The sequence below is a fragment of the Staphylococcus sp. 11-B-312 genome, assembly GCF_016743055.1.
Classification (GTDB): domain Bacteria; phylum Bacillota; class Bacilli; order Staphylococcales; family Staphylococcaceae; genus Staphylococcus; species Staphylococcus ureilyticus.
On record NZ_CP068241.1, the window covers coordinates 1,038,086 to 1,153,428 of the forward strand.

Here is a 115,343-nt window from a genome sequence, read left to right on the forward strand (position 1 = left end):
TCCATTCCATCGACAATATACTTTGTTATAATGTCAATTATCTTTGTCGTAGTTATTTCTACAGTATTTGGTTTACTAACTATTACCAAAAATAATGTAGATATCATATTTTATATATTATCAGTCATTATGTTTTTTCTCGTACCAATTGTGTATATTCCGTCCAGTAATTCAACAGTAATTTCTCATATTTTAATGTTGAACCCGTTATTTTATCTTATAGAGGGAATCTCACAGTCTGTTGTTTTAGGTGCATTAAGCTTAAATAATATACCATACCATTTTTATTTTATATTTTTAATGGCGACAGCTTGTGCATTGATATTTGCTCTGTTTAGAACGACAGCATATCAGAAATTTAGAGTTGCGCATGAGAAAAAGGATACTGATGACAAATTAAAAAATGATTCAAATCATAACGAAAATGTAATTGCTCAAAATACAAACCATAAATAATGATTTTAGTCATTTTCAATCTTATTAGTAAAGGCTGAGACACAATCTTGTGCCCCAGCCTTTGTTACTACCAATAAAATTTTTACTTTGCAAATAATTTTTTTTGTAATTTATCTTCACTAAACACCCAACCAATATAAGAATGATCAATATTCATAAATTCGTCTAGATGTGCGATTGCTACAAAAGAATAGTGACCATTTTTTAGATAGCGTAAATCGATTAGTCTAATTTCTGTCGTGTCATCATCTAGCTTTCTAGCTTGCCAGCGATATATAGATGAAAAGTTAAGGAAAGTTTTTATGTTTTTATCATCTTTAACAAATTGCATTAAATCATTACTAGGAAAAGGATGACGCTCAGATTTATCACTAAAAACGATATTTCTACCATAACTGCGTCCAACATAATCGTGATTTTCTGTTTGAATAGCAACACGCCATTCCATAAATCGCATGGTAGGTGCAACAAAAACTTTAACAGGGTTATGTTCTTGCTTTATTTGTTTAAGCGCTTGTTGTTTAATGATGGCTTGCATCCTAAACCGAATAATATAATAAACAACAAGAATAACAAAAATAGGGAAAAATGAAAGGTATGGATGTAAGCCTAATACCCAAAGCAAAATGCCGACACACCAAAGGATGAATATGATTGGGTCAAATGTATTGATGACACTGAGTTGAATCCATTTATTTGTGATGGGTCTGAGCGCTTGGGTTCCATATGAATTAAATATATCAACAAAGACATGAAGAAAGACCGCAAGCTGAGCCCATAACCAGATATGGCTAGCATCAATATTTTTAAAAAATGTAAATATAAATAAAGTTATAAGTAATGGCCACAGAATTGTAAAAGGTATTGAATGTGTTATACCTCTGTGATTTGATATATAAGTGGCATTATCCTTAAGTTTTAAAACTGTGTCTCCATCTGGTATCAGAGAACCGATGATTAGAGTAGTTGCAGTTGCTGCAAATGAACCAGTCATCGCTGGGTCTTGTGTTGCCAAAGCGGTTAATCCAATACCCATGACAATATGCGTACCTGTATCCATAAGTATCCTCTCATTTCATTTCAATATTATTTCTATTATAATCTAATATACTAAATAATAAAATTAACATACTAAAATGAAGAAAAAAAGTTTTAGAATCACGTAGAGAAAGAGATGTATAACATGTATAACGAATCAGAATTTAAAAATAATCTCGTAAAATGGTTTGAGAAAAATCAAAGACAAATGCCATGGAGAGAAACTAAAAATCCATACTATATTTGGTTAAGTGAAGTAATGTTACAACAAACTCAAGTGAAGACGGTTATCGATTATTATCATAAATTTGTAAGTAGGTTTCCAACAATAACTGATTTAAGCAACGCACATGAAGATGAAGTGCTAAAATATTGGGAAGGACTCGGCTATTATAGTCGTGCACGTAACTTCCATAATGCAATCAAAGATGTAGCGGTAAATTATAATGGTGAGGTTCCTAATGATCCGAAGCGTTTTGGAGAACTGAAAGGCGTTGGTCCATACACCAAAGCAGCAGTCATGAGTATTGCTTTCAACCTTCCATTAGCAACAGTCGATGGTAACGTTTTTAGAGTGTGGTCAAGACTAAATAATGATTATCGCGATACCAAATTACAAACTACGAGAAAAACATTTGAAAAAGAATTAGAAACATATGTTCAAGAAGATTCAGGTACTTTTAATCAAGCGATGATGGAACTAGGCGCATTAATTTGTACACCAAAAAATCCGTTATGTTTATTTTGTCCTGTACAAGAACATTGTGAAGCCTTTGAACAAGGAACAGTTGAGCAGTTACCTGTAAAAACGACTAAAGTGAAGAAAAAACATATAAAACAAAATGTCTATATAGTGCGTAACGAAAAGGGTGATTTACTTATTGAAAAAAGAACTCAAAAATTATTAAATAATATGTGGGAATTTCCTATGTATGAAGCGGAAAGCAACGAAAATATTAATACACAATTATTTACAGAAATTGAATTTCAAGCTAAACCTGTTTATTCTTTAAAACATCAGTTTACACATTTAACATGGGATATTGATGTGTATATATCTAAAAGTTGTGTTAATCGGCAAGAGATTACATTAGCTAACAATATGCAGTGGATGCCTGTAGATGATAAAGTTAATTATAATTTTCCAGTAAGTATGTCAAAAATATATAATTTTTTAATAACAAATAATTAAGGTCGTTCTGTAATCGTTAATTATGTTATAATTCAATATGTGAAATCAGAAAAGGTGGTGTGGAGCATGGTTAAAGAGTCCATACCTAAAGAGGGTCAGACGATAAAAATTCAAAGTTATAAACACGATGGAAATATACACCGTGTTTGGTCTGAAACAACTATTTTAAAAGGTACGGATCATGTAGTCATTGGTGGTAATGACCATACATTGGTAACAGAAAGTGATAATCGCACATGGATTACAAGAGAACCTGCAATTGTATACTTCCATTCCGAATATTGGTTTAACGTTATTTGTATGTTTAGAGAAGATGGTGTTTATTATTATTGTAATTTATCCTCACCATTTGTCTGTGATGAGGAAGCACTCAAATATATAGATTATGATTTAGATATTAAAGTCTATCCCAATGGTAAATATCATTTATTAGATGAAGATGAATATGAACAACATATGCGTCAAATGAATTATTCATCTGATATTGATGTAATTTTACGAAGAAACGTAGATATTCTTCAACAATGGATTGAACAAAAAAAAGGTCCTTTTGCACCGGATTTTATTAAAGTTTGGCGTGAACGGTTTAAAAAGATTAGAGATTATTAAGCATATTTAATGTAATTGATAGTTATATCCGATATAGTATTAAAGGTATATATGATACAAGTTAATTGTATAGAATAAATCTTAATAGCAAATGCTTAACTAAATGATCTGATGTAGATAATTGTAATAACAGCCTCGTTGAATTTCAACGAAGGCTGTTTCATTTGCTGAAATAAGCAGGGAGGTATAGTTTGTATGATTCGCAGATATATACAATTCGTAAAACCATATAAATGGCGGATCATTGCCACAATTCTTGTTGGTATATTAAAATTTGGTATTCCAATGCTTATTCCGTTATTAATTAAATATGTTATTGATGACATTATCAATAACGGTGCAATCTCGGTAGAAGAAAAATTTGCTAGATTGGGAATTGCGCTAGGAATAGCCGTATTTATTTTTGTAATCGTAAGGCCCCCTATAGAATTTTTAAGACAATATTTAGCTCAGTGGACAAGTAATAAAATATTATATGACATTCGTAAGCGTCTATATAATCATTTACAAGCACTAAGTGCAAGATTCTATGCTAATAACCAAGCTGGGCAAGTTATTTCACGGGTTATTAATGATGTTGAACAAACAAAAGATTTCATCCTGACAGGCCTTATGAATATTTGGCTTGATTGTATCACTATCATTATCGCTTTATCTATTATGTTTGTACTAGATGTAAAATTAACACTAGCTGCAATTATAGTATTTCCAGTTTATATTTTGACTGTCTACTTCTTCTTTGGACGTTTAAGAAATCTGACACGTAAGAGATCTCAAGCCTTGGCTGAAGTACAAGGATTTTTACATGAACGTGTACAAGGCATGTCAGTCATTAAAAGTTTTGCAATAGAAGATAACGAAGCAGTGAATTTTGATAAGCATAATAGCAATTTCTTACAACGCGCATTTACGCATACGAGATGGAATGCCTATTCATTTGCTGCAATTAATACAGTAACTGATTTAGGGCCATTAATTGTAATAGGTTCTGGTGCGGTTTTAGCTATTAACGGTTCCATTACAGTTGGTACGCTCGCTGCATTTGTGGGTTACCTCGAACAATTATTTGGACCTTTACGTAGATTGGTTTCTTCATTTACAACATTAACGCAAAGTTTTGCATCGATGGATCGTGTGTTCCAACTTATGGATGAAAGTTATGACATAAAGAATAAAAAAGGTGCCTTACCATTAGAAATTCAAGAAGGACGTATTGAAATTAATAATGTGAGTTTCCGATATAATGCGGATGAATCTACGATATTAAACCATATTAATTTGGATATCGAACAAGGCGAAACAGTAGCGTTTGTCGGTATGAGTGGTGGAGGTAAATCAACACTTATCAATCTCATACCAAGATTTTATGATGTTACAGATGGTGAAATTAAAATTGACGGCACCAATATTAAGTCCTATTTAACAGGTAGCCTCAGACATCAAATTGGATTAGTTCAACAAGATAACGTACTATTCTCAGATACGATTAAAGAAAATATTTTATTAGGCAGACCCGATGCAACAGATGAAGAGGTCATTGCTGCTGCAAAAATGGCAAACGCACATGATTTCATCATGGAATTAACAGATGGATATGATACAGAAGTGGGTGAAAGAGGAGTTAAACTCTCTGGAGGCCAGAAGCAACGTATATCTATAGCACGAATCTTCTTGAATAATCCACCGATTATTATCTTAGATGAAGCAACGAGTGCATTGGATTTAGAAAGTGAATCTATTATACAAGATGCATTAAATATCTTAAGTAAAGATCGTACTACGTTAATTGTGGCACATAGATTATCTACAATTACTCATGCAGATAAAATTGTTGTTATAGAAAATGGTGAAATAGTAGAAAGTGGCACACATCAAGAATTATTAGCGAAAAAAGGTGCTTATGAACATCTTTATAGCATTCAAAATTTATAAAAAGACTTTGAACGAACTAATAAATATAAAAGACCAGAGACATTTTTAAATGTCTCTGGTCTTTTTAGTTAAAATATTGAGTTTTTATAGATCAAAATCTTCTTCTTCAATTTCAATTTCATTATCATTAGAATGATATGAGAAGAAACTGATAACTAAACGATCCAAGTGTTCTATAGTATAACGATATTCTTCTATAGCTGAAATAATCTGCATTATATTAGTGAATGAATATGTTGTTTGATAAGGATCTTTAATGATTTCGCGTTGGAAAGCATCCATTAAATCTTTTTTTTGTGGATTTTCTATCTGACTATCAAAGTGACTAATATCATAACGTGCTTTCTTTGAAATACTAATAAAGATTTGTTCGTGATAGGCGATTAGCAAATCTATTTCTAATTTTATTTGAAGTAACAGCTCGTTATTCAAATTATGAAGATCGTTTTGATAACGATTCATTCGTTTTAAAACATCGTATGCTTGCCGTGTGCTACGGACAACTTGTTTAAATAGAATTTTTTTTCTATTTTGCGCATACATTTGCTTTTTCGTCCAAGGTCGTTCTTCTTCGTAGTATTCAAAGATTTGTTCTAATTTTGTTATACGTTTGCTGATTAGCCCTCTATCCTCTTTTATATGATGATATTCAGAGGTATCATTTAATACAAGTTTGAACCATACAAAGATATCTGAACAAATGTTTAAAGAATTATAATAAATTTTAGACTCGAATTTAGGGGGTAAGAATAAAAGATTAACTGCAGAAGAACTAATTACACCTACCATAACAAGGACAAATCTGTAAAATGCAGAAATATAAAAGTTACCAGTATGTGTTCCCATAATAATTAATGCAGTTATACTTGCAAGTGTAGCTACATGTTCCAATTTAAAACGGAATAAAATAGCAATTAATAATATAACAGTAACCCCCATGATTACTGGATTATTACCAAAAACAGTAACCATAACAACTGCCAGTATTGCACCGATCAGGTTACCAATTGCTCTTTCAGAAATTGTTTTAATGGAACGAAAAACACTTGGTTGCATCGCGATTACCGCACTGACAGCAGCGATTGCTTTTAATCCTGCTTCATCAGGGAACAGAGAAGCGATAAACAAAGCAAGTATAATAGCTATACCTGTCTTCAGAATGCGTGCTCCTAATTTCAAATGTACCGCTCCTTCATATATTTAATAAATTTATGTTTATACTTGTTATACAACGATTCCCTATAAAATTCAAGTTTATTTCATTTGACTAAAAGCATAATCTACAGCATCTAATGTTTTTTCAATATCATTTTTAGTGTGTTCAGTTGTTAAAAACCAAGCTTCAAATTTTGAAGGGGCGAGATTAATACCTTGATGTAACATAAGTTTAAAGAATCGTGCAAAAGCATCACCATCTGAATTTTCAACTTGATCATAGTGTGTGACAATTTCGTTTGTAAAATAGAGCGTTAATGCACCATAAACTCTATTGACTGTAGCAGTGATATTGTGTTTTTGTATTAATTTATTTAAACCATCTTCTAATTGTTGACCTAGGCTATCTAAATATTCATAAATACCATCTTGTTCTAATACTTCTAATAATGCGATGCCTGCTTTCATGGATAATGGATTTCCAGCCATCGTTCCAGCTTGATATGCAGGGCCTAGGGGAGCAACTTGTTCCATAATATCTTGTTTACCACCATAACCACCGATAGGTAAACCACCACCTACAATTTTACCGAAGGCAGTTAAATCTGGATAAACTTGGTATAAGTCTTGTGCACCACCATAATGGAAACGAAAAGCGGTAATAACCTCATCATAAATCACTAAACTTCCATTATTATGTGTAATTTCATTTACTTGTTCTAAAAATCCTGGTTTAGGTTTAACCATACCAAAGTTACCTACAATAGGTTCAACGAGTACTGCTGCAATATCATCTCCCCAATAATCAATGGCTTCTTTATAAGATTCTATATCATTATAGGGTACTGTGATGACTTCTTGGGCTACACTTTGAGGTACACCGGCAGAATCGGGTGATCCTAATTGGGAAGGTCCGCTCCCAGCTGCAACTAAAACTAAATCTGAATGACCATGATATTGGCCAGAAAATTTAATTATTTTATTTCTTTTAGTATACGCACGTGCCACACGTATTGTCGTCATTACAGCTTCAGTACCAGAATTAACGAAACGAATCTTTTCTAATGAGGGGATAGCATCGCGTAATTTCTTAGCGAAGTTTATTTCAAGTTCTGTTGGCGTTCCATATAATACGCCAAGTGCTGCTTGTTCTTGAATAGCTTGAGTTACATGAGGATGAGCATGACCAGTAATTATTGGTCCATAAGCTTGTAAGTAATCGATATATTTATTGCCATCTACATCATATAAATAAGCGCCTTGGCCAGATTTCATCATTACAGGAGCACCACCACCTACAGCTTTATATGAACGAGAAGGTGAATTTACGCCTCCTAATATATATTCATTTGAGTAATTTTGAAGTCTTTCACTTTCAGTAAATTTCATTAATATCAACCTCTTTTATTTAATATTTTCGTTTATTATCGTATCATATAATTATTAATAAAAAGAAATAGGGTGAGTTATTTGTTGAAAAAAGGAGATCAATTTCCGGAATTTAGACTTGAGAATCAAAATGGTGATATTATTTCTAATGACACATTAAGAGGAAATAAAGCAGTGCTTTATTTTTATCCGAGAGATAACACGCCAACATGCACGACAGAAGCCTGTGATTTTAGAGACAATTTATCATATTTTAATGAACTTAATACAAAAGTTTATGGAATTAGTGGAGATACAAAGAAAAAACATCAAAACTTCAGCGAAAAACATAGTTTGAATTTTGATTTATTGGTAGATGAAAATTATCAATTATCCGCGGAAGTGGGTGTATATCAACTAAAGAAAAATTTTGGAAAAGAAAGTATGGGAATAGTAAGAACTACGTTCATTATTGACGAAGATGGCGTTATTATCGATGTCATAGAAAAAGTAAAAGTAAAATCACAAATGGACGAATTAAAAGCAATTCTGGGGTGATTAGAGATGAAGGCAGTCAGTTTACAAAGAATGGGAGATTTAGAAAATGATTTAGTTGAAGCTTTTCCAAACGTTAAGTTTATATTTACACAGGGTGTTTCTGATATTAATGACCATGATAAAAAGGATTTGGACATACTATTTGGATATGATGGTAAATTAGATGAAGATTTTTTGGAGTCATGCTCGAATCTGAAATGGTTGGCCTGGTATGCTACCGGTGTAAACAAGCTTCCTTTAGACTATATCGATAGTAATAATATCTTGTTGACGAATGGTCGAGGTGTACACGCAAAACAAATGTCTGAATTTATCATGGCGTTTATATTAGATGACTATAAAAAAATGAAGACTTCATTTATTAATCAAACAAATAAAAAATATGATTCGAAGCTAACTGGAAAAAGAGTAAGCGGGCAAACCCTTTTATTTTTAGGGACAGGAAGTATAGCGCAAAAAACAGCAACCATTGCTAACGCGATGGACATGATTGTACAAGGTGTTAATACAACTGGTCGTGATGTAGAAGGGTTTTCCAAAACGTATACTATCGATAATTTATTTCAAGCACTAGAAGAAGCAGATATTGTTGTTAATACGTTACCAGAAACGAAAGAAACAATACATCTACTACAAAGAGAACATTTTGAAAAGATGAAAAACGCTGCTTTATTTATTAATGTAGGAAGAGGAACAATCGTAGACGAAAATGTAATAGCAAATGTGATGAAAGAAAACATCATACGACAATCATATTTAGATGTGTTTGAAAACGAACCACTTACTCCAGATAACCAATTATATAATATAAATAATATTACAATTACAGCACATATTACGGGCAATGGCACAGAAAACAAACAAGAAGTTACTCAGATATTCAAACGAAATCTTAGTTATTTTCTCAATAACAATACTTTAATTGAGAATGAAGTTGATCCCGATACAGGATATTGATTGAAATGGTCTTTGTTTATTGACAATTCGATAATGCAACAGTTATATTAATATTAAGTAATAATTATTATTAAATAGAAAGATGGTGAGGGACATGAGTGCAGAGATGGAAACAGTTGAACATCAATTAGAAGACTCGATTGCGTCTTTAAGAGATAATGGAATAAGAATAACACCACAAAGACAGGCGATATTGAAGTTTTTAATTGTTTCAGAAACACATCCCACTGCTGATGAGATTTATCAAGCACTTTCACCCGATTTTCCAAATATAAGTGTTGCAACGATATATAATAATTTACGTGTATTTAAAGGAATAGGCATTGTTAAGGAGTTGCCTTATGGCGACGCTTCAAGTCGATTCGATTTTAATACACATAATCATTACCATGTTATATGTGAAAATTGTGGAAAGATTGTTGATTTTCATTACCCACAACTAGATGAAGTTGAACAATTAGCTCAACACGTAACGAATTTTGATGTGACACATCATCGTATGGAAATTTATGGTCTATGTAAAGAATGTAAAGATAAAGAGAATTTACAGCAGTAATTATAATTGAACAATTACGAAAAAAACTATTAAGTTAGAAAGTGCTATATTTATAAATGTAGCACTTTCTATTACTATGAGCTTGTTTTATATCAATATAAGTGAAAGCAAAAAATGCAATTTTAATTGACGGTATAGTGGCTAATGTGTCCCAACAGTACTGATATAATTATACAATTTGACATATTTATACATATAAAAAATAATTAGTTATTACAAAGGTAAAATTTAACTAAAAAGTTATTGAAATTGAATTGACGAGTGAGATTAATCTTGATATTATATAAAAGTCGTCGAAACGAGACGGCTTTAAAACAAACCAAAATAAAAATAATAGAAAGTGTAAATTTGACACTTGTTAAAATTATTGAATGGTTATACAATGTTAAATGTTGAGTTAACAAACGAAACAAACTTAACAATAACAAATGAAAATTTATTATTGACTTAACAAAAACTTAATGTTACAATTAATTCTTGTAACACATCAATGAACATTGAAAACTGAATTGCAATATGTCAACGTTAATTCCGATTTCAACATTAAATGTTGAATCAAAACAACGTGTTATTGATAACACAAATTAGTATTTTATGAGCTAATCAAACATCATAATTTTTTATGGAGAGTTTGATCCTGGCTCAGGATGAACGCTGGCGGCGTGCCTAATACATGCAAGTCGAGCGAACAGATAAGGAGCTTGCTCCTTTGACGTTAGCGGCGGACGGGTGAGTAACACGTGGGTAACCTACCTATAAGACTGGAATAACTCCGGGAAACCGGGGCTAATGCCGGATAACATTTAGAACCGCATGCTTCTAAAGTGAAAGATGGTTTTGCTATCACTTATAGATGGACCCGCGCCGTATTAGCTAGTTGGTAAGGTAACGGCTTACCAAGGCAACGATACGTAGCCGACCTGAGAGGGTGATCGGCCACACTGGAACTGAGACACGGTCCAGACTCCTACGGGAGGCAGCAGTAGGGAATCTTCCGCAATGGGCGAAAGCCTGACGGAGCAACGCCGCGTGAGTGATGAAGGTCTTCGGATCGTAAAACTCTGTTATTAGGGAAGAACAAATGTGTAAGTAACTGTGCACGTCTTGACGGTACCTAATCAGAAAGCCACGGCTAACTACGTGCCAGCAGCCGCGGTAATACGTAGGTGGCAAGCGTTATCCGGAATTATTGGGCGTAAAGCGCGCGTAGGCGGTTTCTTAAGTCTGATGTGAAAGCCCACGGCTCAACCGTGGAGGGTCATTGGAAACTGGGAAACTTGAGTACAGAAGAGGAAAGTGGAATTCCATGTGTAGCGGTGAAATGCGCAGAGATATGGAGGAACACCAGTGGCGAAGGCGACTTTCTGGTCTGTAACTGACGCTGATGTGCGAAAGCGTGGGGATCAAACAGGATTAGATACCCTGGTAGTCCACGCTGTAAACGATGAGTGCTAAGTGTTAGGGGTTTCCGCCCCTTAGTGCTGCAGCTAACGCATTAAGCACTCCGCCTGGGGAGTACGACCGCAAGGTTGAAACTCAAAGGAATTGACGGGGACCCGCACAAGCGGTGGAGCATGTGGTTTAATTCGAAGCAACGCGAAGAACCTTACCAAATCTTGACATCCTTTGACAACTCTAGAGATAGAGCGTTCCCTTCGGGGGACAAAGTGACAGGTGGTGCATGGTTGTCGTCAGCTCGTGTCGTGAGATGTTGGGTTAAGTCCCGCAACGAGCGCAACCCTTAAGCTTAGTTGCCAGCATTAAGTTGGGCACTCTAAGTTGACTGCCGGTGACAAACCGGAGGAAGGTGGGGATGACGTCAAATCATCATGCCCCTTATGATTTGGGCTACACACGTGCTACAATGGACAATACAAAGGGCAGCTAAACCGCGAGGTCATGCAAATCCCATAAAGTTGTTCTCAGTTCGGATTGTAGTCTGCAACTCGACTACATGAAGCTGGAATCGCTAGTAATCGTAGATCAGCATGCTACGGTGAATACGTTCCCGGGTCTTGTACACACCGCCCGTCACACCACGAGAGTTTGTAACACCCGAAGCCGGTGGAGTAACCATTTATGGAGCTAGCCGTCGAAGGTGGGACAAATGATTGGGGTGAAGTCGTAACAAGGTAGCCGTATCGGAAGGTGCGGCTGGATCACCTCCTTTCTAAGGATATATTCGGAACATCTTCTTTAGAAGATGACAAAGGAATAACATTGACATATTGTATTCAGTTTTGAATGCTCATTTGAGTATTCTTAAACGAAGGGGCCTATAGCTCAGCTGGTTAGAGCGCACGCCTGATAAGCGTGAGGTCGGTGGTTCGAGTCCACTTAGGCCCACCATTAGAGTTTAATACGAATTTCGGGGGCTTAGCTCAGATGGGAGAGCGCCTGCTTTGCACGCAGGAGGTCAGCGGTTCGATCCCGCTAGTCTCCACCATAGAAATTGTAATTGTACATTGAAAACTAGATAAGTAAGTAAAATTTATGATTTTACCAAGCAAAACCGAGTGAATAAGAGTTTTAAATAAGCTTGAATTCAAAAAGAAATAATCGCTAGTGTTCGAAAGAACACTCACAGATTAATAACATTTTGGGTTTTCAACCGACGGTTGTCGAGTTGGAAAGCAAATAGATTAAGTTATTAAGGGCGCACGGTGGATGCCTTGGCACTAGAAGCCGATGAAGGACGTTACTAACGACGATATGCTTTGGGGAGCTGTAAGTAAGCTGTGATCCAGAGATTTCCGAATGGGGGAACCCAATACGAGTTATGTCGTATTATTGATACGTAAATACATAGCGTATCGAAGGTAGACGCGGAGAACTGAAACATCTTAGTACCCGCAGGAAGAGAAAGAAAAATCGATTCCCTGAGTAGCGGCGAGCGAAACGGGAAGAGCCCAAACCAACGAGCTTGCTTGTTGGGGTTGTAGGACACTCTATACGGAGTTACAAAGGAATAGGTTAGACGAAGCATCTGGAAAGATGCATCAAAGAAGGTAATAATCCTGTAGTCGAAAATCTGTTCTCTCTTGAGTGGATCCTGAGTACGACGGAACACGAGAAATTCCGTCGGAATCTGGGAGGACCATCTCCCAAGGCTAAATACTCTCTAGTGACCGATAGTGAACCAGTACCGTGAGGGAAAGGTGAAAAGTACCCCGGAAGGGGAGTGAAAGAGAACTTGAAACCGTGTGCTTACAAGTAGTCAGAGCCCGTTAATGGGTGATGGCGTGCCTTTTGTAGAATGAACCGGCGAGTTACGATTTGATGCAAGGTTAAGCAGTGAATGTGGAGCCGTAGCGAAAGCGAGTCTGAATAGGGCGTTGAGTATTTGGTCGTAGACCCGAAACCAGGTGATCTACCCTTGACCAGGTTGAAGTTCAGGTAACACTGAATGGAGGACCGAACCGACTTACGTTGAAAAGTGAGCGGATGAGTTGAGGGTAGCGGAGAAATTCCAATCGAACCTGGAGATAGCTGGTTCTCTCCGAAATAGCTTTAGGGCTAGCCTCAAGTGATGATTATTGGAGGTAGAGCACTGTTTGGACGAGGGGCCCTTCTCGGGTTACCGAATTCAGACAAACTCCGAATGCCAATCAATTTAACTTGGGAGTCAGAACGCGGGTGATAAGGTCCGTGTTCGAAAGGGAAACAGCCCAGACCACCAGCTAAGGTCCCAAAATATATGTTAAGTGGAAAAGGATGTGGCGTTGCCCAGACAACTAGTATGTTGGCTTAGAAGCAGCCATCATTTAAAGAGTGCGTAATAGCTCACTAGTCGAGTGACACTGCGCCGAAAATGTACCGGGGCTAAACATATTACCGAAGCTGTGGATTGTCCGTAGGACAATGGTAGGAGAGCGTTCTAAGGGCGTTGAAGCATGATCGCAAGGACATGTGGAGCGCTTAGAAGTGAGAATGCCGGTGTGAGTAGCGAAAGACGGGTGAGAATCCCGTCCACCGATTGACTAAGGTTTCCAGAGGAAGGCTCGTCCGCTCTGGGTTAGTCGGGTCCTAAGCTGAGGCCGATAGGCGTAGGCGATGGATAACAGGTTGATATTCCTGTACCACCATGAATCGTTTTAAGCGATGGGGGACGCAGTAGGATAGGCGAAGCGTACGATTGGATTGTACGTCCAAGCAGTAAGACTGAGTGTTAGGCAAATCCGGCACTCATAAGGTCAAGCTGTGATGGGGAGAGGAAATTGTTTCCTCGAGTCGTTGATTTCACACTGCCGAGAAAAGCCTCTAGCTAGATTTATGGTGCCCGTACCGCAAACCGACACAGGTAGTCAAGATGAGAATTCTAAGGTGAGCGAGCGAACTCTCGTTAAGGAACTCGGCAAAATGACCCCGTAACTTCGGGAGAAGGGGTGCTCTTTAGGGTTCACGCCCAGGAGAGCCGCAGTGAATAGGCCCAAGCGACTGTTTATCAAAAACACAGGTCTCTGCTAAACCGTAAGGTGATGTATAGGGGCTGACGCCTGCCCGGTGCTGGAAGGTTAAGAGGAGTGGTTAGCTTCTGCGAAGCTACGAATCGAAGCCCCAGTAAACGGCGGCCGTAACTATAACGGTCCTAAGGTAGCGAAATTCCTTGTCGGGTAAGTTCCGACCCGCACGAAAGGCGTAACGATTTGGGCACTGTCTCAACGAGAGACTCGGTGAAATCATAGTACCTGTGAAGATGCAGGTTACCCGCGACAGGACGGAAAGACCCCGTGGAGCTTTACTGTAGTCTGATATTGAAATTCGGTACAGCTTGTACAGGATAGGTAGGAGCCTTAGATACGTGAGCGCTAGCTTACGTGGAGGCGTTGGTGGGATACTACCCTCGCTGTATTGGATTTCTAACCCGCACCATTAATCATGGTGGGAGACAGTGTCAGATGGACAGTTTGACTGGGGCGGTCGCCTCCTAAAGAGTAACGGAGGCGCTCAAAGGTTTCCTCAGAATGGTTGGAAATCATTCATAGAGTGTAAAGGCACAAGGAAGCTTGACTGCGAGACTTACAAGTCGAGCAGGGTCGAAAGACGGACTTAGTGATCCGGTGGTTCCGCATGGAAGGGCCATCGCTCAACGGATAAAAGCTACCCCGGGGATAACAGGCTTATCTCCCCCAAGAGTTCACATCGACGGGGAGGTTTGGCACCTCGATGTCGGCTCATCGCATCCTGGGGCTGTAGTCGGTCCCAAGGGTTGGGCTGTTCGCCCATTAAAGCGGTACGCGAGCTGGGTTCAGAACGTCGTGAGACAGTTCGGTCCCTATCCGTCGTGGGCGTAGGAAATTTGAGAGGAGCTGTCCTTAGTACGAGAGGACCGGGATGGACATACCTCTGGTGTACCAGTTGTCGTGCCAACGGCATCGCTGGGTAGCTATGTATGGACGGGATAAGTGCTGAAAGCATCTAAGCATGAAGCCCCCCTCAAGATGAGATTTCCCAACTTCGGTTATAAGATCCCTCAAAGATGATGAGGTTAATAGGTTCGAGGTGGAAGCATAGCGATATGTGGAGCTGACGAATACTAATCGATCGAAGACTTAATCAAATTTAAAAGTTTTGTTGGTTGAACTAAATTTTACTTACAATCTAGTTTTGAGTGTATAAATTTTATACATGACATTGTCTGGTGACTATAGCAAGGAGGTCACACCTGTTCCCATGCCGAACACAGAAGTTAAGCTCCTTAGCGCCGATGGTAGTCGGACTTACGTTCCGCAAGAGTAGGACGTTGCCAGGCAAATATAAACGGAGGATTAGCTCAGCTGGGAGAGCATCTGCCTTACAAGCAGAGGGTCGGCGGTTCGAACCCGTCATCCTCCACCATTTTAATTTGCCGGCCTAGCTCAACTGGTAGAGCAACTGACTTGTAATCAGTAGGTTGGGGGTTCAAGTCCTCTGGCCGGCACCATCTTTAGAGCCATTAGCTCAGTTGGTAGAGCATCTGACTTTTAATCAGAGGGTCAGAGGTTCGAATCCTCTATGGCTCACCATTAATCAAATAACGCGGGTGTGGCGGAATTGGCAGACGCACTAGACTTAGGATCTAGCGCCTTACGGCGTGGGGGTTCGACTCCCTTCACCCGCATTTGCAGAAGTAGTTCAGCGGTAGAATACGACCTTGCCAAGGTCGGGGTCGCGGGTTCGAATCCCGTCTTCTGCTCCATTATTTTGCCGGGGTGGCGGAACTGGCAGACGCACAGGACTTAAAATCCTGCGATGAGAGATCATCGTACCGGTTCGATTCCGGTCCTCGGCACCATCTTTGAATTAAGCGCCCGTAGCTCAACTGGATAGAGTGCTTGACTACGGATCAAGAGGTTATGGGTTCGACTCCTATCGGGCGCGTAATTTAGATTGCTTTATCCTATGAAAAACGGGAAGTAGCTCAGCTTGGTAGAGCACTTGGTTTGGGACCAAGGGGTCGTAGGTTCGAATCCTGTCTTCCCGATATCTACTAAAATTCATTTAACTAAATGGGGGCTTAGCTCAGCTGGGAGAGCGCCTGCTTTGCACGCAGGAGGTCAGCGGTTCGATCCCGCTAGTCTCCACCATATTTATTGATACAAACTAAATTACAACGGCGGTGTAGCTCAGCTGGCTAGAGCGTACGGTTCATACCCGTGAGGTCGTGGGTTCGATTCCCTCCACCGCCACTATTGTTAGTTGTAAATTATACTCTGGACCTTTAGCTCAGTTGGTCAGAGCTAACGGCTCATAACCGTTCGGTCGCAGGTTCGAATCCTGCAAGGTCCATATAATTTTGGAGGAATACCCAAGTCCGGCTGAAGGGATCGGTCTTGAAAACCGACAGGGGCTTAACGGCCCGCGGGGGTTCGAATCCCTCTTCCTCCGCCATTTTAAAACAATTTAATAGTATAATTATCGTATATTTTTGGAGGAATACCCAAGTCTGGCTGAAGGGATCGGTCTTGAAAACCGACAGGAGCTTAACGGCTCGCGGGGGTTCGAATCCCTCTTCCTCCGCCATTAATATCATTAACGCGGGATGGAGCAGTTCGGTAGCTCGTCGGGCTCATAACCCGAAGGTCGGTGGTTCGAATCCGCCTCCCGCAATTACATAGTTTGGTCTCGTAGTGTAGCGGTTAACACGCCTGCCTGTCACGCAGGAGATCGCGGGTTCGATTCCCGTCGAGACCGCCATTATTTTTAACATTATGGTTCAATAGCTCAGTTGGTAGAGCAATGGATTGAAGCTCCATGTGTCGGCAGTTCGACTCTGTCTTGAACCATTTTATACAAGCCGGCCTAGCTCAACTGGTAGAGCAACTGACTTGTAATCAGTAGGTTGGGGGTTCAAGTCCTCTGGCCGGCACCATTTTCATGGAGGGGTAGCGAAGTGGCTAAACGCGGCGGACTGTAAATCCGCTCCTTCGGGTTCGGCAGTTCGAATCTGCCCCCCTCCACCATTCAATTTAATAGGGGCATAGTTCAACGGTAGAATAAAGGTCTCCAAAACCTTCGATGTGGGTTCGATTCCTACTGCCCCTGCCATGGCGGTTGTGGCGAAGTGGTTAACGCATCGGATTGTGGTTCCGACACGCGTGGGTTCGATTCCCATCAACCGCCCTTATTGATTAATGGGCTATAGCCAAGCGGTAAGGCAACGGACTTTGACTCCGTCACGCGCTGGTTCGAATCCAGCTAGCCCAGTTTTATTGGCGGCATAGCCAAGTGGTAAGGCAGAGGTCTGCAAAACCTTTATCACCGGTTCAAATCCGGTTGCCGCCTCCATGAATTATGCGGGAGTAGTTCAATTTCTAGAACACATTCCTTCCCGGAATGAGATATAGGTGCAAGTCCTATCTTCCGCTCCATTTAATTTAATATTATGCGGGAGTAGTTTAACTCTTAGAACACATTCCTTCCCGGAATGAGATATAGGTGTAAGTCCTATCTTCCGCTCCATTTAATTTATATTATGCGGGAGTAGTTTAACTCTTAGAACACATTCCTTCCCGGAATGAGATATAGGTGTAAGTCCTATCTTCCGCTCCATTATCACTTCCAGGTTGGAAGTTTTTTGTTTATAATATTGAGCCAGCGTGGCGGAATTGGCAGACGCGCGGGACTCAAAATCCCGTTCCTTTTTGGAGTGTCGGTTCGATCCCGACCGCTGGTATAATTAGTGTTTAAATAGAGAGAAAATATCTCAGAAATCCCATATTTATGGGGTTTCTTTTTTTTATGATTTAAAATGTATATGATTTATTTTGAATTCTGGTAGCTAGGTGTATATGCAGAAATTTAATGATTATATCTTAGTTTATAACTTTAAACTTAATATTGTACTTTAGTCGAAAATATAATATTATTAGTCTAATGTTATATTTGGAGGATACAAGAATGGTAAAATCAGGCACAGCTAAAATTACAGGGAAATCATTTTTTGGTAATATTTTACAAGCTGTTGGAGCAGGTGTAGTCATTGCATTAATACCTAATGCATTATTAGGTGAATTATTAAAATTTTTTAAAGAAGGTAACCAATTATTAGAGACTGTTTATCAGTTAGTAGTTTTAATCCAATCATTTATGGCATTTATTATTGGTGTTTTAGCAGCACATCAGTTTAAATTTAATGGGGCTGGCGCCACTATGATAGGTGTTTCCGCTATGATAGGTAGTGGTGCTGTTAAAATGACTGAAGGTGGATTTTTACTTAATGGTACTGGTGATATCATAAATACTATTTTAGTTGTAGTGATAGCTTGTACTTTGTATTTGTTATTACAAAATAAGTTAGGATCACTGGAAATGATTCTATTACCTGTTATTATTCCAGTTTTAAGTGGTGTTATAGGCTTGTTTACATTAGGTTATGTGACAAATGTCACTAAAGGAATCGGTCATATAGTAAATGCCTTTACAGAATTAAATCCATTAATGATGTCAATATTGATTTGTGTTACCTATGCGTTGTTAATGGTTACACCAATATCTGTAGTTGCTATAGCAACGGCAATCAGTTTATCAGGTTTAGGTAGCGGTGCAGCTAATATGGGTATTGTTGCAGCTTGTGTGACATTTTTATTTGGTTCAATTAGAGTTAACGGGGCCGGAGTCAATTTAGTATTGATAATTGGTGCTGCTAAGATGATGATACCTGTTTATTTTAAGCATTTAATTATTGCAATACCGTTAATAATTAATGGAGTGATTGGCGGTTTAATCGCTTACTTTATTGGCATTAAAGGTACACCAATGTCTGCTGGTTTTGGTTATACAGGATTAGTTGGGCCGATTAATGCATTTAATCGAATGGATGGAGATCCTAACATGAATATTATTTTATTAGTATTTGGATACTTTATAATACCATTTGTTTCCGCATTCTTTGTGCATGAAATTTGTAAAAAAATGATGCGTAAATATACAGATGATATTTATAAGTTTGAGATCCCTAAACAGTAATGAAGTAACAAAATTTAATAGATCATAAGTTTTTTGTATTTATTTGCCTTTTATTGTCATTGTGTATGATTACAACAGATATTTAACTTTAAACTGATATAAATAGTTAAAATCAAGACTATACTCAAGCACCTTCATTTAAATGGAGGTGTTTTTTTAATATGCAGTGAATATTACTGTCATCACACCATATCCCAAATACCATTTTATATAATCACATTAACTAGAATTTTTAAAATTAAGAAAAATGACACATATATCATATTGAATATTTTTGCGTTATTATGTATAATAATAAATATTATGGAAAGGGGATAAATAGATGAAACAAATATTGAAAATAATTACCGTTTTTTCACTCCTTATAAGTACTTTAATTATTTACATAAATCCAGAAGTAAATGCTAATGAAAAAGACCAATGGCAAAAAATTAAAGAACGTGGTGAATTGCGTGTTGGTTTATCAGCTGATTATGCACCTTATGAGTTTGAACATAATGTTAATGGTAAATCAAAGTATGCAGGTATTGATATTGATATCGCAAAAAAGATTGCGAAAGATAATCATTTAAAACTGAAAATTGTAAATATGCAATTTGATAGTTTATTAGGAGCGATTCAAACTGGTAAGATTGATATCATTATCTCAGGAATGACACCGACACCTGAACGTTTAAAAGAAGTAAATTTTTCAAAACCTTATATGACAGTCGACCAGAAAATGATTATTAAAAAGTCAGAAACTGATCGTTTTAAAACAATAGAAGATTTTGCGAATAAAAAAATCGGTGTACAAAAACAAACACAGCAAGAAAAAATAGCACAAACTGAAATAGATAATGCACAAATTCAATCTTTAACGCGTGTACCTGAAGTTATAATGTCGTTAAAAAGCGGAAAAGTTAATGGAATGGTGATTGAAGGTCCTGTTGCAGAAGCATATTTAAAACAAAATAAAGATTTAACTTTTGCTAATGATGTTAAATTCAATGAAGGTAGAAAGGAAACGGCAATTGCCTTACCTAAAAATTCTCCAATACTCATGGAGAAATTAAATACTTCAATCAAAGATGTTAAAAATAAAAATTTGCTAGAAGATTATAAAGCGTCAGCTGCTGATGCAATGCAAAAAGATGACGGTAATTTCTTTACAAAATATGGTGATTTTTTCCTAAAAGGAATTAAAAACACAATTTTAATTTCTATAGTTGGTGTTGTTTTAGGAGCTTTATTTGGTGCATTGATTGCATTATTAAAACTAAGTCAAATTAAAATATTGAGATGGATTTCTTCAGCTTATATCGAATTTTTAAGAGGCACTCCTTTATTAGTACAGGTTTTCTTAGTTTATTTTGGTACTACAGCAGTATTAGGTCTAGATATCTCAGCTTTAATATGTGGTATGATAGCACTTGTTATAAATTGTTCAGCATATATTGCTGAAATAATAAGAGCTGGTATAAATGCAGTTGATAAAGGGCAAACTGAAGCCGCAAGAAGTTTAGGTCTTACTTATGGTCAGACAATGAAATCGGTTATTTTGCCACAAGCTATAAAAAACATATTACCGGCTTTAGGTAATGAATTTGTCACTGTGATAAAAGAATCGTCAATTGTATCTGTCATAGGCGTTAGTGAAATAATGTTTAATGCACAAGTTGTACAGGGAGCATCATTTGATCCATTCACGCCGCTTATTGTAGCAGCAATTTTATACTTTATACTTACATTTACTTTATCGAGAGTGATGTATTTCTTCGAAGGGAGATTGAAAGTTAGTGATTAATATTAAAAATTTATATAAATCGTTTGGAAAAAATGAAGTTTTAAAGGGAATTAATCTAACTGTGGATAAAGGTGATGTTGTTGCTATAATAGGTCCTTCAGGTAGTGGTAAAAGTACGCTTTTACGCTGTATGAACCTGCTCGAAACACCTACAAGTGGGGAAGTAGTATTTAAAGAGCATAGTTTAACAAATGAAAAAACTAAATTAGAAGCATTAAGACAACAGATGGGTATGGTTTTCCAAAATTTTAATTTGTTTCCACATAAAAAAGTTATAGATAATATTATATTGGCGCCGAGTTTATTAAAAAAGGGAAGTCAAAATGAATTGAAAAAAGAAGCAATGGATTTGTTGAAAAAGGTTGGATTGGAAGATAAAGCTAATGCATATCCATCTCAATTATCCGGGGGACAAAAACAAAGAGTTGCGATTGCTAGGGCTTTAGCAATGAATCCAGAAGTACTTCTATTTGATGAACCTACTTCAGCATTAGATCCTGAAGTGGTTGGAGATGTTTTAGAAGTAATGAAAACTTTAGCTAAAGAGGGTATGACTATGGTAGTTGTAACACACGAAATGAATTTCGCTAAAGATGTGAGTGATAAGGTTGTGTTTATGGCAGATGGTGTCATTGTAGAATCAGGGACACCACAAAATATTTTTGAACAGCCGCAACATGATAGAACTAAAAACTTTTTAGCACGTGTTTTATAGTTACAAAATGGACCAAGATGTTATGAAAATGGATTATAGTTTTTCATTCATAGCATCTTGGTTTTTTTATATAAAAATTTGAATTCTCGAATTCTCTTATTAATAATGAATGTGTTAAACTAAAGAATGTATGTTTTTAAGGTGGGGTGTAAAAAATGAATATAAATCAATTGAAACAAGATGTTATAGACTATGCACATTCAATTGGTATTGATAGTATTGGTTTTACTACTGCTGACCCATTTGATGAATTAAAACAAAAATTAGTTGATTATCATGAAAAGGGCTATGCTTCAGGATTTGAAGAACCAGACATTGGATTACGTACTGAACCCAAATTAACATTACCTACTGCAAGATCTATCATTGCCATTGCTGTTGGTTATCCTAATAAATTGAAGGGTGCACCTAGAAGTGTGCGTGGAGACAGAAGAGGTATGTTTGCTAGGGCATCTTGGGGTCAAGATTATCATTCAATCATGAGAAAACGTTTAGATAAATTAGCTGAGTATTTAGAGACTAGAGTACCAGATGTAGAAATTAAATCAATGGTTGATACAGGTGTGTTGTCAGACCGAGCTGTAGCAGAACGTGCAGGATTAGGTTATGTAGGTAGAAATGGATTTGTTATAAATCCAGATCTCGGAACATGGACTTATCTAGGTGAAATGTTAGTAAGTGTTCCTTTTCCTCCTGATGACCCAATCATTGATAGTTGTGGAGATTGTACAATATGTGTTGATCGATGTCCAACAGGGGCCCTAGTAGGAGATGGCCAACTAAATAGTCAAAAATGTATTAGCTTTTTAACACAAACAAAAGGTTATCTACAAGATGAATATCGATATAAAATAGGTAATCGTCTCTATGGCTGTGATACATGTCAACAAGTCTGCCCAAGAAATCGTGGTATCAATACACAGCATGATGATATTGTATTAGAGCCAGAAATATTAAAACCAAGGTTAGTACCACTATTACAAATGAGCAATAAGGAATTTAAAAACACTTATGGTCATTTAGCGGGCGCATGGAGAGGTAAAAAACCAATTCAAAGAAACGCAATTCTAGCATTAGCACATTTTAAAGAAGAAACTGCGATACCTGAATTACAAGAAGTCGCATTGAATGATCCAAGACCGATGATTAGAGCTACTGCTTTTTGGGCAATTGGACAAATTCAAGGAGAGCAAGCAAGATCATTTATTGAATCACACTACGATAGTGAATTAGAGGAAGTCCAACATGAGATGATAAAAGGACTAAATATGAGGAGAGAATAAAAAGCATGACCAACCACATTGTATTATTTCAACCACAGATACCTGGAAATACTGGCAGTATCGCTAGAACTTGTGCTGGCACTTACACACATTTACATCTTATAAAACCATTAGGATTTAGTACAGATGACAAAATGCTGAAAAGAGCAGGATTAGATTATTGGGATGCAGTAAATATCAATTATTATGAAAATATAGAATCGTTTTTTGAAACTACGGAAGGTAAATATTATTTATTAACTAAGTTTGGAGAAAAAACTTATTCTGATTTTGATTTTACTAATAAAGATGAAAATCATTATTTTATTTTTGGTAGAGAAACGACGGGCTTACCTGATTGGGTAAAGGACAAATATAAAGATACAGCTTTAAGAATTCCCATGAATGATAATATAAGATCATTAAATTTATCCAATACTGCTTCTTTACTTATTTATGAAGCATTGAGACAACAAAATTTCCCAAATTTACATTAAAATCTATATTAATCAATGAAAAACGACTTTGACATTTGTATAATATAGTTAAAGCTAAAAGTGAGTATTTGAAAATTTAGTTGATTATTAAAATTAAGTAGTTTATGAAGATAGCTTCAAGGGTATTATTATAAATAATGCTAGAACGCGTCTTAAAAGATTAAGAGGAGTGTAATAACTATGGCAATGAACTTTAAAGTTTTAGAAAACGAAAAAAGTGTAGCAGAATATGCTGCAGATATTTTAAGAAAACAGTTTAACAATAATCCAACTACGATAGCAGGTATCCATTTATCTAATGATAATGCACCAGTATTAGATGAATTAAAGAAAAATGTAGATGATCATGCAGTAGATTTCAGTCAAATTAATATATTAGATTATGATAGCAATAAATCATATTATGAAGCGTTAGGCGTACCAGAAGGCCAAATATATGGTGTTTCATATGGTCAAGATACGGAGTCATTTATAAGTGATAAAATCAAAACTAAAGAAAATAAAGGTAAATTGATTACACAAATACTTTCAATTGATACAAATGGTAGACTTAATGTAAGTATTAATCATGGTCTATTTTCTGCAAGAGAAGTAATTTTAGTGATTACTGGTAGTGAGAAAAAAGATGTTGTGCATAAATTATATGAAGAAAATGGTAAAACTTCTTTTGAACCATCTGATTTAAAAGCACATCGCATGGTGAATGTTATTTTAGATGAGGCTGCTGCTGAGGGTCTTCCTGAAGATGTTCGTCACTATTTCACTGCACGTTTCGCATAAAATTCAAAATGTGAGGTGTAACCAATGACTAATGATAATGTAAATAAAAAGTCTACCAACCATGATGCAGAACCACAAAATGAAATGGTTGATGATTTTGAAGATATTGTAGAATTGGGCAAAGAAATGGAACAAATTTCAGAAGAAAATGATGAAGATAAATTAGATAAATCACATGATTCTAACGTACGTTCAGATTTAGATAATTAAGTTAGTGAGTTTATTTAGTAAGTGAAAAAATTGAAATAAAGTTTAAATTGTTAGTCAATACGTGTGATTTACATTAAAAATTATTAATTCGTTTATAAATACATGGAAGCGTGTAAGTGTTGATCAAATATTAATATTTGATGTCTTACTCGCTTCTATTTTTTTTATAAATGTAATCAATTTGCCACGTTATTAGTATGTGGTTATATGAATATTAAAAAAACAATGCCAACATAAATTTGATTATGTTATTATTAAGTCATTATTTGAATTTAAGGAGTTATCATTAATATGTTAAGTAACTATTGGAAATATCTCATGATATGTGCGGTAATTGTAAATTTAATTTCTATAAAAGGATTTCCTATGGCCATTGGTGCAATATATTTACCAATCTTATTTAAAATTATTCAATTACAAATCAACTTGTCACATGGTCTCGTAGATAAAGTCAATGCTTCTACATTTGTAAAAAGTAATCAAACTGGAATCATTATTAGTGTATTGTGTTGTATTGTTATAACAGTATTATTATTTAAACCGCTTGGTGATTTTTATAATAGTTTAACAGGGTTTTTAGGACTTCTTATCACAGTTAGTCCTGTAACAATGATTATTGGTGCAATACTTTTAATTTTAACTGCAATAGGTATAATACAAGCAGCAAAGATGAAATTTAATGATGTAACAATTACAAAATAATAATGAATGATGTTTAAAACCAGAGACTAAAATTAGTTTCTGGTTTTATTAATAGTTAGTAATTAATTGTTTGAATGTACAAATCAAAGTTAATAATCAGACATTTTTCAATGGAATGAAAACGCTATATTAAAGAGATTGCCCAGTTAAATTAATTAATGCTATACTAAAGTTAAATACATATTGAAGGGGAGATTTTTAAATGTCAGTTAGAATTGAACATGATACATTTGGTGAAATTGAAGTACCTGCAGATAAATACTGGGGTGCACAAACAGAAAGAAGTAAACGAAACTTTCCTGTTGGCAAAGAACAAATGCCAATTGAAGTTGTTTATGGATTTGCTCAATTAAAAAGAGGGGCAGCATTAGCCAATCATGAATTAGGAAAACTAAGTGACGCAAAAAAAGATGCTATTGTGCATGCATGTGATCGTATCTTAAACAAAGAATTAGATGAACACTTCCCATTAGTCGTTTGGCAAACTGGAAGCGGTACACAAAGTAATATGAACGTCAACGAAGTAGTGAGTTATGTTGCGAACATGTATCTCAAAGAGCAAGGTAGCGATGAATCAATACATCCAAATGATGATGTGAATAAATCTCAAAGTTCAAATGATACTTTCCCAACTGCGATGCATGTTGCACTATATAATGAAATTGAGGTAAAACTTGAACCGGCATTAAAATCATTACGTGATACTTTTAAAGAAAAAGAAGAAAAGTTTAATGAAATTATTAAAATAGGGCGTACTCATTTACAGGATGCTACACCTATTCGTTTAGGCCAAGAAATAAGTGGATGGCGTTATATGTTAGATAAATGTGAAACATTACTTAGTGAATCAAAAGCCCATATTTTAAATTTAGCAATCGGTGGTACTGCAGTAGGTACCGGTATCAATGCGCACCCAGAATTTGGTGATAAAGTTGCTAAATTTATTTCAAAAAATACAGGGTATCCATTTGTATCATCTGAAAATAAATTTCACGCATTAACTGCACATGATGAAGTCGTTCAATTACATGGTTCACTCAAAGCATTAGCTACTGACTTAATGAAAATTGCAAATGATGTGAGATGGTTAGCGTCTGGACCACGTGCTGGACTTGCTGAAATTTCTATACCAGAAAACGAACCTGGTTCATCTATCATGCCTGGTAAAGTCAACCCAACACAATGTGAAATGTTGACGATGGTTGCAGTTCAAGTTATGGGAAATGACACAGTGGTTGGCATAGGTAGTTCACAAGGGAATTTTGAATTAAATGTCTATAAACCTGTTATTTTGCATAATACATTGCAGTCTATATACTTATTAGCAGATGGCATGCAAACATTTAATGATAATTGTGCAGTAGGCATAGAACCAATTGAAGAAAACATTGATAATTATTTAAATCAATCACTAATGTTAGTAACAGCTTTAAATCCTCATATTGGTTATGAAAAAGCTGCTAGCATAGCTAAAAAAGCCCACCGTGAAGGTTTAACATTAAAAGAGTCGGCTGTTCAATCTGGATATTTAACTGAGGAACAGTTTAATGAGTGGATTAAACCTGAAGATATGGTTGAACCTAAGTAATTTTAAAAAATAAAGGAATATCAATATCTTTGATTAACGAAGAAACGTCAATTTCAATAGAAATTGACGTTTCTTCATTTATAAAAGTTTTCAATTACGCTAAACTATTTTTTATATTTATTAGCACCATTATAGAATTACATTTTTTGTTTACTTCTAAGTTAGAGTTAATAATATTAGGGTTTAAGTTATCATTTCCTAAATATAATCAAAAACTGATTAATAGTTTAAAGTTTACCAATTCTGTTTAAGTCTTCAGCTAATATGATATCGGTCTTCTTGTTGAATGAATGCGTAAGTGTCTACATTTATTGTGACTTTTATTAACAACAATGGTGTGTGTACGATAAAATCTATAAAAAGAATTAGAAATGTAACGTTACATATTTAGATTTCATCATCTAAACTAACTGAAATTTTTTCTTGTGTTAAAGGATGAATAAATTCTATTTTGTAACTATTTAATTGAAGTTGTCTTAACGTCGAATCACCATATAATGGGTCACCGATAACTGGATGTCCAATTTCTGCTAAATGTACACGTATTTGGTGTGTTCTACCCGTATCTAATTTCAAATCGACTTCACATACATTTTCTTTAACCATGCGAGAAGTTAAAATATGTGTAATGGCAGATTGACCTGTAGTAGACACTCGGCGCTTATTCGAGTGAAATTTATCTTTACCTATAGGTGCATCGATGGTTTGTGGTTTTATTGGTAATAAGCTATGTACGTTTGCCTTATAGATACGATCAATTTTATTTTCCTCTAACATACGGTCGAGGATTTTTTTCATTAAAGGATTTTTGGCAACTATTAAAAGACCAACTGTCTCTTGATCTAAGCGATGTATTGGTTCTACATAATCGCTTTTAATGGTATATATCACATGATTCATTAATGTATTACTTTCTTTTAAATCATTGGGATGCGTTTTAACCCCTTTAGGCTTCATAACGATGGCTAGATCATTGTCTTCATAATAAATTTGTGCAAATCGATAGCTTGGTAAATAATTACTCTTTTCATCTGGTGTAGGAATATAAACATGGTCGCCGGCATGTACTTGTGACGTAAGTTTTGCATTTTTATCATTGACTTTAATCTCTTTTGACATATTTAAATTGTGTAAATCTTTTTTTGGCAATTGTAATTGCTGGAAAATTTCTCTTAGTGTTAATGCATTATAATTTTCTGGGATTTGAAATTTCATAATATCCTCCTCTTTGACCAATTATTATCATACCATAAACACGCTGTTAAAAATATTAGACCTTGCGATTGATTTAATAATTTTTCATATTATTTAAGTCCAATTAAAAAGTAATTATTTATCTATTTTTAAATGCTTAACAAACTTGTATAATGTATGTAAATAGTGTTGTTAAAGAATGGACTGGTTAAATGGAAAAACCGACTAGATTAGCATTATTAAAAGAAATTGCTGAATTTTTAAATGAAGAAACAGAAACATATAGTATGCTACAAGGCGCATTGAAATCATTAATTGATGGAAGTGAATTTACAACGGGATGGATTTTTTTCATTGATGATGTGGGGCAGCATGAACTCGTATCATATAATGGTTTGCCAGGCGCATTGGAAAATAACCATTGTCAGTATATGCGAAAAGGAACGTGTTGGTGTGTTCAAGCATATCAAAATAAGAAATTAACGAAGGCTTCAAATATTATAAATTGTTCGAGAATTAATTTAGCGAATCGAGCTTATCATGAAGAAACTGATGGTATTACACACCATGCTACAGTTCCATTAAGATCTGGTGAAGAACAATTTGGATTACTCAATGTTGCAACGCCTTATACGAGGAGATATAGCGCAGAAAACTTAGAGTTGTTAGAATCTGTTGCATTACAAATTGGATCAGCGATTAAAAGGATTTTGTTAACAGATCAAGAAAAAGAAGCTGCGCGTATTAGTGAACGCAATAGATTAGCAAGAGATTTACATGATTCTGTAAACCAAATGCTTTTTTCTGTTAAGTTGACAGCACATGCAGCATTAGGGATGACACAAGAAAATGTTTCTCGTAAAGCGTTTCAAGTGATTGAAGATACGAGTCAACAAGCAGTTAATGAAATGAGAGCTTTGATATGGCAATTAAAACCCGTTGGATTAGAGCAAGGATTGGTTAATGCGTTAAAACAGTATAGTAAGTTACTACAGTTAGAGTTAGTCGTTAAAGTAGATGGTTTGATTAAACTACCAAGTCAAATCGAGGAAAATGTTTATAGAATTGTTCAAGAAGCGATGAATAACACAAAAAAGCATAGTGAAACCACTCAAGTTCGATTAGATTTAGTTCAAGATGATAATTATTTATTAGTTACGATTGCTGATTTTGGAAAAGGTTTTGATAAACATAAATCAAACCTTTATCACTCACATGGTTTAAATAATATGAAACAACGGACTAAACAGATAAGTGGTAATTTGACAATTGAAGGTGAACCAAACAAAGGTACAAAAATTCATATCTCAATACCGTTATAAAGTGTCGAAAGGAAGGTCAAGATGAATCAAATCATTTTGGTAGATGATCACCATATCGTTAGGCAAGGTTTAGAATTTCTATTATCAACAGTTGATGATATAGAGGTTGTTAAAGGTTTTTCAGATGGCAAATCATTTTTAAAATATTTAGAAGCGCATGAATTACCTGATATCGTATTATTAGATTTAGTGATGCCCAATATGAATGGAATAGAAATCACTGAAATTATGAAGCAAAAATATCCAGAAGTTAAAATATTAGTGCTAACCAGTTATGTAGACGATGAACATGTGATTTCGGCAATTGATAAAGGCGCCGATGGTTATGAAATGAAAGATGTTGAACCTGAGAAGTTGATTAAAACAATTAAAAACGTGTTGTCAGGTGAAAAAGTTATCCATCCACAAGCTCAAAGCGTTATGGAGTCAGTAAGTAGTAAACCGCACTATACAAATAAACTATCTAAACGTGAATCTGAAGTCTTGACAGAAATGGCAAAGGGTAAAACAAATAAAGAAATTGCGGAAACTTTATTTGTCTCAGAAAAAACTGTTAAAACCCATGTCAGTCACATATTCGCTAAATTGCAAGTATCTGATCGCACACAAGCGGCGATTTATGCTATGCAGAATAATCTTATATAAATTATTAGATGTTATGTAAATATTATTTTACATAGCATTTTTTGTCGTGTATATACTTTTGTTTCAAAATGTATAATATTACTATATAATGTAGCTAATAAACATAAAGGGGGATGTTGTTATGAAGACTAAAAATCTTTCATTGAAAATTGTTATAGCGTTAATACTCGGTATAGCAATAGGGTCTATATTTAATATGTTTGCTCAATCAAGTTTTGTGATCAACGTTGATAAATATGTCTTTAACGTGATTGGGCAAATTTTTCTGAATTTAATTTTCATGTTAGTAGTGCCTGTTGTGTTTGTTTCAATTGTATTAGGTGTAGTAGGGGTAGGTGATCCTAAATTATTAGGTGGTATTGGGTTAAAAACGATTAGTTTCTTTTTAACTACTACTGCAATAGCAATTATAATTGGGATTACTTTAGCTTTAGTTTTACAGCCGGGTGAGGGGAAATCAGATTTATTAAAAAGTGAGGATGTATCAAGTTATCAAAAAACATTAGATAAAGAGGATAATTCACAAAGTTCTGCAGCCAATCAATCATTTGATCAAACATTGATTAATCTATTTCCTAAAAACCCGTTACAAGCTATGAGTGAAGAAAATATGTTGCAAATTATTACATTTGCTATTTTCATTGGGATAGGTTTGATTATGGTTGGTTCGAAGGCTGAAGGGGTATACCGGTTATTTGAGCAAACCAATGAAGTTTTAATGTATATTGTAACGATGATCATGAGCGTGTTTGCACCTATTGGTACTTTTGGTCTTGTTGCACATGCGTTTACAGGAGCAGGGTTTGGAGCTATCCAACAACTTGGTATGTATTTCTTTATAGTGTTGCTTGCGCTATTTATCCATTTCTTTGTTATATATGGTTCAGCAGTGAAGTTTATAGCTAAATCAAGTCCACTGAAATTCTTTAAAGATTTTCTTCCGGCAATTACACTTGGTTTCAGTGCTTCGAGTTCTACAGCCACTTTACCAGTGTCGCTTAAATGTACTAAGAATATGGGTGTTAGACCAGAAGTAGCATCTTTTGTACAACCTCTTGGCGCTACAATCAACATGGATGGTACGGCAATCATGCAAGGTGTTGCAACGATATTTATTGCACAAATATCTGGGGTAGAGCTTTCATTTATGCAAATTATAACTGTTGTAGTCATCGCTGTAGTAGCATCCATTGGTACTGCAGGTGTCCCTGGGGTTGGACTGATAATGTTAGCGATGGTTTTAAATGCCGTTGGATTGAATCCAGCAGCAATTGGTATTATCTTAGGTATTGATAGATTGTTGGATATGACGAGAACATCTGTCAATATTACAGGTGATGCTGCATGTGCACTAATCATTTCAAAAGCTGAAGATAAAAAATTAGCTGCTAAAAATGAAAGTTAATTAAATAAGAGATATAAATTAAAGATATTTAAAATTTGAGAGTGGCCCTAACATTGAAATATGCTGGCCACTCTTTTTTGTGATACGTGAGAAGTGTTGCAAATGAGTTGTTGATTTATAAAATTTTTTTCTTAAAAAATAAACCATCACTATGATAGTTTAGTATTAGATTAACCTGATAGATGACTTATTAAGAATGAAGTACATTGTACAATTCTACAAATTTTTTACCATCTTTTCTAGGAACCTGATCAAATAGCCAAGGCTCTCCATCAGACTCCATAATCGTTATTCTAAAAGGAGTTAAAGATAGACCAAATTTAACACTTTGAAGTTCATTAAAAGGGAATAAACTTTTGATTTCATGATTTTCAATTATTCCTTTTGCTTTAAACGTAATTTTATCATTATATAACGTCAATATGCCTGGAATCATTTGCGCATTAATAAATTTCATAGAAGCACTGATAGAAATTAGTTTTGTTGAAGAATGATTATTCAAAGAAACATCCCCCTTAAAATTTGTTTTAGTTAATATATCATTTTGCATAGTGTTATTCAAATTCGTGTTCATTAACAAAAAAGAAAAGTAGTGAATGATATCTATATTTCAACTGATATCAATTCACTACTTATTTGATGAACTACATTTTAATAAGCGCGATTATTTTAACGTGTCGTAATAAAGTTAAATAGGGGTGTAACCTTTAAAATTTACATATTGATAGGCCTGTTTTACTTCAGCCTCGGTAGGTGCTGTTATTTGATCTAAAGCATAAGTTAAACCTAGTGATTGCCATTTATGCATACCTAATTGGTGATATGGCAGTATTTCAAAGCGCTCAACGTTGTCGAGTGAATTTATAAATTCGCCTAACCGTATCAAATCTTTTTTATCATCTGTGAGACCTGGCACTAGTACATGTCTTATCCAAACGGGTTGATTTTTAAGAGAAAGTGTTTTAGCAAAGTTTAATATATGTGTATTAGGTTGGCCAGTTAATTTGTTATGTTTCATATTATCAATATGTTTAATGTCTAATAATATTAAGTCTGTAAACTTTAGCAAAGCATCTAATTGTTTTTCAAAAGTATGTGTATTTTTCGCTGTACCAGCTGAAGTGTCAATGCAGGTGTGAATATCATGTGCTTTTAATGATTGAAATAAGGCGGTTAAAAATTTGATTTGTAATAATGGTTCACCGCCACTGACTGTTACGCCCCCACCTGATGTATCGAAATATGGTTTGAAAGGAGTTATTTCATTTACCATTTCCTCAACTGTGACTGCGCGTGTATAATCATTTATTTTCCAAGTATCGGGATTATGACAGTATAAACATCTTAATAAACACCCTTGAGTAAATAATATATATCGTAGTCCTGGACCATCAACGGTACCCAAACTTTCAACAGAATGCAAATGTCCTTTTAGCATATAGCGGCCACCTTAAATTCAAATTACATTTTTTCATGGAAAGTACGTGAAATAACATCTAATTGTTGTTCGCGTGTTAATTTAATAAAGTTAACCGCATAACCAGATACGCGAATCGTTAATTGTGGATATGCTTCAGGATGTTCCATTGCATCTAGTAACGTTTCCCTATTAAACACATTAATGTTTAAGTGGTGTCCGTGTTGCATAGCATAGCCATCCAACATACTTGTGAGATTTTTACATTGATCATTACTTTCCTTACCTAGTGATTTTGGAACGATACTAAATGTATTGGATATGCCGTCTTTACAACAATCATAAGGTATTTTTGCAACTGTACTTAATGATGAAAGTGCACCTTTTTGGTCGCGTCCATGCATCGGGTTTGCACCTGGTGCAAAGGGTTCTCCGGCTTTACGTCCATCTGGTGTATTTCCTGTCTTTTTACCATATACTACATTTGATGTTATCGTTAACACACTCATCGTATGTTCTGAATTACGATAAGTTTTATGACTACGTAATTTTGTCATAAAGCGTTCTACAAGGTCGATTGCTAAATCATCAACACGTGCGTCATTATTACCATATTTTGGGAAATCACCTTCGATTTCAAAATCTGTTACAACGCCATTTTCATTTCGAATAGGTTTTACTTTTGCATATTTGATTGCAGATAATGAATCTGCAGCAACAGAAAGACCAGCTATACCTGTAGCCATTGTTCTAATGATATTTGTATCATGCAGTGCCATCTCAATACGTTCATAACTATATTTATCATGCATATAATGGATGACATTAAGTGAATTAATATATACTCCAGCTAACCAATTCATCATTTTATCAAATTTTTCAAATACCTCATCGAAGTTGAGTACTTCTGATTTTATACTTTCATATGATGGTCCGACTTGTTGACCTGATTTTTCATCTATGCCACCATTAATCGCATATAATAAAGTTTTTGCTAAATTAGCACGAGCACCAAAAAATTGCATTTGTTTTCCAATCGTCATAGCAGATACACAGCATGCAATACCATAATCATCACCATAAGATTCTCTCATTAAGTCATCATTTTCATATTGAATTGCGCTTGTTTTTATACTCATTTTTGCACAATATGTTTTAAAATTGTCAGGTAGGCGAACTGACCATAATACTGTGAGGTTTGGTTCAGGTGCTGGACCTAAATTATCTAGTGAATGTAAGAAACGGAACGAGTTTTTAGTTACTAATGCACGTCCATCAATACCTACACCTCCAATTGATTCTGTTACCCAAGTAGGGTCACCAGAAAATAATTCGTTATAATCAGGTGTTCGAGCAAATTTAACGATACGTAATTTCATAATAAAATGGTCAATGATTTCTTGTACTTCACGTTCTGTAATCAATCCATTGTTTAAATCTCTTTCAGCATAGATATCTAAAAATGTTGAAGTACGACCTAAGCTCATAGCTGCACCGTTTTGTTCTTTAATGGCAGCTAAATATGCTAAGTATAACCATTGTACTGCTTCTTTAAAGTTATAGGCTGGGCGACTTAAATCAAATCCATAAATATTGCCTAATGTTTTTAATTCATTTAATGCACGGTATTGTTCAGATAACTCTTCGCGTAATCGAATAACATCTTCTGACATTTCTTTAGACATATTATTGAAATCTTCCATTTTTTTCTGCAATAAGAAGTCCACACCATATAAAGCCACTCTACGGTAGTCGCCAATAATACGGCCACGACCGTAGGCATCTGGAAGTCCTGTAATAATTCCAGCTTTTCTACAATTTAGCATTTCTTTTGAGTATGCATCGAATACACCTTGATTATGTGTTTTACGATAATCAGTAAATATTTTTTCAGTTTCACTATCTAGGTCATAACCATACGCTTCGCAAGCTGCTTTTGCCATACGAATGCCACCAAAAGGTTGCATCGAACGTTTGAATGGTTTATCGGTTTGGACCCCAACAATGCTTTCTAATTCTTTATTTAGATAACCTGCCTCGTGAGAAGTGATGGTAGAAGGAACTTTTGTGTCCATGTCCCACATTCCACCGCGATCACGCTCTTCTTTAGACAATTGCATGACTTGATCCCAAAGCTGAGTTGTTGCCTCTGTAGGACTTGCTAAAAATTGATCATCACCTTCGTACAATGTGTAATTGAGTTGAATAAATTCTCTTACATCTACATGATGTTGCCAGCGACCTTTTTTAAAATCATTCCATGCTGTGGATTGCATATTATTTTCTTTTAACATATCATTACCTCCAAAAGTATGTTATTTTTTTCACAATAATTATATCATTTGTTTTGTTAAAAAAATCACAAAGTTTTTGAATAATTTTAATCTAAAATGTGAAAGCTTTTGGAATCTGTATTAAAAAGTAATACACTTAATATCAATTGTAGTTCTGTTATAGAACAGTTTTTAATGTGTATATAATGATATGTCATACACAAAACAATATATAAAGTAGATTGGCAAAGGTGTTTAGTAAAAAGTGAAAACAACCATAAATTAAAGTTAAGTAGTGTTGATTGGTTGAGGAATTATAATTATTTAATTGCACAGCTTAACGAAGACGCGTTGATATACTATTAATTTTTTAAAAAGGGATATTGTAAAAGTTAAAATTAAAGAAAGTAAGTAAGATGCTTAAAAATGTCAAAGTTTCTTTTTAAAGTTGTTGAGATTGCGTTGCGCTTCGAATAAAAAGACCTGAGGCAGATATCGGTCTCAGGTCTTTTAAAGTTTTTAATTAAAAACAATAGTCTTACTACTCGCAGTGACAATTACCTTATGCAGCACATGATATTCGACAGCTTGAGCTAACACACTTGATTCAACATGCCGACCAATTTTACGTAAATCTTGTACATTGTACCGATGATTAATTCTTATAACGTCTTGATCTATGATAGGGCCCTCATCTAAATCAGAAGTAACATAATGACTTGTTGCTCCGACCAATTTAACACCGCGTTCCCATGCTTGTTTATAAGGGTTAGCACCTATAAATGATGGTAGGAATGAGTGATGAATATTGATGATTTGGTTTGGATAGTGACTGACAAAATGGTCGGATAGTATTTGCATGTATTTTGCTAAAACAATGAGTTCAACTTGATGCTCAGAACAAACATCTAGTATTTTTCTTTCCACAATCGCTTTATCTTCGTTGCTCGGTATGTAATAAAAAGGGATATGAAGCGTTTCTGCGAATTGTCTATTGTTTTCGTGATTGCTAACGATACACACAATTTCGGCAGGCAATTCATTTCTGTTAACACGTAATAAAATTTCGTTGAAAGCATGATCTTCCTTAGAAACAAAAAGTGCTATTTTTGTATGTTGTTGATTGTCAAAGAGTTTAAAATCTATTTGATGTGTTTGCAACGTTGTTTCTAAATCTTCTTTCAATGATGGTACATTTTCAAATTCCAATCTCAAATATAATTGACCTGTAGCATTTGGTGAATGGTCATATTCTGTAAAATGATCTAAATGTAGAATATTAGAATCATATTGAGCAATTTTATTAGTAATTAATGAAGTAATACCGACTTTATCTGTACAAGTTGCAAGTAATATATATTTCTCTGTCATTTTTTTACACCTCAATTATTAAAGTAACCCTGATTATAATGAAAATTCTGAAAAATGTAAATAAATGATTAATTTCTATTATTTAAGGCAAATGGTATGCCAAAAAGTAAAATTTAAGATATAATAATAAATGGTGTTTTTATATCAAAAGAGTAATAAGTGAAAAATATAATCACATTTCATACTTGTTATACGCTTACAATAAAAGTACTAAAAATGTTTAAGTTAATTATAAGATATAAGATTGATTATTTAGATAATTTCGCAAATAACAAAAAACAACGAAAATATCATTTCGCTCTTTTATTTTATCGCAAATTGTATTAAGATGTAATTTGTGTTTCAAGAAACGTGTATTATTGCAATTTCTTGTGTCCGGATAAAATATTCTTTTATGAAAGGTAGATTAAAGTAATGGATAGACAGAGTTTTACAGATTTAATTCAAACAAAATTTAAAATGGTGCGCATCGAAGCGGGTTATACGCAAGATACGATGGCACAAACAATTGGTCTTTCAAAAAAGACACTAGTACAAATTGAAAAAGAGAGAGTATTGCCAAACTGGACAACATGTGTGTCAATTTGTGCATTATTTAGAGATTCTGATGTTCTAAATAGTACTTTCGGATGCGACCCATTAGAAATGGTACAAACAATTTCACGTAACCATTGTGCGTATCCAAATCATTCTACAACAAGTGATATATATTGGAACACAGTTGATACGCGTAACGGCTATATTTTACAAAGCAACAAAGTAAGTGATATCTACCGTGTACTAAATCAGGAAACACAACCTATTTTTGGTACTTCTAAATTAAGAGAAGCTGAAACATATTTTGGTAGAGTTTCTAAAGAAGAATTAATGCACGTATAAATAAATGTACTGTGTGATAGAAGAATCATTATTTATAACATTAACTAAAAAAGTTATGGCGTATATATTGAATGGTTTAGTCACTATAGTTAATTGAAATCGGTCATGAACTAATGAACTGAACTTAATAAGTAAGTTGATATAGTTTTTGACCCATGATAAAAAGAATACATCATTTTAAGAGCGAACACGGGAAATCAAATGTTGATTGATTTCTAAATCGCTCTTTTTTTAATTCTGTATTTTTACTAATACAAATTGAATGTACTCATAATGATTGCTACCAGCAATTTTATTTTGAAAAATAACAAATAGTATGCACATTTTTATGTTATATGTTATACAATGTAAAAATGACTGATATGATTGTACCTTCAGTTTATAACAAATTTTATTTGAAGGAGAATTAACTATGCACGCTTTTTTAATAATTATAGCGATGATGATTATTGGAGCAATAATAGGTGGCGTCACAAATGTAATTGCTGTAAGAATGTTATTTCATCCGTTTAAAACTTATTATATTTTTAATAGACGAATTCCTTTTACGCCCGGGTTAATACCAAAAAGAAGAACAGAAATTGCAGATAAAATTGGACAAGTTATTGAAGAACACTTATTAACTGAAACGTTAATTAAGTCAAAATTAAATGCACCTAAATCAAGAGAAGCAATCGAATCATTAATCTTAAAACAGATTCAAAAATTAAAAACAGAGCATGTGACGATTCAATCGTTGACGAAAAGTTTCGATGTTGATGTTGTACAGGTTACTAATGATAAAATGTATTCAGTTATCAATAATAAATTAGAACAATATTATGCTGAACATAAAGAAACCCCTATAAATCAACTGATTCCTTCAGATATTGAAGAAAATATTGATGCAAAGGTAGATGGGGTGCCTGAGTTATTATTTGAACGCGCACGTGTTTATCTTAAATCGGAAAAAGGTGCTGCTGATATAGCATCTATGTTAGATACTTTCTTTAATGAGAAAGGTAAAATCGTAGGTTTGCTACAGATGTTTATGACAAGAGAAAGTATTGCAGATCGAATACAACATGAATTGATTAGATTAACAAATCACCCCAAAGCTAAAGCAATTGCAAAACAGATTATTGAAAATGAATACGCTACATTTAAATCAAAAGCGTTAGTAGATGTCATCAATGAAGATCAATTCGACTCGCTTAAGGTAACGGTTACCGAATTACTAATAAACTATGCAAACATAGATAGTATATCGAATCGACCATTGAAAGAATTAATGCCAGAATTTATAACATTCTTAGAAACAAAAATTTCAAAACAACTTACGGAATTAATTATTGATAAAGGATCTAAGCATATTTCTCCAATCATGAAAAAAGTTAACCTAAGACAAATGGTTGAAGAACAAATAAATTCATTTGATTTAGCATATATTGAACGTTTAATCATAGATATCGCAAATAAAGAATTGAAATTAATTATGCTTTTAGGCTTTCTATTAGGTGGCATCATAGGTTTATTACAAGGCATAATTGCAATTTTTGTATAACATATTAAATTATGTTATTGTAATATCGATGTGGTTATAACACATATACAAATAAAGGAGTGAAGCACAGTGGCAGTAAATTTATACGATCATGCAAATCAATTAGAACAAGCTTTAAGAGAAAGTGATGAATATCAAGCAATACAAAAAGCTTATGCTAAAGTAAAAGAAAATGATGAATCAAAAGCACTTTTTGATGAATTCCGCGAAACACAATTAAACTTCCAACAAAAACAAATGCAAGGTGAAGAAATTGGTGAAGAGGAATTACAAAAAGCTCAAGAACAAGCACAAAAAATCGAAAATGATTCTAACATTTCAGAATTAATGGCTGCTGAGCAAAACATGAGCCAAGTATTCCAAGAAATTAATCAAATCATTGTTAAACCTTTAGATGAAATTTATGCTGACTAATTAATTAATCAGAATGATTATTTTAAAAGTAATCTAAAGTTCTTATAAAAATTTAAAAATATTTAATGTGTTGCCATATAATGATTTTCAAAATTAATATATGGCAACAACCATAGTTTGAAGGAATATATGTACTTTTATTCAAGCATATGTATGATAAACTCAATATATTGAGAAATGAAATACAAAAGAATTGATGCCAATAAATGAATTCTTTAATTGCTGGATAATGGTTCATGTTTTATTCAATGAATCATGGTTAATATTGAATTTAAAGCTGAGACATTTATTTATGTTTCAGCTTTTTTGTTTTATCGACTGTACAATAGTCGGTGTGGTAAAATAAAGAGATACGAGGTATTAGCGTGTACATAGGTGTTAGTCCATTTTTTAAGTCTCAATATCAATGCCTGTTTTTCATGCTTTTTATAAAAACCTTTAAATAAAGGAGAACTATAAATATATGGTTAAATTTATTCATTGTGCAGATTTACATTTAGATAGTCCATTTAAGTCTAGAAGCTACTTAAGTCAATCGATATTTGAAGATATGCAAAAAAGCGCATATGAAAGTTTCAAAAAAATCGTGGATTTAGCGTTAAATGAAGAAGTAGATTTTATGATTATAGCAGGGGATTTATTTGATAGTCATAACAGAACCCTCCGTGCTGAAGTGTTCTTAAAAGAGCAATTTGAAAGACTGGCAAAAGAACAAATATTTGTTTATCTTTGTCATGGTAATCATGATCCATTATCTTCATCTATAGGAACTGAGTGGCCAGATAACGTTTCGGTTTTTTCTGAAAATGTAGAAACATATCAAACAATTACTAAAAACGGTGAAGAAATATATTTACATGGTTTCAGTTATCAAAATGAAGCGAGCTATGAAAATAAACTTGATGCCTATCCGTCAAGTCAAGGTCAAAAAGGTATTCACATAGGTATTTTGCATGGTACATATAGCAAAACGAACACAAAAGACCGATATACTGAATTTAGATTAGAAGATTTAAACAATAAACTTTATCATTATTGGGCACTTGGTCATATACACGAGCGACAACAACTAAGCGATATGCCTCAAATTCATTATCCAGGTAATATTCAAGGTCGTCATTTCAAAGAAACTGGAGAAAAAGGTTGCCTATTAATAGAGGGCGATGATTTACATCTAAATGCTAAATTTGTGCCAACACAGTTTATTCGTTTTGAAAAGGCTGAAATAGATACAAACATGACTTCAAAACAAGGTTTGTTTGACGCAATACAAGATTTTAAATCACAAGTTAGAGCTGAAGGTAAAGCAATTTATCAATTAGTAGTAAATGTCAATTCAGATGAAATTATTTCTGATCAAGATTTAATGCAAGTGCATGAAATGATTAGTGAATATGAAGAAAATGAGCATAATTTTGTGTTTATAGAAGATCTGAATATAAAGAATAAAGATGATGAAAAAACGACCCTTGTCAAAGAATTTTCAGCAGATTTGATAGAAGATAATTCAGTTTATGAGTTAGCTATGAATGATTTATATCTTAATCCAAAAGCTTCCAAATACCTAGAAAATTATGATGATTTTGATCGTCGAGAATTAATTAAACGCGCTGAATTATTATTAAAGTCAGATATGAGGGGGGAGTAAAATGAAGATTAAATCATTAGATATATATGGTTATGGTAGATTCATTCAAAGATCCATTCAGTTTGATGAAAATTTTACAGAAATTTATGGGGAAAATGAGTCAGGTAAGTCTACGATACAGGCATTTATACATTCCATTCTTTTTGGGTTTCCAACTAAGAAAGAAAATGAACCACGACTAGAGCCACGTTTAGGCAATCAATACGGTGGAAAACTTACATTGATTCAAGATGATGGTTCTTTGATAGAAATTGAACGTATCAAAGGTGCAGCAACTGGAGACGTTAAAGTTTATCTACCGAATGGTGCCATTAAAGATGAAAGCTGGTTAAAGAAAGAACTTAATTTTATCTCAAAACGTACATATCAAGGTATATTTTCATTTGATGTCTTAGGCCTACAAAATATTCATAAAAATATGGATGAAAAACAATTACAAAACTATTTACTCCAGGCTGGTGCATTAGGATCAACAGAATTTACTAGCATGCGTGAGATTTTGAATGATAAAAAAGAAGCGCTATATAAGAAAAATGGCAGAAATCCAATTATTAACCAACAGCTTGAAGAGTTGAAGTCATTAGAGCGACAAATTCGAGAAGAAGAAGAAAAATTGTCATCTTACAAACGTTTAGTAGACGATAAAGATAAAGCAGATCGACGTTTAGAAAATTTGAAACAGAATTTAAACCAATTGTCTAAAATGCATGATCGTAAACAAAAGGAATTAGCTTTACATGAGCAAACACAAGAATGGAAAACATTGGAAACCCAATTAAATATAGAACCTGTCACATTTCCTGAACAAGGCATCGATCGCTATGAATCTGCAAAAATTCAAACACAAAATTTAAAAAGAGATATTGGCTTAAGAGAAGAACGATTAACGCATTTAAAAAGTGAAAATGAAAAAATCAATGTACCTAAGCAATCTGATATTGATGCTTTTAACCATATACAACAACAAGAAAATGAAATTAAACAAAAAGAATACGAATTAAAATCAGTTAAAAAAGAAATTCAAGATAAAGAACGTGAAAAATCAGGCTTGAAGTCTAATATCGGATGGCAAGATGTATACCATGAAGCCGACAGTTCAGAGGCAATGAAGAGTCATGTAAGCGATCAAATTAAAAATAAGCAAGAACAGACTGCTATTATTCAACAATTAGAACGCAATATTGAAGAAAATAAAATTGATAAAGAAACAAATCAAACTGAGATGGATGCATTAGAAAAAGATATTGTGTCTGATGAAAACTATGAAAAGAAAAAACAATATAACAATCGTGTATTCGAACTACAAGAGAAAAATAATTTATATCAAAAAATGAAAGAAGCTTTTGATAAAGAACAACAAGAAAATGAACGTAAACAAAATATTTTTCGATTTGCATTCGTTATATTAGCAGTTGTTGGTGTTGGATTAACTATCTTTTCATTTATTTCAGCTAATTTGGTCTTCGGTATTGTATTTGCATTACTATCTCTTGTATTTATCGTGGGTATCTTCTTAGTTAAATCGAAAGAGATAGGACATAGTGAAACATTTTCTAATGAAATTGAAGATTTGCAACACCAAATTAATGATTTAGAAGCCAATTATAATTTGGACTTTGATTTAGATGATCAAAATAGAATTCGCGAGCAATTCCATAATGCTATTAAAACGAAAGAGGCATTAGATAAAAAAGCAAATTATTTATCTTCCAATTTAGAATCTGCACAACAACAATACTCAAAGTCAGAGAATGAGATCAACCAAATTAAAGATGAATTACATTTATCTGATAAAATTTCAGACGAACTCATTATTGATAGTATTGCGACGATGAATAAAATTAAGGATTATGACAATCATACTGTTGAATTGAACGAGCAAAAAATTGAGTTACAACAGGCATTAGATACATTTTATGAACATGCAAAAGCAGTAACCCAAAATCAATTTACTTCTTTCAACACATTATCTTTATTTCATGACGTAAATCAATGGTTAAAAGAAGAAACAACTAATTTAGATAAATGGAATAGGAATCAAGAACAAATCACATTAATAGAAAGTGAATTATCACAGCTTAAACATCGCTTACATGAGAATAATAATGTGATATCACAGTTATTTAACTTTGTAAGTGCAAATGATGAAGAATCGTATTATCATCAGCATGCTCAATATCAGGCTTATCATCAACAATTAAACCGCTTTAATGATTTAACGAAATATCTAGAAAACCAAAATTATAATTACGAAGCTAGTTCTATGCTGAGTCAAAAAACATATGCTCAACTATCTGAAGAAGATGAAGTGTTAGAAAGACAAGTTGATCATTATAATGATCAATATTTAGAAATGCAGTCAGAAGTCAGTGATTTAAAAGCTAAAATCACGGATATGGAAACAGACAAAACGTTAGCGGATTTACGTCATAAGTTCCATATTTTGAAAAATAGAGTGAATGATGAAGCAAAAGATTGGGCAAGTCTTAGTTACTTACAATCTTTAGTGGAAGGACATATTAAACAAATTAAAGATAAGCGTTTACCACAAGTGATAAATGAAGCAACAGAAATCTTTGCACATTTAACAAATGGAAATTATGTACAAGTAACTTATGCGAATGAAGATTTAATGGTAAAACAAGTGAATGGTCAAATGTACGAACCAATTGAATTAAGCCAGTCTACTAAAGAAATACTATATATCGCATTGCGATTAAGCTTAATTAAAACATTAAAACCTTACTATCCATTCCCTGTAATTATTGATGATGCATTTGTACATTTTGATAAACATAGAAAAGAAACGATGATGAATTATCTAAGACAAATGCCTAATGATTATCAAATTTTATACTTTACATGTGTCAAAGATACAAGTGTGCCTTCAAAACAAATTATTACTTTGAATAAACCTGAGGAAGGCGGTAAATAATGAGAAATGTAGAAAAATTAAATCCTGGAGATTCAGTTGATCACTATTTCTTGATTCATAAAGCGACACAAGGCGTAACTGCTCAAGGAAAAGACTATATGACGATATATCTTCAAGATAAAAGTGGGGACATCGAAGCTAAATTATGGACTGCTACTAAGGAAGATATGCGTGTTTTAGAACCAGAAAAAATCGTACACGTTATTGGTGATGTTATTAATTATCGTGGTCGTAAACAGATGAAAATTAATAAAATTAAATTAGCTTCAGATGAAGCAGATTTAAACATACATGATTTCGTAGACGGCGCGCCACTCACACCAGAAGAAATCAAAGAAGAAGTCTCTCATTATATGTTAGAGATTGAAAATGCAAATTTACAACGCATTACAAGACATTTATTGCGTAAATATCAAACAGAATTTTTTACATTTCCTGCAGCAAGTACACATCATCATAATTTTTCAAGTGGGTTAAGTTATCATGTATTAACAATGTTACGGGTCGCAAAATCTATTTGTGATATATATCCACTTTTAAACCGCAGTTTATTATATAGTTCTATTATTTTACATGACCTAGGTAAAGTTAAAGAATTAAGTGGTCCTGTTGCAACAACATATACGGTTGAAGGTAATTTGCTGGGCCACATCTCTATTGCCAGTGATGAAGTAGCAGATGCTGCACGAGAATTAAATATAGAAGGTGAAGAGGTATTATTACTGCGTCACATGATTTTAGCACATCATGGAAAAATGGAATTTGGCTCTCCGAAACTACCACATATGAAAGAGGCAGAAATTTTGTTTTTCATCGATAACATTGATGCAAAAATGAATATGTTTGAAAAAGCATATAAGAAAACGCCAAAAGGTCAATTTACTGAACGTATTTTTGGGCTTGAGGGTAGACAATTTTACAATCCAACATCTTTAGATTAAGCGATACGGAAAATATACGCTTAAAAAAATAAAATTGAAACATTTTGAAAGTAAAGGACTAATCCAAATTTTGATATGCTCCCTTCAAAGTTTACATTTTTAAGTGTCTACTTTGAAGGGAGCAGTTCATTAGCGTGGATTAGTCTTTTTTATATGTAAAATCATTCGTTTCTGACCGTGATTATTTACAATTAATATGTCGTATTAGAAGGTAAGAAGTAGGGGGTGAGATAATCGTTTTTTATTCATGAGCATCGTATGATTTGATATAAGTAGATTGAATATGTGTTTATCCTGTGTTATATATCAGCGCAAGAGATAAAATACAATCGTCTCGAAAAATATGTGTACAAGCATAATTAATAAGTAAATATAAGTTAGTTTCATTCATAAAAAAACAAGGCAAATGCCCTAGAATGTAGCATTTGCCTTGTTTATTTATGAATTATGATTCTATTGTCCAGAGGTCATACCAGCTCCACCTTGTTGCATCGCTTGCTGTTGTTGCTGTTGTTGTTGTTGCTGTTTAATTTTATCAGGGTCTAGAATAGAATCTTCAATAGCTTTTTTAATATCTCTATCTTTATAATCTACTTTGTATTCATCTAACAGTTCTTTATAAGCGTCTGTTAGTAATTTAGGACTTTTTTGTACTTTTTGTTGGATTAATTGCGATTTTAGCTTACCTTTTTCTTTATCAAAGTCATTTTCTTTATCTGCTTTAATAATATGGTAACCATAATCTGTTTTAACTACTTTTGAAACGTCGCCTTCTTTAAGTTTGAAGAGCGCCTTTTCAAAATCTTTTTCCATTTGTCCTTTGATAACATATCCTAAGCTACCATCTTTTTTAGCCGAAGATTTATCCATTGATTCTTTTTTGGCAATTTCTCCAAATTTGTCAGGATTTTCTGATACTTGTTTTTGGATTTTTTCTGCTTTTGCTTTTGCATCTTTATCTGATAAACCTTCTTTGTCATCTTTATTCTCTTTAACTTTAATTAAAATATGCGAACCTTTTTTAGTAGATTCTTTAATTTCTTTATCAGAAATATTCACTTTATCGTTCAGTAGTGCCTTTTGATATGATTGTAATTTTTTTTGCTCTTTATAGTCACTAAGCGACATTTTTTGTTGTTTTAACATACTTTCAAATTGATCTTTGCCACCGTATTGTTTTTGTTCTTTTTCAACTTCTTTATCAATATCTTTCGTGTCTATTTTATCTTTATACTTATCTGCTAACAATTTATTTAATAATATAGAAAAAGATGTGTTTGCAACTTGCTCATCACCCATTTTATCCATTACATCTTCAACTTTAACATCGCCAGCTTTTGATGAAATAATTGTATCTTCTTTAGAATCTGTAGCGCTATTACCACAAGCACCTAATAATAATGCACTAGCAGTAACAGGAATTATAACTTTTTTAAATGTTTTCATGATTGGGAACTCCTTTTGTAAGAATAACAACGTAAATATAACATATAAAGTCGTTTTCACCAATTAGAAACCTAATATATACGACTATAGTTGTAACCATTTTATATAAAAAAGAGCGAATAAAAAAAGCAAACATTGCTGTTTGCTTAATCAAGTTCATGATTCGTATAAGGTGATACTTTGTTTAAAATATTAATACCAGTTTGATGTTCTTCAACATAAGTACCTTCATTTGAAAATAATATGATCTTTAAATAAAGAAAATCCATAACCGAATAACCTAAATTCAAAGCAATTAAAAACATTAAATAATGACCATATTGAGGGATGATAGTACTTATAAATGTGCAAACAATCGTTATAAATAAAGCTGGTGTGATTAAATCAAAACAAAAATAATATTTATTAACAGGTGTATTAACATACACATTATAAAAAGGCACAGACTTATGTTTTACTAATTTATATTTTTTAAATGACTTACGATAGGGATAGAAAAACAATAAGTGGATTAATTTATGTAAAGGGTACAAAAGCACTACTAAAATTAAAAATATTAAAAAGTGGTCGTCTGTTAATTTGGTATTTGAAAAGAAGTATAAAAGTTCGTATGCAATTAAAAATGTGATAATTGTAGTAACAAAACTAAGGAAAGCAATTCTAGGTATGCCAAAACGAGCGTTAATATCTATTTGACGTGTACATAAATACATTACGCAATCATACTCCTTTTTAAAATTTATTGAATATACTTTCGTATTATCTAACGTATTCTTACAGTCGTCAAGTTTAACTTTAAGTTAATTTTAGAGTTTGAAAAGTTCTCAAAACACTATAATGTAAGGATATTATAGTTTTTAATCAAAGAAAGATGAGTGTACTATATATTTTTAATTCAGCATCATTTTAAAGACATAGATGTTTTTATTGTATTAATCAAAACCACCCGTATAACGGGTGGTTTGTTCTTCGGCTATAAGCCTTTGTTACTGACCAGCCCTGATAAGGGCTCTGAGAAGATCAGCCATATGTACTACTTTCCCAGCAACCCTTAAAAGGGTTTTTTTATCCAAAGAAAAGAGTTATAACTCAGGTTTTCAAGTGAGTTATAACTCTTAGTTAATTGAGTTAATTATTTGTCTTTTTCAAATGCTTTTGAAATTTCTTCGCCACGATTTTGTAAATTTTCAATATGGGATTGCAAATTTTCAATATTAGGATCGATATCAGATTTAAAATCACCAATCATCGTTTTCACTTCATCACCAATAGTACTGCCAATTTCAGTACTTTCTGATTTGATTTGTGAAATGTAATTTACAATATCATTGACGTTTTGCTTTATAGTGTTGATTTCTTTATCAAATTCAGATTCAGCACCCGTAGGTCTGCGCGCTTCTGTCTCAAATTGGTTTGAATTTTTCTTATCACGATTCATTAATGCAACACCAATTCCAGTTGCAACACCAGCACCAAGACCTAGTAATAATTGAGCTGTTTTCATAAAAATTCTCCTCATTTCTAAAATTTCTGAGTCATTAATATTTTTAATATACCCTATATCATATCAGGTAAGCATAATTAATTAAATTGTGCTGCAATTTCTTGTGCAATTTTTTTCTTTTGTTCATCGCCTATGCTTTCTTCATGTGTTTCCCATTTATAACCAAAACCATCTACTTCATTTTCATATCTTGGTAACAGATGAAAATGTAAATGGAAGACAGATTGATCGGCAAATTCACCATTATTTTGTATAATATTTAGACCATCAGGGTTAAATGCTTTTTTGATTGCGTTTGCTACTTTAGGTAAAGCAACGCCTATATGTTTCATTGTTTCACTATCCGTTTCAAAGATATTTGCAGAAACTTTTTTAGGAACTAATAAAGTATGACCTTTGGTCACTTGAGAGATGTCTAAAAATGCATAAACATATTCATCTTCATATACCTTATAATTAGGAATTTCACCATTAATTATTTTACTAAAGATTGTTTCAGACATAAATTTTCACTCCTTGTCAGATGTTTAGTAACTATTATAGCATTACTGATTAAATTCCGTCATTTTTTGAAGTAACTTTATGAACAATGTTTGATTTTTGATACAATACTATTTGTGGAGGTGCCTTATGACAGTAAAAGTAGAGCATTTAACAGGCGGTTATGGCAAAAGACCTGTGATAAAAGATATAAATTTTGAATTAAAAAAAGGAGAAATTGTTGGACTGATAGGTTTGAATGGTGTTGGGAAGAGTACCACTATTAAACATATGTTAGGCTTATTAACGCCGATGGAAGGGCAGTTAACAATTTCAGATATTGATATCAAACAAGATGTAGAAGCTTATAGACGTAAGTTGTCATATATTCCGGAAGCACCAGTCATATATGATGAATTAACGTTGCAAGAACATATTAATATGACAGCAATGGCGTATAATATAGATAAAATGGAAGCGATGAAAAGGGCAAATCCATTATTAAAAACATTTAGGTTAGAAAATGAATTAGATATATTTCCGAGTCATTTTTCTAAAGGTATGAAACAAAAAGTGATGATTATTTGTGCATTCATTGTAGATCCAGAATTATATATCATTGACGAGCCATTTTTAGGATTAGATCCTTTAGGTATACAATCTATGCTTGATTTAATGGTCGAGAAAAAAGAAGAGAACAGAACTGTATTGATGAGTACACATATTTTGGCAACGGCCGAAAAATACTGTGACAGATTTTTAATAATGGACAAAGGTCAAATCGTAGCATTCGGTAATATAGATGAATTAAGAGAACAAACAGGGCTAAGTGGTAAAACTTTAGATGAAATCTATATACATGTTACTCAAGGTGGCCAGAACTCATGAGACAGCAAGCTAAACAATTATTTGATTTAAGGAAACAAGCAATCAAAAAAGAGAAAAGTTATTATAATAAATTTATATTTAATGGTCATTTTTCTGTATTTCTTGTAATTTTATTAGGTGCATTTATTTTAGGTTATGGAGATTGGTTGAAATCAATGCCTAAACATATTAATTATGCGTTAATTGCTAGTATAATCACAGCCATTACTTCCATGTTCCCAATTAGGACTTTATTGAAAGATGCAGATAAATTATTTCTCTTGCCATTTGAAAAACATATGTTTGAATATATGAAAAAAAGTTTGATGTATAGTTATGTTACTAGATTACCTATACAAATATTATTGATTATTATATTATTTCCATTATTTTATGTGCTTAATAACAAAACGTTTGGATTTTATATTATCTTTGCTGGACTAGCAATTATATTTCCGCTCTTAGGTTTATTATTAAAATGGCAGTGGTATAAATTTCGTCTTGAACGTTGGTCTTTATTTAGCATTTTGTTTGTGATATTTACATCTGGTTATTATGTAGCCTTAGATCCTAAAAATATCTCAAGTATTTTTTCAGTTATTATACTTGTTGCTCTGACTCTGTTAATAAGATATTTAAACAAAGACTATTTGTTCCCATGGGAGCATATGATTAATACAGAACAACAACATCATATGAATTATTATAAATTTGTAAATATGTTTACGGATGTAAAACAATTAGAAGAGAAAGCAGTAAGGAGAAGTTATTTAGATCCGTTATTGTGGAAACCGAAACCTAAAAAATTTAATGAAAACTATATGTATCTTTATTTATTTATTAGAAGTTTTGCTAGAGGTAAAGACGCATTTAATATTATATTACGCTTGATTATTATAGCTTTAGTTATGATGATATGGTTACATCAAGTCATCGTAGTTTTATTAATTGGTAGTCTATTTATGTATATTATATTGTTACAAATGGCTCAATTTTATACACAACAAGCATATGGTCTATGGCCTCAAGTTTGGCCTGTATCTGATAGTAAGGTCATTAAAGGATATGAACAATTTTTAAATAGATTAATGTGTATTATAGGCGTGATTTTTATCGTTACTTTTGCTATTGTTTTTCCACAATATAGTTTCTTTGGATTGATATTCTTTCTTGTAGGATGGTTGACGATTAGAAATATAACTAAAAAATTGAAATATCAAGAAAGTTTGCTAACAGATTAAAAAATCGCTACTCAGGTTTTAGCTTAGAGCTAAATTTGAGTAGCGATTTTTAATTAGTAATCGTCAATTGGGAATAAATATCTTTCGAAGTAACTTGAATGTTGACCACTAGAACCAAAGAATTGACTTAGTGCTAGTTTATCAAAGTTTTCTTGGAAAACGGCAGACGCTTTGAAATCTTCGTAATCTGTACGACTATTAAAGCCAAAATAAATTTTATATGTTAACCCTTGATTTGGTTTTAAAAAGCGATAACTTCTATAACCTGCAAATTGTTTGAAATCAGTAGTGACATTTTCTAATTTCTTTTCTAATTGATATGCATGATCCTCTGATGTTGGTATAAAAATAACAGAATAGAAGTAATTTTCATCTAAATTCCCTTCAGACTTAATGATGTCATAAGCCAGCGGGTGTTTTAAAACCGTTTCACCTTCTGTTTCTTCTATAATAACTGAAGAATCGGAAGCTGAAAATTGTAGTAGATGATGTGTCGGATTATTCAGTCTAATTTGATTTAAATAACCAAATGTACCGTAAGATGCGTAAATTTTCATAAGTTTTCCCCCTTGAATTGTTTAAGAAACATTGCATAACTATTATAATTTACTATATATACTTCTAATATTTCAAATAAATGTAAAATAGACTTTAACAGTATTATAATTGATTTCTGTTAGAAAACAATAGTCAAATAATTAAGAATAACAAAGTGACACACTTTGTCTTTTTTATGACATTTCTATTGATTGAATACGGGAAATTAGTGGATATGGTAATATTAATAAGAATGATTATAATGTAGGAGGATTACAAGGTGCATAATAAAAATAATACAATCCTAGATATGATTAAGGGCAAAGAAGTTAAACACACACCTGTGTGGTTTATGCGTCAAGCTGGTAGATCACAGCCTGAATATAGAAAATTGAAAGAGCAATACTCTTTATTTGAAATAACACACCAGCCAGAATTATGTGCATACGTAACACATTTACCAGTAGATAATTATAATACGGACGCTGCGGTTTTATATAAAGATATCATGACCCCATTGCAACCGATAGGGGTGGACGTAGAAATTAAGTCCGGGATAGGACCAGTAATTCATAATACGATTAAAAATATACAAGATGTTGAAAAATTAGGGAATATTGATCCGAAACGAGATGTTCCATATGTATTAGACACGATTAAATTATTAACTGAAGAAAAATTGAAGGTGCCATTGATTGGTTTTACTGGCGCTCCTTTTACCTTAGCAAGCTATATGATTGAAGGTGGGCCTTCTAAGAATTATAATTTTACAAAGGCAATGATGTATAGTGACGAAGCAACTTGGTTTGCGCTTATGGATCATTTAGTCGATATGTCTATTACTTATACGACAGCTCAAATAGAAGCTGGTGCAGAAATCATACAAGTATTTGATTCTTGGGTTGGTGCATTAAACGTTCAAGATTACAGATATTATATAAAACCAGCAATGAAAAAGTTAATTAATGGAATTAAGGCGAAATACGATGTACCTGTGATTTTATTTGGTGTGGGTGCAAGTCATTTAGTACATGAATGGAATGATTTACCAATAGATGTATTAGGTCTAGATTGGAGACTGTCTATTAAAGAAGCTAATGATTTAAATATTACTAAAACATTACAAGGGAATTTAGATCCATCTTTACTATTAGCACCTTGGGAAGTTATAGAAGCGCGATTAAAACCTATTTTAGATGAGGGCTTAGCACATGGTAAACATATATTTAATTTAGGACATGGTGTTTTTCCACAAGTTAAACCCGAAACTTTAAAAAGAATTACTACGTTTGTTCACGAATATACTCAAAGATAGTTAGACATACAAAAGGTGAACAAGATTTACATTTAATTATGTCATCTACATCTTAAAAATTTAAATAAAAGGATGATTTTAAAATGGCAAAAACAGTAGGCTTACTAGTAATGGCTTATGGTACACCTTATAAAGAAAGTGACATAGAAGCTTATTACACAGATATTAGACATGGGAAAAAACCTACAGAAGCAGAATTGCAAGACTTAAAAGATAGATATAAATTTATTGGCGGTTTATCACCACTTGCGGGAACTACGAATCGACAAGCTGAGGCATTATGTTCAGAGTTGAATAATCAATATACTGATGTTGAGTTCAAGTTGTACATTGGTTTGAAGCACATCCATCCGTTTATTGAAGATGCTGTAAAGGCAATGAATAAAGAAGGTATAGATGAAGCTGTTACTGTGGTACTAGCACCACATTATTCAAGCTTTTCAGTGGGTTCCTATAATAAGCGTGCACAAGAAGAAGCGGACAAATATGGTATTACGTTAAACCATGTTGAACATTATTACCAACAACCAAAATTCATCCAATACTGGACTGAAAAGGTAAATGAAACTTTAGAGCAAATACCAAAAGAAGAACATGATGAAACAGTCTTAGTAGTATCAGCACACAGTTTACCTAAAGGACTTATAGAAAAAAATAATGACCCATATCCGAATGAATTGCATGATACTGCTGAATTATTAAAAGCTAAATCAAACATTACTCACGTTGCTGAAGGGTGGCAATCAGAAGGTAATACTGGGACACCTTGGTTAGGCCCTGACGTTCAAGATTTAACTAGAAACTTATTCGAAAAATATAATTATAAAAACTTTATTTATACGCCTGTAGGCTTTGTATGTGAACATTTGGAAGTATTATATGATAATGATTATGAATGCAAAATAATTTGTGATGAGTTAGGCGTTAATTACTTCCGTCCAGCAATGCCTAATACAGATTCACTATTTATTGGTGCAATCGTAGATGAAATTAAAAATGTTTATTAAAGGAAGCGTGAATCACATTGACTAAGAGTATCGCAATTATTGGGGCAGGCATCACAGGCTTATCCAGTGCATATTTTATCAAATCAAAAAGACCTGACATCGATGTCACAATTTATGAATCTTCTAATAGAGTAGGCGGGAAAATACAAACATATCGTAATGAGGGCTATACCATTGAATTAGGTCCAGAATCTTATTTAGGACGAAAACAAATTATGACAGATATAGCCAAAGATATAGGGCTTGAAGATCAACTCATTACTAATAAAACTGGGCAATCGTATATATATGCTAAAAATAAACTCTATCCGATTCCAGGCGGTTCTATTTTAGGAATACCGACCGACATCAAACCATTTCTCAAAACAAAATTAATTTCTCCATTGGGTAAGTTAAGAGCTGGAATGGATTTGTTTAAAAAAACTATAGATATGGATAACGATATGTCGGTTGGTGAATTTTTTAGAACGCGGTTAGGTGACGAAGTGCTAGAAAATCTAATAGAACCATTAATGGGTGGTATTTATGGCACAAATATTGACGAGCTTAGTTTAATGAGTACTTTCCCTGAGTTTAAAGAAAGAGAAGAACAATTTGGTAGCCTTATTAAAGGAATGCGATATGAGAAGGCGCAAAGAATAAAACAACGTGAACTTTATCCAGGTGCACCTAAGGGACAATTTAAACAGTTTAGACATGGATTGAGTTCGTTTATAGAATGTTTAAGAGACGATTTGGTAGCAAAAGGTGTTAATATTAAATATCAAACGGCTGTTAAAGATATTACAGCGTCACAGAAAAAATATGAAATTAAAACAGTCAATGAGAAGCGCATCTATGATAGTGTCTTAGTTACAACGCCACATCAAAATTTCTTACAATGGTTTGGTAATGATCCTGCTTTTGATTATTTTAAAAACATGGATTCTACAACAGTAGCAACAGTCGTACTTGCATTTGACGAAGCAAATATCATCAACAATTATGATGGCACAGGATTCGTTATTGCTCGTACAAGCGATACGAATATCACGGCTTGTACTTGGACAAGTAAGAAATGGCCATTTACAACACCTAAAGGTAAAGTGTTAATTAGAGCTTATGTTGGTAAACCAGGTGATACGGTAGTTGACGATCATACAGATGAAGAACTCGTGAAAATCGTGAAAAATGATTTGAGTAAAATGATGACCTTTAAAGGTTCGCCTGATTTTAGTATTGTAAATCGTTTACCTAAAAGTATGCCTCAATATCAAGTAGGACATATTGAACAAATTAAATTGATACAATCGCATATAAGACATAATTATCCTAGACTACGTATTACTGGTGCGTCATTTGAGGCTGTTGGGTTACCTGATTGCATAAAGCAAGGAAAAGAAGCGGTTGAAGAGATTTTAGATGAAATCTAAATAAATAATAAAAAAGTCATTTTCTACTTTGTTAATTTTTAATTATTGTAGAATTGGCTTTTTTTTACTAAGTTGAAACTTACAATACTGGTGAAATATATGAGATACTTTAAAAGTAATATTTGTAAATGGGGGATTGATTTATGACAGATATAGTAATAGTACATTCAAAATTAGGTGATTCAACGAATCATTGGTATGAATGGTTAGCAAATAATCTTACATTAGAAGGTTACGTAGTTACACTTTTTAACATTCCGAAAGAACAAAATAGTGATATACGTAAATGGCTCAATGTTATGAATGAACAGATCCATATACGTAAACAGGATACCTATTTTGTAACTCATGGTTTTGGTACAATTGCTTCACTTGAATTTATTCAAAATAAAAACATAAACAATATTGAAGGTTTATTCAGTATCTCAGGTTTCAAAGAGGATGCACAAGAGATTGATGAGTCGTTGAAATTAGATGATAAAATCATTAACTATGATAAAGTTAAAGAAAAAGTGAATGAATTTTATGGTTTGTGTGCAAAAGACGATAAACATGTTTCTTACAAAGAAACAAAGCGTTTAATGGATGAATTGAATGGCAAATGTAAAATTACTGATTTTGGAGGACACTTCATGGAAGATGATGGTTTCACGACATTTACAAATTTACAAAGTAAAATGATGGGTATCATGAGTAAATAGATTGAATAAACCTACGACGGTCTATAATTATACAGCACAATACGGGGAAATAAGTTTTATATTTCAATTATAAAATGAACAGTCTTTATAGCTTACTTATATTTTAAGTAAATATGGGTAAGCTATAAAAATAAACAAATATGTGTCATTTCTTAACTAAAATTATAATATTATAGTTATATTCCTTTTTTACACAAAATACTTTAATGAAAGCATTGACGAAAGCTACAAAAGTTAATATACTAAATAAGTATTCAGAAATGAGGGAGTTTAACCACTCATTATGACATTTAATTTTTAATTATAAATTAATTATTTGTAAATTAATTTTAAAATAATGTTGATTTTGTAATGACATTATGGTATATTTAATAGGTAGGCGTCATTAATAATATTAACGCGGGATGGAGCAGTTCGGTAGCTCGTCGGGCTCATAACCCGAAGGTCGGTGGTTCGAATCCGCCTCCCGCAATTACATAGTTTGGTCTCGTAGTGTAGCGGTTAACACGCCTGCCTGTCACGCAGGAGATCGCGGGTTCGATTCCCGTCGAGACCGCCATTATTGATTTACCATTAAGGTTCAGTAGCTCAGTTGGTAGAGCAATGGATTGAAGCTCCATGTGTCGGCAGTTCGACTCTGTCCTGAACCATTTTATTTTTGGCGGTTGTGGCGAAGTGGTTAACGCATCGGATTGTGGTTCCGACATTCGTGGGTTCGATTCCCATCAACCGCCCCATAATCGTTATCAAGCGGGTGTAGTTTAATGGCAAAACCTCAGCCTTCCAAGCTGATGTTGTGGGTTCGATTCCCATCACCCGCTCCATTCAAATTAATCCACAGTAGCTCAGTGGTAGAGCTATCGGCTGTTAACCGATCGGTCGTAGGTTCGAGTCCTACCTGTGGAGCCATGGCCCCGTGGTCAAGCGGTTAAGACACCGCCCTTTCACGGCGGTAACACGGGTTCGAGTCCCGTCGGGGTCATACAAACAGAAGTGAAATATCGCTTCTGTTTTTTTAATTCTATATTGGAGAGTTGTCCGAGTTGGCCGAAGGAGCACGCCTGGAAAGTGTGTAGGCGCCACAAGCGTCTCGAGGGTTCGAATCCCTCACTCTCCGTTAATTCTATAAAACCCGTTATACATCGTTATTTAAAACGTTGATATAACGGGTTTTATATTTATCGATAACTTTGTTGGATACTATAGATGAATTTTGATGTTTTCTAAGTTATTGTAATACAATAACTTAGGGAACAAACTGCGTCTTAATTTCTAATATTTGGTATTGTGATTAAGGGATTATGAGCCATCTTAGGACATCGTTCTATTTATTATAAGTGTAACGATCTTTCGTTATTTGATGATTGCGTTAAACAAATATTATTGTTTGTCAATTTTAATTGCAATATCTTCTAATTTATCTCTTATTTCTTTTAGAGTATGGCTTTCTGAAAAAGTGAAATGGAACGGAGTATTTTTGTTAGTTTTTGCATATATCGTTATGAGGTCGTAGTACAAGCCTTGCTCAATTTCGTATTTAATAAATTTCATTTTATTGTGATCTCCTTCATCATATATATATAAATAAAAACGTTTATCTTTCTTCTTATCTAATATGGTGTAAGTAAACGGAGAGTGAGGGATTCGAACCTCTGATGCCTTAATAATCTATTATGATAATGAAGAGTCCTTCTACAGATCATGTTTTTTTATGTGTTTATAATTAGTTGAAACGAAGTCATTTTTATTATCATATCACCAAAATTCATCGCATACAACTTAAATTTTGACTATTTTACAAAAGAAATGTAAACAAATAGTATAAATATGAATTTATGGTAATAGTAACTAATAAAATGCACCAACACTGTTAAATCAAAGTAAAAACGTTATAATAGTCTTTGAGATGGAGGAATGACAGATTGGAATTTTGGTTGAAAACGCAAGCAAAACAAAATGGAAATAAAGTATTTATTGATGATGGTCTTAATAAAATCACGTTTGCTTCAATGTATTACGAAGCAAGCCGTTTAGCTTATCAAATAAAACAGTTGAAGAAAAAGCGTATAGGAATATATATAGAAAATCATATTGAATCTATTACTTTGATTAATGCGTTGTGGCTAGCAGGTGTTGAAATCGTGATGTTAAACACGCGTTTAACCAAAGAAGAAATACAAAACCAGTTGCATTCTATTGAAACTGATACAGTAATTACTACTACCAATTTAACGTTACAAGATATAGTCATAATTGATTTTGATGTATTGAAACGTGAAGTTTCTAATAATACTTATGAAGCTATATTCAATATGGATCAAATTGCTTCTATTATGTTTACTTCTGGAACAACAGGACCACAAAAAGCTGTTCCTCAAACATTTGGCAACCATTATGCAAGTGCACTGGGTTGTAAACAAAGTCTAGGGTTTAATCAAGACACAAAATGGTTATCTGTATTGCCTATTTATCATATTTCTGGATTAAGTGTCATAATAAGAGCGCTGATTCAAGGTTTTACAGTACGTATTGCAGCGAAGTTTAATTCACATAGGATGCTTGAAATAATAGAAAAAGAATTACCAACGCATGTATCATTGGTTCCTCAAACTTTAAAATGGTTAATGGATGAAGGGTTGACTCAACCGTATAATATTCAAAAGATATTATTAGGCGGGGCTAAGCTTTCTAGTACATTGATTGAAAAAGCTTTGAAATTAGGATTGCCGATTTACAATTCATTCGGAATGACTGAAACATGTTCCCAATTTTTAACAGCATCGCCAAGTATGTTAGCTGAGCGCTATGATACCGTCGGAAAACCAAGTGAAAATGTTTTTGTGAAAATAAAAGAACCGAATAACCTAGGACATGGAGAACTACTTATCAAAGGTGACAATGTTATGAATGGATACCTATATCCTGAAGATTTAATAGATACGTTTGAAAATGGTTATTTTAAAACGGGAGACATTGCTGAAATAGATGACGATGGATATGTAATGATTTATGACAGACGTAAAGATTTGATCATTAGCGGTGGCGAAAATATATATCCATATCAATTAGAATCTGTAGCAAAACTACACGAATCAATTACTGATGCAATGTGTATCGGAGAGCATGACAGCACGTGGGGGGAAGTACCTTATTTATATTATGTTTCAAAAACAAAATTATCCAATGAAACATTAATCGAACATTTTAAATCACATATAGCGAAATATAAAATCCCAAAATATTTTAAACAAGTAACAGAATTACCTTATACATCAACTGGTAAACTACAACGAAAACATTTAAAAAATTAGGCGTGAAAATTTATGAAATTGAGCGAAATGAAACTTTATATTTGTAATAATGATTTTAAACATTCAATTATTACTCCTAAGGTAAAATTGGACAAGCGTAAAGCACTTATTATTGAATTTATTACGGATAAGCAGAAACATTATTTTGGAGAGTGTAACGCTTTTGAAACAGACTGGTATGATGATGAAACGATAGAAGTAGTTTATGACCAAACAATAAAGTGGTTTGAATCTTTTAAGAATATTGAGTTTGAATCCTTTTCGGAAGTTCAAAACGCGCTTCAATGTTTGGAAAAATATCCAGCTACACGAAGTATGATTGTGATGGCCTGTTATCAAATTTTTTTCCAATTAGAGACGTTTAATGTGCCTTATGGTGCCACGGTTAGCGGCCTAACGGATAAACAAATTAAGGACTTAAAAGTCACACAACCACAACGCATAAAAATAAAATGGTCGGAAACGATTTTAGAAGATGTTAAGCGATTGCAGAGATTGCTATTTAAACCTCAAATTGTCATTGATGCCAATGAATCTGTTAGAGATAACGAAGTTGAGAAAATCATGTTACTTTCAAGCAGTGAAATTCTTTATTTAGAAGAGCCTTTTAAAGATATAGAAAAAGTAAATCATTTTAAAGATACGGAATTACCACCTATAGCTATTGATGAGAAAGCAGTATCTTTGAAAACAATTTTATATTATATTGAAAATTATAAAATCGATGTTGTCATATTAAAACCATTTAGACTCGGTGGTATTGATAAAGTCATGGAAATCATTGAAATATTAGAACAAAAAGATGTGAAATTTGTCATTGGCGGTATGTATGAATATGGTTTAAGTCGTTATTTTACTGCTTTATTAGCAAGATATACAACTTATCCAAGTGATATTACACCACAAGGTTATTATTTTGAAAATGATATTGTAGCACATTCAGGCATATTAAAAAGAGGTTCAATTTATTTTGAACCTCCTTTAGTAAACAAAGATAATTTAATGCAGATTGATTAATGTTTATGCTTTTTATCTTTTTTTAAAGGTACTGGATCAAATCCACCTTTGTGGAGTGGATGACATTTTGAAATACGTTTAACACCTAACCAAGTACCTTTAAAGGGGCCAAAAACTTCTATTGCTTCTCTAGTATATTCAGAACAAGTTGGGTAAAAGCGACATGTAGCTGGTGTCATAGGAGAAATGAAATGTTGATATATATAGATAAGTCCTAGAAAGATTTTTTTCATAAAATTTTGCCTCCAACAATTTACATCGCATTGATAGTTTAACATATATAAAGGGAGATTGATGTTTGTGAAGTTTAAAGATAAAGAAAATGATGATGTTTTTTTATCGTTTAAAGATGAAAATGATATACCAGATGCAGACCATGTCTTAGTTATTCCAATATATCAAGGACAATTGCTTTTTACCAAACATAAAATAAGAGGTATAGAATTTCCTGGTGGCAAAAGAGAAGCAGGGGAATCAAGTGTACAAGCGTGTGATAGGGAATTGTTTGAAGAAACAGGAGCGCTTATTAATTTTAAAGATAGACATTATATTGCTCAATATTGTGTTAATCGTCAAAATGGCACACCTTTTACAAAAGATGTTTTCATGGTTAAAGTAGATCGATTACAAATGAAAAATGATTATTTAGAAACTGATGGGCCATTAATTTTCAATAGTATCTCAGATATTTCAGAAGCATATAAAAGTTATTTATTGAAAGATGCTGCAATTTTAAAATGTTTAGAGAGAGTGATCGAGCTTGGATTTTATTCACAGAAAAAGAATGCCGATAGAAGTACCTGACCATATTTTTGATGAAGTCACTTATGAAGTGGATGAGATTAATGTTAGAGGTTTATTAATGCAACCACATAAAAGTGTAAAAAGAATAGTTATATATTTGAGAGGTGGTAAAGGACAAGTTGGTAAAGTAAGAGCAGGACGTTTAATGCAATTTTCAGATGCTCAAACACTTGTATTTGGACCTTATTATAGAGGTAACAATGGTAGTGAAGGTAAAGATGAATTTTATGGTAGGGATTTAAATGATGTAACCGTGGCTGTTCGAATATTAAATGCAATGTACCCTGATGCATATATTCATATGATAGGATTTTCCAGAGGTGGATTACAAGGTCTGCTTACATTTCAAGATTTACCAGTTACAAGTTTTATTATTTGGGGTGGTGTGTCTGATATTCACCTCATGTATGAAGAAAGAATTGATTTAAGAGGTATGTTGAGAAGGATGATTGGACATCCAAAGAAACAAGCAACAGCATATAAGCAAAGGGATGCGATTGCTAATATACACGCCGACAGTCCACCTATACTTATTGTACATGGTGGTAAAGATAAACAAGTTGGGATCCACCAAGCCTATTATTTGGAAACACAATTGAAACATATTGGCTCGACTTATCAAACATTTTATCAAATGGATGAAGATCATGTACCAAGGCCATTTGCAATGAAAACAGCGTTATATACAGTTAAACAATGGATGGATAAAGTAGAAAAAAATAAAAAAATTACTAATAAAGCACATGGGCCACAATTATAATGTAGTCCATGTGCTTTATTAAGTATTTATTTAAAGCCACCATTTTGTGCTAAATCTGAAACTTCATCACCAAATTTTTCGAAATTATGTTTAAATCTGTCGATTAAATCTTGAGCTTGTTCTCTATATGCCTCTGGCTTACTCCAAGCATTTATTGGATTTAGTAGTGTTTGAGGTACGTCTTCAACTTCCACTGGTATATTTAGTCCAAACATATCATCTTGAATATATTCTGTATCTCTTAGTTGTCCAGTGATTGCTTGATTAACCATTTGTCTCGTATAACTTAAACTAATACGGCGTCCTGTACCATATTTACCACCAGTCCAACCGGTATTCACTAAATAAACATCCACATCATGTTTATCAATTAAGTCGCCTAGTAAATCTGCATAAACTTTAGCATGTAAAGGTAAGAAAGGTGAGCCGAAACATGTTGAGAAAGATGGTTCTGGTTCAGTGATACCTCTTTCTGTTCCTGCAAGTTTAGCTGTGAATCCACTTAAAAAGTGATACATCGCTTGATCTTTGCTAAGTTTTGAGATAGGAGGTAAAACGCCAAAAGCATCAGCAGTAAGGAAAATAATCGTATTTGGATGTGCTGCTTTGGAAGGTGTAACGATATTTTCTATATGGTTGATTGGATAAGCGGCTCTTGTATTTTCAGTGTAATAGTTGTCATCAAAGTCGATATCGCCTTCTTCATCTACAACAACATTTTCTAAAATTGTACCGTATTTAATTGCTTCATATATTTGAGGTTCTTTTTTGTAAGAAAGGTTGATTGCTTTTGCGTAACATCCACCTTCGATATTAAAGATACCATTTTCATTCCAACCGTGTTCATCATCACCGATTAATTTTCGAGTTGAATCTGCTGAAAGTGTTGTTTTTCCTGTACCAGAAAGTCCAAAGAATAGAGCTACATCACCTTTTTCACCAACGTTTGCGGAGCAGTGCATACTCATTATATTATCTTTAGGCAGTAAGTAGTTCATTACGGAGAAAATACCTTTTTTCATCTCACCAGCGTATTCAGTACCGCCGATTAAAATGACCTTATGTTTAAATGAAGTAATAATAAATGTTTCTGAATTTGTACCATCTATATTTGGATCAGCTTTAAAATAGGGTGCTGATACAATCGTAAAGTCAGATTTGATTTCTTCTGCTTCTTCTTTTGTTTCAGGACGAATAAACATATTTTGTGCGAAGAGATTATGCCAAGCCAATTCGTTGACAACAGTTAGCTTGAGTTGTGAATCTTTATCGCTACCTGCATAGCCTTTAAATACATATAATTCATCTTTTTCATTTAGATAATTTAATACTTTATCATATAATTTTAAAAATGTGTCTTCTTCAATAGGTTGATTGATATTTCCCCAATCAATATCATCTCTGTATGATGGTTCATTAACAATAAACTTATCTTTCGGTGAACGACCAGTGTATTTACCTGTTTTAGCGTTAATTGCACCTAGTTCGGTTAGTTCTCCTTCATTATTATTAAGAATTTTCTTATACAACTGTGTTGTAGATTGTTGAAATAATGAAGACTTCTTGTCCAAAATGTTTTGAACTTTTTTTGTGTAAGTGTATGTATCTACCGCCATACTATATCCCTCCAACGCTATTAAATTAATGTAAGCCTTTACAATTACAGAGTATAACACATATGATTGATTAGTCCACACCATTTTTAAAGTAATTTAAATAAATATCAAATTGACATTAGTGCTTAGTTTCGGTACTATAGTGATTAACGGATTCTCTTATCCTGAGTGGCGGAGGGACATGGACCCAATGAAGCCCAGCAACCTCTTCTTACAACGAAGAAAGGTGCCAAACCGTTTGCGGACAAATAGCGTCTGAACGATAAGAGCGAATGGACGTATAAGGGCCTTCTCTCTATTCATATAGTGAAGAAGGCTTTTTTTAATGAGCTCAATAAAAGAGAATTTTCGTAATCAAAGACAAAGGAGCAAGTTAATTTATGACTTATAATAGAAGATTATTTACTTCAGAATCGGTTACAGAAGGGCACCCAGATAAAATCGCTGACCAAGTGTCTGATGCAATTTTAGACGAAATATTGAAAGATGATCCTCATGCGCGGGTTGCTTGTGAAACTACCGTGACTACGGGTATGGCATTAATTTCAGGAGAAATTTCTACAGCTACATATGTAGATATCCCTAAAGTTGTAAGAGAAACAATTAAAAACATCGGGTATACACGTGCTAAATATGGTTACGATAGTCAAACGATGGCAATATTAACAGCTATTGACGAGCAATCGCCTGATATTGCACAAGGCGTCGATAATGCATTAGAATATCGTGATAATTTATCAGAAGAAGAAATTGAAGCAACTGGTGCAGGTGACCAAGGTTTAATGTTTGGTTATGCGACAAACGAAACGGATACTTATATGCCGTTACCAATATTTTTATCTCATCAATTAGCTAAGCGATTATCAGATGTGCGAAAAGATAGTATTTTAAAATACTTGCGCCCAGATGGAAAAGTTCAAGTAACGGTGGAATATGATGAACAAGATAAACCACATCGTATAGATACAATTGTCGTTTCAGCTCAACATGCGGAAGACATTACTTTAGAACAAATTCAAGCTGACATCAAAGAACATGTCATATACCCAACAGTACCGGAAGGATTAATTGACGATAATACAAGATTTTATATTAATCCAACTGGACGATTTGTAATTGGCGGGCCTCAGGGTGATGTTGGTTTAACTGGTCGTAAAATTATCGTAGATACATACGGTGGTTATGCACGTCATGGAGGAGGTTGCTTTAGCGGTAAAGATCCTACAAAAGTAGATCGTTCAGCTACTTATGCTGCGCGTTATGTAGCCAAAAATATTGTAGCAGCTGATTTAGCGGATAAATGTGAAGTTCAACTCGCATATGCCATTGGAGTGGCTGAACCAGTATCGATTGCAATAGATACTTTTGGAACAGGAAAAGTAAGTGAAACAGAACTAGTAGAAGCAGTTAGAACTCACTTTGATTTAAGACCAGCAGGCATTATTAAAATGTTAGATTTAAAACATCCAATATATAAACAAACGGCAGCGTATGGTCACTTTGGAAGAACAGATATACTGTTACCTTGGGAAAAATTAGATAAAGTAAATTTATTAAAAGATAGCGTAGAAATATAAGCGTGACGTAATTAATTTTTTAAACTTTACTATCGAATGATGAACTCATATCTATTATAATTAAGTTACTGAACACATAAAGGAGCGTTGTTGTTATGAATTCATTTGGCCCGATGGAAATTGGACTAATCGTGGCAATTGTCGTAGCAGTTATTTGTTTGATTTTATTTTTAGTTGCTTTGAAAAGTAAGAAAAAAGCACAGCAAACCATTGAGGAGCAATACAAAACAAGAGAACAAAAACTTAGCGATGAACATGATGAAGAGTTAGAAAAAGAAAGAATTGAAAATAAAAAACAAGTTACTAAACAAAAAGAGGACTATGAAGCTACAGTAAATGCAAAAGAGCAAGAAATAGATGCATTAAAACTTTTCTCTAAAAATAAAAGTGAGTATGTAACGGATATGAGATTAATTGGTATTCGTGAACGCTTAGTTAATGAAAAACGTATTCGTCCAGAAGATATGCATATCATGGCAAATATTTTCTTACCGAAAAATAACTTTAGTGATATACGCCGTATAAGTCATTTAGTACTCACACGTACTGGACTCTATCTCATAGATTCACAGTTGTTAAAAGGTCATGTATTTAATGGCATTAATGCTAACCAATTCAAAGAACAACCGATGATGGAGCAAGTGTTTGAAACGTTAAACCTTGACAAACAAACGGCACAAACCTTAGTTATGGACCAAAATGATGACAAAGATTCTTTATCATTTGTAAATTATACGAATTATTTAAATGAAATTGAAAAACTAGCTGGTGAATTACAAACAGAATTAAACTTGAAATTCACACCGACATCAATTCTTTATTTTAATCCTAAAGATGAAGGTGCTGTGACAATTTCAAATTATGCACAAAGTACTAATTCTAAAGTGCTAGTTGGACCAGAACAACTTGATGAATACTTTAATAAGTTTGTTTTTCATGGTCGTATCCAGTACAATGTTGAAGATTTACAACGTGTGATGGATGAAATTGAAACATTTAACTAATTAAGTATCAAGAATATAAATCTTGTTATAATAGCTCATAAATGAATTTTTTCAAAAATTTATTTATGGGCTTTTTTACTTGTATTTTATAAGTGTGAACTTACTTTTCTACGAGCAAACTTTAATATAAATTATCTGGTTTGATTTGCCTATCAAAATATATGTATCTAAATTGCTATTTATTAATGTTATTCTAATTCTATATAATACCAATATATGTATAGGTCATTAAACAATAGGATTAAAATAACTTAACAAATGTGTTTTTGGTTTAGGAAAAGAATCGAATTTTTTAGAAGGTTATGACTATAGCTATTTGTTAAAAGTCTATATCTAAGTATATAAGTAATTTATTTAGACAAATTATTTAAAATTTAGGCATTTTAATTTAATTGTTTGATAAATTTGATTATTATTATAGATAGTTTAATAGTAAAGGGGAGTTTAAATTTGGAATTTGTAACATTTTATAATGGTAATGAAATGCCAATCATAGGCTTAGGTACTTTCCGAGTTGAAAATAATGATCAATGTAAGGATGCAGTAAAACATGCAATTGAAAATGGGTATAGACATATTGATACTGCAATGATATATGATAATGAGGAAATGGTTGGACAAGGCATTGCAGAAGGATTAGCATCCACAGGATTAGATAGAAGTGATCTTTTTGTTACATCCAAATTATGGCTTGATGATTATGGTCGCAGCAATGTGGCGGAAGCTTATGAGACTAGTTTAAGTAAGCTAGGATTAGACTATTTAGATTTATATTTAATGCATTGGCCAGGCTTAGATGAAGCATTGATGATAGATACTTGGCAAGGTATGGAAGATTTGTATAAAAATGATAAAGTTAAGAATATTGGGGTTAGTAACTTTAATGCAGAACATTTAGAAGCATTACTTGCTCAAGTTTCAATTAAACCTGTAATTAACCAAGTTGAATTTCATCCTTATCTCACACAGTCAGAATTGAGAAGATATCTTGAAGTTCAAAATATACACGTAGAATCCTGGTCACCATTAATGAATGCACAAATTTTGGAAGATGCTACAGTTAAGTCAGTAGCATCAGAAATAAATAAAACACCAGCACAAGTTATAATCAGATGGAATATTGAACATGGAGTTGTAGTGATACCTAAATCTGTCACACCATCTAGAATTGAAGAAAATTTAAATGTATTTGATTTTGAATTAACTAAAGAACACATTGAACGTTTAGACAGTTTAAACGAAGATAAAAGAATTGGTCCTAATCCATCAGAGTATAGTGGACACTAATAGAGTAATTGCATTTTGAATAAGACCGTAAATATAGTAGATTAAAACTATATTTACGGTCTTTTCTTTTTATGTAAGTTAAATCATAAAATATCCTAATAAACATGAAATGAACGCTACTACATATTGTAAAATTGAATAAATAATAAAATGAAATATCTGTTTGTTTGGTGTTAACATTTGAACTAATTCAGATGATAAAGTTGAAAAAGTAGTTAGTCCACCAAGAATTCCAACAATTAAAAATGTGTTAATCCAAGTAACGTTTAAAGTCAGTCCCATGCATAGACCAATCAAAAAACTACCTAAAATATTTACGACAAGTGTTGCAATCGGGTAAGTACTATTAATTCTATTGTTAAAGAAATTAGTAACAAATGCACGAATAACTGCGCCTATTCCGCCACCTAACATAACTAAAAAAAACTGAGTCATGATAAACGCGCCCCCATTCTAACTCCAATATAACAAACCAATATACCTATGATATAGCTGAGTAAAGCATAGGTTACTAACATTACATATGCTTGTTGTTGTAATAATCCAACAAGTTCGAATTGAAACGTTGAAAAAGTAGTCAGTGCACCAAGTAATCCAGTAGTTATACCTTTTTTGAGTAGTGGATTGTTTCTAAAATACTGTATCGCTAAAGACCCTAATAAGCCCATTAAAAATGCACCTATGATATTCGCAAAAAATGTGCCAGTTGGAAATCCTTCAGTACTATTAAAAACAGATAATAAATAGCGAATGAATGCGCCAATGGCACCGCCAACAAAAATATATAAATATTGCACTATGATATCTTCCTTTCAAAAAAATAAACTACAAAAGTAGTATAACTTTTGTAGTAGGATTTAGAAAATAATACCAAATGTTGAGAGAGAAGCAATAATATGAATTGCTATCACAATTAATATTATATAAGGTAAAACTTTGCTAACTGGACGAATCCAATCTGAATCTTCATGTAAATTTTTAATAGATTTATCAGAAAAGATAATAGCAAGTATTAAAATAATAGCATTGATAATACTACAAACAAAAATGAGTTTAATCATTGAATTAAAGTGCATATTTAGTAGAGGGTTTCTAGTATTAAAATAAAAGCTAATTATAATTAAAATGCATGATAAATAAAAATAAAGTTTTGAACGTGCCATAATAACCTCCTAATGCAATTTATTAAGTTATAATACCATAAATTAACTTAAAGTTAACTAAATTTACAATAAGAAAAGTTTTTAGTTAATAACAATATAGATTATAAAGCTTGATTTTTAGTGATATTAGATCTGTTACTGATACTATTATTTTCAGAAATTAATCATTTATAAGCAGAAAAATAGAATTTATGAAATAAAGGTGGTATAAATAAAGTGTATGGTTTAAACCGTTATAAAAATAATTCTTTATAGAATTATTTATTTTAGTCAGGAGGAATTAGTAATGGCAAATTTAAATGTTGAAGTGTTTGCAGATGGTGCAGATATTGAAGAAATGAAAGCAGCTTATAAAAATAAACAAGTAGATGGTTTTACCACAAACCCAAGTTTAATGGCAAAAGCAGGTGTAACAGATTATAAAGCATTTGCCGAAGAAGCTGTGCGCGAAATTCCTGACGCTTCTATTTCATTTGAAGTATTCGCAGATGATTTAGAAACTATGGAAAAAGAAGCGGAAATTTTAAAACAATATGGCGATAATGTTTTTGTTAAGATTCCAATTGTAAACACAAAAGGTGAATCAACTATTTCTCTAATTAAAAAATTATCAGCAAACAATGTTCGTTTAAACATTACTGCTGTTTATACTTTAGATCAAGTTAAAGAAATTACTAATGCTGTAACAGAAGGTGTTCCAACATATGTATCTGTATTTGCTGGACGCATTGCAGATACAGGAGTAGATCCAATTCCATTGATGAAAGAAGCGGCTGATGTTACACACAGTAAAAAAGGTGTGAAATTATTATGGGCAAGCTGTCGCGAAGTCATCAATGTCATCCAAGCTGATGAAGTTGGCGCGGATATTATTACATGTCCGGCAGATGTAGTTAAAAAAGTGAATAATAATTTAGGACGCGATATAAACGAATTATCTGTTGATACAGTTAAAGGCTTTGCAAAAGATATCCAAAGTTCTGGTCTGTCTATTTTATAGTCGTAAACACAGTTAGTTCATTTCTGTAGCTATTCCCAAATGATGGGAATAAAAAACACTTTCATTGAATTCATCATAAAATGAATTCATATGAAAGTGTTTTTATTATCATCTACCTTGCTTATACACACTCAAAGTTAAAGTATAGTTACTGAAGTAAAAGTTATTTTATTATTAAGCAATTAACTAAAGTTATAATATTATGACTTAATAATGAATGAAACGAGTAAATAATGAGCGATTATAGAAGCGAAATCATTTACTATTGGGTAAGCGATGGAAAGTTGTATTTCAATTCATTGTTGGCGTTGATTAAAGTAGTATTGAATAAATTGAATTTATGTGGTTACTTGAATGAAATAAAAAACTATCGAATGGCATGGTTAAGCAAAGAAAATATAATTTGATTGCAAAATTTTTTATAATTTTATTGAAACCATAAGATAAATAACTTATCCTGTATATTGATAGTATAAGTGTGATACTTTTAAGGAGAAACTTTAATGAAAGCAAATATTTTTAAACAGAAAGTTAAAAAGCATTTATGGTTTTTAAATAAAAAAGAAAAACAACAACTAGATCAAGTGTTATCGAAAGTCTTGGATAAAAACCATGAGGAAGAACTCAATCGACCGATTGCGTTTTCCAACCAATTTTTGAAAAATTATATCTTTGAAGAAAAGGTAGTTTCATCAGCTTATTTCTTCATGTTATTAATTGGTATTTTAATTACATATATTATTTTATTAGGATTATTCTTATTTGCTTTATTGACAAGTTTGTCGTCAGTCCAATTTTTTATTAAACCAGAAGTTGATTTATCTAGTATTATCGTTGTATTGACACTCATAGGTGCGCTACTATTATTGGTGATTAGTCTATACTTAATTAAGGTCGCAACAGGTTATTTTACGAAGAAGCTATTAGAATATAAGCATAATAGAGCGCTATGATGCGTTAAATTAAAAGGTGAGAAAGTGTGATGCTTTCTTGCCATTTTTTATATACAAAAGTGTAGGGTGCATCTACAATGATGAATGTAGCATTTTCAAAATAAATTGTTGTTTGTTCATTATTTGATTTAATCCCAACAATCGCATTTGCATTGATATAATATTGCAAGGGTGCGCGTCTCGCTTTAAGCGGAAATAAAGTAATATCTGGATTAATAAATATAGGGACCATTTTTCTGATTTTTAAAACTAGTTTAGCTTGTTTTGTTTGATAAGATAGTGATAAACCATAGGTTTCTAGAAGGTAAGTAAGTGTAGGCATGATTGAAGTAGGATAGTGAAATTGATGCGTGGTATATTGCCCGACTGTTATGATTTCATTTCCAACAACGGATTTGAGGTATAATAATTTTGTAAACTTTGTCATTTGCCAACTCCTATTTTTGATTTATTCCGTAATATTTAATGTATTTTATTTGCACCTTTTTCCGATAATTTTTTATTGTAGAAACAGAGCAGTTCAATATTGATGCAATCTCAAATTGTTTATAGCCTAGCAATTTTAAGTTAAGCCAATTTTTTTCATTAGTAGTTAATAGTTGCAAAAACTGTTGGTATATAATTTGATGATTCATTTGATCAAACAGGATATTTTCTCGTTCTTTTAAATCTGGAGAATTTATTGTAATTTCTAATTGTTTCTGACTGCGAAACAAATCAATCAAATAGCAATTCAAACGAAAATATAAAAATTGTTGTAATGAGACAGAATGATGGGGAGAATACTTCTGTGTTAGTTCCCACATTTTGATAGTGAGTAATTGAGTATATTCTTCTCGATTATACTTAATATGGTATTTTTTTAATAACACAAAAATAATAAATTTGAATTGAAAATATGTTTGTTCGAAGGACATGCTGTAACTCCATTGTTATATATATAACTTTTATTTCCGGATGCAATCATTTTATTTTAAAATTTAGTAATTTTCATTTGCTAAATAATGATAATAGGTGTTAAATAGAGTTAATAAGATAGATAAAATTTAAGTTTTATAACATCAACGCGTATTCAACTTAAAGATATAACACTTTAGAGTTTTAGTATTATCTTCGGACAACAAATCAGGAGGTTTATATGGATTACGCACATTTAAATTTAGAACATTTTTTTGCGAGACATGATGATTTAGATATGATTAAAGATAAATCAGACTTTGTTATGATAAATAATCTAACAAAAGAAATGATGTACCGCGATGGTGAAATTGAAGGAACAATTGATTTAAATCGTTATTATTATAAAAACAGATCCCAAGCAGTAAGCTTTGTTATGATGGAATATAATAAAAGTCAAGAGTAATGAAATTAAAATTTCATTACTTTTTTTATGAATATGTAACAACAAACATATTAAATTGTACGTTCAACTATTTAGTGTTAGAATTTAAATTTAGATAGTCTCTTAAAGTATATTTTAATAAAGAGAGGACTTAATATTCTTATTATTACCTATGAGGTGTGGACATGACGAAGCATAAGAAAGGCTCAATACTATCAATTATTGGCTTATTGGTAGTGTTAGTGATAGCTGTTGTCGTTGTATTTTCAATGATTTCAGATCAAATCTTTTTTAAAAAGGTTAACCAACAAGAAAAAGTAGAACAGCTCAATATTACTTTAGATAAAGCATCAAAAAAACAAATCGATAATTATACTAGCCAACAAATTTCAAATAAAAATAATGATTCATGGAGAGATGCGTCTTCAACTGAGATTAAAGCAGCAATGGATAGTAATAAATTTATTGAAAGTGAAACTCAAAAATATCAATTTTTAGAATTAGATAAATATCAAGGAATTGATGAAAATAGAATAAAAAGAATGTTAATCGATAATCCAGTACTATTAGAACATTCAGACGATTTCATAAAAGCAGCAAAAGAAAAACATGTAAATGAAGTATACTTAATATCACATGCATTGCTTGAAACAGGATCAGCTAAAAGTGAATTATCGAGTGGTGTTGAAATTGATGGCAAGAAATATTATAACTTTTTTGGGGTCGGTGCACTTGATGAAGATCCAGTGAAAACTGGTGCTGAATATGCTAAAAAACACGGTTGGGATACACCAGAAAAAGCAATTACTGGTGGTGCTAATTTTATACATGAACACTTTTTATCAAATAAAGATCAAAACACATTGTATAGCATGCGCTGGAATCCTAAAAACCCTGGTGAACATCAATATGCTACAGATATTAAATGGGCTGAAAGTAACGCAAGCCTAATGTCAAATTTTTATAAAGATATGAAAACAGAAGGTAAATATTATAAATATTTTGTATATAAAGATGATAATAAACATAAAAAGAATGATCTATGATTTTAAATATAATTAATTATAACAAATGAAAATGATTGAGTTTGTTATACGAACTAATGAAGGACTAATCCGTAGGAAAAATGGATTAGTCCTTTTTGAATACATAAATGATTGATTTTTGATATTTACATTAGTTAGTAATTTATATTTTATAGACATAGGTAATCGAATTCCGTAAACTGTGAATTAATTATCAAGATGAACGAGAGATGTTAAAGTAGTAAATATTATTTAGCTTTATTTTTCTGTCCAAATAATATAAAAAGCATAATCGTTGATATTATCACTTTTATAATGAATTTCATTAAATCACTTCCTTACTATGTAGCTATAGTAACACTTATCGATTAATATCACATAACATTAAATATAGAATTACACTTGAAATTTAATTTTCATCTTCGAAATAATTGTGTTTTTCTAAAAATCTTTTGGCTACAATTGCTGGTTCTTTACCTTCACCATCTGCTTCATAGTTTAACTTTTGCATTTGTTCAGTACTAATTTTATCATCTAATTTATTAATAGATTTTTTAATTTGTGGATGCTTTTGTAATAATTCATTTGGAGCGACCGCGCTAGCGTCATATGGCGGGAAAAAATTTTTATCATCCTTAAGTACAACTAAATCATATGCTGCAATTCTTCCATCTGTTGTATAACCAAGTGCAACATCGAGTTTATTATTTTTTAACGCGTCGTAAACTAGTCCAATTTGCATAGGTTTTAAATCATTGAAACCAAAACCATAATGTGCACGGAATGGTGCATAACCATCGCCACCTCTCTTGATCCATGTCGTATCTGTACCAACTCTTACTTTATCTTTTACTTTTTTTAAATCTGAAACGGTATGTAAATCATATTTTTTTGCGGTTTCTTTAGTAACCATAAAAGCAAAAGTATTTTCAAATCCATAAGAGTCGAAAAACGTTTGATCAAATTTTTGATTGAATAATTTTTGAGTTACTGCCATTGCTTTTTGAGTATTTGTAATAGGTTGTTGTTCTAAAGCTCCAACCAAATCAGTACCAGTGTAGCGTGTACTTGATATGTCGGCATCTCCGCGAAGTAATGCATTATGCTGTATTGTAGCTGAACCTAAGTTGTTAATAATCGATCCAGTAATCTTTCCTTTTGTATCATGTTCTATTAAATCTTTAAGCATATAAGCCATGATTTGAGATTCACTCGTAGCTAAAGCAGAAATTTTAACTGAGTTTTTAGATTGACCGCCGCCTAAACCAGGTAAGTCACAACTTGCTAATAAAATTGAACTAACAATCAATAAATAAATTATTCTTTTAAAAAATTTCATGTTTTAACTCCTTATATGTTTTAGAAATCTTTTTGATACAACATTTTTATATTAACATATATATTAATTTTGTATAATGGTGGCATAGTCCATTAATATGTAATATCAATTAAATACTTGATATACTAAGTATAAATTAATTAAAGTAAGGATGAGTGAAATGCGTATAGCTATCATTGGTATGGGTACCGCAGGTGTTAGTTTGTTAAAAGAATTAGTTAAATATAATGAATTCGAACAAATGGAAGTAGACGTTTATGATAACCCTAAAAACATGGGTCAAGGTGTGCCTTTTCAAAATGACAGCGACCAATTATTAATCAATTTACCTGCAAAGCAAATGTCTTTAAATTTGAATAATGAGCGAGAATTTTACGAATGGTATCAACAGCAATCTATATTTAAATTTTCTAATCCAGAGTATCTACCCAGATTTATTTTTGGACACTATATGAAAGATTATTTGGAAACTTATCATAATCAATATAGTAATATTCATATGATTAAAGAAGCAGTATTAGAAGTGTATATAGAATCTAATATTGGGGATACGCAGGTTGAATATGTTGTCTGCACATCTGAAAATTTAGAGAAACGCCGACGTTATGATATTGTATTTTTAACAATCGGTACGATGTCCTATCATGACCCATATCAATTAAAAGGAACGCCAGGTTACATAAAAACACCTTATCCTACTTATGACACATTAAATGAAGTTGATAGTACTGATAGAATTGCCATTATTGGTACTGGCTTAGCAAGTTTAGATGTCATTCGATTTGTAACGGCACATCATCCTAATTTACCTATTACAGTGACGAGTCGTAAAGGTCATTTACCCAGTGTTAGGGGAAATATGCCAGAAATTCAATTTAAATATCTTACTCCAGAAAAATTTAATGAAATCAAAAAAGCATATTTTGGAAACGTACCTTTGGACGAGGCATTGGCATTATTTAAAAAGGACTGTGAATATTATGATATTCCAATAGAAGCATTAGTACACAGAAGGCAAGGCGACCCGATTTTGGATTTAACCTATGATTTACAACATGCCGAAGCGCTAGGGAAATTTCAAAGTATCTTAGAATTAACAAAAGAAAATTTAAATTGGATTTGGAACAGTTTCAGTAGAGAGGATCAGAAGATATTCTTAGAAAAATACCAATCTATATTAAAAGAAAATTCGAACCCAATGCCTCCTCGTACCGCAAAATTAATTATCGATCATATCGAAAAAGGGCAAATTGAAATCAAAAAAGGGTTGGAAGACGTTAAATATGACGGGCATCAATTTTGTTTTAAATATGAGGATGATTTTAAAGCAATTGATAAATTTGATATTGTCATTAATGCTACTGGTTCAAAATCACATTTATCAGAATTAGACCAAGATGATCAACTGATTCTCAATCTGGAAAATAGGCAAGTAGTCCAAGCACACCCACTAGGTGGTATTCAAATCATTCCAGAAACAAATCAAATTATAAGTCCACGTTATGGTACCTTAAAAAACATGTTTGCTTTAGGTCAAGTTACAAATGGAATTAATCAATCACGTAACGGCGTTATGATGATAGTAAAACAAGCTGTAAGTGTGGTAGAGAATTTGTTGAATGCTAAGCATGATTGATTTTGTAGTGTAGTATACAAACGAATGTTTATCCAATTTAGATGAATCAGTTAAATATGAATTATGTTTCCGAATGAATTTAAATCCGGTTTCATTTTGAGGAAAGCAAAAGAGTAATTTTTGCTAGATGTTCGTTCGTTTTTGGTTTGAATTATAAAAATATTAAATAAGTATAGCATTTAATCATTTATGAAAATATTTTAAGATGTAAATTTTTGATGAATGGATTTGTAAACCAACTTATAAGCATTGTAAAGTCAATAATATAAGCAAGTTGTTACTGATATAAAGCCGACTTAGATAATATGAATTGTTTTTTGTCGAAATATATAGTACGATAACGATGTAGCTTTCAAAAGTTACTTTGACTCAATCATCAATTACAATTTCATAAATATTCTTTCGGGGCAGGGTGAAATTCCCAACCGGCAGTAAATTAAGCCTGCGACCTGCATTTGTTTTGGCAAATGTGGCTGATCTAGTGAAATTCTAGAGCCGACAGTAAAGTCTGGATGGGAGAAAGAATGAAGTATAACAAAAAGGCACTTATACAAGTGTTTATTTAACGTACATTTTTCTAAAAATTGGAGAAGTGTATCCAAATTTAAGTAAATTATGTTATATCTAAATACATCCCACACCTGAAATGAGTTTCAGGTGTTTTTTATTATTAAGAGGTGATTATATGAGTCAATATTTAAATTATGCAATTCAATTGGCGCAGATGGTAGATGGCCAAACTGGTGTAAATCCTCCTGTGGGTGCAGTTGTGGTAAATCAAGGTAGAATCGTCGGTATTGGTGCACATTTACGAAAAGGTGACAAACATGCCGAAGTACAAGCTTTAGATATGGCAAAAGCAGCAGCAAATGGAGCGACAATTTATATATCTTTAGAACCTTGTTCACATTATGGTTCAACGCCACCATGCGTAAACAAAATTATTGAATTTGGTATTTCAAAAGTTGTTTATGCTGTTAAAGACACAACCTTATCGTCTAAAGGTGATGAAATTTTACAAAATGCTGGAGTGAAAGTCGAGTTTCATCATAAGACAGATGCTGAAGCATTATACAAAGACTTTTTTATTACTAAGCGACAAGGCGTTCCTGAAGTTACTGTAAAAGTATCTTGCAGTTTAGATGGTAAACAAGCTACTGATAGTGGTGAAAGTAAATGGATTACCAACAAAACTGTTAAACAAGATGTATTTATGCTCAGACATAAACATGATGCAGTAATCACCGGGACTGGTACGTTAAACGCAGATAATCCACAATATACTACTAGGATTGAACAAGGTAAACAACCTATACGTGTGATACTTTCAAAATCTGGACAAGTCGATTTTACTTTAGACATTTTTCAACAACCGACGACGCCAATATGGATTTTCACAGAAAATAAAAATTTAAAAAATCAAAATAAAAATATAGAAATAATGTATTGTTCAAATTGTACGATTGAAAATATTTTAAAGCAGTTATATCAAAACGGGATTGGACGTGTTTTGGTTGAAGCAGGTCCCACGATTACTTCAGAATTTCTCCAATCTAACTTTACAAATGAACTCATCTTATATTACGCCCCGAAAATAATAGGTGGTTCTGGTGACAATCAATTTTTCAAAACAGAAAATGTCTTTAATTTATCAGACGTTCCTCAATTTGAAATTGTAAATTCCAAAATGCTTGAGCAAAATATTAAATTAGAATTGCGAAAGAAGTGAATAATTATGTTTACTGGTATTGTCGAAGAAATAGGAACTATAAAAAAAGTTACAACACAACAAGCGGTTGTTAATTTAACAATTGATTGTAGAACAATTTTATCTGACATGCATATTGGTGATTCTATTAGTGTAAACGGTGTATGTTTAACTGTTATACAATTTGATGAACGGTCATTTTCAGTCCAAGTAATCAAAGGTACTGAGAATAAAACCTATTTGAATCAATTAAATCAATCCGCTGAGGTGAATTTAGAGCGAGCAATGAGCGGTTCAGGAAGATTTGGAGGTCATTTTGTACTTGGCCACACTGATGAAGTAGCTAGAATTACTAGAATACAAAACTCAGATAATTCTAAAATTGTAACTATTAAACCATCTACTTCTGTGATCGATCAAATGGTACAACAAGGTTCAATCACCGTAGATGGCGTTAGTTTGACAGTATTTCAATTACGAGATACAGAATTTGATATTCATCTTATACCAGAAACAAGAAGATCAACTATTTTAAATCAAAAACGTGTTGGTGACTTAGTACATATTGAAACAGACATATTGTTTAAATATGTAGAAAAAATAGTTGGTAAAAGTGAAAAAGGTTTAAGTTTAGAAAAACTAAGCGCTTTTGGATTCTAGGAGGGGTAAAATGCAATTGGACAGTATAGATTTAGCACTTGAATCACTAAAAAAAGGTAAAAGTATCATTGTAGTAGACGATGAAAATAGAGAAAATGAAGGAGATTTAGTAGCAGTTACTGAATGGATGTATGATAATACTGTTAATTTTATGGCTAAATATGGAAGAGGATTAATTTGTGCACCGATTAGTAAAAAAATAGCTGAAGATTTAGAACTTCATTCAATGGTCAATCATAATTCAGATGTATATGGCACTCAATTTACAGTTAGTATTGATCATATTAACACTACAACTGGTATCAGTGCTGATGAAAGAATGCTCACTGCAAAAGCATTAATCGATAATAGTACAACAGCAGAAGATTTTAATAAACCAGGCCATTTATTTCCATTAGTTGCTCAAGAGAATGGTGTATTGGCTAGACGTGGTCATACTGAAGCCTCTGTAGATTTAGCTAAATTAACTGGCGCAAAACCGGCAGCGCTGATTTGTGAAATTATGAATGACGATGGTTCAATGGCAAAAGGTGATGATTTAGAAGCATTTAAAAATAAGCACAATTTGGTAATGATATCTATCGAAGATTTGGAAAAATATAGAAAGCAATCTGTTTCGTCTGTTGCAGCAAAAGCTAAAATAAAGTTGCCTACTGAATATGGTAATTTCGATATGTATGGTTTTACAACAAATGATGGTGAAGAAATTGTAGCAATCACAAGTGGTAATATTAACGAAACAGAGAATGTACGTATACATTCTGCTTGTTTGACTGGAGATATTTTTCATAGTCAAAGATGTGATTGTGGTGAACAGCTTGCTGCATCTATGAAATACATTGATAAAAATGGAGGCGTTATCCTTTATTTACCTCAAGAAGGTAGAGGAATCGGTTTAATTAATAAATTAAGAGCATATGAATTGATAGAACAAGGATATGATACGGTTACAGCAAATATTGCACTCGGTTTTGATGAAGATTTAAGAGAATACCAATATGCTGCTGAAATTTTAAAATATCTAGGTATCAAACGTGTGAATTTATTAAGTAATAATCCTAAAAAATTTGGAAGTTTGGAGAATTACGGCATTGAAATTGCCAAAAGAATTGAATTGGTAATACCATCGAACCAATATAACCAAGCTTATATGAAAACAAAAAAAGAGAAAATGGGTCATTTAATATAGGAGGAATAAACATGAATTTTGAAGGTAATTTAATAGGATCAGATTTAAAGGTAGCGATTGTCGTAAGTAGATTCAACGATTTCATTACGAATCGTTTGCTAGATGGTGCTAAAGACACTTTAGTTAGACACGAAGTGCCTGCAGAAAATATTGATGTTGCATATGTGCCTGGGGCTTTTGAAATCCCATTAGTAGCTAAAAAACTAGCTCAAAAAAGTAATTACGATGCAGTAATTACTTTAGGTTGTGTGATTAGAGGTTCAACGTCACATTATGATTATGTATGTAATGAAGTAGCGAAAGGTGTTTCAAAAGCGAATGATATTTCAGATACACCAGTTATCTTTGGAATTTTAACAACTGAAAATATTGAACAAGCTGTAGAACGTGCAGGTACAAAATCAGGAAACAAAGGGTCTGAAGCAGCAGTAAGTGCTATAGAAATGGCAAATTTATTGAAAAAAATTTAATGATTCAAGTAATAATTAGTAATGTCATTTAAAAATAAAAATTAGGTCAGAACTCTAGATATCATTGCCTCTGCTCAAAATAAGAGTCAGGCATATAAATCCAAAAAAATAGCACTCAGATGAATTGAATTAAATCATCTGAGTGCGTCTTTTTATTCAATACTTCATATTGTTGGCTCGCTTTCTTTGGGGACAGCTTTAGCCTGTAGCAGCTTGTCCTATACTTCGAGAGAATTGCTAAAATACGTCATATTTGTCAAAGAACTATATGATTCAAAAAAAATAATTTTGAGAAAGGGGATTTATGTCCCAGCCTCTTTTTTTTAAAAATTTTTGTTTTTGCTCGTCATACTTGGACTATAAATATCGTTTGCATAATCTGTAATCATTCACTTATTCATAAATATGATATTACATTTGATTATTCTAACAACATTTTTAAAAGGTTTAAATTACATACACTTTAACCATAAAATTTTATTTTTTAAATTTTTTGTATAGCCATGCACTTAAAGCTCCAATAGTTGACAGAGCTCCAGCGACTACTCCAATTTTTTTCAACACTTCGGGTTTCATAATTTCTAAAAACATTAGATTTAAATTTTGAGGTCGTTCTGCTAATCTTCTCATAAAGTAACTAAACCAATCATCACCGTATGGAACATAGATACAGAAATGATTGCCTTCGCGCGCTAGTGATTCTGCCAATTCTGAGCGGAAACCATACAACATCTGAAATTCATAGTTATCTTTTTCAATATTATTGTCTTTAATAAACTGTTTAATATGTGTGATGATAGCATCATCATGTGTAGCAATAGAAGTGACATTTTTCGCATTTAACAGTCGCTTTTTAATTAAGCGTATGTAATTATCGTCAATTTCTTCTTTAGTTTGATAGGCGATGTTTTCATTTTCTTTATATGCACCTTTGACCATACGTAATCGTAATTCTGGGTATTTATCGACGAGTGCATCTGCTTTATATAAATATCCTTGTATAACAGTTCCTACATTTTTAAATTCGCCTTTTAATCGGTCTAAAACTTGTGTAATATCAAATAAGCTATCATATTTTTCAGTGTCTATATTAATATGCATATTACCAAAATCGTTAGCTTTAAGTAATATTTCACGTAAATTACGATAAGCAAGATCAATGTCAAACTCAGAACCTAATTGGCTGATTTTGATAGACATATGACCATCTAAATTATGATTGTTGATAGCATACATCACTTCTAATATTTGGTCTTTTGCTTGTATTGCCTCACCTTCATTTAAAACAAATTCACCAAGACAATCTACTGTGACAGTAATCCCTTTGTTATTTAAACGTTCAATTGTGTCCACTAATTCTGGAATAGTGTTCCCTGCAACTACTTTCTTGGCACCGAACATAGGACCAATTTCCTTAGCTGCTTTATTTAAAAATGGATTGTTAGATAATCCTATAAAAAAATTTTTCACAATTGGCATATTAATTCCTCCCATTCTGCTTATAGCTGTTCTTTCAATAATAGTGTAGCATGAATCTAATAGTAATGAAATCGTTTACAATAAAATTTATTACACTAAATATTATATACTACACGATAACATTGTCTCACGCTTTAGCTTTGAGTTATAATCATAAAGTTATAGGAACACATAACAGTATGATTTATGCGTTAAAAATGGAAAAAGTACATCATATTTTGATACAATGTAGTTATTGAAATTATTGTAGAAGGGGAAGTATGGAATATGTGGAAATGGGAAACAGAAAACGAGGCAAAGGGTGTCATTGTAATCGCCCATAACATGCTCGAACATACAGGTAGATATGCATATGTTATAACAATGCTTCGTAGAAATGGCTACCATGTAATCATGGGTGATTTGCCTGGACAAGGTCAAACTACACGTGCTAATAAAGGACAAATAGCAAACTTCGAAGTATACCATGAACATGTGCTTGAATGGATTAGAATAGCTAATGAGTATAAACTTCCGACTTATTTTTTAGGTGTTGGCCTTGGTGGGCTTATCATTTTAAATTTACTTGAAAAAGTGGAAGTGCCTATTGAGGGGCTAATGTTGATTTCACCATTATTAGAATTCAAGAAAAATAAAAAAACTAGAAAAGATAAAATTGTGTCGAATGTAGGAAAATTAACTAAAGATACAAGATTTAAAATAGGTATTACAATTGAAGATTTAACACGTAATGATGAGGTTATTGAAGAGGCAAAAGCGGACCAACTCATGCTTCAGAAAGTTACGTATCATTGGTATAAACAAATCATTGAAATCATGAAAGAAACTGTTACACATTTAAAAGATATTAAACCACTTCCTTTATTATTAATGTATGGACTAGAAGATAAAGTGTCTGATATTTCTACTATGAGTTTAATTAAAGAAAAAATTACTACAGAAGAGTTATATTTTAAAGCTTGGCCTGGGTTGAATCATGAAATACATAATGAACCTGAAAGAGATGACGTAATGCGCTATGTTCTAGCATTTCTTAATAATAGCGCTAGTAATATTGGTTTTATTGTACATGATGAAAATGAACTTTCATAATTTATATAATAAATGATGGAATCGGATCTTGAGTATCATTTTATAAAATGCTTAATAAGTCTAAACAACCATCTAATTGATACAATTATGACTTAACAATCATTGATAAAAAGAGTGAATAAATTTAATCTGTCGTTGATTTTATTGACACTCTTTTATTTATAAAAAATAATGTGAAAAAAATCACAATAAACATTGATTTTTAAAATAATAATTGTTATATTTATATTGTGAAAAAATCACATTAATCTTTAGTAATATTTACTTTGAATTAAAAGGAGCGACTTAGCATGAAAATTGAAAAAGGGAATAAAGTAGTTTTAATAGGTGATGGAGCAGTTGGATCAAGTTATGCTTTCGCAGTAGTTGCACAAGGTTTAGCTGATGAATTAGTAATAATAGATTTAGATGAAGCAAAAGTTAAAGGCGATGTTGCAGATTTAAATCATAGTGCTCCATACGGTGATTCACCAGTAAAAGTAAAAGCTGGTAGTTATGAAGATTGTAGTAATGCTGACTTAATTGTCATTACTGCAGGAGCTGCACAAAAGCCAGGCGAAACGAGATTAGATTTAGTAGAAAAAAATACAAAAATATTTAAAGATATTGTCACTAAAATTATGAGCACAGGATTTAATGGCATTTTCCTTATAGCAACAAATCCAGTGGATGTATTATCCTATGTAACACAAAAAGTTTCAGGATTACCGAAAGCTCAAGTGATTGGATCAGGTACAATACTAGATACAGCACGATTTAAATTTGAACTAGCACAAGAATTTGGTGTGTCCCCTTGGAGTGTGGATGCACAAATTATTGGTGAACATGGTGATTCTGAATTAGCGATATGGTCACAAGCTAATATTGCTGGTCAACCATTATACAATTTATTAAATGATAACCCTGATAAACAACATAGAATAGATGAAATATTTACCAACACAAGAGATGCTGCTTATGAGATTATCCAATCAAAAGGGGCAACTTATTATGGCATAGCAATGGGATTGGTACGTATTACACAAGCAATTTTAAAAAATCAAAATGTAGTCTTGCCAGTTTCTAGTTATTTAGAAGGTGAATATAAACAAGATGATGTTTATATTGGAGTGCCTACATTAATTAATAGAAATGGTGCAGTTAAAGTATATGAGACGCAATTAAATAGTGAAGAAAGTGAAAAGTTTGAAAATTCTGCCATAATTTTGAAAGATATGCAAAATAAAATCAAACAACTAATTGCATAATTCATAATTTAATTTTAAACTGTATATAAGATTAATTTTATTGAAAATATCAAAATTTATTCCGATATGAATAAATTTTGCATTGAATGAATTTTTGGTAAATTAATTTTACATGTTTAACTTTATATTATGATTGGGGGATATTTCTATGGGGAAGACAATTGCTGATATGGTAGATAGTGTCCTTAGATTGGAATATGTACTTAAAGATATTGAAGAAATTTTTGAAAAAGTACAGAAACAATATAAAATGTCAAAAGAAGAAATTTTAATTCTTTTAACACTTTGGGAAGAAGGATCAATGACGCTTAAAGAAATGGATAATTATGTTAAAATAAAATCTTATAAACGTACAAGAACGTATAATGATTTAGTTGAGAAAGCGTGGATTATTAAAGAAAGACCTGTGAACGATGAACGTACGGTAATTATACATTTCAATGAGGATTTAAAAGGTCAAAGGGAAGAACTTTTAAATTGTTTTAAAGCAGAAATAAGTGAAAAATCATCTACTATACAATCTAGTCTTAAATCTATCTTAAAATTATAGGGAATAATTATAGTTACAAAATGAGAAGTTAGACCCAATATAGTATTAGGTAATCAATATCTATACTAAAGTAAAAATGCATCTCCATTTATGTGGAGATGCATTTTTATTTTTAATATACTTTATCTTTTTTCAATTGCACATAGAAATGGTGCATTATTTTTTTGATTAATAAATTGATATTGTAATATGTGTGCTTTGTTTTGATCAAAATGTTGAAGATAATTTAATAATGCATCACGTTCAATTTTGCCCTCATCATGTCCGTGATATATTACTAGTACAATTATGCCTTCTGTTGCCAATATATCAAATATTTCATCTATAGCTGTTAAAGTACTGCTGGGGATTGTCACAATTGATTTGTCGCCTTTAGGTAAATAGCCTAAATTAAAAATGGCTGCATCAATTTGTCCAATTTCATTACTTTGTATATATTGCTTTACTTTAGCATGACTATCTTGAATTAAGTGTACATTTTTAAATGCGTTTGTCTTGTTGCTCGTATTTTGAATTGCAACTTCTTGAATATCAAAAGCATACACTTTACCATTTGGAACTTGTTGTGCTAAAAATTCAGTGTCATGACCATTACCACAAGTGGCATCAATCACAATGCTGTCTTTGTTGATATGTTGTCGTAATAGCGTTTTAGAAAATGGTAAAATCCGTTCTAGTTTCATGATTTAATCGTCGATTCATAGTATTTTCCTTGATAAGAATTTCTGCGTGCTAATTCATCATCAATTTCGTTTAATACTTCCCATTTGTTGACACTCCACATAGGGCCAACCATTAAGTCAATCGGACCATCACCAGTAATTCGATGGACAATCATTTCTTTTGGTAAAATTTCTAGTTGATCACAAACTAAATTTGTATAATCGTCTTGAGACATGAATTCGAGCATGCCTTTTTCGTATTGTTTGACCATTGGTGTACCTTTAAGTAGGTGTAACAAGTGTATTTTAATGCCTTGGACATCCATTTGTGCTACTTCTTTAGCTGTTTCCATCATCATGTCATAATCTTCTTCAGGAAGCCCGTTAATGATATGTGTACACACGTTTATGTTATGTTTACGTAGCTTAGCTACACCTTCGTAATACGTTTTCATATCATGTGCACGATTAATCAAATCTGATGTTTTTTGATGTACTGTCTGTAGACCTAATTCAACCCATAAATAGGTACGTTCGTTCAATTCAGCTAAGTATTCGACAACATCATCCGGTAAGCAGTCAGGGCGTGTTCCAATAGATAATCCTACAACTCCAGGTTCTTTTAATGCAGTTTCGTACTTTTCTCTTAATACTTCAACTGGCGCATGTGTGTTAGTAAATGCTTGGAAATAAGCAATATACTGACCTTCATGCCATTTTTCATGCATTCTATCTTTGATTTGTTGGAATTGCACATCTATCGGGTCTACACGATCTCCTGCAAAATCCCCACTTCCTGCTGCAGAACAAAACGTACAGCCACCATGTGCAACTGTGCCATCTCTATTTGGGCAATCAAATCCTCCGTCAATTGCAACTTTAAAGATTTTTTGGCCAAATTTATTTTTCAAATGGTAATTCCAAGTATGATATCGTTTATTCTCGAATGCGTAAGGGAAGAATTGTCCCATATAACATTTTCCTTTCTAAATTCATTCTAGTTAAAGATTTTAACATATTTTAATGATATAGTGTTTAGAGTAAAAACAGAAATTTAAAATTAGAAAGGAGCTTATGGTTATGAATATGCCAAAATCAGTGTGGTGGTTGGTGATTGGTATGGCATTAAATATCACAGGCTCAAGTTTTTTATGGCCATTAAATACAATATATATGAATGAAGAATTAGACAAAAGTTTAACAATGGCTGGGTTAGTATTAATGATTAATTCATTTGGTATGGTCATTGGCAATTTATTAGGTGGTAATCTATTTGATAAATTGGGTGGTTATCGGACAATTATGATTGGAACTGTGATCTGTTTAAGTAGTACAACATTGTTGAATTTTTTCCACGGATGGCCATGGTATGCAGTATGGTTAGTCTGTCTAGGCTTTGGCGGTGGCATGATTGTCCCAGCAATTTATGCGTTAGCAGGTGCAGTTTGGCCGCAAGGTGGTAGACAAACTTTTAATGCGATATATTTAGCTCAAAATTTAGGAGTGGCGATTGGTGCAGCATCTGGTGGCTTTGTGGCAGAATTAAGTTTTAATTATATATTTATAGCTAATTTATTAATGTATATTGCATTTGCCATAGTCGCAATTAGCCAATTTAATATTAAATTGGACATTAAAGTTAAATCAAATGATGCTATGAGTTTATTAGATAAAGCGTACAGACCACAATTCATTGCATTAACTTTGCTGTGTGTCATGTTTAGCATTTGTTGGATTGCTTATATTCAATGGGAAAGTACGATTGCTTCATTTACTCAAGAGCTAAATATCTCTATGGGCCAATACAGTTTATTGTGGACTGTCAACGGTATTATGATATTAGTTGCACAACCATTAATCATTCCAATAATCAGATTATTAAAAGGAAATTTAAAGCATCAAATGTATGTTGGTATAGGTATTTTTATTATCTCTTTCTTTGTCACAAGTTTTGCTGAACAATTTTCTGTATTTATGGTAGGTATGGTTATATTAACATTGGGTGAAATGTTTGTTTGGCCAGCAGTTCCGACAATTGCAAATCAACTTGCACCAAATGGGAAAGAAGGTTCATTCCAAGGTTACGTTAATTCTGCAGCTACAGTTGGTAAAGCATTTGGTCCTCTTATTGGTGGTGTTGTTGTTGATATGTTTAACATGCAAATCATGTTTTTAAGCATGATTTCATTGTTAGTTTTATCACTTATATTTTTAACATTTTATGATCGCAAATTACCAAAGGATATTTAATATAATATTGAACCCAAAATGTAGGTTTCATTTATTTTTGTTACAGAGCAATCATGGTACATGAGATTAAAAATAAGCATTAATGATTCAGCGAGAAATGGTTATTGAATTAATAATATTTTATGTATAGTTTAAATAATTTTATATAAACATAAAGGCGAGTTTTGTAAATCAACTTTATACTTGAAATAAAGGGCTTTTTCAAATATCATAAGAAGAGTATAGGAGTAGTAATTTGAAAGCTTTTCAACAGAGAGCTAGGGTGGGTGGAACCTAGCGTAAAGCCTCAAGTGAACTTACCAGGACTTAAAGTGAATGAATGACATCTCTAACTATTAATTAAAATGAGCGCACATTTAGTGAAACAGGGTGGTACCGCGGTGAAAATCATCGTCCCTATTATATAATAGTTTGAGGTGTCTTTTTATTATTGAACAGGAGGAAATGAAGTGAATTACAATCATAATGAAATTGAAAGAAAATGGCAGAATTATTGGGAAAACTATAAAACGTTCAAAACTGAAGATAATTTAGGCCAGAAAAAATTTTATGCACTTGATATGTTCCCTTATCCATCAGGTGCAGGGCTACATGTAGGCCATCCTGAAGGCTATACAGCTACTGATATTATTTCAAGATACAAACGAATGCAAGGATATAATGTATTACATCCAATGGGTTGGGATGCTTTTGGTTTACCAGCTGAACAATATGCACTAGATACAGGTAATGATCCTCGTGAATTCACAAAACAAAATATCCAAACTTTTAAACGACAAATTAAGGAATTAGGATTTAGTTATGATTGGGATCGTGAAGTTAATACAACAGACCCAGAATATTATAAATGGACACAATGGATATTCATTCAATTATATAATAAGGGACTTGCTTATGTTGATGAAGTAGCAGTGAACTGGTGTCCTGCGTTAGGTACTGTATTGTCAAATGAAGAAGTAATCGATGGTGTTTCTGAACGTGGCGGACATCCTGTTTATAGAAGACCAATGAAACAATGGGTACTTAGAATTACTGAATATGCAGACAGATTACTTGAAGATTTAGATGATTTAGATTGGCCTGAATCTTTAAAAGACATGCAACGTAATTGGATTGGACGATCAGAAGGCGCATCTGTAAGATTTAATGTAGAAAATTTCAATGATCAAATTGAAGTGTTTACAACACGCCCAGACACTATTTATGGTGCAACATTCTTAGTGTTAAGTCCTGAACATGAACTCGTAAATAAAATTACTACATCAGAACATCAAGAAAGTGTTGAGAAATATCAACAAGAAGCGGCAATGAAATCAGACTTAGAACGTACTGGATTAGCTAAAGAAAAATCTGGTGTGTTTACTGGAGCGTATGCATTTAATCCTTTATCAGGAGAAAAAACGCCGATTTGGATTGCTGATTATGTTTTATCTTCATATGGTACAGGCGCTGTTATGGCAGTTCCTAGCGGAGACCAAAGAGACTATGAATTTGCAAAAGCTTTTGATTTACCAATTAAAGCAATAATTGAAGGTGGAGACCTATCTGAAGCAGCTTATGATGGCGATGGGCCTCATATTAATTCACAAGAATTAAATGGTTTATATAATCATGAAGCGATTGAAAAAGCTATTACACTTTTAGAACAAAACAATGCTGGTACAAGAAAAGTCAATTATAAACTGAGAGATTGGTTATTTAGTCGTCAACGTTATTGGGGCGAACCTATTCCTGTTATACATTGGGAAGATGGTACGATGACAACGGTTCCTGAAGATGAATTACCTTTACTTTTACCTGAGACAGACGAAATTAAACCTTCTGGTACAGGTGAATCGCCATTAGCTAATATAGATGAATTTGTTAATGTTATTGATGAAGAAACTGGGATGAAAGGACGTCGTGAAACAAATACAATGCCACAATGGGCAGGTAGTTGTTGGTATTATTTACGCTTTATTGACCCAGATAATGAACAGATGTTAGCTGATCCTGAAAAGTTAAAACATTGGTTGCCTGTGGATTTATATATTGGTGGTGTTGAACATGCAGTGTTACACTTATTGTACGCTAGATTTTGGCATAAGGTCTTGTATGATTTAGGTGTAGTGCCTACCAAAGAACCATTCCAAAAATTATTTAACCAAGGCATGATTTTAGGTGAAGGTAATGAAAAAATGAGCAAATCTAAAGGTAATGTTATTAATCCAGATGATATAATCAAATCACATGGTGCTGATACGTTACGTCTATATGAAATGTTCATGGGTCCACTAGATGCTGCAATTGCATGGAGTGATAAAGGATTAGACGGTTCAAGACGTTTCTTAGACAGAATTTGGAGACTTTTAATTACAGAAGACGGTTTAATCACAGATAAAGTAGTCAATACTAATAATAAAGCTTTAGATAAAAGTTACCACCAAACTGTGAAAAAAGTTTCGGAAGACTTTGAAACATTAAATTTCAATACGGCAATTAGTCAGCTAATGGTATTTATAAATGATTGCTATAAAGTTGATGAGATTTATAAACCATATATTGAAGGATTTATTAAAATGTTAGCGCCAATCGCACCTCATATAGGTGAAGAATTATGGGCGCGTTTAGGACATGAAGAAACGATTACTTATCAACCATGGCCTTCTTATGATGAAACATTATTAGTCGATGATGAAGTGGAAATTGTCGTTCAAGTAAATGGTAAAGTTCGTGCCAAAATTAAAGTTTCTAAAGATCTTTCAAAAGAAGAAATGGAAACAGTAGCATTAGGTAACGAAAATATCAAAGCTGAAATAGAAGGCAATGATATTAAAAAAGTGATTGCGGTGCCTCAAAAACTTGTTAATATTGTTGCCAAATAACACAAAAGGGGCGTATATATTATGGAAACAATTACTATAGATGAATTGAAATCAAAAATTTTAAATTCTAATCCTGTTCATGTCGTAGATGTAAGAACTGATGAAGAAACAGCAATGGGTGTCATACCAGATGCAGAAACGATACCTATGGATAAAATTCCTGATAATTTAAGTCACTTTAATTCAGAAGAAACGTATTATATTATTTGTAAAGCTGGTGGCAGAAGTGCACAAGTCGTCCAATATTTAGAACGCAATGGCATTCACGCAGTCAATGTTGAAGGTGGCATGGATGCGTGGGGCGATGAAGGTTTAGAAATTAAAAGTATTTAATCTTTTGATCGAGCAAAATCAAACGATGATTTTGCATTTTATGCAAGTTTAGTGTTATAATATATTTAACAAAGATATCAATACAGATACACCCAACCCCCTCACTATTGCGAGTAGTGAGGGGGTTTTTTGGTGTTGGCTAAATGTCGCCTGTATTATTTGTCATTACGATTGCGCAGCCAGTACGCAAATAACGTAACGATACAACCACTGATAACAGCAGTCATGAAATGAACAAAGATATCAATCACAAAATACACCTCCTCTCTACGTCTATTGACGCCTGAGAGTAGGCGACTTAAGTATTATAACATTCGGTGACTCAAGCGCATAGAAAATACAAAACATTAAAAATGAATTTGTTTTAACAGTGCGTAGTTGGTCTAGTAGATCACAAATTGATAGGTTTAATGTTGAAATTTACTTGCATTTGTTCCTGATATATGACCTGTAACTAAAGCGCTAGTAATATTATAGCCACCTGTATAACCATGGATATCGAGCAGTTCACCACACATAAATAATCCTGGCGTTAATTTTGACATCATTGTTTTGGGTTCGATTTCTTTAAGAGAGACCCCTCCGCCAGTTACGAAAGCTTTTTCAATTGATAGTGTTCCATTAACTTTAAAAATAAAACCTTTCAATAAAGTAATCAATTTATTAAATTGTTCATTAGAGATATGATGTGCTGTTAATGTTTCTGAAATATCTGCTAACTCTAACATATATAATAGATAACGTTCTTCAATTAAACCGTGTAAGCTATTTTTTACATATTTATCTGGCGTATCTTTTAATAATTTACGTACTTTGTCTTCTAATTGTGCAAAACTGAGTTCTGGAAAAGCATCTAATTGCATTTCGATATCCTCTCGTTTTTGGTTTTTTTGTTCTTTATATACAAATTGGCTGCATCTTAATGCGGCAGGGCCACTGATTCCGAAATGAGTAAATATCATGTCCATTTGATGTGTGACGCGCTTTTTACCATTTTTCTTCAATACAGATAACGCAACATTTTTTAAACTTAATCCTTTTAATCTTTTGTTTTTAATAAATTGCTCGGATGACGTAATTGGTACTTCAGTTGGGAAAAGTTCTGTAATTGTATGTCCAAAGTGTTCAGCGAATTTATAACCATCACCAGTCGAACCGGTCTTTGGTACACTCGTGCCACCTGTAGCGATAATCAAACTATTCGTTTCAATTGCTTGTTGATTACCTAAAAAGACTTTGAATGTCTGTTGAGGTGTATGTTCAATAGCGTGTACTGACGTTTCTTCTTTTACAGTTACATTATTTTTTTCAATCGTACGAATTAACGCATCTACAACATCCTGTGCTTTATTAGAAACAGGAAACATACGTCCATGATCTTCTTCTTTGAGTGCAACTCCACGTGATTCGAAAAAGTGAATAATAGATTCATTGTCAAATACGGAAAAAGGACTATATAAAAATTTTCCATTTCCTGGTATATTTTTAATTATCTCTTCATACGGTAAACGATTTGTTACGTTACAACGTCCACCTCCTGAGATTTTTAATTTGCGTCCGAGCCCTTTTTTCTTTTCAATGAGAAGGACTTTATCACTATGTTGACTTGCTGCGGCAGCAGCCATTAAACCACTAGGTCCACCGCCAATTATAATTGTTTGGTACATTTGATTGCCTCACTTTACTAAATAGTGTTATTTTATAGTTTATAGTAATATAGTTTTGAAAAAAAGTGTTTATAACGTTATGATTAAAGTTATGATTGTAAAAATTAAATTTGAGATAGGAAGATCTGAATGAGTGAAAGTAAAGAATTAGTTAGGGGTACCTTTTTAATCACCCTTAGTATATTGATTACTAAAGTCTTGGGTGTTTTATATATTATTCCTTTTTATTCCATAATTGGTGGAGAAGAAAAATTGGCACCTTTTAACTATGCATATACGCCGTATAATATTGCCATTGCAGTTGCAACTGCTGGGGTGCCATTAGCGGCGTCTAAATATGTGTCTAAATATAATGCTTTAGGGGCGTATAAAGTCAGTGAAAAATTATATAAATCAAGCTTTATAGTTATGACTATAACAGGATTTATTGGATTTTTCATTTTATATTTATTAGCACCGAGCATTGCCACAATTACTTTAGCCCATGAATCTGGTGCTAAGGGTGGCTGGTCCGTCGCTGACATCACATGGATTATTAGAATTATCAGTATGGTAGTCATATTTATCCCATTACTGGCTACATGGCGTGGTGTGTTCCAAGGTTATAAATCAATGGGTCCAACTGCTGTATCAGAAGTTATTGAACAAATCGCACGTATTTTATTTATTTTAGTAGGAAGTTATCTAGTTCTGAATGTTTTTGGTGGAAGTGTGTTACAGGCCAATGGTATAGCAACATTTGCTGCTGCAGTAGGTGCGATTGCAGGGATATTCACCTTATGGTATTACTGGAGAAAGAGAAAGCCTAATATTGAAAAAATGGTGGCAACGGATACTTCTGATATTTCTGTATCTTATGGAAAAATGTATAAAGAAATTATTTCTTATAGCATCCCATTTGTAATTGTTAGTTTAAATTTCCCACTATTTAATTTGGTAGATCAGTTTACACATAATGGTGCCTTAGATTTGGCTGGAGTGCCAAGTCGTTTACATGACTATTTCTTTACTATTTTAAACATGACGACAAATAAAATAGTAATGATTCCAACGTCATTATCTGCTGGTTTTGCAGTGAGTTTAATTCCATTTATTACTAAGACGTATGAATCTGGTGAATTAAAAGAAATGCACAGACAGATTCGAACATCATTAGGGGTGTTAATGTATATTACAGTCCCTGCAAGTCTGGGAATTATGGCTTTAGCGCTACCATTGTATACTGTCTTTTATAGTTATAATGTCGATGGTAGTCAATTGTTATTTTATTATGCACCTGTTGCTATTTTAATTGGATTGTTAAGTGTAACAGCTTCTATGCTGCAAGGTATTGATAAACAAAAGTTAACAGTCTTTGTAATTTTAGCGGCAGTAGTATTAAAAGTAATACTAAATACGCCATTGATTATGGTATTCCATACTGCTGGAGCAATTTTAAGTACGGCGATAGCATTACTATTTGCTGTTATCTGTAATTTTTATATACTTAAAAAATATGCGAGTTTTGACTTCTCGGAAACGTGGTTACATTTTGGTAAAATTTTCTTGTACGGCTTGTTAATGATGGTCGTAGTTGAATTATCATCGTTTTTATTACAAATGGTTATTTCTCCGCAAACTAAATTTGGTGCTTTAGCAATTTTAATTATCAGTGTCATAGTAGGTATGATTGTTTACGGTGGTATTACGATGAAGACGAAACTTGCTGACCAATTTTTAGGAGATATTCCAAATAAACTCAGACGTAAATTAGGGATTATAAAATGAGATTAGATAAATTTTTAGCTAATATGGGTGTAGGAACACGTACAGAAGTTAAACAATTATTGAAAAAAGGTATTATTACAGTTAATAATAAAATAGAAAAATCTCCTAAAAAACAAATAAATCCAGAAACTGATGAAGTACAGAAAAACAATGAAACAATTCTTTATATTGATAAAGTCTATCTAATGTTAAATAAGCCTAAAGGTTACGTATCTGCAACAGAGGATGAGCAACATCAAACAGTTGTGGACTTAGTTGAACCGTACCGGTTTTTAGATGTGTTTCCAGTTGGTCGCTTAGATAAAGATACTTCGGGTTTGTTATTAATTACGAATGATGGCACTTTTAACCATGAACTAATGAGCCCAACGAAACACGTATCTAAAACCTATGAGGTGATTTCCCAAAAAAATATTACAAATAATGATATAAAATCGTTTAAAATGGGTATTGAATTGAATGAGGGTTTGGCAAAGCCTGCGACTTTAGTAAAAAGTGATGAAGCATATAAATCATTTGTCACAATTTATGAAGGAAGATATCATCAAGTTAAACGCATGTTTCATGCTATAGATAATGAAGTTTTAGAATTGAAACGCATTAGCATTGGTGAATTAAAACTGGATGAATCTTTAGCGCCAGGTGAGTATCGCCATTTAACTCAAATAGATTTTAAACAATTAGGATTAAAATAATAAAGAGGTGTTATTATGTCAAAATTATTAAAAGCAATTTTAGGTGTTGGAGGCGCAGCTGCTGCAGTTGTTCTTTCTAAAAAAGAGAATAGAGATAAATTAAAGGATGAATATAGCAAATATAAATCAAATCCTGAATCTTATAAACAAAACGCCAAAGACATCGCAAGTCAGATTAGTTCAAAAGCAAATGAAACTTATAATGAAGTAAAACAAGACCCTAAAGGTTATGCTTCAAAAGTAAAACAAGATCCTAAAGGTTTTATTAACGAACAAAAAGAACGTTTTAAGGGTGAATCTGAAGACGAAGAGCATGTTGAGGAAGCAAGATTTACAGATGAAGGTGCTGCTGACCCTTCAAATAATCTTCGCGTCGTTACTGAAGACGAGCTCAAAAACAATAAAAATAAATAAGCAATTATACATTTGATTTTTTTACCTAGTTCATTGTTTTGAACTAGGTTTTTTTATATATTAATACAGAAATTGAAAGTTAGGTATATGAAAGGTTTTAAACTGTTTTTCATTTAATTATACAGTGAATTTTTTAAAATAATAATCACATCTCGCTGTAGTTTCTGTACTACTTCATGTAAAATATTAATTATATAAGTATTAAAAAGGAAGTTGATGCTAAATGTGGAAAGAAAAAGTGAAAGAATACGAAACAGATATTATAAATGATTTAAAAGGCTTATTATCTATTGAAAGTGTGAGAGATGATAATGAAATTTCTTCAGATAATCCAGTCGGACCTGGACCACGTAAAGCATTAGATTATATGTACGAAATTGCTGAACGTGATGGATTTGATACTCACGATGTTGAACATATTGCAGGGCGTATTGAAGCTGGTGAAGGCGAAGATGTTATGGGGATTTTATGTCATGTTGATGTAGTGCCAGCTGGTGATGGTTGGGATACTAATCCTTTTGATCCAGTTGTAACTGAAGATAAGATTATTGCAAGGGGCACACTAGATGACAAAGGGCCAACAATTGCCGCATATTATGCCGTGAAAATATTGAACGATATGAAAGTTAATTGGAAAAAGCGTATACATATCATTATAGGTACTGATGAAGAGTCAGATTGGAAATGTACAGAGCGTTATTTTAAAACTGAAGAAATGCCAACTTTAGGGTTTGCACCTGATGCTGAATTCCCAGCAATACACGGTGAAAAGGGTATTAGTACTTTTGATGTGGTTCAAAATGAAAAAGCTGAAGATAAAGATGAACCAGAATATGAACTTATTTCTTTTACATCAGGTCAACGTTATAACATGGTACCTGACGAAGCAATTGGTAAACTTGCGGTTAAAGAAAATATGACTGACGTCATTCAAAAATTCGAACAATTTCTATCTGATCATAATATAAATGGTGAAAGTATCGTTGATAGTGGCGTATTAGTGCTTAAAGCATACGGTAAAGCCGTACATGGTATGGATCCATCTATTGGTGTGAATGCTGGATTGTACTTATTACATTTCTTAGCCCAATTAGGTTTAGACAAAACTGCTGAAAATTTCACTCAATTTAGTGAACAGTATTTATTCAACTCTCATTTCGGTGAAAAAATGGGAATGAAATTCCACACAGATGTTATGGGAGATGTAACTACAAATATAGGTATCATTTCATATGATAATCAAAATGGTGGTCAATTCGGTATTAATTTAAGATATCCGCAAGGTTTTGAATTTGAAGAAGCCATGACTCGTTTTAAAGGTGAGATTCAGGAACTTGGTTTTTCTATAGCATTAGGTAAAAATCAAACACCTCACTATGTGGATAAAAATGATCCTTTCGTACAAACTTTAGTGAAAACATATCGTAATCAAACAGGTGACCAAACTGAACCATACACAATTGGTGGTGGAACTTATGCTCGAAATTTAGATAAAGGTGTCGCATTTGGTGCTATGTTTAATGATTCAGAAGATTTAATGCATCAAAAAAATGAGTATATTACGAAAAAACAATTATTCAATGCAACTAGTATTTATTTAGAAGCTTTATATGCTCTATGTGTGGAGGAATGATGATGACAAAAGTACTTATTAATGAACATTTAGTAGACGAACAAGACGCAAGCGTACCATACAATGATCGTGGTTATGTATTTGGTGACGGTATATATGAATATATTAGAACATACAACAATAATATTTTTACTGCCAAACCACATTTTGAAAGACTTTTGAGAAGTGCTAAAGAAATAGGTTTAGAATTGAAATATAATGTAGAAGAGCTTACAGAATTAATCCAAGAATTATTAGCAGCGAATGGTGTCGTTAATGGTGGCGTATATATACAAGTTACACGTGGAGCAGCCCCTCGTGACCATGCATTTCCTACGCCATCAGTAGAAGCAAATGTGATGGCATTTACTAAAACTTACGATCGTCCATATAAATTATTAGAAGAAGGTATTAATGCGATTACAACTGAAGATATTCGTTGGTTAAGATGTGATATTAAAAGCTTGAATTTACTTGGCAATGTGTTGGCTAAAGAGCGTGCAGTTAAATATAACGCTCAAGAGGCTATTCAACATAGAGGTGATATTGTTACTGAAGGATCATCAAGCAATGTTTATGCTATTAAAGCTGGAGAAATCTATACACATCCAGTAAATAATTATATATTGAATGGTATTACACGTATGGTCATAAAAGATATTGCTCAAGAAAAAGGTATACCGTTTAATGAAGGTACATTTACTGTAGATTTTTTAAGAAATGCAGATGAAATTATTGTGTCTAGTACATCTATTGAAGTAATGCCAGTCGTAAAATTAGATGGTGAACAAGTAGGAGACGGAGAAGTTGGACCAATAACGAAATCGTTACAAGAAGGATTTAATAGATACATTGACACAGATAGTTAATATTTTCCATAAAAGGAAATAAAATGTAACTTTTACCAAAGCTAAATTATGTTATAATGCTAACTGAGCCGATTTAAAAATTATAGAAAAATACTGTAGTAAAATGTGACTTTTTGTTTCTCATTATTGGTTGAAATAAATCCTTAAACATTATAAAATCTTCTATGAGACTTGAAATTGAGACATGAAATTTCATTTAAAAAAACTAAAGGAATTTTTCGAAAAAAATACTGTTACGAGATGATATATGATATGATGTTAAAGTTATTATCAATCTCGATACAGTATTTCATATTTAAATATAAAAACTTGATTCTATGGGACAAAATGGTCGTTATCATATAATGACAGTAATATAGAGTTTTAAGTTTAAAAGTGTGTGTATTAGAAAATGATTATATTTGGCTCTCGAAATCTGTTTTCTGGAGCCATTTTCTAATTGAAAGTGAGGTGAACGTGTTGGAGCAGTTTTATCAATTAGGGTGGACACTTGATTCAGCAGGTGGTGCATCTGGAGAAGCATATATGGCTGAACAAGATGGGCAGAAATTGTTTTTAAAACGAAATTCAAACCCATTTATTGCAGCCTTGTCTGCTGAAGGTATTGTACCTAAGCTCGTATGGACGAAACGAATAGAGACTGGGGAAGTCGTGACGGCGCAGCATTGGAAAAATGGCAGAGAGTTAACTTTTGATGAGATGTATGAACAACGAGTAGCTAATTTATTGAAAAAAATACATAGTTCAAAAACACTTTTGAATATGTTGAAGCGTATGGAAATGTATCCTATTACGCCTGATATTTTGTTGAATAAAATAAACGCCTCATTATCTAGAGAAGTGTTAACACACCATGTGGTGCGAAAGGCATTAACTTATTTAGAAGATCATATGCCAAGTCTTGACCCTAGATTTTTTACAGTTGTCCATGGAGATGTCAATCATAATAATTGGTTGTTGTCTGACCACGATGAACTATTTTTAGTGGATTGGGAAGGTGCAATGATTGCAGATCCAGCAATTGATTTAGGCATGCTGCTATACAATTACGTTCCTGAAAATAAATGGCCTCAGTGGTTAAATGATTACGGTACGAAAGATTCTATAGACTTGCAAAAAAGAATGAAATGGTATACTGCTGTACAATCTATTGGTATGGTTCAGTGGTATGAAGAACAAAAACGCTATAAAGATATGAATATGTGGCTGAAGTTCTTAAACCAAGTAATGAATAACAATGCATTTATATAAGGAGTTATCAAGAAAATGAGAATGCGTTACAAGCCATGGGCAGAAGATTATTTAAAATCGCATCCTGATATTGTAGACACAGATGGCAGCCATGCAGGACATATAAGTGAGTGGTTTGACAAAGAACAACCAATTTATATTGAAATTGGTTCCGGCATGGGACAATTTATAACAACACTTGCTGCACAAAGACCTGAAATTAATTTTATATCTATGGAACGTGAAAAAAATGTAATGGTCAAAGTGTTAGATAAAGTGAGAGAGCAAAATCTAACGAATATTAAATTGATATGTAACGATGCGATAGAATTAAATGAATACTTTAAAGATGGTGAAATTTCACGTATTTATTTAAATTTTTCTGATCCTTGGCCGAAAAGAAGACATACTAAGCGTAGATTGACGTATCATACGTTTTTATCTTTGTATAAACAAGTGTTAAAAACAGATGGTGAGATTCATTTTAAAACAGATAATAGAGGATTATTTGCCTATAGCTTAGAAAGTATGTCCCAATTTGGTATGTATTTTACAAAAATAAATTTGAACTTGCATCAAGAAGAAAAAGAAAATAATATTGAAACAGAATATGAGCGCAAGTTTTCAGACAGAGGTTCAAGAATTTATAGAATGGAAGCAAAATTCCATAGTAATTAAATATTTGTAATGACGCAGCCCAAAATCTCACGTTCAAAACAAAGGACTAATCCGCAAATGATATGCTCCCTTCAAAGTAGACACTTAAAAATGTAAACTTTGAAGGGAGCTTTTTTATGACTCATAGAAAATTATCACCTGAAACTTATCAAAAAGCTTTCAGCTTATATGAAGAAGGATATAGTATGAAAAATGTAATTCAAAAATTAAATTTAAATTGTTCTCCTAGAATATTATTGATTAACTATTATAAATTTAAGAAGCATGGAATAAAGGTGCTTTTACCAATTCAAAGAAATAATACCTACTCAAATGAATTTAAGCTTAAAGTTGTGAACGAATATATAAATGATGGCCTATCTTTAACTGATTTAGTAGTTAAATATAATATCCCCACTACTTCAACTGTAAACAAATGGATTTCAAAGTATTTATCGGGTAAAATATTAAAAACATATTCTCCAAAACCCGAGGTGTATCAATTGAAATATAAATCATTAACATTTGAAGATCGTGTAGAAATCGTTGATTATTATATGAATCATGGCCAATCGTATAAGACAACAGCAAATCATTTTAACATCAATTATAGCCAAGTATATAACTGGGTAAAAAAGTACAACTTGCATGGGTATGATGGGCTTAAAGATGGACGTGGAAAAGGGAAACCCCAGTCTGTATTAACACCTGAAGAGGCATTAAAAGCTGAAATTAAGATACTTAAAGAGAAAAATAAATTTCTTCAAATGGAAAATGACGTTTTAAAAAGGAAGAAGAAATAGAAAGGAAGTTGATGAAACAGGCATCAGACAAAAAGCATCATACCAAACGGTAAAAGCATTTAAAAACCTTTATCCGATAGCTTGGTTATGTTCAGTATTAAAGATATCACGTTCAAGTTACTATAAATGGTTACATCGCAAACCATCAAATAAAGAAATTGAAAATCAAAAATTAATCAAAGATATCGTTGATATCTACAATAAATACAAAGGCATATATGGATATCGTCGTATATACATATATTTAAGACTTAAACTACATCAAAAAGTAAATCATAAACGTGTCTATAGATTGATGAATCAACTTAATCTAAAATCTACTATCCGCCCTAAAAGAAAACGATATATTAAAACAACACCTGAAATTACAGCACATAATATATTAAATAGAAAATTTGAAGAACAAATCCCAAATAAAAAATGGTTAACTGACGTTACAGAATTCAAACTCAGCAATGGTAAAAAACTTTACTTAAGTGCTATTTATGACTTAGGCAGCAAACAGATTATCAGTCATAAATTAAGTACCTCAAATAACAATAAATTTGTATTAGATACGCTCAAAAAAGCAGTCAAACTTGTGCCGAATACCGAAGGTATACTCTTGCATAGCGACAGAGGATATCAATATACAAGCAGATTATTTAAAGTTACGTTAGAGCAACTTGGTATAAAACAAAGTATGTCACGACCAGGATGTTGCATAGATAATGGACCTATGGAAGGTGTATGGGGAACTATTAAAAGTGAATTGTTTAGAGGAAGAAAAAAAGTGATTTTTAAAGACAAGGCTACAGCAATAAAAGCAATTAATTCATATATAGAATTTTTAATCAAGAAAGAATAACATTAAAAATGGCTACCCTTATATCGTAAATATAAGGTAGCCATAAACATTTTGTTTTTTTCACTGTCTACTTGACAGGGTGCAGTTCAAAAAATGACGGATTAGTCCTTTTTATTATAAGCGTGCTACGATTTTGCTCGTACATGCTTGCCTGGGAATATGACTCGAGCCTGTACTCTCTCGTTCATATAATTTCACTAGGCATCAGTACTTAACAAAATCACCATGAAATTTTGTTGTAGCAGAAGACTAACAAATTTCGTTATTTTACGTGTACTGTGTATTATATTACTATATTAATTAATTAGTAATTAAATCAAGAAATGGGGATTGATTATGAAATTAGGAAATTTCAAGATACATTACCTGAACGGTGGCATTACAAATATTGATGGTGGAGCGATGTTTGGTGTGGTTCCGAAAGTTTTATGGGCTAAAAAATATGAGCAAAGTGAGGAAAATCGGATTCCATTACCTACACATCCAATTTTAATACAAACGGAAGAATTTAACTTTATTATTGATACTGGTATTGGTAATCATAAGCTTACCGAAAAAGAGCGTAAAATATTTGGTGTGCATTATGAAAGTAATATAGAAGAAGATTTAAAATTATTTAATTTGACAACGAATGATATTGATTATGTTTTAATGTCACATTTACACTTTGACCATGCGTCAGGATTAACTGATAGTGAAGGGCGTGCAGTTTTTAAAAATGCGATTCATGTTATTCAACAAGATGAATGGCATGAGTTTGTTAGCCCAAATATACGAAGTAAATCAACTTATTGGCAGAAAAATAATGGTGATTTCACCGATAAATTATTGCTGTTTGAAAAAGAAATTGAAATCGTCAAAGGGATTAATATGTATCATACTGGTGGCCATAGTTACGGTCATTCTATTATTACAGTAGAAAATGCAGGAGAAAAAGCAGTACATATGGGAGATATTTTTCCTACAGTCGCACATAAAAATCCACTGTGGGTAACTGCTTACGATGATTATCCAATGCAGTCTATAAGAGAAAAAGAACGCATGATACCTAGATTCATTTTAGAAAATTACTGGTTTTTATATTATCATGATGTAAATTACTTTGCTGTAAAATTTAATCAAAAGGAACCATCTGAAATCGAGCATTACATTACAAGAGAATAAAATAAAAGGTTAAAGTTTTGAACATTTGAAATAGCACTATATCTTAACTAAAAATACAATCAATGTCTTCATAGTTTGAGCAGTAATATAGTTTATTTCTTTCATTGTAATCATCTCAGTGTAGTCGACAAATATTTTCTACATGATACAAGTGTGTTCATAACTTTAACCGTTTATCATTTACATTCAATGATGTTTATCACTTCACCAGTTTTAGCGTCGGCATAAAAATCATAATAAGTGCGTTTGCCATTATGAAGGGTAGTGATACCACCTTGAAAGACTTCTAATTGATCGCCAGCATTTTGATACATTATCGTTTCATTTAGTATGTAAGAACCTACAACATTCATAAAATAAGTTTTTACATCTGTAATAATAGCTTCTGGATTACGATTTTGTAGTTGCTTTTGACGCGTATAAAAATAAATTGATCCAACAATAGTTGTTATTGAAATTAAGCCGATGAAGAACCAACTTTTTTTATTCAACATATTACAATCTACCCCCAATAAATTCATATTTATAGTTTACCATAATGAAGATGATATAATAAATATTAAGGAGTGAATGACATTGAGTATAGACAAAAGTAAAACATTATCAAGAATGAAAATATTAACAGAATTACATGGAGCGCCAGGATTTGAAGATGACGTTAAATCATATTTGAAATCTGAAATGTCACCGTATGTAGATGACTTTGTATACAATCGAATGGGCGGCTTTTATGGAGTTAAGAGAGCTAAATCTAAAAATTCAAAGAAAATAATGGTTGCTGCTCATATGGACGAAGTGGGCTTTTTAATAACGAACATCACAGATAATGGGCTCTTACAATTCACGAATTTAGGTGGAGTAGCGACTGATATATGGCAAGGTCAAAGACTAAAAGTTAAAACAAGAAACAATGAAGAAATCATAGGAGTTGTAGCGAATATACCGAAACATTTTAGGACAGGTAACGAAGGTGCACCAAAAATTGAGGACCTATTATTAGATATTGGTTGTGAAAGTGAACAAGATGTTATCAATCGAGGCATTCAAATTGGTGATACTATTGTTCCAGACACACCGTTCACACAGTTATCAGAGCATAGGTTTGCTAGTAAAGCGTGGGACAATCGTTATGGTTGTTTATTAGGTATAGAATTATTAGAATTATTAAAAGACGTAGAGCTAGATTTTGATTTATATGTTGGCGCAAATGTTCAAGAAGAGGTTGGGTTAAGAGGTGCAAAAGCCTCTGCTGAATTAATCGATCCGGATGTAGCTTTTGTAGTAGATTGTTCGCCAGCAAATGATATGAAAGGAAAGCAAAATCTTTCCGGTGAATTGGGTCAAGGGACATTGATTCGTATAAAAGATGGTACGATGATACTAAAGCCAACGTTTAGAGATTTTCTATTAGATTTAGCAAATAAATTTCAAATTCCATATCAATATTATATGTCTCCAGGCGGTACAGATGGAGGAGAAATTCACAAAGCAAACATTGGTATTCCAACTGCAGTTATTGGTGTTTGTGCACGCTATATTCACAGTACAAATGCAGTATTTGATTTTCGTGATTATGACGCTGCAAGAAACTTAATATTACAATCAGTTAAAAATTTAGATGACGAAATAATAAATACTTTACAGTATAAATAATGTTTTGGAGTGATTAGATGGAACAATTAGAAAATGAACAACAATTTTTAGAATTTAAAAGAGGGGACACTGTATTTTTATTTACTGCTGATTGGTGTCCAGATTGTAAAGTGATTGAACCAGACTTACCACAACTTGAAGCGAAGTATACAAATTATAAATTTGTATCAGTGGATAGAGATAAATTTATAGATATTTGCATTGAACATGGTATTATGGGCATTCCTAGCTTTTTAGTATTTAGTAATGGACAACAAATTGGAAGTTATATTGGAAAAGAGCGTAAATCCATTGAACAGATAGATAATTTTTTAGCTTCTTTATAAACATAAAGTGAATGAATCTTATTAAGTGCACGATAAAAATATACCCTTAGAACTTACTTTTTTTCTGTTCCTAAGGGTATATTTATTGTAAACTGTATAAAGACACGTAAATAGGAGTGTTAACGATGAATGTCTTTCAAATGAGAGATAAATTAAAAGATAGATTAAAACATTTAGATGTCAAATTTAGTTTTAATCGTGATGAAGAAACGCTACGCGTATCTAGAAATGATAATGGCAAAGGTGTCACTGTCAAACTTTCAACAATTGTAGCGAAATATAAAGAACAAAAAGAAAATATTGTAGATGAAATTGTATATTATGTCGAAGAAGCGATTGAACAAATGAAAGGGGAGGCGTTATCTGAAACAGAGAATATTGAGATAATGCCTGTATTAAGGTCGCCTAGTTTTGATAAAAAAGACAAAGAAGGTAATTCATTTGTTATAGATAAACATACTGCAGAAACTAATATTTATTATGCAGTAGATTTAGGAAAATCTTATCGCTTGATAGATGAGCAAATGTTAGAAAAATTAAATCTTACTAAACAACAAGTGAAAGAAATGGCTTTATTTAATGTTCGAAAACTTGAAAACAAATATAAAACCGATGAAGTTAAGGGTAATATCTTCTATTTTGTAAATTCAAATGATGGTTACGATGCCAGTAGAATTTTAAATTCTACCTTTTTAAATGACATACAAGCGCAATGTGAAGGTGAGATGTTGGTGGCAGTACCGCATCAAGACGTGTTGATTATTGCTGATATTCGAAATAAAACAGGTTACGATGTTATGGCACACTTAACGATGGAATTCTTCACGAAAGGATTAGTTCCAATTACGTCACTTTCATTAGCTTATGATAATGGACATTTTGAGCCAATATTTATTTTGGGTAAAAATAATAAACAAAAAAGAAACCCAAATGTCATCCAAAGATTAGAAGCAACTCGAAAACAATATGAAAATAAAGATAAGGAATAAGGAGTTAAAAAAATGAATTTATTTTACAATAAAGAAGCTGTAGGAGATGTAGCTTTTTTACAAATTGAGCCCGCAACAGGCGAATTTACGTATGAGACGAAGAATGATGTAGTAGCAATTCGTCAAGATAACAAGATTGTAGGTTTTAATATATTCAATGCATCAAAAGTGTCAGATATTGATGGAAATGGACATATAAAATTGGATGAGAAGTTAATTCAGGACTTACAACAAGCAATTAAAAATGCTGGTTTCACGTTTGAACTAAATGCAGATTTATCACCAAAATTTGTTGTTGGTTATGTTGAAACTAAAGAAAAACACCCTGATGCTGATAAATTAAGTGTATTGAATGTAGATGTAGCAACAGAAAAGCTACAAATTGTTTGTGGTGCGCCGAATGTTGAAGCAGGGCAAAAGGTCGTTGTTGCAAAAGTAGGTGCAGTAATGCCTAGTGGAATGGTTATTAAAGATGCAGCCTTACGCGGTGTAGATTCAAGTGGAATGATTTGTTCTATGAAAGAATTAAATTTACCAAATGCACCACAGGAAAAAGGTATTATGGTATTGTCTGATGAATACAAAGTTGGACAGGCATTTTTTGAAGAATAGAAGGAGGTAATGTCCGAATGAGCTGGTTCGACAAATTATTTGGAGAAGAAAATGATCCTAATAAAGACTATCTAAATAAAAGAAACCAACGACGTCAAAAGAGTCAAGAACATCAAGACACATTACTTCCTCAAAATAACGATGTTTATGAGAGACCTAAAGGGAAATTTAGATTTCCAATGCGTGTTTTAGAAGAAAATAGTGAAACTGAGGACGCTATTAATGGAAAATCAGAAAATGAATTTAAAAATTCTGACCATAAATCAACTAGTCACCATACTGAGAATCACAGTCATAGAAGAAGAAGACAAATGGCTAATGAAAATGCTACAGATAAATTTACTCAATCATCTAAAGAATCATATGCAACATCTCGTAGTAAAACAAATGCTTCATTAGATAATGAAGTTCAAAAAGAAAAGAGACAACACAAAGGCAAAAGAACAAGAATTCAAACAGACGTTTTAGGTGGTACTGGACGTGAAAATGGTCATAGTACAAAAAGACATGAGCCCACTACCCCTCAATATCATAAAAGTGAATTTAAAGCTAGCGAGGTTCCGTCAGCTATTTTTGGCACTAAAAAACCACACCCTTTAGAAAATGGTGTGATAAATCCTAATCATCGTTTTAAAGATGATAATGAAAATAAAGTGCAAGAAGAACGCAAGTCAAATTCTAATAATGACCATAATGACACTGCTGAAACAACGTTTGCTCAATCTTCTCAAGTTGATAGCGAACAACCATCAGCTAAAAAGAGCAATGAACAACTACAAGATAAGTCGATACAACAAGAAAATGTATCACAAGCTACTACTACTCCAAAAAAGAATAATACCATCAATATAGAAAATATCTATGCTTCTCAAATTGTTGAAGAAATTCGTCGCGAACGTGAACGTAAAGTGCTTCAAAAACGTCAATTTAAAAAAGCATTGCAACAGAAGCGTCAAGAAAATCAACAAAATGATGAAGATACAATTCAAAAAGCAATTGATGAAATGTATGCACAGCAAGCAAAACAATATATTGGAGAAAGTTCATTAGATGGTGCACAAAATAAAATTAGTGATACAGACTATTCAACAAAATCGTCTGGTGAAGATGCAACGGATGAACATGATACAACTGACCAAATTGATACGTCACAATACAATTATCAAGAAATTAATTTAGACAATATAAGTAATGTACATAACATTAACGACTCTGACGATGTTTCAAATACAAATGAAAATCAAACAGAAAATGTAGAAACAGCATCAAATCTTACAGAATCATCAACGAATCATGCTAACGATGAAACAAATCTTTCTCAAGATATTGATCATGCAGATATAGACAATCATTTGCACCATCATGACGAAAATTCAAATGGAACTATTGATAATACTGGTATTTCGGAAGCTACCTATAGAGAAATTTCAGATAATCAAAAAGATACGACACAAAATACAGTTGATTTGACTCAACAAACTAATAACAATGAACGAAAAACGTCACAAAGTGAAAATGATGATGTATTAGATCATACATCATTGCATACTAAACATCATTTTGAAAAAGAAGATGAGCAATATGTAGATGAGTCTAATGATATTAATCAGAATGAATCACGGAATGAAGAAGATTCATCAGCTTCAACTGAAGCGAATGAAAATGGTGAAGAAACAGTTGTTAATGACGTGCAAATGTCAGAGAATAACGAAAATGAAGCACAACAAGATCATGTTAAAACAAACGCTAAAGTGAATAGTGATGAACAAAACAATCAACAACATAAAAATACAATCAACTCGAAAGGAAGCAAACCAAAACCTTTCAATGTAGTAATGACACCATCTGACAAAAAAAGAATGCTTGATGCCAAGAAAAATCTTAACGACACACATGCTTTTGTGAACTCAAATGATACTGAATTACAACAATCAGATGAAAAAATAGATAAAACGGCACAAAGTGAAAAAGATGAATCAACTGCTGCATTTAATCAACAAATGCAAACTGAAACTAACCTGGAAGAACATAATTCTAATGCTAATGAGTCAAAAGATACGTTTATAAATACGGAATCTGAAACGTTGACTGAGGATGAAGAAGTAGCATCCAGCATAGATGACAAAAATGAAGTTATAAGTCACAGGTATAATGGACAACCACAAAATGCCGAAACCAATCATGTGGATAAACATTCTGTAGATGCTACCGTTTCTCATAAATCAAATTCTGTGAATCAGCAGAACCAAAGCATGCAAGCATCCCAAGAAAGCAAAACAACTATACGAAAAGGTCCAAATATTAAACTTCCGAGTATTGATTTACTGGATGAACCTAAGGTCCATGAAGTAGATAATCAGTGGATTGAAGAAAAGAAACAAGAATTAAATGAAGCATTTTACTATTTCAATGTACCTGCGGAAGTTCAAACTGTTACAGAAGGGCCAAGCGTGACTCGTTTTGAATTATCTGTAGAAAAAGGTGTAAAAGTATCAAGAATCACTAACTTACAAGATGATATTAAAATGGCGTTAGCAGCAAAAGACATACGTATTGAAGCGCCTATTCCAGGTACAAGTTTAGTAGGTATTGAGGTGCCAAATCAGTCTTCAACACCTGTTAATTTACGTTCTATCATAGAAGATAATACTTTTAAAAATGCTGAATCTAAATTAACAGTTGCTATGGGACTTAGAATTAATAATGAGCCGTTAGTTATGGATATAGCAAAAACGCCTCATGCATTAATTGCTGGTGCTACAGGTTCAGGTAAATCAGTATCTATTAACAGCATTTTAATGTCATTATTGTATAAAAATCATCCTGAGGAGCTAAGATTATTACTTATCGATCCTAAGATGGTTGAGTTGGCACCATATAATGGTTTGCCACATTTGGTATCTCCTGTTATTACAGATGTTAAAGCTGCTACACAAAGTTTAAAATGGGCAGTGGAAGAAATGGAACGTCGTTATAAAGTATTTGCTAAATATCATGTTAGAAATATTACTGCATTTAATAAAAAGGCAAATTATGAAGATAGAATGCCAAAAATTGTTATAGTAATAGATGAATTAGCTGATTTAATGATGATGGCGCCACAAGAGGTTGAACAATCAATTGCACGAATTGCACAAAAAGCACGCGCATGTGGAATTCATATGTTAGTTGCAACACAAAGACCATCTGTAAATGTAATTACAGGGCTAATCAAAGCGAACATACCGACACGTATTGCTTTTATGGTATCTTCAAGCGTAGATTCACGTACAATTTTAGATAGTGGTGGAGCAGAACGCTTATTAGGTTATGGAGATATGCTCTACCTAGGAAGTGGAATGAACAAACCAATACGTGTACAAGGAACTTTCGTTTCTGATGAAGAAATTGATGATGTCGTTGATTTTATAAAACAGCAACGTGAACCTGATTATCTTTTTGAAGAAAAAGAATTGTTGAAAAAAGTAGAAAGTCATCCGCAAGATGACTTATTCGACGATGTATGTCGATTTATGGTACAAGAAGGACATATTTCTACTTCACTGATACAAAGACATTTCCAAATCGGTTATAATCGAGCTGCTAGAATTGTAGACCAATTAGAACAGTTAGGTTATATTTCGGAAGCAAATGGTTCTAAACCCAGAGATGTGTATATCACTGAGTCTGATTTAAATGATAATTAATATAGAGATAAAGGAGTGTTACAATGACACATTACCATTTTGTCGGCATTAAAGGTGCCGGAATGAGTTCATTAGCACAAATCATGCATGATCTTGGAAATGAAGTACAAGGGTCAGATATTAAGAATTATGTTTTTACAGAAGTCGCATTAAAAAATAAAGGTATAAAAATTCTCCCTTTTGATGCAGATAATATTAAGGAAGATATGGTCATTGTTCAAGGTAATGCATTTCCTGATACGCATGAAGAAGTTGTACGCGCGCATGATTTAAATTTAGAAGTGATTCGTTATCACGATTTCTTAGGTCATGTTATTAACCAATATACTTCAGTTGCTGTAACAGGTGCGCATGGTAAAACATCAACAACTGGTTTACTATCACATGTTATGAATGGAGATAAAAAAACATCCTTTTTAATTGGTGACGGTACTGGATTAGGTATTCCAGCTAGTGATTACTTTGCTTTTGAAGCATGCGAATACCGTAGACATTTTTTAAGTTATCATCCGGATTATACAATTATGACAAATATTGATTTTGATCATCCAGATTATTTTAAAGATGTGCATGATGTTTTTAATGCCTTTCAAGAAATGGCGCAAAATGTAAAAAAAGCAATTATCGCATGGGGAGATGATCCATATCTTCGTGATTTAAAAGCAGATGTACCTATTTATTATTATGGATTTTCTGAAAATGACGATATTTATGCGGATAATATTCAAATTAGTGAGAAGGGTACACAATTTGATGTTTATATTAATAATAATTTTTATGATACCTTCTTATCTCCACAATTTGGAGACCATAATATCTTAAATGGACTTGCTGTAATAGCAATCAGTTATTTAGAAGGATTGAACGTTGATAATATTAAAGAAGCGTTAGAAACATTTGGTGGTGTAAAACGTAGATTTAATGAAACTAAGGCAGGTAAACAAGTATTAGTAGATGATTATGCTCACCATCCAAGAGAAATTAGTGCTACAATTGAGACAGCACGAAAAAAATATCCTAATAAAGAAGTTATAGCTGTTTTCCAACCACATACTTTCAGTAGAACACAAGCTTTTTTAGAAGAATTTGCTGAATGTTTAAGTCTTGCGGATAAAACATTTTTATGCGAAATTTTCGGCTCAATAAGAGAAAACAATGGCGAACTAACTATTCAAGACTTGGTTGAAAGGGTAGATGGTTCTACACTTATTGATGAGCAAAGTGTAAATACTTTAGAACAATATGAAGATGCGGTTATCTTATTTATGGGTGCAGGCGATATACAAAAAATCCAGCGCGCATATATGGAAAATATCGGTGTAACTACCTCATTTTAATATGTTTATGTTAAAATGATGTGGGTATTTATATTAAATAACAACATATGTTTTTTTAGGAGGCGTTTTTAATGGAATGGATTTTACCTATAGCTGGAATAATTGCAGCGATTGCTTTTTTAGTGTTATGTATAGGAATCGTTGTTGTATTACTTTCAGTTAAGAAAAATTTAGATCACGTTGCTAAAACTCTTGATGGAGTTGAAGGACAAATTCAAGGGATTACACGTGAGTCTACTGACTTACTTCATAAAGCGAATCGCTTAACTGAAGATATTCAAGATAAATCAGAACGTTTAAACTCTGTCGTTGATGCTGTTAAAGGTATCGGTGATTCAGTTCAAACATTAAATGGTTCTGTTGATCGAGTAACAAACTCAATCACGCACAATATTTCTCAAAATGAAGATAAAATTTCTCAAGTTGTACAATGGTCAAATGTTGCAATGGAAGTTGCTGACAAATGGCAAAACAGAAGAAATCGTAGAGAAAGTGCAAATTATAAAACAAGTAGCGTAGCAAATGATGCAAATCACAGCTATACTACACGTGTTGACCATTAATCATTTATATACTTAAAAAACAAATGCACTTAAATGAGGTATAAACTTATTTAAGTGCATTTGTTATAGGAGGCATTCAAATATGAAGTACTATAATCGAGATGATTACGAAAGAAATTTAGAAAGTTATGAAGTACCAGAATATTTTACATCCGGTGCTAGAAATGTGTTTGTTTATGGATTTATAGTAGGTGCTGTGATAGGTTCGGCTGTAGGATTAGTGTCTATTAGTAAATCACGTCAAAGTGAGAAATCCGTTCCTAAAAGTAATAAAACATTCAAATCAAATGTAGTTAAAGAAGCTGAAAATGACAAACTAGAAGCAGAACGTCAAGTTGCGCATATTAAAGAAAAAGCAATTACAAACAATGAATTAGGTGCGCAAAAAGTTGCAATTCAACAAGAGACGGCTACTCACAACTTATCTGATACGTCACCACAAGCACAAGATACATTAACTGAACAACAAGCGGATGAAACATCAGAAGGTTTGAATAATATTGATGAACAAGCACAACCAACTGATAGTGAAAAGAATGCTCAAAAAAATGCAATCAAGAAAGAGTCAGAAACACATCATTTAGCTGATTCTACAGTTGCTTCAACGTCTAACGAATCACAAAAAAATGATACAGTATCGGCTACGAAATTAGCCAATGCTGCTGAAGAAAAAAATAAAGCTTTAAAAAATGATCCGACAATTAAGAAAAATACAACTGAACTTGTAACTGAAGAAAGTGTAAAATCTAATTCTAAAAAAGAAGTACCTAATTTAATTACAAAAAATGACAAGACTGAAGCTAAAGATAGCTTAAATTCAGCAACAATTGCAGATGGTATTACTGCTTCGGGATTAGCATTAGCAGCGAGTCAAAAACGTGATGCAATGTCTAAAGACCCAAAAGTAGCTGAAAAAACCGTTAATTTATTAAAACCTGAATCTTTAACAGTCAAAGGTAATCAAGAAGTGCCTAATTTAGTTACAAAGAAATTAGATAATGCAGTTGAAAATAATAATAAAGTAGAAAATTCTGCTGATAAACATGATCAATCTTCAACTAAAAATACACCTCAGGCTGCAGAGCAACGTGTTAAACAAACACATAAAAGTGTGTCGTTTAAAGACGGTATAATTGTACATGATAATGCTGAACAAGGTATTAGTAAGCAATCTTCTAATAATAGTACTGATAGCTCTAATTCTGACAATGAGGTGCCAACATATTCAAAAAATAGATTGCAAAGCAAAAAGACTGAAAAAGCAAAAAGTAAAATAGATAAAAGAACATTTAATGATTAAAACTGTTATGTGATTTTAGAATAAATTCTATAATCAAAAGCAGTCTCGGACATAAATTCTATACTCAAAATAAGAGGGCCAATGCATAATATGGATTGGTCCTCTTTATAGTTAAAATCTTACGTTTTTGACTGTCCATGCTTGGCTAGGATATGGTTCGAGCCTGTAGTCTCTCACTCATAAGATTCCCCTGGGTGTCAGCACATTACAAAATCAGTATAATTGATATTTTGTTATTCAAAAAATAAGGCACTTACGTATAATTTAATAAACATTACTCAACTAAATTAACGAAATGCCTTATATGTGAAATGTATATCTTTACTCAATATACACTGTCAATGGACACTTCAGTACTTATTCCTACAATTATCAGTAAACTAAAAATTAACGAATCAACTACCCGCATTAGATAACATAAGTATAGTTACTTATGTTAAGTGGGGTTTAATATCCTTGCATACGCTGTGATGAGCGTTGGTATAAATTGATTATTTATGGAATAGTGTAAAAATACGGCTAGAAAATAACAGAAAATTCAGTTATCATTAAACGTATTCACTTTAAAATTGATTTTTTACGTTTGAGACTTGAACTTATATGCAGTTATTGTTAGAATTACGTTTAACAAATATTTTATCGCTTTAAAGCAGAATAAAATATCGCTGTAAAATTTTCATAGAGGTGACTAAAATGACAGACAAATTACAAGAATACAGAGATGAAATTGTTGGAATTAATGAACAAATACTAGACCTTTTATCTAAAAGAGGGAAGATTGCACAAAAAATAGGTGAAGAAAAGCGCAAGCAGGGTACAATGGTTTATGACCCTCAACGTGAAAAAGAAATGATTAACCAACTATTAGATAAAAACGAAGGTCCGTTTAATGATAATGTGATTAAACAACTATTTAAAGAAATATTTAAAGCCTCTACTGACTTGCAAAAATCAGAGAATGAAAAACATTTATATGTATCTAGAAAATTGAAACCAGAAGATACGATTGTTCAGTTTGATAATAAAGGTATTATCGGTGACGGTAATAAATCTTTTGTTTTTGGTCCATGCTCAGTTGAATCACAAGAACAAGTAGATACAGTTGCAGCAGATTTACAAGCCAAAGGTGAAAAGTTCATTAGAGGTGGAGCGTTTAAACCTCGTACATCACCTTATGATTTCCAAGGTTTAGGTGAAGAAGGACTAAAAATACTTAAAAATACAAAAGATAAATATGGTTTAAATGTTGTAAGTGAAATTGTAAATCCAGCAGATTTTGAAATCGCTGATCAATATTTAGACGTTTTCCAAATTGGTGCGCGTAATATGCAAAATTTTGAATTATTAAAAGAAGCAGGACGTTCTAATAAGCCAGTATTATTAAAACGTGGATTAGCCGCTACAATCGAAGAATTTATCTTTGCAGCTGAATATATTGCATCGCAAGGTAATGAAAATATAATTTTATGTGAACGTGGTATACGTACATATGAAAAAGCTACAAGAAATACATTAGATATTTCAGCAGTACCGATTTTAAAACAGGGGACACATTTACCAGTTTTAGTAGATGTTACACATAGTACTGGACGTAAAGATATCATGTTACCAACTGCAAAAGCAGGTTTAGCTGTTGGTGCTGATGGTATTATGGCAGAAGTTCACCCAGATCCTTCTGTTGCATTAAGTGATAGCGGTCAACAAATGGATTTAAATGAATTTGAAAAATTTTACAATGAATTAAAACCATTAGCTGATATGTATAACAATAAACAATTAAAATAATTTATATCATACGATGACTTTATAACCTCTATTTTGCATACTAATTATTTAGGTGCATATAGAGGTTTTTATATTTCTTTTAATAGCAATTCATACGAATTTATACTAATATTAATTACTATTTTTGAAAATGATTGTAATAGAAATAAAAACATATACTTAAATAAGATTTAATAAATTATTATGAAATTGACATTATTATGACATTCAAATCAAAATGATTTTACATTTTCGAAAAATATGGTAAACTTTGAAAATGTTATGAAAACAGAGTATAATGATAAAGAAATCGCTTTCAAGGAGGAAGTTTATGACTGTAACAATTTATGATGTAGCTAGAGAAGCAAGGGTATCTATGGCTACTGTTTCGCGTGTCGTAAATGGTAACCAAAATGTAAAACCGGAAACACGAGACAAAGTGAACGAAGTTATTAAAAAGTTGAGTTATCGTCCCAACGCAGTAGCAAGAGGATTAGCAAGTAAACGTACGACGACTGTTGGGGTAATCATCCCAGATATTTCAAATGTCTATTATTCACAACTCGCACGTGGTTTAGAAGATATTGCTACAATGTACAAATATCACTCAATCATATCGAATTCTGATAATGACCCTGGCAAAGAGAAAGAAATTTTTAATAATTTATTAAGTAAACAAGTAGATGGTATTATCTTTTTAGGTGGAACGATATCAGAAGAAATTAAAGAATTGATTAATAAATCATCTGTACCAGTAGTCGTGTCAGGTACGAACGGTAAAGATGAAGGAATTTCATCTGTCAATATCGATTTCCAAACAGCTGCAAAAGAAATCACAGCGCACTTAATAGAAAAAGGAGCAAAACGATTTGCTTTTGTAGGCGGAGACTATTCCAAAAAGGCACAAGAAGATGTGTTAGAAGGATTAAAAGAGGTTTTATCAGAAAATCAATTAACATTAGATGAACAATTAGTTTTCAATGGCAATGAGACCTATAAAGATGGTTTACGTGCATTTGGTGCATTAAAATCTAGTAAACCAGATGCTATCTTATCAATTAGTGATGAACAAGCAATTGGTTTAGTTCATGCAGCACAAGATGAAGGTGTAACTGTTCCAGATGATTTACAAATTGTTAGTTTTAATAACACACGTTTAGTTGAAATGGTTAGACCACAATTATCAAGTGTGATTCAGCCGTTGTATGACATTGGTGCAGTGGGAATGAGATTATTAACCAAATATATGAACGAAGAAGAAATTGATGAACCTAATGTGATTTTACCACATAGAATTGAATACAGAGGTACTACAAAATAAAGTTAATAAAACAGCAGAATTTGGACATAAATTTTATGTAACATGATTTCGTTGTCCGAGTTAAGTAAAAATGAACAGGATTTAAGTGTCACCTGAGCTGCAACTCGTGCAATAGCCCCACTAACTCAACGAACTGAGTAGTGGGGCTTTATCATGTCTGTATTTTTATGTAATAAAATAATGAATACCAATGTTATTTAAACCAACTTAATACTTGAGTTGCATGTTTCATATTGATTTCTGTAATTTCTTTACGTCTAGGTATTAATTGATAATCTAGTTTTTGGTCTTTCCAAGTTGTAGGTAATTCACAAGTAGCATAGGGTGTCCACTTAGCGATCCACTTTTCAGGTAATTCGCCTTGCTGTTGTTGTTCACCAATTAATGCTAAAAAAACATGCGTCCATGCCCTAGGTACAACTTT

100 protein-coding genes, 36 tRNA genes, 3 rRNA genes, 1 pseudogene and 2 riboswitches (2 of these 142 running past the window's edge) are annotated in these 115,343 nt (G+C 32.6%); of the genes and pseudogenes, 111 read left to right on the plus strand and 29 right to left on the minus strand.

Going from position 1 to position 115,343, the window contains the following annotated elements:
- Positions 1-456, plus strand: partial view of a sugar ABC transporter permease gene (locus tag JG554_RS04835; protein ID WP_046207941.1) — the 3' portion only. Its footprint begins 393 nt before the window's first position; the window shows 456 of its 849 coding nt (coding positions 394-849); the start codon falls outside the window, past its left edge; it ends in the stop codon at positions 454-456.
- 82 nt (positions 457-538) lie between these two features.
- On the opposite strand, the gene JG554_RS04840 is transcribed toward JG554_RS04835, so the two are convergent.
- Positions 539-1,516 (minus strand): metal-dependent hydrolase, encoded by a 978-nt coding sequence (locus JG554_RS04840; RefSeq protein WP_070039297.1) that lies wholly within the window; start codon positions 1,514-1,516, stop codon positions 539-541.
- A 123-nt stretch (positions 1,517-1,639) separates the two neighbouring features.
- Between JG554_RS04840 and mutY the strand changes: the two genes are divergently transcribed.
- From mutY to JG554_RS04855, 3 genes are all read left to right on the plus strand, one after another.
- Complete coding sequence (mutY, locus tag JG554_RS04845; RefSeq protein WP_070039299.1) at positions 1,640-2,686, plus strand: A/G-specific adenine glycosylase; 1,047 nt, start codon at positions 1,640-1,642, stop codon at positions 2,684-2,686.
- Positions 2,687-2,752: 66 nt separating this feature from the next.
- Positions 2,753-3,295: a nucleoside tri-diphosphate phosphatase gene (gene ntdP, locus JG554_RS04850; protein ID WP_019469633.1), complete on the plus strand. Its 543-nt coding sequence runs from the start codon at positions 2,753-2,755 to the stop codon at positions 3,293-3,295.
- 195 nt (positions 3,296-3,490) lie between these two features.
- Positions 3,491-5,227 (plus strand): ABC transporter ATP-binding protein, encoded by a 1,737-nt coding sequence (locus JG554_RS04855; RefSeq protein WP_070039301.1) that lies wholly within the window; start codon positions 3,491-3,493, stop codon positions 5,225-5,227.
- A gap of 84 nt (positions 5,228-5,311) precedes the next feature.
- Here the strand turns inward: JG554_RS04855 and JG554_RS04860 are convergent, their stop codons facing one another.
- Both JG554_RS04860 and JG554_RS04865 read right to left on the minus strand, forming a co-directional pair.
- Complete coding sequence (locus JG554_RS04860) at positions 5,312-6,406, minus strand: FUSC family protein (protein WP_046207937.1); 1,095 nt, start codon at positions 6,404-6,406, stop codon at positions 5,312-5,314.
- Positions 6,407-6,481: 75 nt separating this feature from the next.
- A complete protein-coding gene (locus JG554_RS04865) occupies positions 6,482-7,771 on the minus strand; it encodes a glutamate-1-semialdehyde 2,1-aminomutase (RefSeq protein WP_064209712.1) in 1,290 nt (429 codons plus the stop codon).
- An 81-nt stretch (positions 7,772-7,852) separates the two neighbouring features.
- On the opposite strand from JG554_RS04865, the gene bcp reads away from it, so the two are divergent.
- From bcp to fumC, 43 genes are all read left to right on the plus strand, one after another.
- Entirely contained in the window at positions 7,853-8,308 is a 456-nt protein-coding gene (gene bcp, locus JG554_RS04870; protein ID WP_046207935.1) for a thioredoxin-dependent thiol peroxidase, read from the plus strand.
- Between the two features lie 6 nt (positions 8,309-8,314).
- Complete coding sequence (locus JG554_RS04875) at positions 8,315-9,265, plus strand: NAD(P)-dependent oxidoreductase (RefSeq protein WP_070039307.1); 951 nt, start codon at positions 8,315-8,317, stop codon at positions 9,263-9,265.
- A 94-nt stretch (positions 9,266-9,359) separates the two neighbouring features.
- Positions 9,360-9,821: a peroxide-responsive transcriptional repressor PerR gene (gene perR / locus JG554_RS04880; RefSeq protein ID WP_046207933.1), complete on the plus strand. Its 462-nt coding sequence runs from the start codon at positions 9,360-9,362 to the stop codon at positions 9,819-9,821.
- A gap of 619 nt (positions 9,822-10,440) precedes the next feature.
- Positions 10,441-11,991: ribosomal RNA gene (locus JG554_RS04885) — 16S ribosomal RNA — on the plus strand.
- A 102-nt stretch (positions 11,992-12,093) separates the two neighbouring features.
- Positions 12,094-12,170 (plus strand) — tRNA-Ile (locus tag JG554_RS04890).
- Positions 12,171-12,191: 21 nt separating this feature from the next.
- Positions 12,192-12,267: transfer RNA gene (locus JG554_RS04895), tRNA-Ala, on the plus strand.
- 194 nt (positions 12,268-12,461) lie between these two features.
- Positions 12,462-15,381: ribosomal RNA gene (locus JG554_RS04900) — 23S ribosomal RNA — on the plus strand.
- 77 nt (positions 15,382-15,458) lie between these two features.
- Positions 15,459-15,573, plus strand: a 5S ribosomal RNA gene (rrf, locus tag JG554_RS04905).
- The 16S, 23S and 5S rRNA genes sit together here with 28 tRNA genes alongside, the layout of an rRNA operon.
- A 10-nt stretch (positions 15,574-15,583) precedes the next feature.
- A tRNA-Val gene (locus tag JG554_RS04910) sits at positions 15,584-15,659 on the plus strand.
- 9 nt (positions 15,660-15,668) lie between these two features.
- A tRNA-Thr gene (locus tag JG554_RS04915) sits at positions 15,669-15,744 on the plus strand.
- Positions 15,745-15,750: 6 nt separating this feature from the next.
- Positions 15,751-15,826: transfer RNA gene (locus JG554_RS04920), tRNA-Lys, on the plus strand.
- A gap of 13 nt (positions 15,827-15,839) precedes the next feature.
- Positions 15,840-15,921: transfer RNA gene (locus JG554_RS04925), tRNA-Leu, on the plus strand.
- Between the two features lie 3 nt (positions 15,922-15,924).
- Positions 15,925-15,999, plus strand: a tRNA-Gly gene (locus JG554_RS04930).
- Positions 16,000-16,006: 7 nt separating this feature from the next.
- Positions 16,007-16,095 (plus strand) — tRNA-Leu (locus tag JG554_RS04935).
- A 12-nt stretch (positions 16,096-16,107) separates the two neighbouring features.
- Positions 16,108-16,181 (plus strand) — tRNA-Arg (locus JG554_RS04940).
- A gap of 29 nt (positions 16,182-16,210) precedes the next feature.
- Positions 16,211-16,284, plus strand: a tRNA-Pro gene (locus tag JG554_RS04945).
- Between the two features lie 27 nt (positions 16,285-16,311).
- Positions 16,312-16,387: transfer RNA gene (locus JG554_RS04950), tRNA-Ala, on the plus strand.
- 28 nt (positions 16,388-16,415) lie between these two features.
- A tRNA-Met gene (locus tag JG554_RS04955) sits at positions 16,416-16,489 on the plus strand.
- A gap of 26 nt (positions 16,490-16,515) precedes the next feature.
- Positions 16,516-16,589: transfer RNA gene (locus JG554_RS04960), tRNA-Ile, on the plus strand.
- A gap of 9 nt (positions 16,590-16,598) precedes the next feature.
- Positions 16,599-16,691, plus strand: a tRNA-Ser gene (locus JG554_RS04965).
- A 39-nt stretch (positions 16,692-16,730) separates the two neighbouring features.
- A tRNA-Ser gene (locus tag JG554_RS04970) sits at positions 16,731-16,823 on the plus strand.
- Positions 16,824-16,836: 13 nt separating this feature from the next.
- Positions 16,837-16,910, plus strand: a tRNA-Met gene (locus JG554_RS04975).
- An 11-nt stretch (positions 16,911-16,921) separates the two neighbouring features.
- A tRNA-Asp gene (locus JG554_RS04980) sits at positions 16,922-16,997 on the plus strand.
- A gap of 16 nt (positions 16,998-17,013) precedes the next feature.
- A tRNA-Phe gene (locus JG554_RS04985) sits at positions 17,014-17,086 on the plus strand.
- Positions 17,087-17,096: 10 nt separating this feature from the next.
- Positions 17,097-17,172 (plus strand) — tRNA-Thr (locus JG554_RS04990).
- A gap of 7 nt (positions 17,173-17,179) precedes the next feature.
- A tRNA-Tyr gene (locus tag JG554_RS04995) sits at positions 17,180-17,263 on the plus strand.
- 11 nt (positions 17,264-17,274) lie between these two features.
- Positions 17,275-17,348: transfer RNA gene (locus tag JG554_RS05000), tRNA-Trp, on the plus strand.
- 2 nt (positions 17,349-17,350) lie between these two features.
- A tRNA-His gene (locus tag JG554_RS05005) sits at positions 17,351-17,423 on the plus strand.
- 12 nt (positions 17,424-17,435) lie between these two features.
- Positions 17,436-17,507: transfer RNA gene (locus JG554_RS05010), tRNA-Gln, on the plus strand.
- A gap of 7 nt (positions 17,508-17,514) precedes the next feature.
- Positions 17,515-17,588 (plus strand) — tRNA-Cys (locus JG554_RS05015).
- Between the two features lie 8 nt (positions 17,589-17,596).
- Positions 17,597-17,671: transfer RNA gene (locus tag JG554_RS05020), tRNA-Gly, on the plus strand.
- 16 nt (positions 17,672-17,687) lie between these two features.
- Positions 17,688-17,762: transfer RNA gene (locus tag JG554_RS05025), tRNA-Gly, on the plus strand.
- Positions 17,763-17,777: 15 nt separating this feature from the next.
- Positions 17,778-17,852, plus strand: a tRNA-Gly gene (locus tag JG554_RS05030).
- 41 nt (positions 17,853-17,893) lie between these two features.
- A tRNA-Leu gene (locus tag JG554_RS05035) sits at positions 17,894-17,976 on the plus strand.
- Between the two features lie 224 nt (positions 17,977-18,200).
- The gene (locus tag JG554_RS05040) at positions 18,201-19,268 is read left to right on the plus strand and encodes a PTS sugar transporter subunit IIC (protein ID WP_046207642.1); all 1,068 of its coding nucleotides are present in this window, start codon (positions 18,201-18,203) and stop codon (positions 19,266-19,268) included.
- A 322-nt stretch (positions 19,269-19,590) separates the two neighbouring features.
- Positions 19,591-21,054 (plus strand): ABC transporter substrate-binding protein/permease, encoded by a 1,464-nt coding sequence (locus tag JG554_RS05045; protein ID WP_070039615.1) that lies wholly within the window; start codon positions 19,591-19,593, stop codon positions 21,052-21,054.
- The gene (locus JG554_RS05050) at positions 21,047-21,769 is read left to right on the plus strand and encodes an amino acid ABC transporter ATP-binding protein (RefSeq protein ID WP_070039613.1); all 723 of its coding nucleotides are present in this window, start codon (positions 21,047-21,049) and stop codon (positions 21,767-21,769) included. The genes JG554_RS05045 and JG554_RS05050 overlap by 8 nt, the downstream gene beginning before the upstream one ends.
- A 155-nt stretch (positions 21,770-21,924) precedes the next feature.
- On the plus strand, positions 21,925-23,052 hold the full coding sequence (queG, locus tag JG554_RS05055; RefSeq protein ID WP_070039612.1) for a tRNA epoxyqueuosine(34) reductase QueG: 1,128 nt from the start codon (positions 21,925-21,927) through the stop codon (positions 23,050-23,052).
- Between the two features lie 5 nt (positions 23,053-23,057).
- A complete protein-coding gene (gene trmL, locus JG554_RS05060; RefSeq protein ID WP_070039610.1) occupies positions 23,058-23,528 on the plus strand; it encodes a tRNA (uridine(34)/cytosine(34)/5-carboxymethylaminomethyluridine(34)-2'-O)-methyltransferase TrmL in 471 nt (156 codons plus the stop codon).
- Positions 23,529-23,708: 180 nt separating this feature from the next.
- Positions 23,709-24,308, plus strand: coding sequence for a sugar phosphate isomerase family (locus JG554_RS05065; protein WP_046207637.1), 600 nt, complete (start codon positions 23,709-23,711; stop codon positions 24,306-24,308).
- Between the two features lie 24 nt (positions 24,309-24,332).
- Positions 24,333-24,518, plus strand: coding sequence for an SAS053 family DNA gyrase inhibitor (locus JG554_RS05070; RefSeq protein ID WP_046207636.1), 186 nt, complete (start codon positions 24,333-24,335; stop codon positions 24,516-24,518).
- A gap of 291 nt (positions 24,519-24,809) precedes the next feature.
- Entirely contained in the window at positions 24,810-25,220 is a 411-nt protein-coding gene (locus JG554_RS05075) for a hypothetical protein (RefSeq protein WP_046207635.1), read from the plus strand.
- 202 nt (positions 25,221-25,422) lie between these two features.
- Positions 25,423-26,808 (plus strand): class II fumarate hydratase, encoded by a 1,386-nt coding sequence (gene fumC / locus JG554_RS05080; RefSeq protein ID WP_070658779.1) that lies wholly within the window; start codon positions 25,423-25,425, stop codon positions 26,806-26,808.
- 387 nt (positions 26,809-27,195) lie between these two features.
- On the opposite strand, the gene JG554_RS05085 is transcribed toward fumC, so the two are convergent.
- Positions 27,196-28,023 (minus strand): RluA family pseudouridine synthase, encoded by an 828-nt coding sequence (locus tag JG554_RS05085; protein WP_064208787.1) that lies wholly within the window; start codon positions 28,021-28,023, stop codon positions 27,196-27,198.
- Between the two features lie 191 nt (positions 28,024-28,214).
- Between JG554_RS05085 and JG554_RS05090 the strand changes: the two genes are divergently transcribed.
- From JG554_RS05090 to JG554_RS05100, 3 genes are all read left to right on the plus strand, one after another.
- Positions 28,215-29,324, plus strand: coding sequence for a GAF domain-containing sensor histidine kinase (locus tag JG554_RS05090; RefSeq protein WP_046207632.1), 1,110 nt, complete (start codon positions 28,215-28,217; stop codon positions 29,322-29,324).
- Positions 29,325-29,345: 21 nt separating this feature from the next.
- Entirely contained in the window at positions 29,346-29,969 is a 624-nt protein-coding gene (locus tag JG554_RS05095) for a response regulator (RefSeq protein WP_046207631.1), read from the plus strand.
- 121 nt (positions 29,970-30,090) lie between these two features.
- Entirely contained in the window at positions 30,091-31,374 is a 1,284-nt protein-coding gene (locus JG554_RS05100) for a dicarboxylate/amino acid:cation symporter (RefSeq protein ID WP_070039607.1), read from the plus strand.
- Between the two features lie 190 nt (positions 31,375-31,564).
- Here the strand turns inward: JG554_RS05100 and JG554_RS05105 are convergent, their stop codons facing one another.
- From JG554_RS05105 to purU, 4 genes are all read right to left on the minus strand, one after another.
- Entirely contained in the window at positions 31,565-31,876 is a 312-nt protein-coding gene (locus JG554_RS05105; RefSeq protein WP_225309945.1) for a hypothetical protein, read from the minus strand.
- 186 nt (positions 31,877-32,062) lie between these two features.
- Positions 32,063-32,812: a pyruvate formate-lyase-activating protein gene (pflA, locus tag JG554_RS05110; protein WP_070039604.1), complete on the minus strand. Its 750-nt coding sequence runs from the start codon at positions 32,810-32,812 to the stop codon at positions 32,063-32,065.
- Between the two features lie 23 nt (positions 32,813-32,835).
- Positions 32,836-35,085, minus strand: a complete 2,250-nt coding sequence (gene pflB, locus JG554_RS05115) for a formate C-acetyltransferase (protein WP_070039602.1) — start codon at positions 35,083-35,085, stop codon at positions 32,836-32,838.
- 498 nt (positions 35,086-35,583) lie between these two features.
- A complete protein-coding gene (gene purU / locus JG554_RS05120) occupies positions 35,584-36,435 on the minus strand; it encodes a formyltetrahydrofolate deformylase (protein WP_046207627.1) in 852 nt (283 codons plus the stop codon).
- Between the two features lie 414 nt (positions 36,436-36,849).
- On the opposite strand from purU, the gene xdrA reads away from it, so the two are divergent.
- The 6 genes from xdrA (at position 36,850) to yhaM (ending at position 44,795) form a co-directional block, all read left to right on the plus strand.
- Positions 36,850-37,314 (plus strand): XRE family transcriptional regulator XdrA, encoded by a 465-nt coding sequence (gene xdrA, locus JG554_RS05125; protein WP_019468125.1) that lies wholly within the window; start codon positions 36,850-36,852, stop codon positions 37,312-37,314.
- Positions 37,315-37,726: 412 nt separating this feature from the next.
- The gene (locus JG554_RS05130; protein ID WP_070039600.1) at positions 37,727-38,857 is read left to right on the plus strand and encodes a DUF445 domain-containing protein; all 1,131 of its coding nucleotides are present in this window, start codon (positions 37,727-37,729) and stop codon (positions 38,855-38,857) included.
- Between the two features lie 69 nt (positions 38,858-38,926).
- Positions 38,927-39,271, plus strand: a complete 345-nt coding sequence (locus tag JG554_RS05135; protein WP_019468127.1) for a YlbF/YmcA family competence regulator — start codon at positions 38,927-38,929, stop codon at positions 39,269-39,271.
- A 463-nt stretch (positions 39,272-39,734) separates the two neighbouring features.
- On the plus strand, positions 39,735-40,919 hold the full coding sequence (locus tag JG554_RS05140) for a metallophosphoesterase family protein (RefSeq protein WP_046207625.1): 1,185 nt from the start codon (positions 39,735-39,737) through the stop codon (positions 40,917-40,919).
- Between the two features lies 1 nt (position 40,920).
- Complete coding sequence (locus tag JG554_RS05145; protein WP_107360225.1) at positions 40,921-43,854, plus strand: ATP-binding protein; 2,934 nt, start codon at positions 40,921-40,923, stop codon at positions 43,852-43,854.
- Positions 43,854-44,795, plus strand: coding sequence for a 3'-5' exoribonuclease YhaM (gene yhaM, locus JG554_RS05150; RefSeq protein WP_046207623.1), 942 nt, complete (start codon positions 43,854-43,856; stop codon positions 44,793-44,795). The genes JG554_RS05145 and yhaM overlap by 1 nt, the downstream gene beginning before the upstream one ends.
- 453 nt (positions 44,796-45,248) lie before the next feature.
- On the opposite strand, the gene prsA is transcribed toward yhaM, so the two are convergent.
- The 4 genes from prsA to JG554_RS05170 form a co-directional block, all read right to left on the minus strand.
- Positions 45,249-46,241 (minus strand): peptidylprolyl isomerase PrsA, encoded by a 993-nt coding sequence (prsA, locus tag JG554_RS05155; protein ID WP_046207622.1) that lies wholly within the window; start codon positions 46,239-46,241, stop codon positions 45,249-45,251.
- Between the two features lie 146 nt (positions 46,242-46,387).
- Positions 46,388-46,954, minus strand: a complete 567-nt coding sequence (locus JG554_RS05160) for a DUF3267 domain-containing protein (protein WP_046207621.1) — start codon at positions 46,952-46,954, stop codon at positions 46,388-46,390.
- 419 nt (positions 46,955-47,373) lie between these two features.
- A complete protein-coding gene (locus JG554_RS05165; protein ID WP_046207620.1) occupies positions 47,374-47,745 on the minus strand; it encodes a YtxH domain-containing protein in 372 nt (123 codons plus the stop codon).
- 77 nt (positions 47,746-47,822) lie between these two features.
- Complete coding sequence (locus JG554_RS05170; protein WP_203265381.1) at positions 47,823-48,248, minus strand: HIT family protein; 426 nt, start codon at positions 48,246-48,248, stop codon at positions 47,823-47,825.
- A gap of 127 nt (positions 48,249-48,375) precedes the next feature.
- Here JG554_RS05170 and ecsA point away from each other — a divergent pair, with 127 nt between their 5' ends.
- Complete coding sequence (ecsA, locus tag JG554_RS05175; protein ID WP_203265382.1) at positions 48,376-49,113, plus strand: ABC transporter ATP-binding protein EcsA; 738 nt, start codon at positions 48,376-48,378, stop codon at positions 49,111-49,113.
- Positions 49,110-50,333: an ABC transporter permease EcsB gene (ecsB, locus tag JG554_RS05180; protein WP_107360226.1), complete on the plus strand. Its 1,224-nt coding sequence runs from the start codon at positions 49,110-49,112 to the stop codon at positions 50,331-50,333. The genes ecsA and ecsB overlap by 4 nt, the downstream gene beginning before the upstream one ends.
- 53 nt (positions 50,334-50,386) lie before the next feature.
- Here ecsB and JG554_RS05185 read toward each other — a convergent pair whose 3' ends face one another.
- Entirely contained in the window at positions 50,387-50,890 is a 504-nt protein-coding gene (locus JG554_RS05185; protein ID WP_046207616.1) for a hypothetical protein, read from the minus strand.
- A 260-nt stretch (positions 50,891-51,150) separates the two neighbouring features.
- On the opposite strand from JG554_RS05185, the gene hemE reads away from it, so the two are divergent.
- The 12 genes from hemE to JG554_RS05245 all read left to right on the plus strand — a co-directional run bounded on the left by hemE (position 51,151) and on the right by JG554_RS05245 (position 56,422).
- Complete coding sequence (gene hemE / locus JG554_RS05190; RefSeq protein WP_046207615.1) at positions 51,151-52,185, plus strand: uroporphyrinogen decarboxylase; 1,035 nt, start codon at positions 51,151-51,153, stop codon at positions 52,183-52,185.
- An 83-nt stretch (positions 52,186-52,268) separates the two neighbouring features.
- Positions 52,269-53,192, plus strand: a complete 924-nt coding sequence (hemH, locus tag JG554_RS05195) for a ferrochelatase (RefSeq protein ID WP_046207614.1) — start codon at positions 52,269-52,271, stop codon at positions 53,190-53,192.
- Between the two features lie 17 nt (positions 53,193-53,209).
- Positions 53,210-54,604: a protoporphyrinogen oxidase gene (gene hemY / locus JG554_RS05200; protein WP_070039591.1), complete on the plus strand. Its 1,395-nt coding sequence runs from the start codon at positions 53,210-53,212 to the stop codon at positions 54,602-54,604.
- A gap of 143 nt (positions 54,605-54,747) precedes the next feature.
- Positions 54,748-55,305, plus strand: coding sequence for an alpha/beta hydrolase (locus tag JG554_RS05205; protein ID WP_046207612.1), 558 nt, complete (start codon positions 54,748-54,750; stop codon positions 55,303-55,305).
- 398 nt (positions 55,306-55,703) lie between these two features.
- Positions 55,704-55,777, plus strand: a tRNA-Met gene (locus JG554_RS05210).
- 11 nt (positions 55,778-55,788) lie between these two features.
- Positions 55,789-55,864: transfer RNA gene (locus tag JG554_RS05215), tRNA-Asp, on the plus strand.
- A gap of 18 nt (positions 55,865-55,882) precedes the next feature.
- Positions 55,883-55,955: transfer RNA gene (locus tag JG554_RS05220), tRNA-Phe, on the plus strand.
- A gap of 11 nt (positions 55,956-55,966) precedes the next feature.
- Positions 55,967-56,042: transfer RNA gene (locus JG554_RS05225), tRNA-His, on the plus strand.
- 13 nt (positions 56,043-56,055) lie between these two features.
- Positions 56,056-56,129, plus strand: a tRNA-Gly gene (locus JG554_RS05230).
- 10 nt (positions 56,130-56,139) lie between these two features.
- Positions 56,140-56,214, plus strand: a tRNA-Asn gene (locus JG554_RS05235).
- 1 nt (position 56,215) lies between these two features.
- Positions 56,216-56,287: transfer RNA gene (locus tag JG554_RS05240), tRNA-Glu, on the plus strand.
- Between the two features lie 46 nt (positions 56,288-56,333).
- Positions 56,334-56,422, plus strand: a tRNA-Ser gene (locus JG554_RS05245).
- Positions 56,423-56,685: 263 nt separating this feature from the next.
- On the opposite strand, the gene JG554_RS05250 is transcribed toward JG554_RS05245, so the two are convergent.
- Positions 56,686-56,856, minus strand: a complete 171-nt coding sequence (locus JG554_RS05250) for a hypothetical protein (protein ID WP_164987238.1) — start codon at positions 56,854-56,856, stop codon at positions 56,686-56,688.
- A 371-nt stretch (positions 56,857-57,227) separates the two neighbouring features.
- On the opposite strand from JG554_RS05250, the gene menE reads away from it, so the two are divergent.
- Positions 57,228-58,616 carry an o-succinylbenzoate--CoA ligase gene (gene menE / locus JG554_RS05255; RefSeq protein WP_064208799.1) on the plus strand — a complete coding sequence of 463 codons (1,389 nt, stop codon included), beginning with the start codon at positions 57,228-57,230 and terminating at the stop codon, positions 58,614-58,616.
- A 12-nt stretch (positions 58,617-58,628) separates the two neighbouring features.
- Positions 58,629-59,633: an o-succinylbenzoate synthase gene (gene menC / locus JG554_RS05260; RefSeq protein WP_046207610.1), complete on the plus strand. Its 1,005-nt coding sequence runs from the start codon at positions 58,629-58,631 to the stop codon at positions 59,631-59,633.
- Here menC and yidD read toward each other — a convergent pair.
- Positions 59,630-59,866 carry a membrane protein insertion efficiency factor YidD gene (gene yidD / locus JG554_RS05265; protein WP_064208800.1) on the minus strand — a complete coding sequence of 79 codons (237 nt, stop codon included), beginning with the start codon at positions 59,864-59,866 and terminating at the stop codon, positions 59,630-59,632. The two genes, menC and yidD, sit on opposite strands and share 4 nt — an antisense overlap.
- 61 nt (positions 59,867-59,927) lie before the next feature.
- Between yidD and ytkD the strand changes: the two genes are divergently transcribed.
- A complete protein-coding gene (gene ytkD, locus JG554_RS05270; RefSeq protein WP_070039587.1) occupies positions 59,928-60,437 on the plus strand; it encodes an RNA deprotection pyrophosphohydrolase in 510 nt (169 codons plus the stop codon).
- The gene (locus tag JG554_RS05275) at positions 60,394-61,197 is read left to right on the plus strand and encodes an alpha/beta hydrolase family protein (protein WP_182478100.1); all 804 of its coding nucleotides are present in this window, start codon (positions 60,394-60,396) and stop codon (positions 61,195-61,197) included. The genes ytkD and JG554_RS05275 overlap by 44 nt, the downstream gene beginning before the upstream one ends.
- 26 nt (positions 61,198-61,223) lie before the next feature.
- On the opposite strand, the gene pckA is transcribed toward JG554_RS05275, so the two are convergent.
- Positions 61,224-62,813 carry a phosphoenolpyruvate carboxykinase (ATP) gene (gene pckA / locus JG554_RS05280; protein ID WP_070039584.1) on the minus strand — a complete coding sequence of 530 codons (1,590 nt, stop codon included), beginning with the start codon at positions 62,811-62,813 and terminating at the stop codon, positions 61,224-61,226.
- Between the two features lie 156 nt (positions 62,814-62,969).
- A riboswitch (SAM riboswitch) is annotated at positions 62,970-63,082 on the plus strand.
- Between the two features lie 111 nt (positions 63,083-63,193).
- Between pckA and metK the strand changes: the two genes are divergently transcribed.
- From metK to JG554_RS05295, 3 genes are all read left to right on the plus strand, one after another.
- Entirely contained in the window at positions 63,194-64,390 is a 1,197-nt protein-coding gene (metK, locus tag JG554_RS05285; RefSeq protein WP_064208803.1) for a methionine adenosyltransferase, read from the plus strand.
- 95 nt (positions 64,391-64,485) lie between these two features.
- Positions 64,486-65,394: a nuclease-related domain-containing protein gene (locus tag JG554_RS05290; RefSeq protein WP_046207605.1), complete on the plus strand. Its 909-nt coding sequence runs from the start codon at positions 64,486-64,488 to the stop codon at positions 65,392-65,394.
- 450 nt (positions 65,395-65,844) lie between these two features.
- Positions 65,845-66,681, plus strand: coding sequence for an aldo/keto reductase (locus tag JG554_RS05295; protein ID WP_070039582.1), 837 nt, complete (start codon positions 65,845-65,847; stop codon positions 66,679-66,681).
- A 78-nt stretch (positions 66,682-66,759) separates the two neighbouring features.
- On the opposite strand, the gene JG554_RS05300 is transcribed toward JG554_RS05295, so the two are convergent.
- The 3 genes from JG554_RS05300 to JG554_RS05310 are packed head-to-tail and all read right to left on the minus strand — an operon-like array spanning position 66,760 to position 67,844.
- Complete coding sequence (locus JG554_RS05300; protein WP_046207603.1) at positions 66,760-67,116, minus strand: fluoride efflux transporter FluC; 357 nt, start codon at positions 67,114-67,116, stop codon at positions 66,760-66,762.
- Positions 67,113-67,478 (minus strand): fluoride efflux transporter CrcB, encoded by a 366-nt coding sequence (gene crcB, locus JG554_RS05305; RefSeq protein ID WP_046207602.1) that lies wholly within the window; start codon positions 67,476-67,478, stop codon positions 67,113-67,115. Before crcB ends, JG554_RS05300 begins: the two co-directional genes overlap by 4 nt.
- Positions 67,479-67,538: 60 nt before the next feature.
- Entirely contained in the window at positions 67,539-67,844 is a 306-nt protein-coding gene (locus JG554_RS05310) for a hypothetical protein (RefSeq protein ID WP_070039581.1), read from the minus strand.
- Positions 67,845-68,130: 286 nt separating this feature from the next.
- Here JG554_RS05310 and JG554_RS05315 point away from each other — a divergent pair, with 286 nt between their 5' ends.
- Together JG554_RS05315 and JG554_RS05320 are read left to right on the plus strand one after the other, a co-directional pair.
- Positions 68,131-68,844, plus strand: coding sequence for a transaldolase (locus JG554_RS05315; RefSeq protein WP_046207600.1), 714 nt, complete (start codon positions 68,131-68,133; stop codon positions 68,842-68,844).
- Positions 68,845-69,347: 503 nt separating this feature from the next.
- The gene (locus tag JG554_RS05320; protein WP_046207599.1) at positions 69,348-69,797 is read left to right on the plus strand and encodes a hypothetical protein; all 450 of its coding nucleotides are present in this window, start codon (positions 69,348-69,350) and stop codon (positions 69,795-69,797) included.
- 4 nt (positions 69,798-69,801) lie between these two features.
- Here the strand turns inward: JG554_RS05320 and JG554_RS05325 are convergent, their stop codons facing one another.
- On the minus strand, positions 69,802-70,224 hold the full coding sequence (locus JG554_RS05325; protein ID WP_070039579.1) for a competence protein ComK: 423 nt from the start codon (positions 70,222-70,224) through the stop codon (positions 69,802-69,804).
- Positions 70,225-70,234: 10 nt separating this feature from the next.
- Positions 70,235-70,603 (minus strand): helix-turn-helix domain-containing protein, encoded by a 369-nt coding sequence (locus JG554_RS05330; RefSeq protein ID WP_274380046.1) that lies wholly within the window; start codon positions 70,601-70,603, stop codon positions 70,235-70,237.
- A gap of 332 nt (positions 70,604-70,935) precedes the next feature.
- Here JG554_RS05330 and JG554_RS05335 point away from each other — a divergent pair, with 332 nt between their 5' ends.
- Both JG554_RS05335 and JG554_RS05340 read left to right on the plus strand, forming a co-directional pair.
- Positions 70,936-71,160 carry a hypothetical protein gene (locus JG554_RS05335; protein WP_019468074.1) on the plus strand — a complete coding sequence of 75 codons (225 nt, stop codon included), beginning with the start codon at positions 70,936-70,938 and terminating at the stop codon, positions 71,158-71,160.
- A 164-nt stretch (positions 71,161-71,324) separates the two neighbouring features.
- Complete coding sequence (locus JG554_RS05340) at positions 71,325-72,185, plus strand: peptidoglycan release complex glucosaminidase SagB (protein ID WP_203265383.1); 861 nt, start codon at positions 71,325-71,327, stop codon at positions 72,183-72,185.
- A gap of 388 nt (positions 72,186-72,573) precedes the next feature.
- Here JG554_RS05340 and JG554_RS05345 read toward each other — a convergent pair whose 3' ends face one another.
- Positions 72,574-73,503: an osmoprotectant ABC transporter substrate-binding protein gene (locus JG554_RS05345; protein WP_070039575.1), complete on the minus strand. Its 930-nt coding sequence runs from the start codon at positions 73,501-73,503 to the stop codon at positions 72,574-72,576.
- A 160-nt stretch (positions 73,504-73,663) separates the two neighbouring features.
- Here JG554_RS05345 and JG554_RS05350 point away from each other — a divergent pair, with 160 nt between their 5' ends.
- From JG554_RS05350 to ribH, 5 genes are all read left to right on the plus strand, one after another.
- Complete coding sequence (locus JG554_RS05350) at positions 73,664-75,139, plus strand: FAD/NAD(P)-binding protein (protein ID WP_070039573.1); 1,476 nt, start codon at positions 73,664-73,666, stop codon at positions 75,137-75,139.
- Positions 75,140-75,533: 394 nt separating this feature from the next.
- Positions 75,534-75,667, plus strand: a riboswitch (FMN riboswitch).
- A 157-nt stretch (positions 75,668-75,824) separates the two neighbouring features.
- Positions 75,825-76,868 (plus strand): bifunctional diaminohydroxyphosphoribosylaminopyrimidine deaminase/5-amino-6-(5-phosphoribosylamino)uracil reductase RibD, encoded by a 1,044-nt coding sequence (ribD, locus tag JG554_RS05355; RefSeq protein ID WP_070039571.1) that lies wholly within the window; start codon positions 75,825-75,827, stop codon positions 76,866-76,868.
- A 6-nt stretch (positions 76,869-76,874) separates the two neighbouring features.
- Positions 76,875-77,507: a riboflavin synthase gene (ribE, locus tag JG554_RS05360; RefSeq protein ID WP_070039569.1), complete on the plus strand. Its 633-nt coding sequence runs from the start codon at positions 76,875-76,877 to the stop codon at positions 77,505-77,507.
- A 10-nt stretch (positions 77,508-77,517) separates the two neighbouring features.
- The gene (locus JG554_RS05365; protein WP_070039567.1) at positions 77,518-78,696 is read left to right on the plus strand and encodes a bifunctional 3,4-dihydroxy-2-butanone-4-phosphate synthase/GTP cyclohydrolase II; all 1,179 of its coding nucleotides are present in this window, start codon (positions 77,518-77,520) and stop codon (positions 78,694-78,696) included.
- An 11-nt stretch (positions 78,697-78,707) separates the two neighbouring features.
- Complete coding sequence (ribH, locus tag JG554_RS05370) at positions 78,708-79,166, plus strand: 6,7-dimethyl-8-ribityllumazine synthase (RefSeq protein WP_070039565.1); 459 nt, start codon at positions 78,708-78,710, stop codon at positions 79,164-79,166.
- Between the two features lie 477 nt (positions 79,167-79,643).
- Here ribH and JG554_RS05375 read toward each other — a convergent pair whose 3' ends face one another.
- Positions 79,644-80,645, minus strand: coding sequence for a proline dehydrogenase family protein (locus tag JG554_RS05375; RefSeq protein WP_070039563.1), 1,002 nt, complete (start codon positions 80,643-80,645; stop codon positions 79,644-79,646).
- A 267-nt stretch (positions 80,646-80,912) separates the two neighbouring features.
- Between JG554_RS05375 and JG554_RS05380 the strand changes: the two genes are divergently transcribed.
- The 3 genes from JG554_RS05380 (at position 80,913) to JG554_RS05390 (ending at position 83,534) form a co-directional block, all read left to right on the plus strand.
- A complete protein-coding gene (locus JG554_RS05380) occupies positions 80,913-81,737 on the plus strand; it encodes an alpha/beta fold hydrolase (protein WP_070039561.1) in 825 nt (274 codons plus the stop codon).
- A 290-nt stretch (positions 81,738-82,027) separates the two neighbouring features.
- On the plus strand, positions 82,028-82,984 hold the full coding sequence (locus JG554_RS05385; protein WP_064208814.1) for an L-lactate dehydrogenase: 957 nt from the start codon (positions 82,028-82,030) through the stop codon (positions 82,982-82,984).
- 148 nt (positions 82,985-83,132) lie between these two features.
- A complete protein-coding gene (locus JG554_RS05390; RefSeq protein ID WP_064208815.1) occupies positions 83,133-83,534 on the plus strand; it encodes a transcriptional regulator, SarA/Rot family in 402 nt (133 codons plus the stop codon).
- Positions 83,535-83,656: 122 nt separating this feature from the next.
- Here the strand turns inward: JG554_RS05390 and JG554_RS05395 are convergent, their stop codons facing one another.
- Both JG554_RS05395 and JG554_RS05400 read right to left on the minus strand, forming a co-directional pair.
- Entirely contained in the window at positions 83,657-84,217 is a 561-nt protein-coding gene (locus JG554_RS05395; protein WP_046208336.1) for a tRNA 5-(aminomethyl)-2-thiouridylate-methyltransferase MnmM, read from the minus strand.
- On the minus strand, positions 84,214-85,167 hold the full coding sequence (locus tag JG554_RS05400) for a tRNA modification radical SAM protein MnmL/YtqA (protein WP_070039559.1): 954 nt from the start codon (positions 85,165-85,167) through the stop codon (positions 84,214-84,216). The genes JG554_RS05395 and JG554_RS05400 overlap by 4 nt, the downstream gene beginning before the upstream one ends.
- A gap of 109 nt (positions 85,168-85,276) precedes the next feature.
- Between JG554_RS05400 and JG554_RS05405 the strand changes: the two genes are divergently transcribed.
- The 3 genes from JG554_RS05405 (at position 85,277) to JG554_RS05415 (ending at position 89,643) form a co-directional block, all read left to right on the plus strand.
- Positions 85,277-86,446, plus strand: coding sequence for an MDR family MFS transporter (locus JG554_RS05405; RefSeq protein ID WP_046208338.1), 1,170 nt, complete (start codon positions 85,277-85,279; stop codon positions 86,444-86,446).
- 449 nt (positions 86,447-86,895) lie between these two features.
- Positions 86,896-89,310, plus strand: a complete 2,415-nt coding sequence (gene leuS, locus JG554_RS05410) for a leucine--tRNA ligase (protein ID WP_203265384.1) — start codon at positions 86,896-86,898, stop codon at positions 89,308-89,310.
- A 21-nt stretch (positions 89,311-89,331) separates the two neighbouring features.
- Positions 89,332-89,643 carry a rhodanese-like domain-containing protein gene (locus JG554_RS05415; RefSeq protein ID WP_046208340.1) on the plus strand — a complete coding sequence of 104 codons (312 nt, stop codon included), beginning with the start codon at positions 89,332-89,334 and terminating at the stop codon, positions 89,641-89,643.
- A gap of 155 nt (positions 89,644-89,798) precedes the next feature.
- Here JG554_RS05415 and JG554_RS05420 read toward each other — a convergent pair whose 3' ends face one another.
- Positions 89,799-89,894: a type I toxin-antitoxin system Fst family toxin gene (locus tag JG554_RS05420; RefSeq protein WP_107360307.1), complete on the minus strand. Its 96-nt coding sequence runs from the start codon at positions 89,892-89,894 to the stop codon at positions 89,799-89,801.
- Between the two features lie 156 nt (positions 89,895-90,050).
- Positions 90,051-91,310, minus strand: a complete 1,260-nt coding sequence (locus JG554_RS05425; protein WP_107360306.1) for a BaiN/RdsA family NAD(P)/FAD-dependent oxidoreductase — start codon at positions 91,308-91,310, stop codon at positions 90,051-90,053.
- A gap of 129 nt (positions 91,311-91,439) precedes the next feature.
- Here JG554_RS05425 and JG554_RS05430 point away from each other — a divergent pair, with 129 nt between their 5' ends.
- The 9 genes and pseudogenes from JG554_RS05430 (at position 91,440) to JG554_RS05475 (ending at position 101,368) form a co-directional block, all read left to right on the plus strand.
- Complete coding sequence (locus JG554_RS05430) at positions 91,440-93,077, plus strand: putative polysaccharide biosynthesis protein (protein WP_064208819.1); 1,638 nt, start codon at positions 91,440-91,442, stop codon at positions 93,075-93,077.
- Positions 93,074-93,772, plus strand: coding sequence for a pseudouridine synthase (locus tag JG554_RS05435; protein WP_070039550.1), 699 nt, complete (start codon positions 93,074-93,076; stop codon positions 93,770-93,772). The genes JG554_RS05430 and JG554_RS05435 overlap by 4 nt, the downstream gene beginning before the upstream one ends.
- 15 nt (positions 93,773-93,787) lie before the next feature.
- Positions 93,788-94,186, plus strand: coding sequence for a YtxH domain-containing protein (locus JG554_RS05440; RefSeq protein WP_046208344.1), 399 nt, complete (start codon positions 93,788-93,790; stop codon positions 94,184-94,186).
- Positions 94,187-94,409: 223 nt separating this feature from the next.
- Positions 94,410-95,819, plus strand: a complete 1,410-nt coding sequence (gene pepV, locus JG554_RS05445) for a dipeptidase PepV (RefSeq protein ID WP_064208821.1) — start codon at positions 94,410-94,412, stop codon at positions 95,817-95,819.
- A gap of 2 nt (positions 95,820-95,821) precedes the next feature.
- On the plus strand, positions 95,822-96,667 hold the full coding sequence (dat, locus tag JG554_RS05450) for a D-amino-acid transaminase (protein ID WP_070039548.1): 846 nt from the start codon (positions 95,822-95,824) through the stop codon (positions 96,665-96,667).
- Positions 96,668-97,126: 459 nt separating this feature from the next.
- Positions 97,127-97,918: a phosphotransferase family protein gene (locus JG554_RS05455; RefSeq protein WP_046208347.1), complete on the plus strand. Its 792-nt coding sequence runs from the start codon at positions 97,127-97,129 to the stop codon at positions 97,916-97,918.
- Positions 97,919-97,933: 15 nt separating this feature from the next.
- Complete coding sequence (gene trmB, locus JG554_RS05460) at positions 97,934-98,575, plus strand: tRNA (guanosine(46)-N7)-methyltransferase TrmB (protein WP_064208824.1); 642 nt, start codon at positions 97,934-97,936, stop codon at positions 98,573-98,575.
- Between the two features lie 116 nt (positions 98,576-98,691).
- Positions 98,692-100,233, plus strand: a pseudogene (locus tag JG554_RS13340) (IS3 family transposase).
- Between the two features lie 307 nt (positions 100,234-100,540).
- The gene (locus JG554_RS05475; protein ID WP_046206821.1) at positions 100,541-101,368 is read left to right on the plus strand and encodes a YtnP family quorum-quenching lactonase; all 828 of its coding nucleotides are present in this window, start codon (positions 100,541-100,543) and stop codon (positions 101,366-101,368) included.
- 176 nt (positions 101,369-101,544) lie between these two features.
- Here JG554_RS05475 and JG554_RS05480 read toward each other — a convergent pair whose 3' ends face one another.
- On the minus strand, positions 101,545-101,862 hold the full coding sequence (locus tag JG554_RS05480; protein WP_046206822.1) for a hypothetical protein: 318 nt from the start codon (positions 101,860-101,862) through the stop codon (positions 101,545-101,547).
- 76 nt (positions 101,863-101,938) lie between these two features.
- Between JG554_RS05480 and JG554_RS05485 the strand changes: the two genes are divergently transcribed.
- The 10 genes from JG554_RS05485 to ccpA all read left to right on the plus strand — a co-directional run bounded on the left by JG554_RS05485 (position 101,939) and on the right by ccpA (position 114,919).
- Positions 101,939-103,021 (plus strand): M42 family metallopeptidase, encoded by a 1,083-nt coding sequence (locus JG554_RS05485; protein ID WP_436954836.1) that lies wholly within the window; start codon positions 101,939-101,941, stop codon positions 103,019-103,021.
- Between the two features lie 17 nt (positions 103,022-103,038).
- Complete coding sequence (locus JG554_RS05490; RefSeq protein ID WP_046206824.1) at positions 103,039-103,347, plus strand: thioredoxin family protein; 309 nt, start codon at positions 103,039-103,041, stop codon at positions 103,345-103,347.
- A gap of 125 nt (positions 103,348-103,472) precedes the next feature.
- A complete protein-coding gene (locus JG554_RS05495; RefSeq protein WP_046206825.1) occupies positions 103,473-104,336 on the plus strand; it encodes a DUF1444 domain-containing protein in 864 nt (287 codons plus the stop codon).
- Between the two features lie 12 nt (positions 104,337-104,348).
- Positions 104,349-104,948, plus strand: a complete 600-nt coding sequence (gene ytpR / locus JG554_RS05500; protein WP_046206826.1) for a YtpR family tRNA-binding protein — start codon at positions 104,349-104,351, stop codon at positions 104,946-104,948.
- 17 nt (positions 104,949-104,965) lie between these two features.
- On the plus strand, positions 104,966-108,634 hold the full coding sequence (locus JG554_RS05505) for a DNA translocase FtsK (RefSeq protein ID WP_107360297.1): 3,669 nt from the start codon (positions 104,966-104,968) through the stop codon (positions 108,632-108,634).
- A 23-nt stretch (positions 108,635-108,657) separates the two neighbouring features.
- The gene (gene murC / locus JG554_RS05510; RefSeq protein ID WP_046206828.1) at positions 108,658-109,971 is read left to right on the plus strand and encodes a UDP-N-acetylmuramate--L-alanine ligase; all 1,314 of its coding nucleotides are present in this window, start codon (positions 108,658-108,660) and stop codon (positions 109,969-109,971) included.
- Positions 109,972-110,042: 71 nt separating this feature from the next.
- Positions 110,043-110,534, plus strand: coding sequence for a DUF948 domain-containing protein (locus JG554_RS05515; RefSeq protein WP_046206829.1), 492 nt, complete (start codon positions 110,043-110,045; stop codon positions 110,532-110,534).
- An 82-nt stretch (positions 110,535-110,616) separates the two neighbouring features.
- A complete protein-coding gene (locus tag JG554_RS05520) occupies positions 110,617-111,834 on the plus strand; it encodes a hypothetical protein (protein WP_070039733.1) in 1,218 nt (405 codons plus the stop codon).
- A 693-nt stretch (positions 111,835-112,527) separates the two neighbouring features.
- Positions 112,528-113,619: a bifunctional 3-deoxy-7-phosphoheptulonate synthase/chorismate mutase gene (locus JG554_RS05525; protein ID WP_046206831.1), complete on the plus strand. Its 1,092-nt coding sequence runs from the start codon at positions 112,528-112,530 to the stop codon at positions 113,617-113,619.
- 310 nt (positions 113,620-113,929) lie between these two features.
- Positions 113,930-114,919 carry a catabolite control protein A gene (gene ccpA, locus JG554_RS05530; protein WP_070039731.1) on the plus strand — a complete coding sequence of 330 codons (990 nt, stop codon included), beginning with the start codon at positions 113,930-113,932 and terminating at the stop codon, positions 114,917-114,919.
- A 193-nt stretch (positions 114,920-115,112) separates the two neighbouring features.
- Here ccpA and JG554_RS05535 read toward each other — a convergent pair whose 3' ends face one another.
- Positions 115,113-115,343, minus strand: the final stretch of a protein-coding gene (locus tag JG554_RS05535) for an acetoin utilization protein AcuC (protein WP_064208830.1). Its footprint extends 924 nt past the window's final position; the window shows 231 of its 1,155 coding nt (coding positions 925-1,155); its start codon lies off the right edge, out of view; it ends in the stop codon at positions 115,113-115,115.

What these genes read in the sequence shown, in the direction of transcription:
- perR (WP_046207933.1), top strand. Translation starts at nt 9,360, where the DNA reads ATGAGTGCAGAGATGGAAACAGTTGAACATCAATTAGAAGACTCGATT.
- ytpR (WP_046206826.1), top strand. Translation starts at nt 104,349, where the DNA reads ATGAATTTATTTTACAATAAAGAAGCTGTAGGAGATGTAGCTTTTTTA.
- JG554_RS05430 (WP_064208819.1), top strand. Translation starts at nt 91,440, where the DNA reads ATGAGTGAAAGTAAAGAATTAGTTAGGGGTACCTTTTTAATCACCCTT.
- JG554_RS05165 (WP_046207620.1), bottom strand. Translation starts at nt 47,745, where the DNA reads ATGAAAACAGCTCAATTATTACTAGGTCTTGGTGCTGGTGTTGCAACT.
- JG554_RS05505 (WP_107360297.1), top strand. Translation starts at nt 104,966, where the DNA reads ATGAGCTGGTTCGACAAATTATTTGGAGAAGAAAATGATCCTAATAAA.
- JG554_RS05395 (WP_046208336.1), bottom strand. Translation starts at nt 84,217, where the DNA reads ATGAAACTAGAACGGATTTTACCATTTTCTAAAACGCTATTACGACAA.
- JG554_RS05300 (WP_046207603.1), bottom strand. Translation starts at nt 67,116, where the DNA reads ATGACTCAGTTTTTTTTAGTTATGTTAGGTGGCGGAATAGGCGCAGTT.
- JG554_RS05075 (WP_046207635.1), top strand. Translation starts at nt 24,810, where the DNA reads ATGTTAAGTAACTATTGGAAATATCTCATGATATGTGCGGTAATTGTA.
- JG554_RS05525 (WP_046206831.1), top strand. Translation starts at nt 112,528, where the DNA reads ATGACAGACAAATTACAAGAATACAGAGATGAAATTGTTGGAATTAAT.
- JG554_RS05070 (WP_046207636.1), top strand. Translation starts at nt 24,333, where the DNA reads ATGACTAATGATAATGTAAATAAAAAGTCTACCAACCATGATGCAGAA.
- JG554_RS05385 (WP_064208814.1), top strand. Translation starts at nt 82,028, where the DNA reads ATGAAAATTGAAAAAGGGAATAAAGTAGTTTTAATAGGTGATGGAGCA.
- JG554_RS05340 (WP_203265383.1), top strand. Translation starts at nt 71,325, where the DNA reads ATGACGAAGCATAAGAAAGGCTCAATACTATCAATTATTGGCTTATTG.
- JG554_RS05170 (WP_203265381.1), bottom strand. Translation starts at nt 48,248, where the DNA reads ATGTCTGAAACAATCTTTAGTAAAATAATTAATGGTGAAATTCCTAAT.
- ccpA (WP_070039731.1), top strand. Translation starts at nt 113,930, where the DNA reads ATGACTGTAACAATTTATGATGTAGCTAGAGAAGCAAGGGTATCTATG.
- ntdP (WP_019469633.1), top strand. Translation starts at nt 2,753, where the DNA reads ATGGTTAAAGAGTCCATACCTAAAGAGGGTCAGACGATAAAAATTCAA.
- JG554_RS04875 (WP_070039307.1), top strand. Translation starts at nt 8,315, where the DNA reads ATGAAGGCAGTCAGTTTACAAAGAATGGGAGATTTAGAAAATGATTTA.
- purU (WP_046207627.1), bottom strand. Translation starts at nt 36,435, where the DNA reads ATGACAGAGAAATATATATTACTTGCAACTTGTACAGATAAAGTCGGT.
- JG554_RS04855 (WP_070039301.1), top strand. Translation starts at nt 3,491, where the DNA reads ATGATTCGCAGATATATACAATTCGTAAAACCATATAAATGGCGGATC.
- JG554_RS05475 (WP_046206821.1), top strand. Translation starts at nt 100,541, where the DNA reads ATGAAATTAGGAAATTTCAAGATACATTACCTGAACGGTGGCATTACA.
- menC (WP_046207610.1), top strand. Translation starts at nt 58,629, where the DNA reads ATGAAATTGAGCGAAATGAAACTTTATATTTGTAATAATGATTTTAAA.
- trmL (WP_070039610.1), top strand. Translation starts at nt 23,058, where the DNA reads ATGACCAACCACATTGTATTATTTCAACCACAGATACCTGGAAATACT.
- JG554_RS05315 (WP_046207600.1), top strand. Translation starts at nt 68,131, where the DNA reads ATGGCAAATTTAAATGTTGAAGTGTTTGCAGATGGTGCAGATATTGAA.
- JG554_RS05480 (WP_046206822.1), bottom strand. Translation starts at nt 101,862, where the DNA reads ATGTTGAATAAAAAAAGTTGGTTCTTCATCGGCTTAATTTCAATAACA.
- metK (WP_064208803.1), top strand. Translation starts at nt 63,194, where the DNA reads ATGACTTATAATAGAAGATTATTTACTTCAGAATCGGTTACAGAAGGG.
- JG554_RS05520 (WP_070039733.1), top strand. Translation starts at nt 110,617, where the DNA reads ATGAAGTACTATAATCGAGATGATTACGAAAGAAATTTAGAAAGTTAT.
- murC (WP_046206828.1), top strand. Translation starts at nt 108,658, where the DNA reads ATGACACATTACCATTTTGTCGGCATTAAAGGTGCCGGAATGAGTTCA.
- JG554_RS05375 (WP_070039563.1), bottom strand. Translation starts at nt 80,645, where the DNA reads ATGCCAATTGTGAAAAATTTTTTTATAGGATTATCTAACAATCCATTT.
- JG554_RS05425 (WP_107360306.1), bottom strand. Translation starts at nt 91,310, where the DNA reads ATGTACCAAACAATTATAATTGGCGGTGGACCTAGTGGTTTAATGGCT.
- JG554_RS05250 (WP_164987238.1), bottom strand. Translation starts at nt 56,856, where the DNA reads ATGAAATTTATTAAATACGAAATTGAGCAAGGCTTGTACTACGACCTC.
- trmB (WP_064208824.1), top strand. Translation starts at nt 97,934, where the DNA reads ATGAGAATGCGTTACAAGCCATGGGCAGAAGATTATTTAAAATCGCAT.
- JG554_RS05095 (WP_046207631.1), top strand. Translation starts at nt 29,346, where the DNA reads ATGAATCAAATCATTTTGGTAGATGATCACCATATCGTTAGGCAAGGT.
- ribH (WP_070039565.1), top strand. Translation starts at nt 78,708, where the DNA reads ATGAATTTTGAAGGTAATTTAATAGGATCAGATTTAAAGGTAGCGATT.
- JG554_RS05090 (WP_046207632.1), top strand. Translation starts at nt 28,215, where the DNA reads ATGGAAAAACCGACTAGATTAGCATTATTAAAAGAAATTGCTGAATTT.
- JG554_RS05100 (WP_070039607.1), top strand. Translation starts at nt 30,091, where the DNA reads ATGAAGACTAAAAATCTTTCATTGAAAATTGTTATAGCGTTAATACTC.
- JG554_RS05495 (WP_046206825.1), top strand. Translation starts at nt 103,473, where the DNA reads ATGAATGTCTTTCAAATGAGAGATAAATTAAAAGATAGATTAAAACAT.
- yidD (WP_064208800.1), bottom strand. Translation starts at nt 59,866, where the DNA reads ATGAAAAAAATCTTTCTAGGACTTATCTATATATATCAACATTTCATT.
- hemH (WP_046207614.1), top strand. Translation starts at nt 52,269, where the DNA reads ATGGCAAAAACAGTAGGCTTACTAGTAATGGCTTATGGTACACCTTAT.
- JG554_RS04840 (WP_070039297.1), bottom strand. Translation starts at nt 1,516, where the DNA reads ATGGATACAGGTACGCATATTGTCATGGGTATTGGATTAACCGCTTTG.
- JG554_RS05345 (WP_070039575.1), bottom strand. Translation starts at nt 73,503, where the DNA reads ATGAAATTTTTTAAAAGAATAATTTATTTATTGATTGTTAGTTCAATT.
- JG554_RS04865 (WP_064209712.1), bottom strand. Translation starts at nt 7,771, where the DNA reads ATGAAATTTACTGAAAGTGAAAGACTTCAAAATTACTCAAATGAATAT.
- JG554_RS05335 (WP_019468074.1), top strand. Translation starts at nt 70,936, where the DNA reads ATGGATTACGCACATTTAAATTTAGAACATTTTTTTGCGAGACATGAT.
- JG554_RS05320 (WP_046207599.1), top strand. Translation starts at nt 69,348, where the DNA reads ATGAAAGCAAATATTTTTAAACAGAAAGTTAAAAAGCATTTATGGTTT.
- JG554_RS05065 (WP_046207637.1), top strand. Translation starts at nt 23,709, where the DNA reads ATGGCAATGAACTTTAAAGTTTTAGAAAACGAAAAAAGTGTAGCAGAA.
- prsA (WP_046207622.1), bottom strand. Translation starts at nt 46,241, where the DNA reads ATGAAAACATTTAAAAAAGTTATAATTCCTGTTACTGCTAGTGCATTA.
- JG554_RS05515 (WP_046206829.1), top strand. Translation starts at nt 110,043, where the DNA reads ATGGAATGGATTTTACCTATAGCTGGAATAATTGCAGCGATTGCTTTT.
- JG554_RS05310 (WP_070039581.1), bottom strand. Translation starts at nt 67,844, where the DNA reads ATGGCACGTTCAAAACTTTATTTTTATTTATCATGCATTTTAATTATA.
- JG554_RS05490 (WP_046206824.1), top strand. Translation starts at nt 103,039, where the DNA reads ATGGAACAATTAGAAAATGAACAACAATTTTTAGAATTTAAAAGAGGG.
- ribE (WP_070039569.1), top strand. Translation starts at nt 76,875, where the DNA reads ATGTTTACTGGTATTGTCGAAGAAATAGGAACTATAAAAAAAGTTACA.
- JG554_RS05485 (WP_436954836.1), top strand. Translation starts at nt 101,939, where the DNA reads ATGACATTGAGTATAGACAAAAGTAAAACATTATCAAGAATGAAAATA.
- ecsA (WP_203265382.1), top strand. Translation starts at nt 48,376, where the DNA reads ATGACAGTAAAAGTAGAGCATTTAACAGGCGGTTATGGCAAAAGACCT.
- JG554_RS05145 (WP_107360225.1), top strand. Translation starts at nt 40,921, where the DNA reads ATGAAGATTAAATCATTAGATATATATGGTTATGGTAGATTCATTCAA.
- JG554_RS05330 (WP_274380046.1), bottom strand. Translation starts at nt 70,603, where the DNA reads ATGTGGGAACTAACACAGAAGTATTCTCCCCATCATTCTGTCTCATTA.
- fumC (WP_070658779.1), top strand. Translation starts at nt 25,423, where the DNA reads ATGTCAGTTAGAATTGAACATGATACATTTGGTGAAATTGAAGTACCT.
- pckA (WP_070039584.1), bottom strand. Translation starts at nt 62,813, where the DNA reads ATGGCGGTAGATACATACACTTACACAAAAAAAGTTCAAAACATTTTG.
- ytkD (WP_070039587.1), top strand. Translation starts at nt 59,928, where the DNA reads ATGTTTGTGAAGTTTAAAGATAAAGAAAATGATGATGTTTTTTTATCG.
- dat (WP_070039548.1), top strand. Translation starts at nt 95,822, where the DNA reads ATGACAAAAGTACTTATTAATGAACATTTAGTAGACGAACAAGACGCA.
- JG554_RS05415 (WP_046208340.1), top strand. Translation starts at nt 89,332, where the DNA reads ATGGAAACAATTACTATAGATGAATTGAAATCAAAAATTTTAAATTCT.
- JG554_RS05045 (WP_070039615.1), top strand. Translation starts at nt 19,591, where the DNA reads ATGAAACAAATATTGAAAATAATTACCGTTTTTTCACTCCTTATAAGT.
- pepV (WP_064208821.1), top strand. Translation starts at nt 94,410, where the DNA reads ATGTGGAAAGAAAAAGTGAAAGAATACGAAACAGATATTATAAATGAT.
- JG554_RS05405 (WP_046208338.1), top strand. Translation starts at nt 85,277, where the DNA reads ATGAATATGCCAAAATCAGTGTGGTGGTTGGTGATTGGTATGGCATTA.
- queG (WP_070039612.1), top strand. Translation starts at nt 21,925, where the DNA reads ATGAATATAAATCAATTGAAACAAGATGTTATAGACTATGCACATTCA.
- JG554_RS05290 (WP_046207605.1), top strand. Translation starts at nt 64,486, where the DNA reads ATGAATTCATTTGGCCCGATGGAAATTGGACTAATCGTGGCAATTGTC.
- mutY (WP_070039299.1), top strand. Translation starts at nt 1,640, where the DNA reads ATGTATAACGAATCAGAATTTAAAAATAATCTCGTAAAATGGTTTGAG.
- JG554_RS05440 (WP_046208344.1), top strand. Translation starts at nt 93,788, where the DNA reads ATGTCAAAATTATTAAAAGCAATTTTAGGTGTTGGAGGCGCAGCTGCT.
- JG554_RS05205 (WP_046207612.1), top strand. Translation starts at nt 54,748, where the DNA reads ATGACAGATATAGTAATAGTACATTCAAAATTAGGTGATTCAACGAAT.
- JG554_RS05435 (WP_070039550.1), top strand. Translation starts at nt 93,074, where the DNA reads ATGAGATTAGATAAATTTTTAGCTAATATGGGTGTAGGAACACGTACA.
- JG554_RS05140 (WP_046207625.1), top strand. Translation starts at nt 39,735, where the DNA reads ATGGTTAAATTTATTCATTGTGCAGATTTACATTTAGATAGTCCATTT.
- pflB (WP_070039602.1), bottom strand. Translation starts at nt 35,085, where the DNA reads ATGTTAAAAGAAAATAATATGCAATCCACAGCATGGAATGATTTTAAA.
- JG554_RS05325 (WP_070039579.1), bottom strand. Translation starts at nt 70,224, where the DNA reads ATGACAAAGTTTACAAAATTATTATACCTCAAATCCGTTGTTGGAAAT.
- JG554_RS05390 (WP_064208815.1), top strand. Translation starts at nt 83,133, where the DNA reads ATGGGGAAGACAATTGCTGATATGGTAGATAGTGTCCTTAGATTGGAA.
- JG554_RS05380 (WP_070039561.1), top strand. Translation starts at nt 80,913, where the DNA reads ATGTGGAAATGGGAAACAGAAAACGAGGCAAAGGGTGTCATTGTAATC.
- JG554_RS05185 (WP_046207616.1), bottom strand. Translation starts at nt 50,890, where the DNA reads ATGAAAATTTACGCATCTTACGGTACATTTGGTTATTTAAATCAAATT.
- yhaM (WP_046207623.1), top strand. Translation starts at nt 43,854, where the DNA reads ATGAGAAATGTAGAAAAATTAAATCCTGGAGATTCAGTTGATCACTAT.
- JG554_RS05130 (WP_070039600.1), top strand. Translation starts at nt 37,727, where the DNA reads ATGCACGCTTTTTTAATAATTATAGCGATGATGATTATTGGAGCAATA.
- JG554_RS05365 (WP_070039567.1), top strand. Translation starts at nt 77,518, where the DNA reads ATGCAATTGGACAGTATAGATTTAGCACTTGAATCACTAAAAAAAGGT.
- JG554_RS05085 (WP_064208787.1), bottom strand. Translation starts at nt 28,023, where the DNA reads ATGAAATTTCAAATCCCAGAAAATTATAATGCATTAACACTAAGAGAA.
- JG554_RS05400 (WP_070039559.1), bottom strand. Translation starts at nt 85,167, where the DNA reads ATGGGACAATTCTTCCCTTACGCATTCGAGAATAAACGATATCATACT.
- ecsB (WP_107360226.1), top strand. Translation starts at nt 49,110, where the DNA reads ATGAGACAGCAAGCTAAACAATTATTTGATTTAAGGAAACAAGCAATC.
- pflA (WP_070039604.1), bottom strand. Translation starts at nt 32,812, where the DNA reads ATGCTAAAAGGACATTTGCATTCTGTTGAAAGTTTGGGTACCGTTGAT.
- xdrA (WP_019468125.1), top strand. Translation starts at nt 36,850, where the DNA reads ATGGATAGACAGAGTTTTACAGATTTAATTCAAACAAAATTTAAAATG.
- JG554_RS05040 (WP_046207642.1), top strand. Translation starts at nt 18,201, where the DNA reads ATGGTAAAATCAGGCACAGCTAAAATTACAGGGAAATCATTTTTTGGT.
- JG554_RS05350 (WP_070039573.1), top strand. Translation starts at nt 73,664, where the DNA reads ATGCGTATAGCTATCATTGGTATGGGTACCGCAGGTGTTAGTTTGTTA.
- JG554_RS05160 (WP_046207621.1), bottom strand. Translation starts at nt 46,954, where the DNA reads ATGTATTTATGTACACGTCAAATAGATATTAACGCTCGTTTTGGCATA.
- ribD (WP_070039571.1), top strand. Translation starts at nt 75,825, where the DNA reads ATGAGTCAATATTTAAATTATGCAATTCAATTGGCGCAGATGGTAGAT.